A 114,363-nucleotide genomic window follows, 5' to 3' on the forward strand; every position below is an offset into this window, starting at 1 on the left:
CCAGCCTGTTTCAGTACGGATATAGGTGATATCTGATACGTAAGCCAGGTTGGGGGCTACAGGATTGAACTGCCTGGACAGAATGTTTTCTGTTACAGGCAAGTTATGCCTGCTATTGGTGGTGTGCACGAATTTACGTCGCCAGACTGGCTGCAGTCTGGCCTGCCGCATCAGACTGCGAACCTGATAACGACCAATACGGATGCCTTGCGCCTGCATTGCCATCACCAGGCGACGGCTGCCATAGGACTTGTGACTGGCACTAAAAGCCGCTTTCAAATGAACTTCCTTGCTACAAATCCGGGGCATCGCATGGCGTTGTACCGAGGCGTAATACGCTGATCTGCTGACTTCCAGTACCCGACAACTATGCGTGACCGGAATGGCCTTCTTTTGCAAGTGGGTGATGAGCCTGTAGCTCATTTCATTTCCCTGGCGAAGAAGGCCGACGCATTTTTTAAGATGGTCACATCCATACGCAGTTGCCGGTTCTCTTGCTCCAGCTCACGGATGCGCTGTTGTTCTGCTGTCAGTGGCTTACTTGCTAACGGCTCTCCATCAAGTTCCGTTTCGTATTGTTTCATCCACCGGCGTATCGCCGTTTCTCCTATGTGCATACTTTGACTAACTCTCGATATACTCAGTCCTTGCTCTTTCTCCATCTTCACCACTTCCAGTTTGAGCGGTGTGTCGAAGTGTTTCTTCATCATGTTGAGGCCTCTTTGTGATTGAGTTTCCTCTTATTTCACTGTCCTGGCAAATTAGACCACTACATAAACGGGAACCCCCTTTAGGGGGCGACTACACCTGGGTCGCCTTCTTTGGCTTACTTTTCTTGGCGAGACAAGAAAAGTGAGTAGCTGTCGGGCTACCCCCGACCTGCAATCGTAGATTACGTGTATAGGTATTAAGAAAGCAGAGCTCTCAAGCACGAGGAATTAGAAATTGACTCGCACAAAGTTTGCCACTAACGCCGCTGGATTCCAGCCAAAAGCACGCTGAAATAACGTAGCTATGGACGTGGCTGCATTGATGTATAGCAGTTTTACCTGCGGCTATCTGTTGTAATGTATATCAGCCAACAAAGCGTTTAGCATAGAAAATTGACCGAAAAAGCAACAAAAGCACGAACGTACTGATTGCCCATCAAACCCCATCCATCCCCAATCAAACCCACCCGCAATCCCCAAGCCCAAGCAATTCCACCAAATAAATGTCAATTTATTATCAAATTTCACATTAAACGCGCAAAACCCGCGCAAAACCGTATGGTCTGCAAGCGGGCTTTGGTAAAATAGCGGGCTGAGAACTTATGCAGTAAATATGCTGTAAATTTACTGGCGGAATTCATTGCCCGGCTCTCGCAGGCAATGCGCCACCCTTCAACCTTGCCAACTCCATATCACGATGCAATTCAACCGACTCAGTGACCTGATCGCAGCAAACCAGCTCCAGGGCAAACGTGTTTTCATCCGCGCCGATTTGAACGTTCCTCAGGACGATGACGGCAATATTACCGAAGATACCCGTATCCGCGCGTCTGTCCCGGCGATACAGCAGGCTTTGCAGGCAGGTGCGGCCGTGATGGTGACTTCGCATCTGGGTCGCCCGACTGAAGGTGAATTCAAGGCGGAAGATACACTGGCACCGGTTGCCAAACGCTTGTCTGAATTGCTGGGTGTGAATGTAGAACTCAAGCAAAACTGGGTTGATGGTGTCGATGTAGCATCTGGCCAGGTGGTCTTGCTGGAAAACTGCCGCGTCAACAAAGGCGAAAAGAAAAACGACGACGCACTGGCGCAAAAGATGGCTGCCCTGTGCGACGTGTATGTGAATGACGCCTTTGGCACTGCCCACCGTGCAGAAGCAACTACCCACGGCATCGCCAAGTTTGCCCCGGTTGTTTGCGCTGGTCCGCTGTTGTCTGCCGAGCTGGATGCGCTGGGCAAGGCGCTGGGTCAACCTGCGCGCCCACTGGTGGCTATCGTCGCTGGTTCCAAGGTATCGAGCAAACTGACTATTCTGAAATCGCTGGCAGTCAAGGTCGATAACCTCATCGTCGGTGGTGGCATTGCCAACACCTTCATGCTGGCATCCGGTCTCAAGATCGGCAAGTCCCTGGCAGAAGCGGATCTGGTGGAAGAAGCCAAGGCCATCATCGATTTGATGGCCAAGCGCGGTGCGTCTGTACCTATCCCGACTGACGTAGTGTGTGCCAAAGAGTTCTCGCCAACCGCAGTGGCAACCGTCAAGGCAGTGGCAGATGTGCAGGACGACGACATGATCCTCGACATCGGCCCGACGACAGCTGCACTGCTGGCAGAGCAGATCAAAAAATCTGGCACGATAGTCTGGAACGGCCCGGTCGGCGTATTTGAATTTGACCAATTCGGCAACGGCACCAAAGTGCTGGCACAGGCGATTGCCGATTCAGCAGGCTTCTCGATTGCTGGCGGTGGCGACACCCTGGCTGCGATTGCCAAGTACAACATTGCTGACAAGGTAGGTTATATCTCGACAGGCGGCGGCGCTTTCCTGGAATTTTTGGAAGGCAAAACCCTGCCAGCAGTAGAAATTTTGTTGCAACGTGCTGTGAAATAAATCAAGACTTGTCGTTTGCAGGGCTAAGAATCACAAAGCAAATTTGGATGGTAATTTTTGTTTGAACTTTGCGTAGAGACTTTGACGAATAAGAAAATCAAACATGTGAGCGCTGCATAAGCGTAGCGAGCGGCACTAGTTTGAGTTAAGAAGCGCAGTCGTACTTGAGTACGACGAGCATCGCAGGCTCAAAATCGTGTCGCGCAGTAGCTTAGGCAGCGCTTGCAAAATAATATTTAATTTCAGGAGACCAGATGTCACGTGCCACCAAGATTGTTGCCACCATAGGCCCAGCTTCAAATGACTTGGCTACGCTCAAGCGTATGATCCATGCCGGGGTAAATGTGGTGAGGTTGAATTTCTCGCATGGCAAGGCGCAGGATCATATAGACCGGGCCACCATGGTGCGCCAGGCAGCAGCAGAGTGTGGCCGTGAAATCGCCATCATGGCCGATTTGCAAGGTCCAAAAATCCGCATAGGCAAGTTTGAAAATTCCCGCATCAATCTTGAAAACGGCGACAAGTTCATCCTTGATGCAGACTGCACCATGGGTACGCAAGAGCGCGTCGGCCTTGATTACAAGGCCCTGCCGCGTGATGTCAAAAATGGCGACCTGCTTTTGCTCAATGACGGTCTCATCGTGCTCGTCGTTGAAAAAGTCGTTGGTAATGAAATCCATACCGTCACCAAGATAGGTGGCGAGCTGTCCAACAACAAGGGCATCAACCGCCAGGGCGGTGGCCTGACAGCGCCAGCACTGACCGGCAAGGACATGGAAGACATCAAGACTGCCATGTCTTTCCAGGCCGATTATGTGGCCGTGTCTTTCCCAAAAAATGCGACTGACATGGAAATGGCAAGGCAACTCTCCAACATCGCGGGTGAACCTTATAATCACAAACCCATGATGATCGCCAAGATAGAACGTGCAGAAGCGATACCGCTGCTGCAAGAGATACTTGATGCATCTGACGGCATCATGGTGGCCCGTGGTGACCTGGCCGTTGAAGTCGGCAATGCGGCCGTGCCAGCCCTGCAAAAACGCATGATCAAGATGGCGCGTGCTTCCAACAAGGTGGCCATTACTGCCACCCAGATGATGGAATCCATGATCGTCAATGCCGTGCCTACCCGTGCTGAAGTGTCCGACGTGGCCAATGCTGTTTTGGACGGCACTGATGCCGTCATGACCTCGGCAGAAACTGCATCAGGCAAATACCCGATAGAAACCGTGGAAGCGATGTCGCTGATTTGCCTGGAAGCTGAAAAATTCCAGGAAAACAAGCTCGATGCCGACTTCCTCAACATGACCTTTACCCGTATCGACCAGTCCATCGCCTATGGTGCGCTGTTCACAGCGCACCACCTGGGTGTGAAAGCCATCGTGGCCCTGACCGAGTCGGGTTCTACTGCCTTGTGGATGAGCCGCCACAGTGTTGACGTGCCGCTGTTTGCATTGACACCGAGTGTAGCTACCCAGCGCAAGGCAGCGCTGTACCGCAATGTCCAGACTTTCAACCTGCCTTACTCTGCTGACAGGGAAGTAGTGTTGAAATCTGCCGAAACCGTCTTGCTCAAAAACGAAGTTGTCGTCAAAGGCGACATGATCGTTGTCACCTGGGGTGAGCCGATGGGGCAGGTGGGCGGCACCAATGCAATGAAAATTGTCAGGGTAGGCGAGAACTGAGCGCCGCTTCAGTATGAAAGTGCGGCAAAGATTTTTTTATAAAGCAATCTGGAGTTAATTATGCCACTCGTATCCATGCGTCAATTGCTGGACCACGCCGCCGAAAACGGCTATGGTCTGCCAGCTTTCAACGTCAACAACCTGGAGCAAGTCACCGCCATCATGCAGGCCGCCGATGAAGTTGGCGCACCTGTCATCATGCAAGCCTCTGCCGGTGCCCGCAAATATGCTGGCGAAGCATTCTTGCGTCATCTGATCGAAGCTGCGGTAGAAGCCTACCCGCACATCCCCGTCGTCATGCACCAGGACCACGGCCAGTCGCCAGCAGTCTGCATGGCTGCGATCAAATCCGGCTTCACTTCGGTGATGATGGATGGTTCGCTGGAAGAAGACGGCAAAAGCGTCGCCAGCTATGAATACAATGTCGAAGTATCGCGTGAAGTGGTCAAGTTTGCCCACTCCATCGGCGTCACGGTAGAAGCAGAATTGGGCGTGCTCGGTTCTCTCGAAACCATGATGGGCGACAAGGAAGACGGCCACGGTGCCGACGGTAAAATGACGCGCGAACAATTGTTGACCGACGTGCAGCAAGCTGCTGACTTCGTCAAGCAAACCCAGTGCGATGCACTGGCAATCGCCATCGGTACTTCCCACGGTGCCTACAAATTCTCCCGTAAGCCTACCGGCGACATCCTGGCAATCGACCGCATCAAAGAGATCCACCAACGCATTCCTAACACGCATCTGGTGATGCACGGTTCTTCTTCCGTACCACAAGAACTGCTGGATGAAATCCGTCAGTTTGGTGGTGACATGAAAGAAACCTATGGTGTGCCGGTTGAAGAAATCGTCATCGGCATCCAGAACGGCGTGCGCAAGATCAACATCGACACTGACATCCGCTTGGCAATGACAGGCGCGATCCGTCGTTACATGTTTGAAAATCCATCCAAGTTTGATCCACGTGATTATTTGAAGCCAGCGCGTGAAGCCGCCAAGCTGGTGTGCAAGGCACGTTATCTGTCTTTCGGTTGCGAAGGCCAGGCAGGCAAGATCAAGCCTATGGCTTTGGAAAAAGTGGCAGAGCAGTACAAAAAAGGCGCTTTGGCGCAGATCGTCAATTAAGAAATAAGTAAATTTGTTTCCTCATTCCGGTGTGAGCCGGGGTGAGGAAGTTCAGGGTTTAGACAAAATTGTTTTTGACGGTAGTAATCTCGTAGGTTGGGCCGGGCCTCGCTAGGCTACGGTTTACCAGCCCAACACTCGGCGTTTAAATAACGTATACGTTTGTTGAGGCCCAGTGTTGGGCTGATGAAGCGTAGCCCAACCTACGAGAAACTGCATTTGTCCTACCAACAATTCTGTGTAAACCCTATCCAGATCGAAATAAAGAAATCCCTCATGACTACGCAAATCAATTCCACTCTTCATTCCCTGCCTTTGCTGGGCCGTGGCAAGGTACGTGACAATTACGCTGTCGGCGACGACAAGCTGCTCATCGTCACCAGTGACCGCCTGTCCGCATTCGATGTCATCATGAATGAACCCATCCCCGACAAAGGTCGCGTGCTGAACCAGATGGCGAATTTCTGGTTTGAAAAGCTGGGTCACATCGTGCCTAATCATCTGACTGGTGTAGCACCAGAATCCGTGGTATCAGCAGATGAAGTGGCGCAAGTCAAAGGCCGTGCAGTCGTTGCAAAACGCCTGAAACCCATCATGGTAGAAGCCGTGGTACGTGGTTACATCATCGGCTCAGGCTGGAAAGATTATCAAGAGACTGGTGCAATCTGCGGCATACAATTGCCAGCAGGCTTGCCACAGGCTGCCAAGCTGCCTGCACCTATCTTTACCCCGGCTGCCAAGGCAGAAATGGGCGAGCATGATGAAAACATCAGCTATGCAGAAACCGAGCAACGCATAGGTGCAGAACTGGCCGCCAAAATCCGCGACATCAGCATACAGCTTTATACCGAAGCTGCAGAATATGCCGCCACCCGTGGCATTATCATCGCCGACACCAAGTTTGAATTTGGCCTCGACGATAATGGCGTCCTGCATCTGATGGATGAAGTGCTGACGGCTGATTCTTCGCGCTTCTGGCCTGCTGATTCGTATGCCACCGGCATTTCACCACCGTCTTTTGACAAGCAGTTCGTGCGTGATTATCTCGAAACCATCACCAGCTGGAAAAAGACTGCACCAGCACCAGCGCTGCCAGATGAAGTCGTGCAAAAAACTGCCGCCAAATACCGTGAAGCGCTGGAACGCCTGACTGGCGAAAGTCTGAAGGACTGATGATGACTATTACAAATCAAGTCCTTGTCGGCGTCGTCATGGGTTCATCCTCAGACTGGGATGTCATGCAAAACGCCGTCGCCATCCTCAAGGAATTTGGCATAGGCTTTGAAGCCAAGGTCGTTTCGGCCCACCGCATGCCCGATGAAATGTTCACCTACGCAGAAACCGCCCGCGAGCGCGGCCTGCGCGCCATCATCGCCGGTGCTGGCGGTGCCGCCCACCTGCCAGGCATGATCGCAGCAAAAACCATCGTGCCAGTATTGGGTGTGCCCGTGCCATCCAAATACCTGCGCGGCGAAGACTCATTGCTGTCCATCGTGCAAATGCCCAAAGGCATACCGGTATCAACCTTCGCGATAGGTGAGGCAGGCGCAGCAAACGCAGCATTGGCCGCGATTGCGATATTGGCAACAACAGATGATGCATTGGCCGCGAGGTTGATCGAGTTCCGCGAAAAGCAAACGCAAGTTGCACGCGATATGGTGTTGCCGGTTTAGATTTTCGTTGATAGCGGAAGATTTCGCAGGTTGGGCTGACCTTGTAGGTTGGATTGATCTTGTAGGTTGGGCTACGCTTCAACAGCCCAACATTGGGCCTCAACAAACGTATGCGTTATTTAAACGCCGAGTGTTGGGCTGATAAGGCGTAGCCCAACCTACGATAAAGCCCAACCTACGATCGCAGCCTAATCAACGAGCACGAACAAATTCGCCTGAATATCCGTATCCCATTTGATTTGTACTATTGTGTACAAACGATTCCTAGTTTGAAATCACTACCATGACCACTCATCAACAGCCCGCACAGCCCCGCCAGCCATTGTTACCCAACACTCCCGCCAGTTGCCTTGGCATCATGGGCGGTGGCCAACTGGGTCGCATGTTTGCCCAGGCGGCGCAAGCCATGGGTTACCAGGTAGCCGTGCTGGAACCTGAAGCGGGCTGTCCAGCAGCGCAAGTGACAGGTCAGCATATCCAGGCAGGCTATGAAAACCACCCTGGCCTGATGGCATTGGCCAAGCTCAGCAAAGCTGTCACCACAGAATTTGAAAACGTCCCGGCAGAAAGTTTGAAGCTGCTGGCGCAAACCAGCTTTGTCGCCCCGGCTGCTGCCTGTGTCTCCATCGCCCAGGATCGCCTCGCAGAAAAACACTTCTTCACCCGCTGTGGCGCGACCACGCATGTCTATCCGGCACCGCATTGGGGTATCACCAGCCAGGATGATGTTGCCAAGGTCAGTGATGATCTCTTGCCCGGCATCTTGAAAACCGTACGCATGGGCTATGACGGCAAAGGCCAGGTACGCGTGCGTGACCGTGCTGAACTTGCTACTGCTTTCGCTGGCATGAACGGCCAGCATTGCGTGCTGGAAAAAATGCTGCCACTGGCTTATGAAGTATCGGTCCTCGTCGCCCGTGGCGTCGATGGCGAAGCGGTTGTATACCCGATTGCAGAAAACGTCCACCGCGACGGTATCCTGTTCACTACTATTGCCCCCAGCACCCATGTGTCGGCAGATGTCGCCAGCAAGGCGCAAGCCGCCGCTCTGCACATCATTGCAGAGATGGGCTATGTGGGCGTGCTGTGCATAGAATTTTTTGTGCTCAGGGATGGCAGCCTGGTCGTCAATGAAATGGCACCACGCCCGCACAATAGCGGCCACTACACGATTGATGCCTGCATCACCAGCCAGTTTGAGCAACAGGTCAGGGCACTCGCGCAATTGCCGCTGGGCGATGTGCGCCAGCATTCACCAGCCGCCATGCTCAATATCCTCGGTGATGTCTGGTATGAAGGCGACACCGACACCATGCGCGAACCCGCGTGGGATCAGGTGCTGGCCATCCCGGGGGCGCACCTGCACCTGTACGGCAAGGCAGAAGCCCGCCGCGCCCGCAAGATGGGCCACGTCACCTTCGTCGCAACTACGATGGCAGAAGCGCAGGGCAACCTGGGCAAAGCCTGCGACATACTTGGCATAGCAGCACCGGAGTGGGCATGAAGTCACAAGCCAGTACACCTGAGGCAATCGCAGCAGCAGCACAAGCACTGGAAAGCGGCCAACTGGTCGCTTTTCCGACCGAGACCGTGTATGGCCTCGGCGCTGATGCAGAAAACCCAGTTGCCGTCGCCAATATCTATGCCGCCAAGGGCAGGCCATCGAATCATCCTGTGATTGTCCACGTTGCCCCCGGTGCTGACATCAGCTACTGGGTCAAGGACATCCCAGCAGAAGCGCACCAGCTCATCGCCGCCTTCTGGCCAGGCCCGCTGACCCTGATTTTGAAGCGTGCCGACCATATACCGGATGCTGTCTCAGGCGGGCAAGACACCGTCGGCATACGCTGCCCATCGCACCCCGTGGCACAAGAACTCTTGCGCGCCTTCAAGGCAGGCAAGGGCGGTGTGGCTGCGCCATCGGCCAATAAATTCGGCCACGTCAGCCCCACCATGGCAGCGCACGTAGAAGAAGAATTCGAGCAAGAGATACAGCCCGGCGGCCTCATCGCCAGCATACTTGACGGTGGCCAGAGCGATGTCGGCATAGAATCCACCATAGTCGATCTCAGCCGCCTCGCCACCCACGGCCCCGTGCTGCTACGCCCTGGTCACATCACTGTCGCCCAGATGGCTGCCGTGCTGGGCACCACGCCAGCAGCACCAGACGCCGCAGCCCCACGCGCATCCGGCACTCTCGACGCCCACTACGCACCCCACACGCCAGTGATTTTGGTAGAAGCCGCAGAACTCGACGACACAGTGAATCGCCTGCACGCCAAAAACAAAAAACTCGCCCTCATGAGCTACCAAGCCCACCCCGCCATTCACGCAGAAGCCTGGCGCCACCTGCCCGCCGACCCGGTAGGCTATGCCCACGACCTGTATGCCGGTTTGCGTGAACTTGATCATGCCCATGCAGATTTGATTTTGGTAGAAGCCCTGCCGCAAGACAAAGACTGGCAAGGCGTGAACGACCGCCTGCGCCGGGCAGCATTTGACTCACGTGATATTTTGAAAGCTTTACTTGACAATGATTGATCAGAAAAAAGCCAGCCAACTGGCGCAAGAAGGTTTGGCCCTGTGGGAAAAATCCGAGCTGGAACTGGCCGCACAAAAAACAGAAGAAGCAATCGCCCTTGCTGACCAAGGTAATTGGGCTGTGCCCGATTACCATGGCCAACTGGCGGGTATCCATGCGCAGGCAGGCCAGAGCGACAAAGCCCGACTGCACTACGAGCAAGCGCTTTCTCTTCAATTGCAGGATGGTGAAACAGAAAGCAGCATCACCATCATCACGAGCAGATATTTCCTGGCAATGCATTTGCTGGGAATGAATCTTGCGAACGAAGCATTGAACGTGCTGCAGCCTTCTTTGCAAGCCGCTCCTGCCCACTGGTTGAACTGCATTGCCCATGCTCATGTCTTGCACGCATTGCACAAATTTACAGAAGCAAAAGATGCGGCGCAATTAGCGATCAAGAATGCGCCTTCGGCAGAAAAGGCTGAGCAGTTGAGAGACACTTTGAAAGTGGTGCTTTCAGGTACTTGATTGTGAAAGCACATCATGAATACCGCGTAGGTGGGATGACGTTTCACTACTCATACCTACGCTTGCTGTAACTTGTATTTCGCCAGACTGGCAATCACAAGTGCCAGCAGCACAACACCATCCACCATGACGACACGGCCTATGGCGGCGTTATATCCGCCGACGATCATCGCAATTGCCAGGAACGAGACTACGCTGACCAGCCCGGTACTCAGGGCGAGCCACTGCAATTCGGATCTTGCCGCAGCCAACAACATGAATACGCCAGACAAGCCGAACAACACGGCCCGGTGGCGCAGCAAGATATCTGCATTAGGGCCGTCTATACTGATCCCGTACAAGGCAGCAAGCTGCGCCTGTCCAAGGCAACCGGCAACAGGTGCCAAGTGCACCAAGCCGACCACAACCAGACCTGCCGAAACAACATAAGAAAGTGAAAAAGTCATGACCCTGCCCTCTGCAAATATAGCAACGATCATAGACGCATCACAAGATTTGGCAATTACCTGAGAGGTAAAATCAAATCGGAAAATTGTTAGTCTGTGTAGGTACGATTAGCGCAAGCGTAATCGTACGCATGTCAATTAATTTCAGGCGCTTCGATAAGAGGTTTGCTATGTCAGCGCCAAGTCAAAAAAGTAGTCCGCACTCCGTTTAAAGAAAAAACAAACCGGCTTCGGTACTGGCTTAGTGTTACCTGTTGCACACGCATTACATGCGTACGATTACGTTGCGCTAATCATACCTACTCCCTATGCCTATGCTTGCTGTGTCCGCTGAGAAACTCGCGCACAAACATACGGCAGCATCTGTTGTTATTCACTGCTTTTTGATTATCGCGGCCAAAGTCCGTAGTATATTGTTGCAATCAAATTACCTTCGCCAAGGTGGTCGCTCATGCCAAACGTTAATATCATCTATAACGATGTCGGAGGCAAACTGGCAGCTTTGCCGCTATTGGCGGCCACCATCAATGCTGCTCTCAAGTATCTCGATCAGTTTGTCGTCTTCAAGGGTACGATAGATATTCAGATCAATGCAGAGGCGACCCCTACAGGGCGTTTTGGCGGTACTAACAACGTCACTTTTCTTGGCAAGAAAAATGGCCTGGACGTGTACGAGGCCTCGCAAACTGCAGAATCACGCACTGGTATCGATCCCGCGCCTGACAAGCCTGACCTGATCATCAATATTGACCCAACTTCTTCCTACGCCAACGGCCTGTACTGGGATTCCAATATTGCCAACAGCATAGGTGGCAAAGTTGATACCAGCAAGGTTGACGCCTTCACTGTGGTCTTGCATGAACTTTTGCATGGCATGGGTTTCATTGGCTATCGAGATGCAACAGGCAAATTGCCAGGCAATTATGAGTCAGTCTGGGATTCATTCCTGACTGTGAATAGCAATAACACAGCCACCCTGGCTGGCCCTGCCATTGTTGCCCTCTTAGGCGAGCCAGTTGAGGTGCGGGTTGGTGGTAGCCAAAGCATGTATCACCTGGGTACTGGTCCCACCGTGGCAGACAGCAAGATGCAATGGCTGGAGGCAAGCAATTTCAATGGCTATTACTATAACTATGGTGAGCGTTACCTGTTGGGCAGGCTGGAGCTGGCCATGTTGCAGGACATGGGTTGGGTGCTCAAGCCAACCACGATGACCAATGTCGTCAACACCTGGGACAATAAAATTGCCGCGCTATATATGATAGGCTGGGATACCGATGAACAGATCATAGGTGATACCAAGGATGACCGTATCGAGGGCCGTGGTGGTAATGACACGCTGATTGGCGGCCTCGGTGATGACAATCTGTATGGCGGCACCGGCAATGATCTTCTGTATGGTGATGGCGGCAGTGATGTGGCGGTTTTTTCTGGCAATGCCAATGATTACACCGTCACTTACAATGCGGCCAATAACAGTTATACCGTCAAGGACAGTTTCATCAACCGCGACGGTAGCGATACTGTTTATTCGGTAGAAAACCTGAGATTCGCCGACGGCATCAAGGCCCCGGCCAGCCTGATCAATAACCCGGCTGCTGGTACTGGTAGCAGCAACTCCATCAATGGTACTGCTGGCAATGACACTCTCACAGGCACGGCAGGTAATGACACCATCAATGCCCTGGCTGGTGATGACAGCCTTCGTGGCGCTGCTGGCAGCGATATCCTGTACGGTGGTGATGGCACTGACATCGCATTTTTTACAGGCAGCATAAGTGACTATACCGTCAGCTATGATGCGGTCAACGCCAGCTACACCGTGACTGACAAAGTCAGTGGCCGTGACGGCATTGACACTTTGTATTCGATAGAATTGCTCTCATTTTCTGACATCACCAATATCCGCCCCGGCTTGCTGATAGCCACACCCAGCCTCATTATCGACGGTGGACCCTACAATGACTATTTGCTCGGTACCACAGGCAATAACACCATCAACGGGCTGGCCGACAATGACACCCTGGTCGGCGGTGCCGGTGACGACAGCCTCTATGGCGGGGACGGTAACGATATCGCCAATTACTCCGGCAATGCGGGTGACTATACCGTCACTTACAATGCGGCCAACACCAGCTATACCATCCAGGACAAAACCGGCAACCGTGATGGCACTGACACTTTATATTCGATAGAACTCCTGAGCTTTGCCGATGGTAGCCGGACACCGACCAGCATGCTGATCAGCAGCGTCATCGGCATCACCATCAACGGTAGCACTGCTAGTGAAATCCTGACCGGGACGGCTGGGGGCGACTATCTGTATGGCTTTGCGGGCAGGGACACGCTGACAGGTGGTGGCGGTAACGATCTGCTGGCCGGCGGCGATGGCCTGGACATGGCAAGCTATAGCGGCTCGCGTGCTGGCTACAGCATCAGTAAAAGCAAGGACGGCCAGTCATGGGCCATCACCGATCTGGTCGGCAGCGACGGCACTGACCAGCTCATTGATGTAGAGCGCCTGCAGTTCAAGGACCAGGCGCTGGCGCTTGATATCAATGGCACCGCAGGCCAGGTGTACCGCTTGTACCAGGCCGCCTTTGACCGCAAGCCTGATCTGGTCGGCCTTGGCTACTGGATCAATGACATGGACAAGGGGGCCAGTCTGACCCAGGTGGCGGCCGGTTTTTTCCAGTCGCCAGAATTCCAGAAGTTGTATGGCACCGCGCCCAGCAATGCCACCCTGGTTGGCAATTTCTACCAAAATGTCTTGCACCGTACGCCCGACCAGATTGGTTATGATTACTGGCTCAACCAGCTCAACACCGGCAAAATCAGCGCCGCCGGTGTACTTGCCAGTTTTTGCGACAGCCCTGAAAACCAGGCACTGGTTGCCAGTTCCATACAAAACGGCATTGACTACACGCTCTGGCTAGCTTAGCCAACATTAGAGATCTCTGGGAGAAAGTAAAGTCGTGTATATCGTGTAGGTACGATTAGCAGAGCGTAATCGTACGCATGCTGATTAAATCCAGATGATTTGCATTCCTTTGAGTGAAGAGTACAAAACGCCTTTGGAGTTGGGTTGAATATGATCATTGTTATGCCACAGTTTGCCATACGTACGATTACGTTACACTGATCGTACCTACTTCGTGTCTACGCTTGGTTAGACTGCACCAAACCATTGTTCTATGGCTCTTAATGCATCATCATTCGATGGAATGAAAGCATGACTCGCCGGGACAGAAACAGCATGCGCTTGTGGCGACGGAAGTGCTTCATCGGCTGCGACCATGCCATCGTGTGGCAATTTAAATCCAAAGAAGACACCGAAAGCACCTAGCCATGGCCACACGCCGTAGATGTGGGCGGTTGGGCTATCCGGCATGGGGACTTTGTTCATTCTGTCTTCGTCAGCGGCGAACTGGCCGCATTCGCCAGTAAGCAACTTGTAGATTTTCCAGTACCGCAATCTATTGGCAAGTTTCATCGCATGTAAGGGCGACGCAAGTAAAACGATGCGCCTGGGCCGTAGCGAGGGCGCAAGCTGCCCGTTAAGACTCCTGAGAAGTACACCGCCAAAAGAATAGCCTACCGCATGGTAATCACCAGCGTTGCCGACACTGGATAGAAAATCGTTCAGGTTCTTTTTGATTTCATCAAAGGACTGGGATGACACCTGATAGTCAAAACATGCAACGGCATATCCGCGCTTTTCAAAATAGCGGACAAACTTGCCGCGCATATAGCGCTTGCCGCCTACGCCATCGATAAAAACAATCTGGCGGGTACTGCTGTTCATGAAAACACTCCAATAAGATTTGAAACAGGGTTCTGCAAATAGTAGTCGTAATAGTAGTCGTAATAGTTGCCGCAACAGTTGTCACATTGTAGCGTGGCTCAGACTTCATCGCCCCGGGTTTGGCTTTCTCCATTCGCTCTATCCTGCTGGTTGTTGAGTCTTTCATGCAGTCAGACATTCCAGGCTTGAGTCTTGCACGGGATGTATGGGAAAATACCTTTAATATATTAACGCCTGATTGCCTCGACCAGCATTAACCCGGCTGAACAGACATTTACCTACCGCAGAATTTACCCACAGACGCCACCATGCACCCACACTTGCGCAAGACCCTGATCTCTAGCCTGATTGCTTTGTCCCTGTCTGCGGCCAGTTACGCTGCACCTTTGGGCAGCATGCGCAATTTGTCTGTCAGTGCGCAACGCCAGATAGAGTTCACGACGGATGATGGTAGCATCGTCAGGATCAGTCTGTTGAAGCCAGATCTGTTCCGCGTCTGGGCAGGTAGCAAGGGGCAATTGCTGGATGCCGGTGACAAGGCTGCGCCTATCGTGCTCAAAAAAGACTATGCGGATTTTCCGATCAGTGTGACTGCGCCAGACGGCTATCAACTGGTGCAGACATCCGCCATGGCCTTGCGCATCTACCGCTCGCCCGTGCGCCTGGCGCTCTACAAGGCAGACAACAAGACCCTGCTCTGGGAAGAAAAACAACCGCTGGAACTTGGTGACAAGGCCAGCTTCCAGACCCTCTCCAGCACGCCGGATGAGGCCTTTTTTGGCGGCGGCCAGCAAAATGGCAGCTACGCCTTCAAGGGCAAACAACTAGAGGTATCTTATTCCGGCGGTTGGGAAGAAGGCGACAGGCCCAGCCCCGCACCGTTTTACATGAGCAGCAAGGGCTATGGCGTCTTGCGCAATACCTGGAGCAATGGCAGCTATGATTTCCGCTCCAATGATTATCTCAGCACCAGCCATCAGGAAAAACGCTTTGATGCTTATTACTTCGTCGGCGACAGCATCAAGGACGTGCTGGCCAGCTACACCGAACTCACAGGCCGCGCCAGACTCTTGCCGCGCTGGGCCTATGAATATGGTGATGCTGATTGCTACAACGATGGCGACAACAGCAAAAAGCCCGGCACCGTGCCCGCAGGCTGGAGCGACGGCCCCACCGGCAAGACGCCAGACGTAGTGGCCGCAGTGGCCGCAAAATACCGCGAGCATGACATGCCCGGCGGCTGGATACTGCCTAACGACGGCTATGGCTGCGGTTACACCAATTTGCCCGAGGTCGTTGCAGGCTTGAAGAAACATGGCTTTCGCACCGGCCTGTGGACAGAAAACGGCGTCGATAAAATCGCATGGGAAGTCGGCACCGCAGGCACACGCGCGCAAAAGCTCGACGTCGCGTGGACAGGCAAGGGCTATCAGTTCTCACTCGACGCCAACATGGCCGCAGCCCAAGGCATACTCGATAATTCCAACGCACGCCCGTTTGTATGGACTGTCATGGGCTGGGCAGGCACACAGCGCTATGCGGTCACCTGGACAGGTGACCAGTCCGGCAGTTGGGACTATATACGCTGGCATATCCCCACACTGATAGGCTCAGGCCTGTCCGGCCAGGCATATGCCACTGGCGATGTCGATGGCATCTTTGGCGGCAGCCCCGAGACTTTTACGCGTGATTTGCAATGGAAGACTTTTACCCCCGTGCTCATGGGCATGTCAGGCTGGTCAAAATCAGAACGCAAACACCCCTGGTGGTTTGACGAACCCTACCGCAGCATCAACCGCGATTACCTCAAACTCAAGATGCGCCTCATGCCCTATATGTACACCTATGCGCATGAAGCAGAGCAGAGCGGCGCACCCATCGTGCGCGGCCTGATGTGGGATTATCCGCAAGATACCAATGCCAATAACGAGAACTACAAATACCAGTTCATGCTAGGCAAAGACTTTCTGGTGGCCCCTGTGTACCGTAGCCAGGCCGCCAGCAAAGGCTGGCGCAAAGGTATCTATTTGCCGCAAGGCCAGTGGATAGATTACTGGGATGGCCGCGTTGTCACAGCAAATGCAAAAGGCAAAGTCATAGACCAGCAAGTCACGCTGGACAAACTGCCCGTCATGGTGCGCGCCGGTGCGATTTTGCCTATGTACCCGGTCGCCCTGTATGACGGCCAGGTACCAAAAGATGTGCTGACGCTGGACATTTACCCGCACGGCAAATCCAGCTTCACCCTATATGAAGACGATGGCGAAAGCCGCCAGTACCAGGGCGGCAAATCCAGCCTGCAAACTTTCACTGTCGATGCACCAGAAAACCGCGCAGGCGACATCAGCATCAACGTCGGCGCAGTCAATGGCAGCTATGAAGGCATGGAACAACAACGCGCCCTGCAACTGCAAATCCACACCCGCGTTCAGCCAGATTCTGTGCACTTTGGTGAGCAAAATCTGCCGGCATACAGCAGCCGCGCAGACTACGACAAAGCCAGCAGCGGCTGGTTTTATGACGCCGCAGAAAAATACGGCACCGTCCATATCAAGACCGCCAGGCTGCCCGTCAGCCAGGCTTACGAGTTCCGCCTCGCCGTTGCCACGAACAAGCAACTCGCGACAACAGCAGACTACCCGCCAGCACCTGACCTCGGCAACAGCATCGCCCCGGACAGCCTCATCGTCCTGGGCCGCCCGGCAGAAGAACCCGGCCATCCTCTGGAAAACGCATTCGACGGCAAACCCGGCACCTGGTTCCGCACCGTGCGTGATCAGTCGCAAAAGACAGGCGCTCATGAATTCAGCCTCGCCCTGGGCGAACGCCGCATGATCAACGGTTTTGAAATCGCCCCACGCAATGACAAGAACTGGCAATACGGCCAGGTCAAAGACTTTGAAATCTACCTGGCCGACACCAACGGCGAATGGGGCAAACCTATCTACACCGGCCAGCTCAAAAAACAAGAGGGCAAACAAAAAGTAGAATTCGCCGCCAAAGCAGGCCGCCTGTTCCGCTTCCGCGTACTCAGCACCCACGACCAGAACGACGACGGCGACGCACAAGACCCCATGGTCCTGACCAGCACAGGCGAAACCAAACCAGCCAAAGCCTATAACGCCTTTAACCCGGTAGTCGTCAGCCCGATTACGATTTCAGAATTCAGCATCCTCGAAAAACCAGCACCAGACAAAGCCAAGTTGCAAACTTATTTGTCTGATGCTGTTGCAAATACTGGCACAGGCAGTAAGGCCAGCTACGCCAAAGACCTGGCCTATAGCAACGCAGGTGCCAAGGCATTGAAAGGTGTAGTCAGCAAACAATCTGGCATGCAGAACAGCACACAAAGCAGCATGCAAATGAACGGCCTGCGCTTCCACAAAGGCCTGGGTGTGCCCGGCAACAGCGAAATCGAATACCAACTCAAAGGCGACTGGCAAACCTTCCGCGCCGACGTAGGCATAGACGACAGCTGCCGCAACAACGGCGGTCTGCAATTCCAGGTATGGGGTGACGATAAATTATTGTTCGACAGCGGCCTCGTCACAGCACCAGCAGTCGTCAAGCCAGAGCTGGATATACGCGGCATCAGCAAACTTAATTTGAAGACTACGGGTGTCAAAGCGACGGGCAAGGCAGAGGTTTGTGCTAACTGGGCGAATGCTTCGGTGATTGGGTTTGTGGGGAGTGGGGTGGAGCGGTAGATTGAGATTAAGATGATCCTCTCGTCATATGGCAATTTATGGGGCGAGAGGTATTTTTTTCAGTCCGCGAAGTTTTTCAAAGCCAATTGCTCAATCGCATCTATGGTTTCAACGTTAAGCAATTACTTGATACCAATCTAAGCCTTTTCTGAATACAGTCTATTTAACCAAGCCTAGAAACTCATTCACTCTTTCCAGAAACAACCCTTCATTTTTGGATAAACGATAATTCTCGTCCACAAATATTAACGCACTCCTTATTAAGCCAACCCCGACATATTGTCCAGGTTCTTCTTCTTCAGGCTCTTGCGGAGGATATTTTCTCTCACTTGCAATTACAGCATCCCAACCCTTCTTTATCACCTCGTCAATGCTGCTTAACTTTTTATACCCAAATTGGTTTAATTCTCCTAGCAAATCGGCTGCTGCTTCAATAGAAGCAGTATTTCTATCAGGGAACCTCCAAGCCATGTAGCCAAGTAGACTGTCAAGATTTATATCATTCTCCAAGAATGATTGAGTATCGGCACTAATTGAATTTTTTACGTTATTTTGATATCGAATTCTTGCGTGATAGATTCTTTCGAATTGATCATCAGCAGTTTCAAATAACCCAGAAAGCGCATGAAGTTTTCGTTTCAACTCTTTAGGAATATCTTCTTCGTGTTTGTACGACAGATGATGATCCACAATCGCCCATGCGTCTTGGAGAATTGTGCGAATTTGAATTTCACAACGAACTCCCTTCAGATCGTCGTATCTTGCCCCAGCGTGCTGCTCTTTTAAGCTAACAATATAATGAAGAGCGCCATATCCAAATTTCTCCACTCCTTGATCACCGAGTTTATCGACTCTCTCATGTATATCGAATTCTTCCTTAACGAGCTGTTCCAATTTATCTTTATCAGACACATATAAAAAAACAACTCTCACACCAGATAGGTCGGTGATCTCTTGCAATGGATTATTGTATGTTTTTCGTTCTATTTTTTCGCAAAAACTCTCAAGTGTTTTCGCCCTAGAGGTCAGGTGGCCGATCTCAATACCTGAAGATTTTATTTTTTTTTCGAGAATATACTTAACTTCATCGCAAAGACGTTGATGAATAGGAAGCCTGCCGTAGTAACTACGAATTAATTCAGGATTGCTCTTCCAAACTCTATTTAAAGGGCTGTCCAAATTAATACTCCTTGTTTTCCAACTTTTAATATTTCAAAACTACTTTGGTGCCGAAGACTGTCTGCTGCAAATAATTTGACTAAAGGCAGACTACTTCTAACTTTTGAGGTTTTAATCGTAACTACGTTTTCTCTGAATCTTGCGTAAAAGGTGACATCGGGTTCAATATCCATACTACTGAGGTAATGACGATGTGATACGTGTTGTAGATGAAAGATTTCAGGACCACAATAATGTAGTAAAAAAAAGTCGCAAAAAATACGAATACTACTTTCGCTAAGATCGCTCTTTTAAATTCCCATGGGAAATAATCGGATTTCTGCACCATATCAATTAGGCTAGATAAGATCCCCCCAGCGTTGCCAAAAATCTTAATCATTAAACAGATTACGAGAAAACTCAGATAAACAACAAAGACCTCAACAAAGGCAAAAAAATTGTGCTTCAAGTAATTTAAGCCAGATGTTTTATTTTGAGTTTCATACATCCTGATAAATAGTTCAGGCTTTGTTAGTGTTGCGAAGATGGTAAATCCAGCGATGAGAAAACCAAGCACTTGCGAACCAAAGCCCAATCCAAGCTCGCTCATAGACCTAATAAGTTCGATATATCTTTTATAGTCTGTTGATGCATATATGGTGCTTATCGTCAGTATGACGATAAGACCGATAGTTGTGTATCTATTGAAGTTGGAGACTCTTAGGTTACTTACACTTCTTTTGTAAATCGCCCAAAGATTTTTTTCTTCAAATAGATCTTCGCCTTTAAAATTCATTTGACCCTCAAATCTTCAATGATTCTTTTAAGCTTAGTGCGCGCCCCACTTCCTGCTTTTTTAATTGACACAATTCCGCTATCGACTTGTTTTTGCAATGCAGCCAGCGCACTATTTGCCGCCCTTCCTACATCAGAAGGTATCGTAGTAATTGGAATAGCGACCTTAAATTGCTCGTTGTTTCCATTTAATTTGTCTCCTGCTAAATCTTTACCACGGATAGTGATTCTTGAATTGGCTTCTTCGGCAGGCGTTGATATAAAATCAATAACGTGCGCCGCTTGCAGACCAACTTCTCCAGGTTTTTCAGTTTTTATCGTCAATTGATCAGCACCTACATCGTCTTTCACAGTTCTCAACTTGGTAAATAGTTCATAGTTATCAAGCTCGTTATTCGTATTTATCAATCGTATTTCTACTGCATTAATTACTTTGAATTTTCTAACAAATTGTTTGATGTCGGTGCCTGTTGATAACTCGACAATTTCCAAGGATGGTAAGGGCCAATTTCTGAAGAGATCAACTTTTTTAAGCGGAGCTGAAGTATTTTTATTTAACTTATACATATCATCAATCCAAGTCCGATGTGCCTTCCTTAGAAAACTTGCAATTGTTGTTGTGAATGTACCAAGTAAGGGGGAGCCAGCGTTTTCTCGGATATAGAGTAGCTTGTGATTCGATAATAAAAGAACAAAAAAACTTGCTGGAGCACTTGGCATCGCTTGGTGATCTTTTATGATCTTTCCATCTTCAAAAATTTGCTCTCGTACGACAGATGTTTGCTTGATGAACCGACCCGCAATCGCTAATTCAGGGTTGTCATCTGTGCTTAAATTAATGATTTTTACGTTATGCAAAAAGTATTTTGAATCCCCGTGACCTCGCGCATATTCATCAGTAGTAAATGCTGGGATTACAACTTCATGGCATAGGTCAAGTAAAACTAATTCATCACCAAATTTACATATGAAATTAGCAATATTTAATTTTTGTTTGAACGTGGCCATGAAATCCCTCTTGATTAGATATAGTTATTATAAATAGTAATAAATAATACAATATCATTGAGGGCGTTATAAGTGTTTATTGAAAAGGTAATTTAACTATTTTTGTACTTTTAAAGCCTGTCTAAAAATTTCTGACGTAGCGACTAGGACTCGTTCGTAAGCCACAAAAAGGGGGGGCTCATGCACAGAGCTGCTCTTCCATCTTGGCGTCCTAGTTTCTAATAAATCAAAAGATATGATTGGTCAGCATACGCATTCTTTTCCCTAAAATTCGGATGGCGAATCGTCATCGATCTTGAGCTACTCATCCTACAATTACCCTAGTTCATAGACTGTTTTAAAAAAAAAGCCTGTTTGCCAAAGGCAAACAGGCGCGGACTTATCTTGCGCTTTAATTAAAGTTAAGTCAAAACCTCACTGCGGTGGCTTCACCGGTACAACCAGTTCACGCGAGATGCCGCCACTTTGTTCACTGCCGGATTGGGTTCCTGCTCCGCGCATGCGTTGCAGGCAGTATTCGCGGTCTTCTGGTGGATGGGAGTCGCAGCGGCGTTCACGGTTGCGCTGGAGTTGCTCTTCGCTTGCTGTGGTGAGGCTGTCTGATTTGGCTTGCTGTCTGGCTGCACCAGCTTCGCGCAGGCAGGTTTCTTTTGACTGATTGGACTGGCCGTTGAGGCAGAGACTCTTCTCATATTCGTAGCGTGCGCGGGCACTGGCGCTGGTGTCCTGGCGGTCTGCAGCCACGCACATATTGACGAACAGGAAGGAGGAAATGAGTCCTGCAATCAGGCCAACTGCCTTTTTGACGGCAGGCATGTGTGACTCTCTATGCATAAATTGGGTGGTGGTATCTTTTGTTTGATCATGTTTCATGGCATGGCCTCATTGAAATGGTAAAGATTTTGTCCATGCGAGCATAAGGCAGGTGCTGGTGCACTGCCATCAAGCCCACAATTTATCTTGTCGCTGATATGAGTGTAGTCGGCGGTGTACTTTATTTCTGCGTGCTAGCGCACATTGGAGAATAAAATCTTTGTCTGTAGTGGTATGGGAAAAGTTGACATCAAGTATCATACCGATGCTCATGTCGCGCATCCAGTGTCACTGAGCTGCGTCAACATTATGTGCATCCATCGTATTAGAAAGATCAATAGCCCATGAAGCTCGCCACACCTATCCAAACATTTATCCAATTTTGCACCCTGTTACTGACCGTGGTGCTGCACAGCAACTGCCAAGCGCAGCAAAGCACATTCTTTGGCAAAAAGCTGCCCGCTATCGCACCAGCACTGCGTGATTTTGTGCCGCCTGGCTGGGCGGTGGAAAACCAGGTCAGTGGTGACCTTAACGGTGACGGCATGGCAGATATTGCCGCAGTGGTAGTGGAGGGCAAGGGCGCTACTGATGACAGGCAGCGTGGTTTGATTGTGTTGCTTGCGAGCGCTGGCAAGGGATACAGCTTATTGGGCAGCAATGGCAAGCTCCTGCAGTGCCAGGGTTGCGGTGGTATCAAGGATGGTGTCAATGTCACTGTCAAAAATGGCGTGCTGGTGGTTAGCCAGTACAGCGGTTCGCGTGAATATTCCGTTTACACCTGGCGCTTTCGCCTGGATGCACCCAGCCAGCGCCTGCAAATGATAGGGATAGACGAAGAAGAGGCGGATGGCATGGTGGGCAAGGGTTCCACCGTCAGCACCAATTTGCTGACTGGCCAGCAAATCAGTGAAAGCTATCAATATGACGAGAAACGCGATCGTAAAGTCATACTTAATTCCAAGAAAGGCAAGGTCGCAAAAAGCGTGACTTTTTTGGAGGATGCGGTTGGGAGTCAATAGATACCAAAAACTAGGTTTGGTAGAGTGCAGTAATATTCATTCAATTAGATTCTGATGCTTTGAAGGGAGACTGTAATGGAATCACGGCGCTAGTTGTGTACTGCACTTTTTTAATGTGGCTACGGGGTACCATTGATTTTAATTTGTTTATACATGAATTTATCATGCTCTGTGAATTCAGTTCCTGTAAGGAGATGATCGAATTTCATATCAAATTCTTCTACTGTATCAGCAATCCATAGTGAAAGCTCACGAGCAGTGAGTAAAATATTTACCCAGCTTGCATCTGAAGCAGCATCGAATGTGAATATAAAACCGTTACCTTTAAATTTTTTCATCAGGCTTTCTATTTTCTTTACTGGTGGAATAAGGCCGTCTCCATATTCTCCTTTATAGTGAACAAGTTCATTTCTTAACGAAACGATGAGGTCATAGGATTGAAAAGGTTCGTGAGCGGCATTCCAAGTATGGCCATTTGAAACTGATGCAATGAGATTCCATTTGTCCTTAAATTTCATATCTTTTCGGATTGCGTGAAGTACATTCCAAAAATTAATTGGTACATTAGGATTGCCTCCCAAATTAACAATCCCAGTGCACAGTTCATTTAATTTTGCTTCTATGACGGACCCTCCCATTAAAATTGAAGACGTGTTTGCAAGTAAAACTTCGAAGTCAGAATTGGCTTTCTTCGCTATTTTTGAATAATGACGACAGCCTCGTATTAGGTCGTCCGAAAAAATATATAACGATGCTCCTGTTTCAAGATGCTTGCATAGCTTGGGCATGGTATTTTTCCTGGGAACTTTATTAAAAGCATACATTTTGTACACTGCTATAAAGAAGTCTACATTGATATGGTCAGAGGAGCGTAATCGCAAGCATGTTAATTTACTCCATCAAATCTGATAATTGGTGATATTTGCTAAGGCAGAATCAAGCCAAGGAAGTAACAACATTCTTATGACGGAAGATTGCAACATGATTTCAACCAAGTAGGGTGCGTTACAGCGCACCGGTTGTGTCGGTATAACGAGGATGGTAGTAAGTTAGAAATCGGTGCGTTGCAACGCACCCTACAAATTGCCGTATCGCGCTTTGTGCAAGTATTGCATGAGGTGTGATATTCAACAACTGTGATGAGCTATACATTTCAACGCTGAACATGCGTACGATTACGTTTCACTAATCGTACCTACGCGAGATTAAAAACAGCGACGTTTTGAGAATGAGATGTACCTATAAAACCATCATCACTCATCTTTGGAAATCATCCCCGTTTTTCCTATGAAAAACGGGGATGAACAAGTGCATTAATTAAAACTTGCAGAGCTGGTATTCGTATTCGTCAGCGTCTGGTTCTTGAAATTGATGGTGAAGCGCTCGCTGGGTTTGCCTGAACCCAGTCCTTTGAGGATGCTGAATACTTGCTTGAACTGGTTTTGGAAAAGGACATTGACCGCATTCTGGTCTGATGGTTTTCCGTCAAGCATGCTGATAGCAGCCGGGCTGGCCGGGAAGGCGTTCATCAGGACCTTGTATTGCTTGACCCGGTCTGTGCCCATGTCACGCAAGGCGAGTTCGCCTGCATAGACGGTGCGGTGGAAGTCGCCATAGAACTCGTATGCAGTGATCTTGGCGAAGTCGTCTAGCTTATAACTGGCGGCAGTGGCGAGTTGTGTTGCCTTGTTGGTTGCCACTGTCCAGTCGGCAGTCAACTGACTGGCAGAGACAGGTGTTCCGCTAGCGCTGCCTTTGGACATGCAGGTGGCGCTCAGGGGCAAGACGCCTGGGATGTCTTTCAATTGCGCGAACGTGACCTGGGTTTGTAATTGCGACAGGATCAGCATTTGTTTTGCATCAAGGCTGGTGGCGGCTTCTTTCATTTCGCAAGGCCAGTATTCATCCATGAAACGCAGGCGTGAGAGTTCACCAAAATAGAAGCGGGTAAATTCGCCATAGGATTTGGTGGCAAGTATGTCTTTGCTCCAGCGCTTGCTGACGTCAGCGGCGAGGCTGCTGTTTTGCAGGTAGTCGTACTCGGTCTGGTAATACTTGAAGAGTTCGTTATAACGGGCCACATTATTGAGTGAAACGGTTTCGATATCGACTGTATCCTGGTCTTTGTATTTGACGATCTTGTAGGCGGCACCAAATACGGCTAGTGATGGCGACTGCACATTGACGAAGTAATTGCCGGATGCGTCCTTGTAATCATTCGTGCCATTGAAATGCATGTGGCCGCCCATGTGCAATTGCATGCCGGTGGCTGCCAGTGCGGTGGTGGTGGCCAGGTCAGGCACACGTGCCACCTGGAAGGCGCCCGACTTGAAGACTGCCTTCATGGAATCAGTCTGGTTGGCGTAAAAATCCATGGTCGGATAATGCGAGAAGGCAATCAGGCGTTTGCCCTGGGCCTTGGCGCGGGCGTTGACTGTCTTGATCCATGCCAGCAAGTGTTTTTTATGCGTGAGCACTTTGTTCCAGCCTGCATTGCCTGCGCCATCAAAGCCTTTGAATGCCTTGGCATTGACAGGGTCAAATGCGCTGTTGGGGATGTGGACATTTGCATCAATCGAGAGTAGCCAGACGCCCTTGACAGGTTCCACCAGATAGCTGGAATCGATAACGCTGGTGCATTTGGTAAATGCCTTGCCCAGGGTTTTTTCGCCTTCTGCCTTGTAGCTGCCACCTTCGCCTTCGGCACAGATTTCAAACTGGCGGTTTTTTACATCGGCGCTGCTGAGCGCTGCGTCATAGGTGTAGGTGGCATTGGCATAACTGGAAAATGGGGTTTCCCAATACACGTCAGCCTTGTTGGGCATGTAGCCAAATTCACCCAGTTGAGCGATCAGCTTTTCGTAACCGAGCTCCATGAGCTGGTTGGTGCAGGCGACAGTGGCGTCCTGTGATTTGCAGCCGGAATAATTGATGGCATAGACTTTTTGTTCTTTACCTTCTGCCGCCAGGAAATCGTTTTTGCCAGCTTCGTCATCGTCATACGGTTCATTAGGATCATGATTGCCGGGGGCGATAAAGAAGCGCATGCCTTTGACCTGATACTCCTTCAAGATGGCGGCAATGCCGTCGATGTTGACGGGTTGTGCATCATCAGAATAATCACCGGACAAGGCTACCAGGCGTATGCCACGCGCATAAGCGTCATCCAGCGCACCACGGAAGGCGAAGTAGTTTTCATTGAACAGGCGGGTGGAAGTCAGTTGCGCATACATGGTGCGTATGGTGGCAAATTTGCCGTCACCAGTGGGTATGCCAGAAAACTTGGCGTTCTTCAGGTCACCATAAACGTTTTCAAAATGCACGTCAGACATGACGGCCACTGCTGGTGTTTCGGCTACTGGCTCTGGTGTTGGTGCTGCGGCATCCTTGCTGTTGCCGCAGGCGATCAGTGCCAGCGGCAAACATAATGAAAGCAATTGCTTTGCGGCTTTGCCTTCATTTAAAAAACGAAGATTCATGGTCATTCCTGTCACAGGTTTGGAGTCACGCCTGGTGCATGGGCATCAGGTGGATATGGATAGCGGCACTGGTGGCGAGGCGGAAACGAGTAGCGTTGGCCGCCTTCAGTGGCTGGAATTGTAAAGTTGCTTGATGACAAGCCTGTGACGATGATTCTGCAGATACTGGGGGACTGTTGTGTTGCCTGAAAAGCGCCCAGGTTATACGAACCCAGGCGCCAGCGCAGCGTCACACTTGCAAATCATTGCTCACAACGGAACCTGTGCTGCCTATCAGTTTGACGATGATGTCTCCTGCATTTACTGTCATGCCAGTAAGATGTTCATATATATACTTCCCTGCAGCGTTACCGCTAGCGACATAGACCATGAATGCCTTGTGGTCATTATCGCTGAGCGTGCCTGCGCCGTTTGCGATATTGGCTGCGAGGCTGTTCAAGTCGGATGAAGCGATGTTGATACTTCCCATGGACGATGCCTGGGCACCGGTATGAAGTACTTGCCTGCCATTGCTGACTTTGAAATTGCTGATGGTGGTCAATTTTGTCGCGATATTGCCAAGAGTGGAATCGACGACGGAGAAATGGTTATTGACATTGGCATAGACTGGCATATCGATTGTGACCAGCCCTGCGCTACCTGTCAGATTAAGGCTGCCCAGAGAATCCGGGTTGATGGTGACATTGCCAGAACCTGAAAGTTTCACATTATTGGTGCCAAGTGCTGCCGACAGGTTGAGTTCGGTCGCATGACTTGCGCTGGTATTGAGATTAAGGGCAGTAAAAGCGCCCCCCATATAGATGACCACGTCACCTGCGCCGCTTGTTTCAGTAATGCTTGTGTCGCCACTTCCCACGCTTATCATGATGGCGGTATCTGTACTCAGGGTCAGATTTTCTGCTTGCGATATTGAGACCCAGGTAAAATTTTTCAATTGAGCTGCGCTCAGGCTTGTTGTGCCTGCATCGGTAATCAGCAGCCTGTTGCCGAAGGGGCCAGTGGTTCTGTCAACATGGATGCTTTGCCTGGCATGATCCAGTTCAAACCTGGCTCCCACGAGATTGGCATTGGTGGTACTGATTTCTACATAGCCGCTGCTCTTTGACAGTTGTTTGACTACCTGATTCGATGCACCCAGATGCACGCTTGCACTAATTGCATTGTAGAGATTGACAGTCTGTGCCACGTTTCCCAGATAAATACTTTCCGTAGCTCTGTAGTCGTTAATGATGCTGAACTGATTCATGAAAGGGTCAGCAATATCACTATACTTATACTCGCTATCGAGCAAATTCAATGTGGACACACCTGTTACGACAGCGGGGTGCTTCACGGTGCTGTCATAGTTGCTGACACTTAATATATCCGTGCCGCCGCTGCCCTTGATCGAAGTTCCGCCAGTCTTCAGGGTCAGGTCTGTTGCCAGGAAATTGTCGTTGCCACTGGTGCCCGTGTTGGCGATGCCTGGCTTGACGACAAAAGATAATGTAGCCGGATCAGGCATGGCCGTGAAGACTGTATCTATGTTTTTTATGGCGACCGTCGCTGAATAGTTGTTGGTTACACCGGCCAGCCATGCTTTTGTGAGATCGAAGGCGTTCCCATTGCTTTGGCTATAAGCCGCCTGTAAAGACGATTTTTCTGCCATTTTGCTGGTGAAACTGTTGGCTGCAGCCAGTTTGGATGCGACCGAGGTAATATCTGAACCCGTGGCCCCAGCCAGAATAGCGATCGCGAGTTGCCCGATAGTGACGCTGCCTTTGTCGATCTGCCCTACCCAGTAGGCAAGGCCAGCCGGATCGGCGTCGTGGTTGAAGAGATTATTAAATAGTGCGTTGACGCTCTGTTTCGTTGAGAGTACTGAAAAAATGCTGGCGTATTCAGGCTGTTTGGAAAAAGACTCGGCAATTTGTACGGTTGTAAAATCCGCTTGCGCTCCAGTAGTCCAGTAAGCCAGACCGGCAACATCAGCAGGGCGGTTGAAATAGGCGATGTAGAGATTTTGTATGTCGTTGGGGCTTGGCATTAAGGACTCTTGCTGATTAATATAAGAGGGACTCGAACGAGGTTTTTATGTTATTGACGATGCTGTGCTTCTGCGCTTTTTTGCTTCTGTATTTATATGCAGGGGCGAGAACGCATTTGTAAAATTCTCCAGCATTCATTGACACGCAGGACGTGTGTGAATGACAGAAGTTCGCAACATATTTTCTCATGCTGGCCATGATGACTGCAATGGTCAATGTGGGCAATGTGTATGTAGCACAGTGCCGTGAGACATCTGACGTGCATTTGTTGGCGCTCTCCGTGAGACATATTTTCCAGCGCGGCTGGAGTGTACATCATCTTGTTTTCAATGGCCTGAAAGTCAGACTCTTATTTGCTGTTTCTGTGTGGGGATTAAAAGAGCAAATCAGTCGCAGTAATATTGCCTGTAGAGCCAGTCAGCTTGACGATGATGTCCTGGGAGTAGACGGTCAGGCCAGAGACATGTTCGTACATGTAGGAACCGGCAGCAGAGCCGCTTGCAATATTGACGATAAAGGCACTGCCGGCTTTGAAGGAGCCCGTGTAGCCGGCAAAGTAGCTGGCAAGATTGCTGGCTATATTGCTATAGTCAGAAGAGGCGATGTTGATCGTCGCCAATGACGATGCAGCAAGCCCGGTGTGTAACACATCTGCACCGCTGGCCTTGAAATTATTGATGGTAACGAGCATGGTTTCCATAGCGCTCAGGGTAGAGGTTTTTACGCTGATCTGATCGATCCCCCCACCGTTTGCTGCAAGATTGATGGTTTCCAGCCCGTTATAACCAGTAATGGTGAGATTGCCGCTTTTAGCGGCATTGACGGTAAGGCCTCCTGTGCCGTTCAGGTATAAATTGGCATTGACACCGGCGACGGCATTGACTGTTGTTGTATGGCCGGCATAAGTACGGAGTGCCAGCGAGCCAGATCCGCCAAGATTGACCGTGACGGCACCGGTGCCTGCAGTTTCATAGAAGGCGCAATCGTTGGTGCCAGTGGTATTGACGGTCGTTGTGCCATTGACCGTGCCGAACTCGCTTATTGTGCAGCTACTATATTGGCCAAGATTGTTTATCGTGAAATTGCCCGTTCCCGTCAGGCTATATTCGCTTTTGTAGTTGGTTTCTATCGTGGTGGGAACAGTGCTGTTGATGATCAGAAAAGTTCCGAAACCCTTTACTTTCAATGATCCGGCTGTGCCTGTGGCTTCGATTTTTCCGGCCACATTCGGGTAGACAATATAATTGGCAGTGCCAGCGAGTTTCAGGGTCTGGTTCCAGGCGTATTGCGAAACAGTGATTTGCTTGTCCGTTGGGCTGTTCAGGCTCGTCATCGCACCGGAGTTATCCACGTAAACATCGACAGTGGGGCTGAAGGTCAGGTTTTCTGATTCGTAAAGTTTGATGCTGTAGATATTGCGCATTTGCGCTTCACTGAGGCTTGCAGTGCCGGCATCACCAATAGTGAGATGATTATTTTTGCTGCCTGCATTACTGAGGTCAATTGAAACACCAACAAGATTGGCATTGTTTGCATATATATCGACCTCACTGGAACCTGGGGTGACCTGTTTGATTACCTGACTAGGGGCATTGAGTTCGATCCATCGCCAGCCCGAGGTCTGGTAGAGGTTGATTGTCTGGGCAACGGTCCCCGTTGATAGCTTGCCCTGAGGTGCCGTGCCGTAGTCGTTGATAGTCGTGAATTGATTCAGGAATGTTGCGCCGACATCATACATTGATCCACTCTCCAGCAAATTCAGGGTGGGTATACCGCTTACTCGTGCCACATGTACTGCTTCGCTGATCGGTGTAAAGATGCTGAGGACATCTGTGCCGCCGTTGCCAATAATGCTTGTGCCCTGTGTCAATAAGGCCGCTTCCGATGTCATGAATATGTCATCGCCTGCGGTACCCAGATTTGTTGTGCCGGCATTCACATTCAATGTCACTGCGGGCGGTTTTGTCATCGCCGCAAAGGTAGCATCCAGTTTTGCATTGGCAGAGGCATTGCTGCTGGCATCGACTACGCCAGCCAGCCACAGCTTGGCGATACTAAAAGTGTTATTGCTGTTTTCGCGGGTGTAGGCTGCCTGCACAGATGCATTCACCGCCATCTTGCTGGTGAAGGTGCTTGCTGCAGACAACTTGGCCGCCACGATGCTGGCATCACTACCGGTTGCGCCAGACAGTATGGCGATGGCAACTTGGCCTATTGTGAACGTGCCGTTACTGATTTGTCCGGCCCAGTATGCCAGACCTGTTGGCTCGGCATTGTGGTTGAACAAGTTTTTATACAGGGTATTGACGGTTTGCGTTGTCGTTAAATTTGCAAAAGCGTCTGCATATTCTGCTTGTTGTGAAAACAGCTGCGCAATCTGCACCGCAGAAAAATTGGCTTGAGCGCCAGATGTCCAATAGCTTAAACCAGTCACATCTGCAGGACGGTTGAAGTAAGCGATGTATAGGTTTTGGATGTCGTTTGCGCTTGCCATGGTAGCTTTGTCATTAAATCATGCATTTTTGAAGAGCGCGATGGTAGCATGCAAGTCAAGACTGAGAAAGCTGTCTGGCAAAGATGATGGCTCATCGATTTTCAGGTTTTCATTTCGATCTCACCCGCATATGTGTGGTCAGACGTGCTATTCCCGCCATCCCTAATGCAGCCAGGAGCATCACTCCTGCCACGATAAACGTCATCTGCATGCCTGTCGCAATCGCCCCCGGCGAAGCTGTCCTGATATCGCTGCTTGTTGATGCCCAGGCAAACACGGCACCCATCAAGCTTGCGCCAGTGATCAGGCCCAGGTTGCGTGAGAGGTTGAGCAGGCCGGAGGTGAGGCCGCGCTGGCTGGGGGCAATGTCTTGCATGACGGCGGTGTTGTTGGCGGCCTGGAAGAGTTGGTAGCCAGGTGTAAGGATGGCGATGGCGATGATGTAGCCGGAGATTCCTAGCATAGCGGGCAGCAGGGCCAGGGCGAATGCGCCTGTGAGCATGGCGACGAGCCCGGCGGTGACGGTGGCCTGTGCGCCCATGCGGTCAACGATGCGGCCTGCGATGACGCCGCTGCAGGCGGAGATGACGGGGCCTACGGACATGAGCAGGCCGACCATGGCGTCGTTGAGTGCCAGTGAGCGCGACAGGTAGAAGGGGCTGACCACCAGCGTGGCCATCATGACGGTGGCGACCAGGGTGTTCATGGCCAGGCTTGTGCTGAGGGTGATGTCGCGGAATAGGGCGGGGTGTATCAGGGGTGACGCGACTTTTGTTTCTACCAGTATGAACAACGCCGCGCCAAGGATGGCGGTCAGCAGCAATGCCAGGTTGAGTGCGCCAAAATGTCCGCGACCCAGCGTCATGGCGAGGGCGTAGGCGGCCAGGGTCAGGGCCAGCAGGAGTGTGCCGGTGTGATCAAAGCGCGCGCTGGCTTTGTTATTGGCTTTGTTGCTGGCTTGCTGGTCTTGCGGCAGATGACGTTGCGCGAGTATGAAACTGAGGATGCCCAGCGGGACATTGATCAGGAAGATGGCGCGCCAGTTGATGCCAGCGATGAGTATGCCGCCCAGTGATGGGCCCAGTGCAGTGCCAACGGCAGACATGGTGCCCAGCAAACCCATGGCGCTGCCGGTTTTTTCTTTGCTGACGACCTCACTCACAAAGGCCATGGTCAGCGCCATCATGATGGCGGCCCCCAAACCTTGCACGGCACGGGCGGCGATCAGCATATTCAGCGTGGGGGCTGCACCGCACAAGGCTGACGCTATCGTGAACAGGGCTATGCCTGCCAGCAACAGGCGTTTGCGGTCCATCATATCACCCAGGCGGCCTACGCTGACGATGAGGGTGGTGATGGCGAGCAGGTAGGCAACGATTACCCATTGTACTTGCTGGAATGAGGCATTGAATACATGTGTCAGGGTTGGTAATCCCACATTGGCGATGCTGGTGCCTAGTGAAGACAGGAGCATTGATAAGGACAGGCTGGCGAGTATCCAGCGCACCTGGCGTGATGCTTGGGTGCTGGTGGACGTTGCAAGCGCTTCTGGGATGGATGTGGCTTTCATTTTTTGACTGACTTAAGTAGCGATGCCTGATCATAGGCTTTTACAATATATGGCGGAAGACGCACGATTTGCACTTTATTCATGCGTATGGCGCCATGTCACTTCAAAGCGCGTTAAAATAAATGCATGTCTATTCCTGACCTGAACCTGCTGATTACTCTCGATGCTGTGCTTGCCGAAGGCAGCGTGGCGCGTGCCGCTGCCAGGTTGCGGCTGAGTCCATCTGCCATGAGCAGGGCGTTGGCGCGCTTGCGTGAGACCACCGGTGACCCTTTGCTGGTCAGGGCAGGGCGTGGCCTGGTGCCTACACCCAGGGCGCTGGAATTACGGGGGATGGTTAGCCAACTGGTGCAAGATGCACAGGCGGCATTGCGGCCGGTTGCTGAGCTCAATCTTGCGCAATTGACGCAGACTTTTATCCTGCGCACCAGCGATGGCTTCGTCGAGAACTTTGGGCCTGCGCTGATTGCGCGTATCAGTGCAGAAGCTCCGGGTGTGCGCCTGACTTTCATGCCCAAGCTGAACAAGGACAGCACACTCTTGCGTGATGGTACCGTCGATCTGGAAACTGGTGTGGTTGGTGACGCCGTCAGCCCAGAGGTACGCACCCGCGCCTTGTTCCGTGACCGTTTCATAGGCGTGATGCGCATGGGGCATCCATTGAGCGAGCTTGTCATGACGCCAGTCGCGTACGCATCCGGCAAGCATGTGCTGGTGGCACGCCGCACGCAGAGCAAGGGGCCAATGGCTGATGCGCTGAAACCCTATGGGCTGGAGCGCGATGTGCTGACTACCGTGGGTGGATTTTCTGCGGCGTTGGCACTGGCACGGGCATCTGATTTGATTGCTACTGTGCCTGAAAGGCACACGGGCAATTTGCGGGCGGGCATGCATAGTTTTGAGCTGCCGTTTCCTACGCTTGAAATTACGGTGTCCATGCTATGGCACCCGCGTATGGATGCTGATCCTGGGCACCGCTGGTTGCGGCAGTGTTTGTGGGAGGTTTGTGCGGGGTAGGTTGGGGTATGCGGATATTTTTGTCAGCCGTGCGCAAACGTGCATCACGGCTTAACGACACTGGATGCCAGATCGAGTCTGGCATGACGGTTGGGGGGCTGGTGCTTGGTGATCAAGATTGCCGGCCATTGAATAGCACTGCACGAGCTAATTTTCGTAGCGTGGGTAAAGCTATTTTTGCTGCCAATTCTAATTTTATATAAAAACCAAAGTAAAATATATTTTGTTGTAGAATATGTATTGTTGATGCTTTTCCCCTTGCCTCATACTTCAAGAAGTGGATGCCTATGAATAACTACTTTCCCGGCAGTTTTCGTTTGTTGAGCAGTCTTGTCCTTGGGGCAGCCTTGTTGCCAGCTATTGCCAATGCGCAAGTAGCGGCCAAGTCCGCAACCTATATCACTGAAGCCAGCCTCCATTGCGATGAGCTCGATGTCAGTGTCGAAACCTATTGCGAACCTAATGAACGTCTTGACGGCGCATGCTTCCTGCAAAAAGTGAAGCTGCGGCAGGCCGGTACAGACAAGTTTTCTGAAAAACTTTATCTCTACGAAGATTATCTGAAAGACCGTTCACTGATTACGCAACTGGCCTGCGTCAAGGGTAAAGGGGACAAGGGACGTAACAAGATCGTACTGAGTTCAACCAACCTCGGTAACTGCAAGTCTTGCGAGTGGGATGATTATTTTTCTGAGGCCGGTGTTTTCCTCGGTTCTACCCGTGAAAAATTTGGGGCGACGAATTTCAAGCCCAAGGCCTTGCCTGGCAATTTTCTTCAAAAGCATGGTTTTGTGCTGGATGACAATGGACGTTTCACTGAAATTGAAAAAGTATCAGTAAAGCGCATACAGCGCGAGGGGAAATAACATGGCAGGCGCAAAACATCATAAAACCAAGAACTATAGTCATAACGGCGATCCATTGACGGCAGACTCACAGGGTGATAGCCGCACCTGGGGTGATGCCAATGATCACGTGAAGTTTGAAGTGCAGAAAGAAATCGTGCTGCAGGCAGGCAAGGCCAATCTGTCGCAAAAGGACACTGCCAACCTGCTGGCGCTGGCCGAGGTGGAGTCTGGCTTCAACCCTGACGCCGCGACGACTTCGCGCAAGTCTTCGGCCTCTGGCGTGTTTGCCATTACTGACAGCACGGCCAAAGATGCCGCAGAAAGGCTGAGCGGCACCAAGCGTATAGGCGGCTATGAGGTGGCTGAAAAGTACGACAGGTTTAATACGGCATCCAATGTGTCCTACGGTATTGCGGTTTACCTGGATAAAAAGAAGGTCGCCGGTTCTGATGATGTGGGCGATATTTACAAGGCCTGGAATACCAACCCGGCTGAATACAATAAATTGCTGACACGTCTGGACAAGCATGCGACGCAGTATGACAAAGACCTGACCAACAAGGTCTGGGATGGCCCGGGCCCGGCTGCGCCAGTCAAACCCGCAACGCCTGCCAAGCCTGGTGAAACTGCAGAGCCGGCCAAATCCGCAAAGCCAGCTAAGGAAGAAGCAGAAGCACCAAAAAAATCTGGCGATGTATTGTTGTCCATCCCGCTGCTGAACAAGGCAGGGCAGGACGCCGACAAAAACTGGAACATGCTGATGGGTACCGATTCACCCTCCAACCGCATGATGATGCGTGTGCCAGAGCCGGTGAAGAAAGAGACTGTCAAGCCGCAATAGCTTGAAAACTATGCCGGGCCTGAGTGTAAGCGCCCGGCATATTGCATGACGTGTAACCGATCAGTAATTGAGAGTGACACGCATGCCAAAAACCCGTGGATCTATGTAAGAGGCTGCCATGACACCTGTCGTGGCCTGGAAGCCGCCAGTCTTGGCGCGTGTGTCCGTCAAATTACGGACATAAGCTTCCAGCGCGATGTCGTCACCTGGTAAGGCAATGCGCAAGGCGAGGTCTGCTTTGGCATAGGCTTTCTGGAAAGTGCCCACGTGCGGGTCTTCAAAATTCAGCATGTCAAAATAGATTTTGTCTTGCCATTTCACGCTCAGTCTTGGTGTGACTTTGTAGCCATTCGCCAGCATGAAGTCATGTGAAAAAGTAGACCCAAAACTCAGGCGCGGTGTGCGTGGCAGGGTCTTGCCTTCGAGGTTGACGGGGCGTATGCCTACCCAGCGTGCGACTGGTCCGCGGTAAGTGTCCGGGCATTTGCTGGTGGAATTGAATTCCAGGCGTGCAGCGCAAGCGTATTGATCATTCCAGTTGTCAAAGTCGTGGATGGTCGCATCGATGTAGCTGGCAAAACCATTCCAGCGTGCGCCTTTCCATGGGCGGTAATCCCATTCCAGCTCCAGCCCCTTGATGTTGACGCGGCCTATATTGATGGTGCGTTGGCCGGTAATGATATTGCAACTGATATTGGTCGCTGGGCAACCACCCACAGGCAGGGCGACATTGGCGTAGTAATTATTGCCGGTGTATTGCATGTCGGTGTAGCGCTGGTAAAACAGGGTCGATGAAAACTTGAGTTTGTTATCGAGCAGATTGCCTTTGTAGCCCAGTTCCAGATTGCTGACGTTTTCCGGGCCATAGGGCAGGAAGGAGTAATTCGGGCTGGGGCCGTCAGTACAAATGCGCCCGCCGCACAAGTCAGTCTTGTCGCGGAAGCCGCCAGATTTATAGCCGGTTGAGAATGCGCTGTAGACCATGTTATTAGGATCAATCTGCTTCAACAGGCCAAGGCGGTAAGTCATCTTGCTCCAGCTCTCTTTATGATCATTATTGGCGGCAGCACCCCAGGCAGACAGTGAACCGGGGCCATTCAAGATGCCCATTGCCGGGGTCAGGTCATAGCCATTATGCGGACGCCAGCCAGGCGTGACGCCTGCGATACCTGGGTTATATTGGCCGAGGTAAAAGAAGTTCTGGTTCGATGCTGCGGTCGAGTAATCGCCATAAGTCTTGCCACCGGTATCGCTCTTGACGTCTCTGGTGTAACGCATGCCCAGGGTTGCCGTCCATGTGGGTTTAAAGGTCCAGTCTGCCTGGCCGAACAGTGCCTTGGAATCTATTTCGCGTTTGTCTTGCTGATAAAAAACCGCGGCAGGCGCAGCGTAGGGGCCGTTGGTATTGCGCTGATAACCTGCACCTATACTATTGGTTTCATGCATCCAGAACAGACCGCCTACATACTTCACATTACCAAACTGCTGCTTGAGTTGCAGCTCATGTACGTCAGAGACAAATTTTGAGGCCTGGATATACGACATATTATCGATCACTGGGTAAATGCCAGGGTCGCCTGAAGTCTTGGTGACGGGGAGCTGGTAGGTGATGATGGGCGCTCCGGTGGCCACATCAACGGGGTGCAAACCACCATCGTCATCATGCAGATTCTGGCGTCGCTGAGTGGAGCGGACATAACCATAATCGAGCGTCGTATTGTCACTGACTTTCCAGTTGACGTTGGTGCGATAGGTATCGATCGTCATGTCGGTCATGCCTGGCACGTTGATGAGGATGGTGTCCTCCGGCAGCTTGCATGCATAACGGGTGCCAGCGGCCTGGGCGCAATCGCGCTGGCTGGTGAAGCCTGCATTTGAATTCTGGTAGCGTTCCAGGGTTTGCTGTATCTCCACATCCTTGTGCACCTGCCAGCGCGCCATCAGGCGGCCTGCCCACTGGTCACGGTTGTTATAGGCATGGGCTGGATCTACTTTGGTGTTGTAGCGCTGATCTACCAGGGGTGTACCATCAAAGCCGTTTTTCTTGTAGCCGGTGAAGTCTTGTAATTGCGTGAGGAAGCTGTCGCGTGTGAGTTTGGAAAAGGCGGCGCGCAGGGCAAAGCGGTCACTGATGCCCAGGTTTTGTACCATGCTGAGGTTGCGCAAATTGCCACTGCCCAGTTCCAGCGCAGTCTTGCCATAGTAAGCATTGAATTCTGGTTTGTTGGGGATGATATTGATACTGCCACCGGTAGAATTGCGGCCAAACAAAGTGCCTTGCGGGCCGCGCAATATCTCTACCTGTTCAACATCAAACATCAGCGCCTGCGCACCCTGTGGTCTGGGTGAAAACAGTCCCGCGACATGCAGGCCTACCGAGGTGTCGCCTATCTCGGTGAAGTTGTCCGAGCTGATACCGCGTATCGTTACCTGCACCGCGCTGGAGTTATTGTTGTCATTGAACTGCACATTCGGCATTTCATTCGATAACTGCTGCAGGTTGGTGATGCCTTTTGAATCCAGCGCATCTTGCGTGAAGGCTGATACTGCCAGCGGCGTCTTCAGCAGTGAAGTGGAGTAGCGCGTGGCCATGACCTTTACTTCCTGAGTTTCTTCCCTGCTGTCTTCTTTGGCTTCTTTCTTGGGTGGGGCTGGCTCGGCTTGTTGCGCCATGACTGGTGTGGCAGCCACGCCGACTATGCCCGTAAACAAGCAGGCGCGAGCTACAGCGACACTGAGCCGTGTTCGCCTTGTGGTGAGTTGTTGCATTGTTGTCTCCAGAAAATATATTTTTTATTGTGTCCTGTTGAAGGTGGACGACCTGATAGCTGGTGCTTGATGCGTAGAAACATGGCCGCTCACTGGCTTCTGTTTTTTAATATGGTACCGCTACCAAATAATGGTACCGCTATCATTAAGATTAGTCAAGGAGTCGGTGATGTGGCAAAACAACGGGGGGATAATAGCTGCGGACTCACAATTAAAAGACGTAACAAAGCCCGGATGAGAGCCAGTATTTGTAGTGCTGGTAGCGTTGGCAGCCCTGGAGGCGCTAATAGCATTTGCTGGCACAAATCAATTGTAATTAAATTTCTGATCAGTACCTGGCAGATTCAGACAAATTCGATGCTTGGTGATCCTTGCTATTGGCAGAGGAGTTTTAGAAAGATGTGAGTCCATGTTCCTGAATCTATGCTTTTCGCAGTTGATCCCATGTTGTTCCGAACGCCCACTTGACACTCTGTATGCCACGTTGCATGGCATTACCCAACATCAGGACTTGTTCGTCTTCCACATTGGTGCCACGCAACGTAGGGTTGAGGATTTGAAACGCGCGACCAGCCTGTGCGGGACGATAGGGAAATGCCAGTTTCAGTCGCAATGGTGATTTGCCGTAAGTATAAAGAATGACGATCACAGCATCGAAACGACCATCTTCAAGATCGGCGAAACCATCGTAAGCAAGCACTTGCCAGCTTGTGTCGTGCGGGTTTTTCTCCAGGCAGTCAACACCATACTGCAGCGCTTCTTCAGGGTTTTCACCCGGCAGGCCGGACATGAGTGCGCGCCAGGACATAGGCTCGGTTGATCGCAGCATCAAGGGCAGCACAGCACCACCGTCAGCCGCCATCATCATTTGCCACGAGGCAGTTCGCCCCAGGGCTTGCATACCTGTCCACCACACGACGGGGCCGTTACGCTCAAGCTGCTGTATGAGGCTGGTGACATAATCTGCAGCCTTGGACTGCTGACTGTCACTGAATATCTCTGCCTCTATCCAATCCAGCGGCATGAATGCGACACCCTGATCGGGCGCGAGGGCAATCAGTCGCGCGAACGCTTCGTTGGGCAATTGCACACCAACTGGTAGTGCCTGAATGGCGGATGCCCTGTCATGCCAATCAATATGCGCACCACTACGGCGACGTACGATTTCAATTACATGATAGGCAATCAGGGCGCAAAAATTGCGACCTTGTACAGACCCTTGCATCTCCTCGCGGGACGGCTTTACACGTTCCCGCATGGCTGCAAACAATTGGTCCAGTCGGTGTAAACCCTTGTCCGAATAGTCGAGCTGGGTTTGCTGCAAGGCTTTGGCAAATTTCCAGCCACCTTCTATTTCACCACCGCTGGCATAGGCATCCAAAAAGCTTTTGGCTGTTTCATTCATGTAGCAATCTTTCTGTGTGTTACTGAGGTGCTCAAGATAAAAGTATCTGCTGCCTTTAGTCTTGGGAGCGCCATTTTTTTGATAGATTGTAACGCATCGGTGAAACAGCAAAGATGTTGCCATGTACTTTGGTCGAGTCGTGTGAACTGATCACATCTTGTAAGAATTGATTTGACAGATGCCCACAGACTCATAATGTGGACTAGGACAATATCCATTAAAAAATTGAATAAAAACACCACAGACTTCCACTATCCGGCGTGTACTTGAGCAGGGAGGATTTGTCCTGACCTTAGCCGTGTTTTTCTTGGTGGGAAAAAATGCTGGTGTGCATGTGATGGGCTTGTCGATGCTGGTATTTGCCTGCCATTGCTTGTTCGTGCGGCGTATCCCTTATGGTGTGGAAGGGCAGGAACCTATCGGGTACCTGACAGGTATCCCTGCGATACTTTGTGGTCTCATTTCTTTCGGCATTGCGATTTTCATGATCCTTGAACCAGCCTTGGTGCTGGATGTTTTTCGCTAAAGACTTCCTCCAACACGCAAGTAATTTCCCCAATACCTGGCTTGACATGCAGGTAAATACCTGCCTATAATGAATTCATGCAGTTAATTACCTGCATTTTGTTTTACCTTTAAAAAATCTCAAATGCGATACATCAATGACAGAAATAGACAAAGTCTTCAAGGCACTGGCCGACCCCAGTCGTCGCAAATTGCTTGACAGTTTGCATGCCAAAAATGGGCAGACGCTGGGTGAGCTTTGCAATGAGCTGGACATGGCGCGGCAGTCGGTGACCCAGCATCTCGGTTTGCTGGAAGATGCCAATCTGATTTCTGTAGAACGGCAGGGCCGGGAGAAACTGCATTACTTCAATCCTGTACCTATCCATGAAATTTATGAGCGCTGGATACGCAAATTTGAACGACAACATCTTGAGGCCATGCACGACCTCAAAACCAAACTGGAAAGGAAGTGATCATGAACCAAGAGAAGTTTGTCTATGTGACCTATATCGCCACGACGACTGAGAAAGTCTGGCAAGCCCTGATGGATGGCGCGCTGACACGGCAATTCTGGAAAAGCGAAATTGTCTCTGACTGGACACCAGGTTCGAGCTGGCAGCATATTGCCGATGATGGCAAAGGCACGGTAGAACATGTGGGTACCGTTCTGGAATGCATACCCGGCAAGCGCCTGGCAATGACCTGGGTTGGTCCAGCCAATGCGGCAGACCCGGCCAAACATTCAAAGCTGGCCATCGATATTGATGAGGGTGATCCCAAATCTGGCGAACTGGTGCGTCTGACGGTGACGCATGAAGAACTTAGCCCTGAGGTACTTCGGGGCATCAGCTTTGGCTGGCCGCTGGTGTTGTCCAGTCTCAAATCATTGCTGGAAACTGGACGCGGTATCGACTATTAAAATAAGGAGTTGTCATGAGTACTGCCTATACAGGAGGTTGTGCCTGTGGTGCAATCCGTTATGAAATTACAGGCGAACCGGTAGTGTCCAACGACTGTCAATGCCGCGATTGCCAGCAAGAAAGCGGCACCGGGCATGGTTCACACCTGACATTTTTGCATTCAGGCGTGCAAGTTCAGGGTGCAGCCACACACTGGGACATGCGCGGCGATAGCGGCAATATCAAGACCCGTGCCTTTTGCCCAGCCTGCGGGTCACCGGTGTACATGACATTTGCAGCAATGCCAGAATTTTTCACCATACGTGCGGCCAGCCTTGATGACCCTGGCAGATACCAACCGCAAATGGTGACGTATGGTGCGCGCGCCCATGCATGGGATCACATCAATCCCGCGTTACCGAAGTTCGACAAGATGCCAGTGAGATGAGTAAATTTTCATTGCGATCTTGACCACGATTTACAGGCGTCGTATGCTGGCTGCTGACGATCAATTTTTCAGGGGCGACCGCTTTTCATGCCAGTTACTCCATTTCATTTCGGCCTTGGTGCTGCCCTCAAAGCTGCAGCACCTGCCCGCTTCAGTTTTTTGTCATTCGCGGCTGTGAATGTGTTCATTGATGTGGAGTCATTCTATAACCTGATGAATGCACGCTTTCCTGTGCATGCCTTCTTTCATACCTATCTTGGCGCGCCTTTGATGGCGGGTTTTACGATCTTGCTATTCCTGCTGGTACGCTGGTGTGCCGGGCGCTTTTATTTACCCAATTTTTATCGCTGGCAGCAGCTGACGCTGTTGCAGGTGAGCCTTGGCGCATTGCTGGGTGCTTTGTCGCATGTGGTGTTCGACAGCATCATGCATGTTGACATAAAGCCTTTGCATCCCTTCAGTAATGAGAACGTCTTGTATGAAATTATTTCTCTGATGTATCTGCATTTGCTATGTGTGTTTTTGGGTGTGCTCGGAGTGATAGGGGTATATGTGCGGCGGGCGGATGAGCTTTAAGAATTTTAGCTGCCATCTGCAAAGTGATTTTTCTGATCGGAAGGCGAATCTGTCTTCTGCTACTTATTTCAACGTAAAGGATATCGTATGGGTGCCTGGGCTGCTGATTCTTTTGGAAATGATACTGCTTGCGATTGGGCTTATGATCTTGAAGACAGTAAAGATCTCTCGCTGGTTGAAGACACACTCGACAAGGTGTTGAATGAGGGAAATGGTTATATTGACTCATCCGATGCCACCGAAGCGATTGCCGCTATCGAGGTGATCGCCAGGTTGCAGGGCAACTGGGGCATGCGCAACGCATATAGCGAAAGCGTCGATAAATGGGTCAAAAAAATGAAGCTGGTGCCGACGAAAGAGCTGGCAGAAAAAGCACACAAAGTGATAGAGAGAATCCTGGCGGATGATTCTGAACTCAAGGAACTTTGGCAGGATTCGGCCTTATTTGATGAATGGCAGGCGTCGGTGAAGGAGTTGGCGAGCCGGGTTAAGGTTTGATTTTATGGATAGCTGTAAAAATCAGAATTTTCTACAGTTATTTTTTTCTCTGATTGAATCAAAATATATTCGTGCTGCAGATGTAAGGAATCTTGGAGATGCATTGAATGGGCTTGAATTGACGCCTGAGCGATGGCTTACTGAACTATCTGTATGCGAAAGTGTCGATGATGCGCAGGATATTTTACTGGAGAAAATGAGCGAAAACCATGTCGTCTTTGACGAGCGCTATGTCTCACTTTTTCTTGGATTTTTGTATCTGGGTGTGCAAGAGGGAAAAATAACTCTATCAGAGTTTGAAGCAGAACTCGTCGATACCATTGATGCGTATAGCGCATGCATGAATGTGACTATTGAGGACTTTCATGGTGATTTTTTGTCGTTAAACAAGCTTCCTGATGAAAGCACTTTACTCGGCAGTTATCTCATTGATTCTGCTGAAAAATCTAAAAGTGCGTTTGGCGAGTTAGCAGCACTCCTTCAGGATGAATCATTTACGCTTCTCCATCGGCATACAGTTCTTTAAATTTATTTAATCACGATCCTGTGAAAAAAAAGACTTGTCGTCGACGCTATATTGCCCGATGGCCATTAGCGATACGCTTAAATGTCCTTACTCTGGGAAATGTACAGACCAGATACTGATGATCCATAACACATGGGAACGCCTGCATGGAATTCGCATTATATGGACCATTAAAACCTGCATACATTTTCCTTCTATATGTGACAGACGCTGAACAAATATGGCAACCAATGAGTTTTGCAAAAACGCAGCAATGGAAAGAATATTGTTGATGCACGTAATGTCTTCAAGTGTTTTTTTCGTTCAGACGAAATGTAAAGAGTGTAATTGAACGTGTGCAAAACACAATCGTATCCGACAGGATATTTCGATTGTCATCCGATTATTTTGGGGTACATGCATAGCACCATACTGCCCCTGCCTGCCTGAACTGTGCAGTCGCCAGGGTGTTGCATTTACTTACAGGCCCAGCCCGCTTGCAATTCTCTGCTACAAATCATTACAACACCCTCCCATTGTCACTTCTACCATTGAAATTATGGCAAGCATGTTCAATGCTTGTCCAGCCGAAGCTGGCTTGCGCAGCTTATGTCGAATTCATCGGGAAACGCAGCGCCCGATCGTGGTCGATGCATGCACAGGCCATGCAGATCAATCAACCCAAAGCAGACCAGACATGACAAAAAGGAGATCGCCAGCCAACGTTCGAAACGTTGGCTCATACCCATTGATTTATACCCGCTCACAAACAAAAAAAACTTCGACATCATCAATGAAAATTAAATCCGAATGGATATCAAAAAATGACAAGTAAATCCAGATCGACATTAAAAATGAAAAGCTATCAAGCCATAGTGGGAACACTGATCATCGCGCTCTTGCAGGGGTGTGGCGGCAGCAGCAATACATCCGCCGCGGTGGATGGTGCGAGCGGCCAATCCGGAATTGCCGCAGCGCCCCCGCTTAACAAAACCGGGAAGGACGATGACGGCGTCGGACCCCTGGCGCTGGGCTCCAACCTCATTCGCGCCCGCCATGCTGGCGGCGCGGGCATGAACCTGACAGAGTTCGCTTCGTATAGCACGGACGCACCGACCATCGATGTGGTCAAACGCATGCAGCCCTGGGTCACCTCTGTCCTGGATCCCGACTGGATCTGGGACACACACGAAGAGAGCCAACTGGACCTGGATGCAAATGGCTGGGTAAAGAGCCTGCCATTGCCGCCCAAAGTTAAGGGGGCCACGACTTACCCGAAGTACCGTGCTGTATCAACGGTGTTTAATGACAGCACATCAATCAAGTCCATGCCAGCCGGGGATTACCACGTTTTCTACGAGGGTGATGGAGACCTCTCTTTTTTTGGTGAGCTTACGCAGAAAACAGTCGAGCCAGGCCATATGATTCTGACGCGCAATCCCAGGAACGGGGATAACTTCGGGATGCGTATCTCCCGTATCAACCCGGACAATTACTTGCGCAACATCCGCGTGATCATGCCTGGCGGCATCTGTACCAGCAATCCCCTGCAGTGGGTAGCCGGCCCGGATACATGCCCCGCAGGCGGTTATACTTCACTGGTGGAATTGTCCAGGACGCAGATCTGGTCTCCCAACTTCCTGGCTGATCTTAACGGCGTGCGGGCTCTGCGCTTCATGGACTGGTTCAGGATCAATGACTCCACTTTGTCCAGCTGGTCACAGCGTCCGGCCAAGAGCGATGCGACCTGGTCTGGCAGCGGTGGCGTACCTGTGGGAGTCGCCATCAATCTGGCCAACACGCTTTCGGCTGATGCATGGATGAATATTCCCTACCGTGCCGACAATGACTATGTGCAACGTATGGCGCAGCTGGCGCGAACCAGCCTGAATCCTGCTGCCAAATTCATCGTCGAGTATGGCAATGAACCCTGGAACACGGCCTGGCCCTTCGTCTTGAACTATAAGTGGATGGCGGAGCAGGGGCTGACCAGATTCCACCGGGACGGAAAGCCAGACGCGTCTGAGTATGACAGGGCTATCAACTATTATTCCCTGCGCACCAACGAGGTCTGCCAGATCGTCAAACAGGAATTTGGCGACCAGGCCTCGCGTGTGCAATGTGTGCTCAATACCCAGTTTGGCTGGCCAGATCAAGCAAAGATAACACTCGCCTGCGCCCTGGCTGTCGAGACAGGCAAAATCGCCAAAGACTGTGCTGGCCCGATTGATGCAGTGGCTGTCGGCGCTTATGTGGGTGGCTATCTCGGGGAACCTGGAGAAAACGGGAAACCTGGGAACGTAGACAAGGTGGCCAGTTGGGGTACTGGAAGTGCAGGCGTCGATAAGGTCTTTGAGGAGTTGCTTGGCAAGAACGCGGCTGGGCAGGATGTTGATACTCCATTGCAGGTTTCCTACGCTCTCAAAGGCTCTGTTGCCCATGCTGGTGACCTGATCCGTCAGTACAAAACCAACATGGCCAACGGGCCCTACAAAAAGCCGCTGTTCGCCTATGAGGGCGGCCAGCATCTGCGTGTGGTGGCTGGCAGTCCTTATCCAGATGCTACCAGCCTGTTCATCAGCGCCAATCGTGACAAGCGCATGGGGGATGTCTACAACGCGCTGATGGCGGAATGGGTAAAGGTAGAAGGCATTGGCCCGGGCCAGGTTTTCGTGCACTTCAACAACGTGAGCTCATATAGCGGATTCGGTTCATGGGGACTGCGCGAAGCCGCTTTCGCCGACGGGGCAAGCAGCCCCAAGTGGATGGCTTACAAACCTTACCGCGAGACCATAGGTTGCTGGTGGGATAAATGCAAGCAATAAGGTGCAAGCATTAAGTTGCAGGCAGTAAAACTGAGGGCCACCCGCGAAGTGTAAAGCGGGTGGCCTGCAAGGCTGCAACACTTCATCAATTATTCCGTACGCCAGCGCACAGATGATTCTCCGGCATAGGACTATCTTGTTTGCAAGCATTCTCATTGACTTGCGTCAATGCAGGGTTTTGCAACCACGACGGAGATTATCATGACGCATATTATTGCCGGGCGACTGCAGCAGCAAGAACAGGTGCAGCAGGCTATCTATCAACTGATGGTGCTGGGCTTTGCTCCGGGACAAATCAGCTCTTTTTATCTTAATCCTCCGGGGCAGCATGATATGTATCCTGTCGGGGGGGACCGCGATGATTCACCGGGTGCTACCAAGGCTGGCAGTGGTGCTGTTAATGGTGCTGCTGCGGGTGGTGCGGTTGGTGCTGCCGTAGGCTTGATCGGTGCGCCTGTGACTGGCCCGGTGAGTACTGCATTGGGTGCGCTGGTTGGTGCACATGTGGGGGCGCTGATAGGCAGTTTGTCGCAGATGAAGGATAAGGGCGAGACGACAGGAGACGATGCTGAAAATGCTGCCGCCGTGCGGCGATCCGGCATGATGGTGGCTGTCAGTGTCAGCAAGCCTGAGAGTGAACCGCATGTCATTGCCGTGTTGAAAAATCTGGGAGCAGACCAGATTGAGCTGGGCGAAGGTACGATCAGCAAAGGTGACTGGACAGATTTTGATCCGCGCGTGCCGCCCAATTTAATTCCTGCCAGTTTGCCATCGGCAAGTCCAGTCGTTGGAGCAACCGCAGGTTCGCCTGCTTCAGCCTCCGTTGAACAGCAAGCGGCAGAGCAGGGAGTAACTGGCCGTGAACTCTAAACACGTCAACCTGGACAGCAAGACTGGCAAGCAGGCCAAAAGTGCCGCTGTCAAAAACAATGAAGCTTTGTTACCTCATGAACGTGATCAAACGACAGATGACAATAGCAAACCTCGCAAGATCATGAAACAGGCATTAGATGACTTGCAAGAGGGTAAAGTTGATACCGACATGCACGGTCAGCGTGGTGTAGAAACCGTGGTTCAACCAGCGGCTAAGAATTCACGCAAGCATTAGCACTGGTGGCCGGTACAAGTTCTGCTTGCAACTGGCAAGACTTGCCTGATAACCATGCTGTCAGGTTTTTACGGTCTATTTTGTATCTGTTCTGTATCTAGCGCATATCTTTCGTATTCACAAACACGTCAAAAGCAAGTTGCACGTTTTGCTGTTTTTGAGGTTTGTTATGAGCCTGGATATGCGTCTACTTATGCGCCTGTTCCGCACGTTTCTTCATGAGCCCCAGTATGGATTGATGAAAGTCATTCAATACCATTTTTCCCCACAGGTCGCCGTAGGTCTTGAGTTGTGACTTGTTGATGAAGCGGGTGCTCAGACGCAGTTCAGTACCGCCATCTTTTGCCTTCAGGTCATAGCCGCCATCGAGTACATCGAAATATTCGCCGCCCATTTCCACATGCCTGTCGAGTGCATCTTTGGGGATGCCGCCAGCTGGAATATGAAAGCGGTAATGCATGGCATAGGGTTTTTGCCAGGTGGTGATGACTTCTTCAAAGCTGACATTCTTTTCCCAGCGCGAGGTTCGGACTGCGCCCACACCCTTGCCATCCATATTGGCAGCCAGCGGCTTGGGCAGGCCGATCAGGTGCACGAATGAAAAGCCGAGTTCATCAGCTTTGATGTCCTGCACTGAGGCGAGTTGCTCGAATACTTCTTCAGGACTGGCTTGTATCTGTATGACAGAGCTGACCCTTTGCTCGCTTTGTGCCGGTGGCAGGTTGGCTTCAATCGGGCCCAGCAAGAGCGGCAACAGGACAAATGAAGACAAGGTAAACGGGGATGTATGAAAGCGATTGTGTATCCAGCCTGCGATCAGGCCGCCAATGATGGCGGCGACCAGGAAGACGGGGGCGACCAGCACCAGGCAGATCATGCCTTCCAGCATGCAAACAAACATGGCTATCAGGAACATCACCATCGACAGACAGGACACCATGATTTGTCTGCCAACGGTAATACGGGACTTGCCAGCCGCCAGCAACACCGCGATAGCCCCTATGCTGAAAGGGGCAACAATCAGGAAGGCGGTAGACACGATTTGCAGCCATGCGTGCAGGGACTTGTTTTCAAAGCTGACGCGTAACAGCAGGCCATACACCACACCCACAATCAGTGCGCTTATCATGCGCAGTTCAAAATGTGGATTATCCGCAGCCGTATTTTGCGGGTTGCTTGAGATGCTGTTTGGCTTATTGTTTTCAGACATGCTGCCTACCTGCGTAAATGGGCTTGCGACGTAGAAGATTTACTTGTATTTACTTGTATTTACTTGTACACCAGCTTCATCACCAGAATAAAAAGGGCCAGCATCAGGGTGATCAGATTGGCGATGATGATGGGCAGGGCGCTGAGCATGAGGCCATACACCAGCCACAGCATGATGCCGACGACCAGGATGATATACATGCCCAGGGACACGCCTTCGGCCCGTTTGCGGCGCCAGGTCAGCCAGGCTTGTGGTACGAACGCGGCAGTCGTCAGGCAAGCGGCGATGTAGCCGATCAGATCGACAGGCAAAAGTGTAGTCATGGGCAAGCTTATTCTTTGGTAGGGCGCAGGAACTGGCCAGAGTGAAACACCAGCGGTGCCTGTTTGGTGAATTCGCAATGCTCAACTTCGCCAACGAAGATGACATGGTCACCCTCAGGATAGCGGCTGCGGTTGTGGCATTCAAACCAGGCCGATGCGCCTGTCAGTATGGGGTGGCCAGTGCGCGAGAGTGTGTAGTCAACACCAGCAAAGCGGTCAGTCTTGCGGCTGGCAAATTGCTCGGCCAGCCAGGCTTGTTCGCTGGATAGTATATTCACCACATAGTGAGAATTGCCACTAAAGACGGGCAGGCTGTTGGCGGCGGTGCCCAGGCTCCAGAGTATCAATGGTGGGTCGAGCGAGACAGAATTGAAGGACGATGCCGTCAAGCCCAAAAACTGCCCATCCGCCAGGCGGGTAGTGATGACAGTGACGCCAGTGGCAAATTGCGACAGGGCATCCCGGAAATGGCGGGTATCAAATTCACGCTTTTCAGAGCGGGGTGAGCGGGTGTGCATGAGGTTCCATGGTTCTTTTTTTACCATTATCACAGATTTTCAGGCATTTTGGCTTGTTGTGGCTTGGCCGCCTGCTATCCTGCAATAGGAAGTGCAGCCCTGATTGTGTTAAACTTGCAGGCTTGCCGGTTTCCCCAGGTTTTAAGCTAAGTAATTGATTTGCTTGAACTAAATTTCCCACTAAGAGGTGCTGAGGTATGCCCATGCTGCTGATTTTACGCCGTGCCATGATGATGTCTGTGTTAGCCGTGCTGACGATGACGAGTTTGCAAGGTTTTGCACAAATACCGGATGAACGTAATTTTCCGGAAAATACCAGGCGCGGTGTCTTGAATATGTCGCAATATCCCAATGTCCTGATTGATGGCAAAGCCAAAAATACGGCGCCGGGTTTGCGTATCTATGATGACCAGAACCTGTTCATCTCGCCCACGCAAATTACGGGCAACTACATCATTATTAATTATCTTGAAGATAATTTTGGCGATGTCTCAAAAATCTGGGTATTGACCGAACTTGAACGTAAAAGGGTACTGCCGGTCGCCAAGGAATGGGTGCCGCAGATTTTCCAGAACAAAAATTTTTGAGATCTGCCCAGGGATAACAGCCGTGCCTGGCGCAGTGCTGTAATCCCTAAAGTAAGTAAGCTAAGTAGAGTAAGTAAGCTGAGTAGAAAACTATGCAAAAAAAAGTATTTATCAAAACCTTCGGTTGCCAGATGAACGAGTACGACTCGGACAAGATGGCAGACATCCTCAATGCCAATGACGGCATGGTAAAAACCGATACACCAGAAGATGCAGATGTGATCTTGCTCAACACCTGCAGCGTGCGCGAAAAAGCATCCGAAAAGGTATTTTCCGACCTTGGTCGCCTGCGTGAACTCAAACGCAAAAAACCTGATCTGCTGATCGGTGTCGGCGGTTGCGTGGCATCGCAAGAAGGTGATGCCATCGTCAAGCGTGCGCCTTATGTGGACATGGTATTTGGCCCGCAAACCCTGCATCGCCTTCCACAGATGATAGATGCGCGCCGTACTTCTGGCCGCTCGCAAGTCGATATCAGTTTTCCTGAAATCGAGAAGTTTGACCACATGCCACCAGCCCGTGTCGAAGGTGCGAGTGCTTATGTGTCCATCATGGAAGGTTGCAGCAAGTATTGCAGTTATTGCGTCGTACCTTATACCCGTGGTGAAGAAGTCTCGCGCCCGTTTGATGATGTGCTGGCAGAAGTAGCCGGTCTGGCCGAGCAGGGCGTCAAGGAAATCTCCCTGCTGGGGCAAAACGTGAATGCCTATCGTGGCGTTATGGAAGATGGCGAGATTGCCGACTTTGCTTTACTCATCGAATACATAGCTGAGTTCCCGCAGATAGAACGCATACGCTTTGTCACCAGCCACCCCAAAGAATTTACCCAGCGGCTGATAGACTGTTATGCCAAGGTGCCCAAGCTGGTCAATCATTTGTACCTGCCTGCCCAGCATGGTTCTGACCGTATTTTGTCAGCGATGAAGCGTGGTTATACGGCCATCGAATACAAGTCCGTCCTGCGTCGTTTGCGGCAGGTACGGCCTGATATTGCGGTGTCATCCGATTTTATCGTCGGCTTCCCAGGTGAGACGGATGAAGATTTTGATGCGTTGATGAAGCTCATCAATGACATCGGCTTTGATAACAGCTTCAGCTTTATCTTCAGCCCGCGCCCAGGCACGCCAGCGGCGAACCTGGCTGACGATACACCGGCAGAACTCAAATTGCGCCGCCTGCAGCATTTGCAGTCTGTGATTGATGCCAATACCAAAAAATACAGTAATGCCATGATAGGCACTGTGCAGCGCATTCTGATAGAGGGACCGTCGGTCAAGGACCCGAATGAATTACAGGGCCGCACCGAGAATAACCGCGTTGTCAATTTCGCGGGTTCCAAAGATCTGATCGGTACGCTGGTGAATACCCGCATTACCGAATCCTATAATTATTCCTTACGCGGCGAACTCGTCGAAGAGGCTGTGACAGCATAATGGCAAAAACACCCGTGCCGGTAGCGCACTTCATCCCTCAACCCCTGGACAATACCCGTCTGGCACATCTGTGCGGGCCACTGGATGAGAACTTGCGGCAGATATCATCGGCACTGGATGTGACGATCTTCCGTCGTGGTGAAAAATTTATCGTCAGCGGCCACAATGCCGAAAAAGCGATAGAGATACTTGAGCATTTCTATGGCCTGGCGAAAAAAATCATCACCATCGATGAAGTGCAACTGGCATTGGTAGAGCAGCGTGCCAGCAAGAGCCTGAAAAAAGGCAAGGCTGAGAAAGAAGATATTATTCCGGCAGATGCCGTGGCGGTAGATGCCCCCTTGCCAGAAGATGCCGACATAGAAAGCCCGGTACTGAAAACCCGCCGCAGCGATTTGCGCGGGCGTACGCCGCACCAGAACCATTACATCAAGACCATACTAGACCATGACATCAGCTTTGGCATAGGCCCGGCTGGTACAGGTAAAACCTATCTGGCGGTAGCGTGTGCCGTGGATGCACTGGAGCGTGATGCCGTCAAGCGCATCGTACTGACTCGCCCAGCGGTGGAAGCGGGCGAGCGCCTGGGCTTCTTGCCGGGTGATCTGGCGCAAAAGGTCGACCCATATCTGCGCCCGCTGTATGACGCGCTATATGACTTGCTGGGCTTTGACCGTACGCAAAAAATGTTTGAAAAACAGGTCATCGAGATTGCCCCGCTGGCCTATATGCGTGGCCGCACCTTGAACCATGCTTTCGTCATCCTCGATGAAGCGCAAAACACGACACCGGAACAGATGAAGATGTTCCTCACTCGCATAGGCTTTGGCAGCAAGGCCGTAATTACCGGCGACCCTACCCAGGTTGATTTGCAGCGTAATGTGAAGAGTGGCCTCATCGATGCCTGTCAGGTACTCGATGGTGTGCGCGGCATAGGCTTTACCCATTTTGGCAGCGTCGATGTGGTACGCCATCCGCTGGTCGCCCGTATTGTCGATGCCTATGAAAGTGCCAATGCCAGCGCCACCGCCAACAGCGCCGCCATCGGCTTGCTGAAACCCGCAACCCCTTTAAGCTCTGCCCATCATGGTCGCAAAAAGTAAAAACGAAGTTAAACACAAGCTGACACTGTCAGTGCAATACGCCGACAAGCGTCTGCAAGATGTACTGACCCGCCCGCTGATACGCAAGACCGTGCAGGCGGCGCTGTTCTTCCCGGCAGAAATCACTTTGCGCTTTGTCGATGCCGAAGAAGGCAAGGTGCTCAACCATGATTACCGCGGCAAGGACTACGCCACCAATGTGTTGACCTTTGCCTATACCGAGGATGAAGATGCAGAGGTGACCCAGGCCGATATTATCCTGTGTACCGATGTGCTGGAGAAGGAAGCTGCCGAGCAAAAGAAAACCGTGCTCGAGCATGCCCAGCATTTGATCGTCCACGGCGTCTTGCATGCCCAGGGCTATGATCATGAAGAGGATGATGAGGCTGAAGAGATGGAGGCGCTGGAGATAGAGATACTGGCGGGGATGGGGCTGGGGAATCCGTATCAGTGACGTTGTTTTTAAGCCCCTTCCCCTTCAAGGGGAGATTTGTGGGGTTTCGCAAAGCATGCTTTGCGAAACCCCGGCGCCATCCCCTTGAAGGGGGTGGGAATTTTGAACAGAAAGCCCCCCAATGACCCAAGATAAACCACATGGCCGACGCATCAGCATGGGTGGCCGTTCTGTCGTTGCCTATGGTTTGCGCACGCAGTTCTGGCAAGACATTTACTACTACGCGATGACGTCCAGCTGGCCGGTGTTTTTTGCTGGCGTTGGTGTGGTGTTCCTGGTCTTGAACATGTGCTTTGCCTCGCTGTTCATGTTGGGTGATAACCCCATAGGCAATTTGCATCCGAATGGTTTTCTCGGGGCGTTCTTCTTTAGCGTGGAAACGCTGGCGACGGTGGGTTATGGTGACATGCATCCGCAAACCGTGTACGGGCACAGCATTGCCACTTTGGAGATTTTTATCGGTATGGCCAGCGTGGCGCTGATCACCGGTGTCATGTTTGCACGCTTTTCGCGCCCACGTTCCAGTATTATTTTTGCCAATCATCCGGTCAGTCACATGATGGATGGCAAGCGGGTCTTGCTGATACGCCTGGCCAATGCGCGCATGAATATCATCAGCGAGGCAACCGCCAAGCTACGCCTGATGCGAGATGAAAGCACGGCCAATATGGGCAGTTTTCGCAAGATCACTGACATGAAGCTGGAGCGTGAACAGCATCCCATCTTCATCCTGGGCTGGACCGTCATTCACGTCATTGATGAAAACAGCCCGCTGTTTGGCATGGATGCAGAAGCCCTGCACGCGTGCAGGGCTTCGCTGATACTGAGTATAGAGGGGGTGGATGACACCACCAACCAGCCGCAAAGGGCGCGCCACTATTACCCTTGCAGCCAGATACACTGGAACCATCGCTATGTGGATGTATTTGAAAACGGTCTTGATGCAGATAATGTCCAGCACATCCATTATTCACGCTTCCACGATTCAGAAGAGATCGTCGATGTGCCGGAAAATTGATTTAGAAATGCAGCAATACTAAAGCCAGCAAAGCTGGCGCCGCTTGTATGTAGAGGATACGGCGGCTGACTGAATAGGCACCGTAGGCACCGGCCACGATGACGCAAGTCAGGAAGAAAATCTTCACATGAAAACCTTCGTGCCCGCCCATCAGCAAGCCCCAGATCAGACCTGCTGCCAGGAAGCCATTGTATAAACCCTGATTGGCTGCCAGCACCTTGGTGGTTTCTGCCTTCTCTGGCGTATTGCGGAAGGTGCGCAAACCCATGGGCTTATCCCATAAAAACATTTCCAGTATCAGGAAGTAGATATGCAGGGCGGCGACGACGCCGGTCAGTATGTTGGCGATGAGGTACACGGTTTCTCCTTGTAATAGATATTGATTTCCATGCCCTGATACTAGTTGATCCCCGGCGATTTAAACAGTGTTGAAACTGACAGTCTTGGCGGTTTATGTGCGTGCTGTCAGAATAAATTGCGCATAGTCTTGCCATGCGCGCTCCATGCCATACAGACAGTTCCTGATCTGGTTCAACAGGGCGGTGGCATGCAGTTGCCGTTGTTGTTTTTGCCTTTCCTGGAAACTTGCCCTGGCTGGTGGCGTGCCCAGGTCAGCTACGCATAATGCTTCTGACAGGCCGCAGGACAAGCCTTGCGAAGAAAGGATGTCACGCGCCAGCGCCGCATCGCCGATCAGCACGCTGCGCTCAGATGTAGCCCATTGCAGGGAAACCGGATGGGCCATGCTGCCATTAAACTCCCCCAGCTCAGGCAAGCCTTGCAGTACCCAGCCAGTCCCGGTGCTTTGCAAGAGTTGCTGTAATTCTTCGGTACTGCCTTTGACGGCCTTGCCGCGTCCGACAAAAACGACATTCTGTACCTGAGGTGTCGCCAGGCTGTAGACATAGCCCTGGGGCAGCGCTGCCAATTTAAAGTGCGGCTGAAAATCGGGCTGAAAATGAGCGTGGAAGCGTCCTGGCTGTCGTGTGTTGCTGGCTAACGTGAACAGCCGGGCCACCCAGGGTTGCTGCGATTTGTCTACGCTGCTGGCAGTTCTGGCGGCGCGGCCACTGGCATCAATCAGCAGGTCGGCATGCCAGTCGTCGCCATTGTCACTATCAGCACCAGCAGCATTGGTGCTACAGGCACCGGCATCATGCAGTTGCAGGCTTTGTTCGCCAAGTTGCAGGTGGATACGCGGTTCCTGCAAAACTTTTTCCCACAGGGCCTGTTCCAGCGCAGGACGGTGGATGTGAACTGTCTTGGGCGTGAGCAAAGACAGGCAGGTCTTGCTGTCCCATTGTATCTGCCTGAGATCATGTGTCTGCCCGGCTCCGATCAGGTGGGGGTGGATGCCGTATTCCAGCAGTAATGCCAGCAGGCTGACGGGGACAGCCTCAATGCGATAGCCGCTTCCTTCCGCATCAGCATTGGCAGGCGGGTCCGCCGCCAGTAGTAATACTGGTCCGCGCCCTTGCCTGGCTGCATGCAAGGCAGCCAGTAAACCAACCGGGCCATTGCCAAGCACGGCAACACGGTAATGCTTCATAAGCCAGGCGGTGGGGCAATGGGGGCAAAGCGGGCATCGCTGATGGTATCGAAAGACAGCAGGAAACCGGCGTTGATCACGGCCCTGGCAGCGCTGCCAAAACCGTTGGCAGCAACCATGTCGCCACGGGCTGAATTGATATCAATCGCGCCCTGGGGCATGCCCGCCTGATAACCGGCATACAGTTTTTGGAGCAGGTTGCGGTAAGCTGTTTGCAGTGCTTTGTAAACGCTATTGGTGGCAGGTGCCTGTACCAAATTCTGGTGCAGATACTGGCCGGGCTGGAAGCCCTGCAGCCATACCTGCATATTCTCAAAGGTTTCGAAGTGGTCCTGACCTTCGGCCATGATGTAGCGTATGCTCTGGCAGTCTGCATCGCTACCAAAGCCTGGCTGGCGCAGGGTAGCGTAGATGCGTGCATATAAGTCGTCGGCACCTCTGTTGGCTTGTTCCAGTGCCAGGAAATCCCTCAGGGATTGCGGGTCCAGTATCCTGGCACGTACAGGGCGCTGATTGCCTGCGGCATCCGGTATCGTGCTGGCCACTTGCAAAGCCGGGGTATAGGCGGGGCCGTTAAGGGATAGCAGCACATTATTGACCACCCGCAGGTGCCGCATTTCTCCATAGGCAATGCGCATGAGTTCTGCAAAGCTGACCGTGACATTATTGCGCAGATTGCCAGCGGCCAGGGTGGCCGGACTCAACAACGAATAGGCAGCTGACAGGTATTCCTGAATGGCGGCCAGTTCCAGACCGGCTGCATAGCGCAGGTATAGTTGCAATTCTTCCCTGGATGCCAGTGGGAGCGCGGTGAACTTGCCGGGTCTGTAGGGGCGTATGGTTTCACGGCCTTCCAGCACGAAGTTCAGGGTTTGCCATTGGTGGTTGATGGCGTAATGGCCCATTTCTACCGGATCATTGCTGTTGGCGGGTGACGGTGGCGTACTGCCTATGTTTCTGTCCAGTCTTTCCCAAGGTACTGCTGCCAGCCAGGGCACACCGGGCTCACTGGCATCTGGCGTTGGTGGCTGGGCAATGTCGGGATGATTGCTGGCCCAGTAAAAGCAGCCACAATCACGGAAGTCATGGGTCCAGGGGCTGCACAGGGATTGTGTGAGTTCGCCCGGTTCAAACATGGCAGCCAGGCTGCCACTGCCGCTCAGGTAAGCTGAGCGCCTGCCTTCCAGCGTAATGCTGCTGGTGCCGCGCTGTATCGTCAGGGCGATGACAGTATTTTCTGGCAGCAGGCGTATCGCTGTCCAGGCATCCGGCGGCGAAGTGCTGACATTGGTAGTGCCAGGCGGATTTAATTGGGTAATGCTCAGGTCCTGATTACCAAAGGGACCAAAATTGGCGTTGATCCTGGTGATCAGGCAGCGCCGGTTCTGGCTGATGTCCTGGGCCAGGTCGCGGTATTTTTTTGCCACTGCTGCACTCATGGGGGGATTTGCCACGCCTGGCGTGGCGGTACTGGCGGCAGTGACACCGGTGCTATCGACAGCGACTATGCGGACTTCATTATCGGCGATGTCGACTTCAAGGAAAGGAAAAAAACGTCTTTCCAGATTGCGCAAATCAGCTTCCAGGCCGGGATAACAATTGCCTACACCTGACTCAAGCCGGGTTGAGACAGGATTGCCGGCAACCGGTGTAATGGCGCTGCTGGCAGTTTGCGCGCGGCGCAGGGCGGCAGCGTTGCGGGGGATCAGTTTGATGATATCGGGAAGGCTCATTTTATGTTCCTTATGTTCCAGCTTATGCCGGGACGCTGGCACGTGGGGATGGCAGGCAACGGGCAAAATAATCCGGCCTGGCCTGGCTGAGTTCACAATAAGATTGCAGGCAGAAAGTCAGCCAGTGACGGATGAAATCGCAAGAGGCCTCAGTGCGGCTGGCTTTTTCCTGGTGACAGCCGCCTGAGCACAGGTAGCGCGCCCAGCAGCTCTGGCAATCGGTCTGGGCATGTACGTGGCGCTCTTGCAAAAACTGCAGACGCCTGGGGGCATCCAGTGCGTGCTGGTCACCCAGCTTGTAATCATGATTGCCGATGGCACGGTGGCAGGCATACCAGTCGCCATCACTGGCAACAGAAAAATAACCACCACCTGCGCCACAGGGATAAGGGCTGCTGGAACCGGCATGCAATTGCTTCAGGGCTGTGGCGAAATTACTCAGGCGTATCTGCTGCCCTTGCAAGGCGCGTTGCAGTTCACGGCTGGCCAGGCTGACCATCGCTTGTTCATATGTTGACCAGTCGCGCTCCTGCAGCGCCAGTGCCGAACCGCTGCGCAAGGGCGAGAAACCGATATCCTTAAACCCCAGCGCGGCGATGGCGTCAAACTGCTGGTCGAGGTCAAGCGAGAGGCTATTGGCAGTGGCACGGGCCGCCAGTTTGCACATGCCGGGTGTGTCCAGCAAAGGCTGGCAATGTTCAAGTATCGCTGCGAAGGAATCGCGCTTGCCATTGAGCATGGGGCGCTGGCGGTTCTGGACGACGCTGCCGCCATCAATACTGATAGTGACGGCAAAGCGATGCTGCCTCAGCAGCTCGTGGTCTTCGGGGCGCAACAAGGTGCCATTGGTGGTAACGGAGTAGCGCAAATCCAGATGCTGCTGGCGTGCCAGGGCAGCACTATAATGCACACACTGGTGTATCAGGGCGCGATTGACAAAGGGTTCGCCGCCTATAAACCCCAGCGTCAGCGGCGCTTGTGGATCGGCTTCTGCCAGCAGACGGTCTATGCTGCTGCGGGCTTGCTCCCAGTCCATGCCCTTGCTTTGTTTGCCCTCAAAATTACCCTGGCTGGCATAGCAATAGCTACAGCCCAGGTTGCAACTGGAGCTGACATTCAGCGACAGGCTCTGTACTGTCGGCAGGCTTAGCGCATCAAGGCTGGCTTCGTTATGCAGGGTGCGGGCCAGCATCTGGCTGAGGGCATGATCGATGCTGGTATCAGCATCAGCATCAGTATCAGCCTCAGTTTCCTGTTCGGGCAGGTCATAAATCTGACTGTGCGGTACTACCAGCAAGTGCTGACCCAGGCTGGATTTGAAGCGGTAGCTGTCTGGTGCATGTGCAGCAGAGGGGAGTGGCAGCAGACTCATGTCTGGCCACCAGCAGGATTTGCGCTGCTACCCATGCTGGCAAGGATTTCATCCCGCCTTTCATTGGCACGATTGGCGACAATGGCAGAACGGCCCAGTGGTGAAGCAACGGGTGTCTGGACGATGTCGTCAACCCAGCTCATCAGCAGATCATATTGCCATGTGCTGAGAGTCAATGGCAGGGCATTTGAGTTGCGCATCAGTGGCGGCATCTGCATGTTGGTGGCATTGGCGCTTTCAGGCGACCTCAGATGAAAACTCTGGCGTATCAGTTCTTTAAGCCGGGCAGGATGCAATTGCACAAAATCGTGCAGGGCCTGTAAATCAGACAGATAGCGGTGGCGCGAACGTGCATGCGCCGTCAGCGGCAATGGGTCGGCAGCATTGGCATTGGGTATCGTGAAATCCGGATTGCGCAAAAGATCACGTCCGCCAAATGCCCTGAGCGGCAGACGCATGCCGTCACCGGCTATGGCCTGGGGACGCCGTGCATTGGCCGGTAAACTCATGGCTCGCAGGCTGCGATAGTAATCGACGTTGAGCAGGCTCAGGGTTTCATAGGCACGCTCAAACAGGTCTTCTATCCAGCGTTCGCGTTCGGCAGTGGTCATGGCGGCGTTGCGTAGTGCCGTATCACCACTGCGGTCATTGATCTCATCCGCCATGGACAGGAAAGGTCTGCGGTCCGGGGCAAAATCGGGCGGGGCAACGAAGACATTGGCCATCGTGCTGAGCCTTCGCGCTGCCGCACCGGGGAAGCGCAAACTGACATTGAGCCTGGCTTCGCAGGTATCGTCCACGACACCCAGTGATATGCTGTCATCGCCAACATCCGCGCCATCATAGGTGTCCCAGGGGCTGACGATTTCTGCCTGCGTACCGGTGACACCGCGCCAGCCTGCATCAGGATTGAGGAAGTTGAAAGGTGCCAGTACCGGTGGTGCCGGATTGCCTGTCGGTGGCGGGTGGTCCTGGCTGCTATCTGGCGGGCCATAGATGCGGCCCCGCGCAGGGGTGAAGCGGAAGCGCAGTACTTCGACATTGACTTCGGCCAGCCAAGGCTGGCCATTGGCGGGTTGCGGTTTGCTGAGCAAGAACTGTATGCTGCCAAGAGGAATATTCCGTCCTGCCGGTATCATAGGGGGGGACGGCAGCGGGCGGGCTGACGCCCAATAGAGGGATGACTGCATGGTTGTCAGCAGCCACCACCACAGGTGGGGTGGTGCCGAAGCGCAAAAGCGGGTTGGCGGCACGCCGGGCTGCCTTGTGGTTTTGCGCGTTCACTTCCAGAGTCAGATTGGCGAGCGGGATGTTAAAGCGCGTCAACAAGGCCGGGGTCAGGGGCGCATCTGTCCAACTGCTTTCTGCCGAACCGGGCTCGCCCATTTTTGCCCAGATTTCAAAGAAGGGGGCAACTGGTCGTATCAGTTCTCCATTTCGCAAGCTGATTTCTGTCGGCATATAGGGCTCGACTGAACTGTCGGGCAAGATGCGCAGTGACCAGTCAGGGGCAATGACCGTCTCTGCATTGGCGCGTGGTTTGGGATTTTGTATCCACTGGAAGGCCTCTTGCGGCGTACTGCTGCCACCCAGACGGGCAATTGCGATAGGCGGATTGATAAAGAGGGCCTGGATGATTGCTGACATGGATGAATCTCCATTCGTAAAGTTGCCGCTGCTGCTGTTACTTCTACTGCTACTTCAATGTCAGTGCCAGTGTCGACAGGAGGATGGGCGTATTCCTGGCGCCAGATAGCGGATGTAGATATGCTTTCATCAGCATAAGTTGTCGAAAAATTAAAGGCAATTGTTTTTTTAATCTTTTATTTCACAAAAAATAATTGACGTTTTTGTACCACGCTTGCTGATATATTGCTTATACCGTGACAGGTAGCAGGACTGGCAAGCGGGCAGGGATATACTGTGTGATGTGCTGCGGGGTGTGCTGTGATTTACAGGGATTGATTTGTGACAGACGCATGACAAATGCCACTTTGCCCTGGTTTTGATGTTCTCTTGAGCATGTTTTGAGATAGTTTTTGTATCAGTTCATGTCAAAATTTGGGAAACCACCGCCATTTGTTGTATTCTGTAGGATTGAAACAACGGCGTTACGCCTATTATGCAAGAGCACTCTAGTAAGGTCAGACCATCTGACCTTAAACCCCATAGGTCATTGTTTGAACGATTGACCGCCCTGATTTCTCCTGAACCTGAAAACCGCGCCGAACTGCTGGAAGTGTTGCACGACGCGCAAGAACGCAACCTCATCGATGCCGATGCACTGGCAATGATAGAAGGCGTGTTCCAGGTATCTGACCTGTGCGCACGCGATATCATGGTGCCGCGCGCGCAAATGGATGTCATCGATATTTCCAATCCCATACAAGAATGGATGCCAGAAGTGCTGGAGACAGCGCATTCCCGCTTCCCCGCTGTCGATGGCGACCGTGACAAGGTGGTTGGTATCTTGCTGGCCAAGGATTTGCTGCGCTACTACGCCTCAGATGCATTTGATGTGCGTGACATGCTGCGCCCCGTCATCTACATCCCTGAATCCAAGCGCCTGAATATCTTGTTGCGTGATTTCCGTGCCAACCGCAATCATATTGCCATGGTGGTGGATGAGTACGGTGGCGTCTCCGGCCTTATCACCATTGAAGACGTGCTGGAACAAATCGTCGGCGATATCGAAGATGAATATGATTTCGAGGAAGAAGAAGACAATATCCTGGCGCTGGAAAGCAAGGGTAATGGCAAACGCTGGCGCATCAAGGGGCTGACTGATCTTGAACAGTTCAATAACACCCTGGGCACGACGCTGGGGTCTGAGCATGTTGAAACCATAGGTGCTTATGTTGCTGACTATATGGGTGAGTTGCCGCATATGGGCGATGAATTCTCTATAGGCAACCTGTACTTCGAAGTCTTGCGTGCAGATGCGCGTGAAGTGCAAATGCTGCTGGTAGAACAAAGACCTACTGTGCGGTCTGATGATTAAGGCTGCAATGTCTTTGCGGTCTTTGTTATCTTCCCTTTCTGTACGTTCATCCTTCCTGCTGATACTGGTTGCAGGGGGGCTGAATGTACTGTCGTTTGCTCCTTTCCATTTTTGGCCTGTACAAATCCTCAGTCTGGCCTTGTTGTTCAGCCAGGTTTTGCGTGAGGGCGATAGCGCCATCAGCCGCAAACGGGCAGGCTGGCTGGCCTGGGCTTATGGTCTGGGCTGGCTGACGGCCAGCACCAGCTGGCTGGTGTATGCCATGACCGTGTTCGGCGGCTTGCCTGGCGTATTGTCCTTGCTGGCCCTGATGTTTTTGACAGGCGCATTGTCTGTCTATGTAGCTGCCGCTGCCTGGGGCACGCGCTGGCTGCAACAGCGCTGGAAAATTTCTTCCACCGTCGCTGGCCTGCTGGTCTTGCCCGGTTTGTTTACCGTGGCTGAATGGCTGCGCATCTGTTTTTTGACCGGCTTCCCCTGGACTATCTCTGGTTATGCCCATACCCACAGCCCACTGGCCGGTTTTGCACCTGTCATCGGTGTGCTTGGTCTGTGCTGGTTGAATGGCTTGCTGGCTGCGGCACTGGCCTTGTTGCTGGTGTCGGATGCTAGCCGCAGGCAAAAACTTTCTCTGCCTGCTCTGGTCGTTGTCGTATTTGGCGCGGGCTTTGGCTTGCAGCAAATCAGCTGGACCATGCCACAGGGCGAGCCTATACAGGTACGCCTGTTGCAGGGCAATGTTGCGCAAGACATGAAGTTCAGCCAGGAACATCTGAATGATTCGCTGGCCCTGTATCACGACATGATCACGCAAACCCCGGCTGACCTCATCGTCACGCCAGAGACTGCGCTACCCATGCTGACTTCGCAATTGCCGCCAGATTATCTGCCACTCTTGAATACCTTTGCCCAGGACAGCGCCAGCACCGTCATCCTTGGTGTTGGTGTGCACGATGGTGCTGACAAGTATTCCAATAGCGTGCTCGGCATGTCGCGCCAGTATGCCCAGCCTTACCGCTACGACAAACATCATCTGGTACCTTTCGGTGAATTCATCCCGCCGGGCTTTCGCTGGTTTGTGAACATGATGTCCATCCCCATGGGAGAGTTTTCTACTTCCGGCCCGATACAGCCAGCCATGAAAGTCGCAGGCCAGTGGGTGATGCCGAATATCTGTTATGAAGATTTGTTTGGTGAGGAAATTGCTGCGCAACTATCCGCCCAACATGCTGCGGGCCAGCCGGTTGCCAGCATCTTGTTGAATGCATCCAACCTGGCGTGGTATGGCAACTCTTTTGCTATCCCCCAGCATTTGCAGATATCACAAATGCGCGTGCTGGAAACTGGCCGCCCCATGCTGCGTGCAACGAACACCGGGGCCACCGCAGTCATCGTGCCAGGGGGCGTGGTAGAACAGTTATTGCCAGAGAATACCCGCGCTGTGCTGGCTGCAAACGTGCAGGGCTATACCGGCATGACACCTTACATCTTCATCGGCAATCTTGGTGCGCTAGGCTTGTCTGCGCTGGGAGTGTTGCTGGCTTTTTTGCTGAGACACAGAACAGGGAAGTAGGCTGGGTTGGTACAATGAGTTGATCGTACTTCTCCCGTTCTACATAAATCATTGCAGGAAACAATATGACTGAAGACCTTTCCGTCCTGACCCGCAAGGGCAATCCACCTGACCACAGCCTGATTTATGGCAGTCATGCAGACCAGGTAGCCGATATACGTTTTGGCAGTGACGGTGCACGACGTCCACTGGTGATGTTGATACACGGCGGTTTTTGGAAACCAGAATATGACAGGCAGCATACCGAGGCGATGTCCAGCGCACTGGCTGCTGAAGGCTGGACTGTCGTCACACCAGAATATCGCCGCATTCCCGGCAAGCCTGACGCCAGCCTGGAAGACATCGCCAGTGCGATAGAAATGCTGCCACATCAGGTGGCGCGCCACAACGGCAAGATAGTATTGGTCGGGCATTCTGCCGGTGGCCATCTCGTGCTGTGGGCAGCAGTCAAATGCGCCACACCAATGCTGACCGGTGTACTTGCCCTGGCACCCGCCGCCGACCTGCGCATGGCCCACGAATTGCGCTTGGGTGATGGAGCAGTGCAGAAGTTTCTGGGTAAGAATCCGCTGGAACGCGCAGATGTCGATCCCATGCAATTATCCGCGCCTACAGTGCCAGTGACTGTGCTACAAGGCAGCCTTGATGAAGTTGTACCACCGGTCGTGCCTGGAGCTTACTGCAAGGCTTTCCCCAAAATGCAATTGGTACTGCTGCCCGAGGCTGGGCATTTTGCAGTGATTGATCCACAAAGTAATGCCTGGCCTGCAGTGTTGTTGGCCTTGCGTGGCTTGTCTGGGACGTGAAATTCCATGAAAGATGGCAGGTATAGAAGCTGAGATAGGTACGATTCGCGCAGCGTAATCGTATCCACGGGCTTGGGGGGGATGGTGTTTTTGTTGGGGCGGAGAGTGAAGATGCAGGCTGAGATTTTGGGATGTTGAGGTAGATCGCGAGCCAGACTCGATAATCTTTGTCCTTCCATTGCTCAAAAATACAAAAGCAATGGCAGGGTCAAAAACACAAAGAACCGGTGCGTTACAACGCACCCTACAAATTACCGTACTTCGTAGGGTGCGTTGTAACGCACCGAGTGGATAATGGATGTGTGATTGGCAGACCAGCAAGCCGTCTTCAAAGACATTTCGTCGTCAGGATACTGCTTACTTATTCCCCTGCACTATCTGCGCATCAATATCCGCCAGGCATTCAATACCACGCTGGGTAATCGACATCTTGCCAGTCTCGGCATTGACTTCCACATGCGCCTTCTTGCCGAGGAAGGTGGCAACCGGACCGGGTAGGGTAGTGTCAGGGTCATTGGCGATGGCGCGCAGGCCATCTATGCATTGCTTGATGAACAGGGTTTGCCTGCCTGCATCGGTCAGTTCCAGCGTGCCGTCTTTACGGTAAGTCATGAACTTGATGCCGCACAGGCGCTTGGCGTTGCGACTGATGCAGGCATTCGGTTTGGTATTGCGCGGCAGCTTGCTTAATTGCTCCAGTGCGTCGTATTCATCTATGCTGAGTTTTTGATTCATTGCTGCTTTCTACATTTGTATTGATGAAAACCAAACCTGATCACGCATGGCCATGCTTGGTTTTCTTGAGATTCTCTTCTGTCTTTCTCTGACTCTGTGGTGAGAGGTTTTTCTTAGTAATAACTAATTCTATTTATAAACCTTGCCGCTTTTCATAACGAAATTCACTTTCGTCAGGCTCGTCACATCCGCCAGTGGGTCTGCATCAACGGCGATGATGTCGGCAAACTTGCCGACCTTGATGCTGCCAACTTTTTCTTTCAGTCCCAGCAAATCTGCCGCATTGATGGTGGCTGCCTGTATGGCTTGCATGGGTGTCATGCCATACTTGACCATGTAATAAAATTGCTTTCCATTGTCACCATGCGGATAGACACCAGCGTCTGAGCCAAAGGCCATGCGTGCACCACTTTGCAAGGCAGCACGGAAATTATCGCGCTGCTTCTGGCCTATCTCTTTTTCCTTGGCCAGCGATTCTGGCAAGAAACCGGCTTTTTCACCTTCGCTGAGAATATAGTCGTCATTATAGATGTCCATGACCAGCCATGTGCCATGTTGTTTGGCCAATTTGATGCCTTCTGCATCTATCAGGCTGCTGTGTTCGACGGAATCGACACCTGCACGTATGGCATCGCTGATGCCGCTGGCACCGTGGGCATGGGCGGCAACCTTGCGGCCCAGCTTGTGTGCTTCCTGCACGATGGCTTGCATTTCTTCGAGAGTATATTGCTGTGCGCCCGCGGCGTCACCTTTGGACAATACGCCACCAGTGGCACAAATCTTGATGAGGTCGGCACCGTATTTGGCCATTTCACGCACTTTGCTGCGAGCCGCCCAGGGGCCGTCAGCCACGCCTTTGCCTACATCATTGTATTCAGGTGGGAGCAGATTGTTGTCGCAATGACCACCCTTGATGCCCAGGGCATAGCCGGACGCGAGCATGCGCGGGCCGGGGAAGTCACCATCATTGATGGCGTCACGCAGGGCGATGTCAGCAAAACCTTCAGAACCTACATCGCGCACGGTGGTGAAACCTGCATTCAAAGTATCGCGCGCAGCCCTGACACCGTAGAGTGCACCTCGCACCGTAGATGTGCCAAGAGAGATGTAGCCATGCTGGTGCGGATTGCTGGTCAGGTGGGTATGCGCATCAATCAGGCCAGGCAATACGGTGGACCTGGACAGGTCAATGACTTTGGCCGTTGCCGGGATGGGCGTGCCAGCTATGGCCGTTATCGCAATAATGTGTTCGCCTTCAATGACGATAAGCTGGTCGCGTAATACTTTTCCACTTTCGACATCAAGCAGGCGGCCAGCCTTGATGGCGATGGTTTCTTTGGCGGGGGCTTTATCTTCAGCCTGGGTCGGGCCAGTTGCCAACATCAGGCTGCATAGTATGCTGCTCAATAATACGGGGGCCAGTTTTTTATTCATTGTTGTTCCCTATGGTGTTTTTATAGATGGAATTTATCTTGCAGGCGAATATAACATGCGAGAGTTGAGGCATTAGGCGCAAGGCAGCTCGAGACCCTAGTCGACAATAAACAGCTTCGCCCCGGTCGCTGTTGATGAGCGGTGCGCTTCGGCACCATCAGCAACCTGGTAGCTCATGCCCGCCTTCAAAGTCAGCACGCGGCCATCATCAAGTTCGGTCAGCATTTCGCCTTCCATGCACAGCAGGATATGGCCCTTGCTGCACCAGTGGTCGGCCAGATAACCGGGCGTATATTCGACCATGCGCACACGGATATCACCAAACTTGCAGGTGCGCCAGTATGCTTTGCCGGTAATGCCGGGGTGTTCGGTTTTCTCAACATTGGACCAGTCGGTCGTGCCAAAGGGGATATCTGAAATTTTCATGTAGAGACTTTAAAAAAATAAAATGGAGAGATTAGTCTTTTGATGCATGGAGGCCAGGTTGCTTTGGTCGTTTCTTTGGTGCGATACCTTGAGCGGAATTATTCAGCCAAAGCAATTGCTTTCAATGCCCCGATATCCCCCGCAGTGATAACACTGATATGGCGGCTGATTTTTTCTGCAGGCCAATTCCACCATGCGATTTGTTCAAGGGTATCGACGACATCGTCCGTAAAGCGCCGTCGTATCGGTTTGGCCGGATTGCCACCAACGATGGTATAGGCTGGCACATCGCCGACGACCACAGAGCGTGATGAGATGATGGCACCATTGCCTATCTTCACACCCGGCATGATCAGAGCCTCATAGCCTATCCAGACATCGTTGCCGAGGACGGTGTCACCCTTGTAGGGCAGGGCTTCAAGGTCCATCGGTGTTTTCTCCCAGCCATTGCCAAAAATCTGGAAAGGGTAGGTCGAGATGCCCGCCATATTGTGGTTTGCCCCGTTCATGATGAACCTGACACCACGCGCCATTGCGCAGAACTTGCCTATGATGAGTTTGTCGCCGATGAAGGGGAAGTGATACAGCACATTGCGCTCGAAATCTTCAGCGCCTTCCGGGTCGTCATAATAGGTGTAGTCACCGATAAGGATATTCGGGTTGCTGACTGTATTCCTGATATAGCAAACCTGGGGGAAACCCTGCATCGGGTGCGCGTTTTTTGGGTCTGGTCCGTGCATAAAATTTAGTGTTGGATGTCATCAAGTAGCTGGTGCAGGGCTTTCGTCAAAGCCTTGATCGAACCCTGCATATCCCATTCGTCATTATCGACATTGACGAAATTCGAAATGGCGCGCAATTCCAGGAAAGGCTGGTCTTCCTGCAGGCAGGCGTAGAAGAAGGCCGCACCTTCCATGTTTTCGAGGTCGACGAATTCAGTATTCACGTAGTGCGCCATAGCGGCATTCAGTGACATGCTGCGGGCCCTCGGGAACTCTGTGCCTGCCGGAATGAACGGGCAGGTGAGTGTATGGCGGCGTTCAAATTCCATGTCTATGGGCAGGTGCGCGAGGTGAGTGAAGCCGTCGGGCGTAAAAAAGCCCAGGTCGCCTTCGACTTCACTTTCAACCAGCGCCACGTCGCCTACCTTGAAACTGGAATGCGGATAAGCACCGGCTATGCCCGCCATGATGAGCATATCTGGTTCATATTCATAGATCGCCCTGAGGGTTGCATGGGCGGTCGCGGTAAGCCCGACACCAGAGACGATGGTAATAATACCTTCGCGCTGGAACAGGCTGGCTTCAGTCTGGGTCGGGAAGAGAATGGCTATTTTCATGATGTAGTGCTTTCTGCTGCTAGGCCAGGGCTATGAGCGGATGATTTGTATTTTATCAATGATCGGGGCGTAACCAAATTGAATTGACTGGCTTTTTAGCTGCTGTTGTATGAATTGCGCTGAAATTTTTTGGCATATACTGCATAAATAGGGCATTTTGCGCCTGGTTTCGATCTGGCAATGAGCCTGAGTTTATTCTATCTACAGGATGGGACACTGAAACTTTGAGAAAAGTTGCCGTTAAGTAGTGAACTGTCACAGTCCACCAGGACATGCTTGCTGTTTCCGATATGAACATTTGCTGCAATAAATGCAGGTGCAACGATGGCCAAAACCAATAAAGAATTTGTTACAGGCTTGTTCCAGATACTCTGGGACAGGCAGCCCGATCAGCAGACGGTGGATTTATATGCCTCCCGCCTTGATTCTGGCTTGCTCACGCGGGCCGGGGTTGAATACAGCTTTTTGATCGCGCCGGAATATAGCCCGGTTGCCGAACAGATCGTGCGCCTGTACCTGGCTGCCTTCAACCGCATACCAGATACGGACGGTTTCACCTTCTGGATGGGTGTACACAGGAATGGGGGCAGCAATAGCCAGATCGCGCAGGTGTTTGCCCAGTCCGAAGAGTTTGTCAGCAAATATGGCGCAAACTTGTCAAATAGCCAGTTCCTTGACCTGATTTATCAAAATGTACTTGGCCGTAGTGCCGATGCGGCAGGCCGTGATTACTGGGTAGGACAAATGACCAACGGCATGGCCCGTGGCGAGATCGTCAACCAGTTTGCGCAGTCACAAGAGTTTAAGATTGCGGCCTCGACCAAGGTCTACGCCAGTGTGGTGTACACGACCTTGATAGGCCGCATGCCTACTGCGGCTGAAGCGGCTGCCGCCCCCACCAATGTCGAGCAACTGGTCTTGAAAGTGGCACAGGCGTCTGAAGTAACGCCTACCATAGGCAGTATCAGTTATTCAGCACCGGCCTTCGTCGAACAGCAACTCAATGATGGCAGCATGACCAGTAGCATTGTGTTGACACTGACCGGCGATACCTTCAAGGGCAATGTCGGCGCTGCGCTGGGCAAATTGACCAATGTGCCTACCGGTCTGACGGGTACTCTGGTCAAAACCACGGATACAACGGCTACCCTGACCCTGAGTGGCAAGGCCACGGCCAATGCCAGTATCAATAACATCGCCAACCTGACTGTCACGCTGGACAACACTTCCTTTACCGGTGGCAAGGTTGCCAATATCATCAATGCCATCAAGACTGATCTGCAGATCAATTACATCGATATCCCGCTCAATGAAACCAATCATTTACTGAGCGGCAAAGGTGCATTGACCACGCCCCTGGTTGTTGACTTGAATCTGGATGTGCTGACACTGGACAGCAAACCCCTGGCTTTGCTGAGCGGCGACATCAAGCAGGTGGATTATGTTGACCTGAGTTTGATCGCCGCCGCCGCGACTACGGGAACAAGCACTGGTACATCTGGCACCAAGGTGACCGTGACCACTACCATCAAGGGCGATGAAGCCAATAATTTGCTGGTAGGGTCGAATTACGCGAACTTTTTCACCGGTGGTGGCGGGCACGACACCATGCAGGGCGGTACTGCTGTGGACACCTACACATTCGGCATTACCCCGGTTGCCAATGGTGTTGATACCATCACCAATTTCACCATAGGCAAGGGTGGTGATGTATTGAACTTCTCCGCCTTCCTGAACAAGACCGGCACCACCAAAATCGCCGCCGTCAACGCTGCGGCGACCACGCCCAAAGCCTGGGCAAATGGTGATGTCCTGGCGGTACAGGGCAACGCCCTGGATACCACAAAAATTGCCGCCCTGTTCGGCACAGGCAAAGCCTTCACCGGCCCCACCGTCGCCAGCAAGATGGTCATCATCACCGCCGACATCATAGGTGACGCCAGCGTCTGGTATGTGATTAATCAACTCGATGTCAACAACATTACGCCGGATGAAATCGTGCTGGTGGGCGTGTTGAAGAACGTCAATAACCTGAGTCTGGTTGGGTTTGATGCGACGAATTTTTTGTGATGATTTCGCGTTGCAGTTGATAGACTGTGGGCTTAGAAATTTGAACTAAGGTCGCAGTGACGCTGGGGTTGCAGTTGTTTTTGACGTCCGCAGTTCCGATGTGTCGATGCCTTTGATGCGAGGCAGAAAATGGATGAAGAAATACCCGTGTTTGAGCGAAGCGAGTTTCGGGGATTTCCCATTTTTTGACTTGCAGCAAAGGGAACCCTCTTTAGGGGGCAGCGATGCCTCGGTCGCCTTTTTTCGCTTACCTTTTTTGGCGAAGCAAAAAAGGTGAGTAGCTGCCGGGCTACCCCCGGCTGGCAATCTTAAATGACGTGTGCAGGTATTAAGAATCAGGGTGTTAAAAACAGAAAAAATCTGAAATTAATTAATGCGATGGTATTTTACGAGCGTCGCCGGATTCCAGCCAAAAGCACGCAGGAATGACGTTAATAAAGGTGAACGTTAATCGTGAGTTCGTAAACCAGGTTAGGCAAAGTTGTATTTCAGCATAATACCTTGACACAGCCTCAATATCGAAAACCCTATTCCTTCACCACCTTAGTCCCCGCCACCATATCCCCCAACCGCAACTGCTTGCGCCCCAGTGCAAACACCCAGTCCACTACCGTCAACACAAGCACATTACGCAAAAAGGATTGCGTCAGATTGCAGGGATGTTCAGTCTCATGATGAACCACGCGGATATGCATGACGCGCTTGCCCAGGCTTTGGCCGTCAAAGCCGTCCTTGAACAACTGATACAACAGCCACAAAATCAAAACTACCCGGTTGGTTTGCTTGAACAGATTGGGCATGGTGACGGTGATCAATAAACCCAGCATTGCCAGCAGTAATGCAACACCGACTGTATCGATGACCTGGGCGATGAAACGTTTTGACAGACCAGCGAGTTTTTCATCATCAGCATTTTGCTGGTCAGCAATCTTCAGGTGTTGCTGGCGTTGCGCCCTGAAGGCGTTGATATCAACGCCGCGTACAGAGAGTATCGATTCAACGGCGGCATATTCATGCTCAGCCAGATCTGGCTTGATGCCCAGGGCGAGCAAATCCCCCGTCTCTTTTGACGCATAACTGTCTTGCAATGGTCTTTGTAAAGCATTTAATGCATTCATTTTTGCAATTCAAAGTCAAAGGTAGAGGATTGCTTGATTCAGCATAGCGTATTCATCAGGCAATTTTTGGCGAAATTGTTGCAACATATTACAGAGATAGAGGGGCAGACTTGCTCCTGCATCAGCAATATGCGTCTGTGGTATTACCGGACTTTGGGTTGAAAACTGCTGGCTTGTTCGTGCCGCATTTCAGCTTCTGATCGTTTTTATATCCGGTAATACATGACAAAACATGGCCAAAGTAGCCAGTGAGGAATTGAAGATACCAGCACAATGGCAGAAAATCAAAACTGCAGACTGGCTTGCAACTGTTTGTGTGATACCCATAATGCAACATGTAATGCCACTTGTTGCATTGCGGCAGCAATTGTCGTCATTAAAAAATGTCTCGTCACATAGTGCAAAACTGCATGACGAGGGTTTGCATCAGTGTCATCGCGGTCAGTGATATTGGTCTGCAGCAACGTCGTCAAATTGCAACTGAAATAGAAATTATTATCTCTGGGGACATTGTTTTAGCCTTACCTTGCAATATCTCAACATGATTCCTGAAAATATAAATCAGGGACGCCTTCAGTACTTCATCTGGTTTGCTAAATTATCAAGTGACAAAATCAGTGCTATCCTGCAAGAGCTGTTGCTACAGAATATTCCGTCCGACTTTTGTATTGGAGAACCGGTATGTTTTTTTCGTCGCTGCGCAGAAAGCTCATCAGCATTTGTGTATCCATCGTAGTCATCGCCATGCTGGCCATGGTGGTGGCAAATTTCTTTACTACGCGCTCGCGTACCATGGATGCACTCAACAGCCAATTATTGCAACTGTCTGAAAGCCATGCGACAGCCATTACCGAATGGGTCAAATCCAAGCAGGCTGCCGTTGCCTCGCTAAAGCTGGCAGCAGAATTACCAGAACCGCTGGGGGCACTCAAGGCAGGTGAACAGGCCGGTGTGTTTGACATGGCCTATATCGGGTTTGCAGACAAACGTGCAGTCTTTTCGCAAGACCGCAAACGGGCTGCTGACTATGACCCGACTGCACGGCCCTGGTATATCAAGGCCAGCGAAGTTGGCGGGCCGATTATCACCGCCCCCTATATCGGTGCCAGCACAGGCAAACTGGTAGTCACCTTTGCCGACCCTATAGGCGGCAAGGGTAGCGTCAAGGCCGTGGCTGCTGCTGATGTCATGCTGGACGTGGTGACCAGCAATGTCGCATCGATCAAACCTACCCCTGCCAGTTTTGCGTTCTTGCTGGATGGCAGTGGCAAGATCATCGCTCATCCCAATGAGAAACTGACACTGAAACCGCTGAGCGAGCTTGATGCCAGTCTGACGACACAGGTATTGAACGCGACAGAAGCCTCTAAGACCAGTAGTACCATCCATCTCAACGGGCGCGAGGGCATGTTGTTCGTCACAAAAATTGCCGGTACTGACTGGTTGCTGGCTACCGTGCTTGACAGGGCAGAGGCGACCCAGGCATTGACGGCTATGCTGACCGCGTCCGCAGTCACAGCCATCATCGTGGTTGCACTGGCTGCCCTGATACTGACAGCACTGGTAGCACAAGCTTTGAAAAAATTGGAACTGGTGCGTGACGCCATGGCCGATATCGCTACCGGTGAGGGTGACCTGACCCGCCGCCTGGCTGCCGACGGCACGGATGAACTGGCACAAATCAGCGGGGCCTTTAACCGCTTTGTCGACAAGATCGCTGCAGTGCTGATCGACATACGCGCCACCAGTGGCTCGGTCAGGCTGGCATCTGGCGAGATTGCGGCGGGCAATGCAGACTTGTCTGCCCGCACTGAAAGCCAGGCCAGCTCCCTCGAAGAAACCGCATCATCGATGGAAGAGCTGACTTCTACCGTCAGGCAAAATGCCGACAATGCGCGTCAAGCCAATCAACTGGCGGCCTCTGCTGCCAATGTAGCAGGCAAGGGTGGTGATGTGGTCTCGCAAGTGGTGACCACCATGGTGTCGATCAAGGACAGCTCGCGCAAGATTGTGGACATCATCAGCGTCATCGATGGCATCGCCTTCCAGACCAATATCCTGGCATTGAATGCTGCAGTAGAAGCGGCCCGCGCTGGTGAACAAGGGCGCGGTTTTGCCGTAGTGGCATCCGAGGTGCGTAACCTGGCGCAACGCTCAGCTACGGCTGCCAAAGAAATCAAGACCCTTATTGATGATTCTGTCGTCAAGGTCGATTCAGGTGCGCGCCTGGTCGATGAAGCAGGCCACACCATGGGCGAGATTGTCACCTCGGTCAAACAGGTGGCCGACATCATGAGCGAGATTACTGCCGCCAGCCAGGAACAAAGCTCAGGTATAGAAGAAGTCAACCGCGCCGTCACCCAGATGGATGAAATGACGCAGCAAAATGCCGCATTGGTGGAAGAAGCCGCTGCCGCAGCCGAGAGCCTGCAGGAACAGGCTGAACATCTTTCGCAAATTATCAGCATGTTCAAGCTTGATGATGCCCAGGCAGCCATCGGTAAACCACAGGCTAGCCCGCCAAGGGTAGCGCCCGTACCAAAAACTGTGCCCAGGCCAGTATCAAAGCCTGCTCCAAGGGTAACTGCGCCCAAGGCAGCCAGCAAGGCAGATGAGGAGTGGGATGAATTTTAGGCGTCTATACTGAGCAGCAAAATTGTGTGCTGGCATGGCCTCGCCGTTGAGATTGTCAGTGAATGCAGAATTGAACAGATAAGCAGGAAAAGTGTTCAGCCTGCCGTTTGGATGATAGCAGCAAGGGGCCAGCGCGAGTGCCGTGCACGAGCAGACAAGTAAAGTGGGAATGTATAATTGCCGGCAAGCAGGAAAACTGATCTTGCCAAACAACGAACACATGGTACGCGCCATATAGCCAATTCAAATATGTTCAAACGCCATCTTTGCCCGCAATGCCGCGCCGACTTGCAGTTGACTCCGCCCTCGTTGACCAGACATCGCTGGTATAAACTGGTCAGGCGGGTGAGCTATGACTGCCCATCTTGCCAAGCCGGGCTGGAACGCCGCTTCAGCGAGATTGATATGGGTTTTGCCACAGCATTTTCCGTGGGCACGGCCGGTGCCCTGTGGGGGCCGGGCAGGCCCTTCCTGCTGGTGGTTGTGCTGGCTTTGGGTCTGAGGTTGATTGCAGGGCGTCTTTGCTCTGTGTACGTACTCGCTAAAAAGCAGGACTAGCACAATCTGTTGTGCTACCTGCCTGTATCAAGTCAGGCCGGTGCGTGTAGTCAGTGAATTTATGCCCTGCTGCTATTTGCTACTATTGGCTGGTGGTGATCCGGCAGACGCGCATAGCTCCCTGCGTATCTTCAGGGCCATTGCACCTGCACCCCTGCCAGTGCCGCGGTTGTGTTCGCCAACATTTGTTGGCGCAGTTACATCTAGCCAGCTGTAAATGGAATTGATAATCTGGTATTGGTGGTCAGTTTCGATTTCAAACTTGATGAATTTTTCTTCCTGGCTCAGTAATGTGCCCATCAGTGTGTCAGGTATCCCCGGTACATCAAGGCCAAGTTCAATGATGATGCTATTGTCCCAGTCTATGCCGCGGGCAAGCCCGGCATCATGCAAAGCCTTGGGAAGTGAGTGTGCGCGCCAGTAAATGGCTTCTGTCCTCAGGCCATATTCGCTTAAACGATTTTGTTCCTGGACATTGCGCTGTCTTTTTTTTCTTAGCCTTAAAATATCAGTGGGTGTATCCATGTTGTTCATTTCTGATCCGGTTTGATTTTTCTTATAGATATTGCCTTTGTTTGCGTATGTGGGGTGTACAGGGTTCTATGGACTACCCCAGAAAATCAAGCATTCTTTGACATGCCACTTGCATCCCGCTTCTTCAATGGTGTCAGCCAATTTTTGCAATTCTTCGCCGCGCACATGCTCGCCTACCAGGTGTTCATTTTTTCCAGACAATATCTGCTTGAGCTGCATGACAGTTAAGGAAGGTGGAAATAATGGTTTTAGTACGGAGAGTGTTCTGGCAGTGATATGGTCCGGGCTATTGACAAAGACATCGACAAAAGGGTCACCGTGCTTGTATGAGAAAGACGGCAGTTCAACACATCCTGGCATGGAAAAATTGAATTCGTAGATATAGGGCAGGTACGCTGGTGCTATGGCAATGCCAGTATGTGTGATCGTGGCTTTCAATGTTATGTCTCCCTTGAGGGAAACGGATGTACCTACTAAGCACGGAAAAAGTTGCTCTTCCAGTGGGTGAAGTGCTGCACGGCTGACGAGAATTCCTCGCTGCCAATTGTCAGGCCGGGTCGCTGCTTCATCTTCATACAAGCATACAAAATGACTTGAAATAACAAGATGGCCGGATATTTCTATCGGGTGACGATATTGCTCATAGCTGAGTTGCAGGACTTCGCTGACACGCATGACGTTTAATTCTTTTCGAATTCTTCCAATTCTTCTATGCGCCTTTTTGCACGTGCCTGCATGCAACTGATGTGCATGACATTGCGTATGGTGCCACCTATATTCTTTTGATAGACGGCATCGCAATCCGCCTCACGGAACTTGATCCAGGCGCGCTGGGCATTGACGAAAGATTTTTTCATGTCAGCGAAATTGCCGTCAGACGCATAGTCTTTTTCCATGCCTTTGAGTACACGCTGATACACCTGGTTCAGTTTCGCTTCCACTTTTTGTTGCTCTATCGAAGCGCATTCATTGATTTCCATGGTGTTGGATGCTTTGTTGCAATCAATGGCATGGGCGAAGCTGCTGGCGCAGGCCAGGGTGATGAAGCTGAGGAGTAAGCGCATGATGAAACCTTTCGTCAAGGGGGAGGTTCAAGGTCGGATTATAGTCTGGATTTAGTCTGGACTTTATGAATGTAACACCGCCTCATACACTGCCAGGTCCTCATCCGAAAAACAGCAAAAAGTCACTTCTTCAATAGAAGAACCCGACTCTGAACCAAATGCCCTGACCGTGTTGATTGCGACCCGCGCTGCCAGTTCTATGGGATAGCCATAAATCCCCGTGCTGATGCTGGGGAAGGCAATGCTGCGCAATTGTCTGGCCGCAGCCAGGTCCAGACTGTGACGATAGCAGGATGCCAGCAAGGCTGGCTCGCCCTGGTGGCCGTCGCGCCAGACCGGGCCTACGGTGTGAATGATGTGGGCGGCAGGCAAGCGATAGCCTTTGGTGATTTTTGCCTGACCAGTCTTGCAGCCACCCAACAAGCGGCATTCATGGACCAGGTCTGGTCCTGCAGCTCTGTGTATGGCGCCATCTACGCCACCACCTCCCAGCAAGGATGAATTGGCGGCATTGACGATGGCATCGACTTGCAGCTTGGTGATGTCGGCACGAATGGTGAGTATCTGTGGCATGGATGTGATAGGTGAATCGAAAATAAGTATAAAAATAGCATGAATGTGCAGTGCTGGTATCAAGCTGTTTCCTCTATGTGAGGGGCTAAGCTATGTCATTTTAATGGTATTTTGCAATCGTTGACTTGCAAAAAAGCAATTGCCTAATATGCTTGAAAGAAGTAAAACAATGAAATCCTGCTTTTCCTGATATGACATCTTTGGGAAATAAGCAAGGACGGGGTAAATGCCATGTAACGTATCGGTGCAAACTCCGGCTCTGCAGTGCCTTACTATAAAAATATCCAGGAGACAGGCAATGAAAATTCAAAATCTGAATATAGGGATACGTCTCGCCATGGGCTTTGGCCTGGTCATGTTGCTGGCGACGATTTCATCCGGGATAGGTTTATGGCGCTTGCAAGAAGTCGCTGACAGCACCCGTTCCATGATGCAGGAGCCGCTCAAAAAAGAGCGCATGACCGAAGAATGGTACCGGATTACCGTGGCCGGACTGAAACGCACATTGGCAATAGTAAAGAGCAGTGATGAATCGCTGGCAGAATATTTTACTAACGACGCCAAGGTATCTACTGCACGGAACAATGAAATTCAAAAATACATGGAAGAGCATATCGCCTTCCCTGAAGAGAAAAAACTGCTCGACAACATCATCGCTGTGCGCAAGCAGTATATTGCCTTGCGTGATCAGATCACCAAGCTGAAAAAAGATGGTCAGGCGGATGAAGCCGCAAAGCTGTTTGAAAAATTCATGCCTGTGTCAGATGCGTATCAAAAGAGTGAACTTGATTTTCTTGAATTCCAAAAAAAGGATGTGGATGATCTCAGTCAGGAAGTCGACACCATCGCCAGGAACAGTTTCATGCTGATCAGTGCGTTGATCATCTTGTTTATTATCCTGGGTAGCGCCTGTGCCTGGGTTTTGACCATAGGCATTACCCGGCCCATGCGCAATGCCTTGTCACTGGCACGCAGTGTAGCTGATGGTGATCTGACGACGAATATCGATGTCAAATCAACTGACGAAACCGGCCAGTTGATGCAGGCATTGAAGGACATGAATAATGGTTTGGAGAAAATTGTCAGTGAAGTGCGTAACAGCACAGACACCATCGTTGGTGCATCCACTGATATTGCCAATGGCAACATGGATTTATCTGCCCGCACCGAAAGCCAGGCAGGCTCGTTGGAAGAAACCGCTTCTTCCATGGAGGAGCTGACCAGTACCATGAAGCAGAATTCACAAAATGCCCGCGATGCCAATCAATTGGCGCATGCAGCATCTGATTCTGCCGTCAAAGGTGGGACGGTGGTGTCTCAGGTAGTGGTTACCATGGGGGCTATCAGTGATTCATCAAAGAAAATCGTCGATATCATCGCCGTCATTGATGGCATTGCGTTTCAAACCAATATCCTGGCCTTGAATGCGGCGGTGGAAGCTGCGCGGGCAGGTGAGCAGGGCAGGGGCTTTGCCGTCGTGGCTTCAGAAGTGCGCAACCTGGCGCAAAGATCAGCCAGTGCAGCGAAGGAAATCAAGGCCCTGATTTCTGATTCGGTCGAAAAAGTGGACGAGGGTGCACGCCTGGTGGACCAGGCAGGCGTGACCATGTCTGAGATAGTCGATAGTGTGGCAAAAGTGACGACCATCATGAATGAAATCAATGATGCCAGCAAAGAACAGTCTGCAGGCATAGACCAGATCAACAATGCCATCATACAAATGGATGGTGTCACCCAGCAAAATGCAGCTTTGGTAGAAGAGGCCGCCGCAGCGGCAAAAAGCCTGCAGGACCAGGCCAGCAATTTGTCGAATGTGGTCAGTATTTTTAAAGTGCAGCAGCAGTTCACTCAGGCTAACCCTGGTAGTTACGCACCGACACCAGGCAAGATGAGAAAAACCGACAAGAGGCTAGCATATAGGCCATGAACAGGCCTCTGAAATTATGCAATTTCCGGGTGCTGCTACAAGGCGTATTAATGTCCTTGTCGATGACACTCATGCTGCCCGCCTGTGCTGGTACGGAGATACATACTGCTGCCCAGGAAGCTTCTGAACCCAAGTACATCGCTATCGTCAATCCGCAAGGCAAGGCCGCAGTGGGCGGCATGTGTGTGGACATCATGCGTGCCATGGAAAAAGCTGACCCTGAGCTGCAATTTGTTGGTGATCAGATATGGCAACCGCGTGCCCGTATTGATGCCGGTCTCAAGGCGGGCAATATTGATGTCATCTGCGGTGTGCAACGCATAGCCCGCAATACCTCACAATATCAGTTTGCTGCAACGCCGCTGTTTTCTGTCAACTACCTGCTGGCCGTGCGGGCTGATGACCACATTGCCATAGAAGATTGGGACGACATACGCAAGCTGGGCAATGAAGGCATCATACTGGCCCTGCGCGGCTTTGGCATTGTCGATATCCTGACGCAAATGGGTGGCCTGAAGCTTGATGATACCGCTACATCTTCCATCTCCAATTTGAAGAAACTGCTGGCAGGGCGCGGACGTTTCTACTGTCACCGCTCACCCGGCATAGGCCTGGCGATACAGCAGGCTGGCCTGGAAGACAAGATCAGGCTCTTAAGCAAACCGCAACTGACAGAAAAATTCTACATGGGCATGGCAAAAACCATGCATCCTGATCTGGTCAAAAAAATAGGTGCGACGCTGGCTTTGCTAGAGAAAAATGGAGAATTAAAAAGAATATTCGAGCGCTATCAGGAGTAGTGTTTACCAGCTCCTTGAGCTGGTAAGTACATAATCTATTTGCTGGTTGCGGTTCTCAATTTGAATGTCTTTACGATGTCCAGCAAGGCCCTGTCTTTCTGGTCACCAAGATAGGGCGTAATCACCACATGGTTTCTTGGCTGCCTGGCGATTTTTTCTGGCGAATCATCCACTATCGTAATCTGGTCCAGCGTATATCCCTGACCCTGAATTTTTCTTAGAACCTGTTTACGATCTGTAGCGAGCGAGCGTCAGCGGGGTGAAGAGCAGCGCAAAAAGCGGAATGTACTTATAGTACATGAGCATTTTGAGCAGCACATGAGCCCCGATCACGCTCGCGCAGTAAGATCGCAAACAGGTTCTTAAATCCTTGATGTAGACATAGTTATTGCTTTTGATGTCCACCCTTTGCACACAACGCTCGACAGACCAGGAAAACTTGACAGGGTAACGAGCACCAAAGACCTGCGCAACTACTGCATCTACGTATTCTCTTGATGACGACGACCATACTGCCAGATCATAATCTGCTGCCAGTTCTTCCAGCGTTTCTGCCAAAAAAGGACGCTGATACACAAAATAAGGTGGGAATGCAAATGCGGAGGTGTGGCCCAAATCTGTCATGCTTGCATGGACTAATGTTTCATCGAGATCGAAAACGATAAGCTGGCGTTGTTTGTTCAATTTCATATTTATCTTATGCCGCCTTTTGCAGATGCTGTTACCAACCCTTGACTATTACTACAGCATGATAGACCTGGCGATGGGGCCCGGCAAGCAGACAAGCTATCGTTGAGGACGACTGATAAAGAAAAACTGGTGCTATTCTGTTTCGCCGTCCTTGACGAAATGAGTTCAAATAAAAAATATGATAAATTGCGCTGCACTTGATGAAGTGCAGGCGCTGGCCACGCTTTAAGCTGATATGTCGATGCCAGCCTGGTGTTGCGTAATAAAGAAGGTGGATATTTTTGTTGAATAGCAAATCTCAAATTCGTTTTTGTAAAAGTCGGGACGGTACGACAATTGCTTTTTCTGTGACGGGAACAGGCCCACCATTGCTGTGGCTGACACTTCACTACACCGACAATGACTTGATTTCTCCCGGTCCTGCCAGCAAGCACTGGATGGATACGCTATCAACATTTTTTACCATCGTCAAATTCGACATGCGCGGATGCGGGCTTTCAGAACGCCAGCCCGGTAGCATGACTTTGGATGATTGGGTGGCAGATATCGAAGCCGTTGTGGATGCTGCAGGGCTGGAGCAATTTGCCATGATGACGGTTTGCACAGGTTCTTATGCTGCGATTGAATATGCTGCCCGCCATTCTGGGCGGCTGACGCATCTGGTGATCTATGGCGGCTCGGTGCGCGGGCGCTTGCGGCGTGAATTGAGTGTGGCACAGCGTGAAGATGCGCTGTCTGCCTTGCAGGTATATGAATCTGGACTGGATGGGCGCAGCGAATTTGCGGCCACTTTTCGCCAGGTTTTTACAGTCCAGTTTCTTCCTGATGCGACGCCAGAACAATTGGCGGTAATTGATGCCATCCTCAATGAACGCATGACTGGTGCGATTGCAGCACAAAGCGTGAGGGAATTTTATGGGCTGGATTTAAGTGAGCGAGCGCAATTGATACGTGTGCCAACTCTGGTTTTGCATGCGCTGCATGACGTACTGTATCCGCTATCGGAGGGGATGAAGCTGGCTGCACTCATACCAGCAGCGCGTTTTTACCCGTTACATCGAATAATAATATGGTGCTGGAAGACGAGCCTGCATGGCTTTTAGTGCGTGAAACGGTGTTGACATTTCTTGACGTTGATCAGGGGAAAAATTTACGCAATGAGACTGGCACTTTGACGGTGCGGCAATGTGAAGTACTGCGGCATGTCGCCAATGGAAAAGCCGATAAGGAGATCGCACGAGTATTGTCACTCAGCCCGCGCACCATAGAAATGCATGTGGCAGGTGCCTTGAAGGCAATGGGTTGCAAGACACGCGCCGAAGCAGTTCATCATGCTGTCCAAAAGGGGCTGTTACTGCCTGAATGAGACCGTACCAATTACGGTAAGGACTACCGTAATCCTGGGTACTACATACCGTAATACGCACACTATGCATGGAGTAGGGCCAGCCCTACACTGGCAACTCAATTTTTGCGACGCTGTGATTGTACGAGAGCGTAGCAAATTTTGTTGATGCCCATGCCTCTTATTCGGATTCATTCATGAAAAATTATCCAGAAAATTATCCGGAAAGTTACCCATTAAGCAGTAGTGAAAGAGAGCGCCACCGTCTGAAAATGCAGGCGCAAGCGCTGGTTCCTTTAAGTGAAAGAATGTTGGGCGGAGCTGGTATTGCACATGGCACGCAAATTCTCGAACTGGGTTGTGGCAGTGGGGAAATGACCTTGCTGCTGGCCGCTGCAGTTGGCTCCACTGGTAGTGTTGTAGCGATGGATAGCGACCCTGCGCAGATTGAGGCGACGAAAGAAAAGATTGCGGATGCAGGTTTTTGTAATGTCGACTTTGTCTTGTCTGACCTGAACGACTTTGTACCTGAACAGGTATTTGATGCCATTGTCGGGCGCTACTTCCTGCTCTACATCGCTGATCCTGAAGGTGCGCTGGCGCGCATGGTCCGGTGGGTAAAACCTGGTGGTGCACTGGCTTTCCTGGAAATGGATTTTTACCGGGGTGTGCGTAGCAGTATCTGGCCCCCAGTTGCTGCTGAGACAAATAGCGCCATTGAATTCATTGCCGATGTCATGCTGGATGCGGGCATCAATCCCCACATGGGAGTGAGGTTGCCAAGCATGCTGGCGCATTATGGAACAGTGCATGCCGAAACCGCCGCGCCGCTTCAGTTTGGTGCCAGCTCAATTGAACTTCCTTTGGAGGCAGTCAGATCTGTCATTCCTATGGCCAGGAAGCTGGGACGTAGTGACGCTTACCGGTATGACGTCGATGCCCTGATCGCTGCTGAACTGCAGGGGAGGGATTGCCGCACCGTGACCATGCCGCCGTTGTCTGTTGCTGCCTGGGTGCGTACCAGGTCTTGAACGAATTTTTAATATCTATATGGGGGAGAGAATTGAATAAAACATCAAAACCGGATATGCGCATTGAATACCTGGCAGACCATGCTGCATTGATCCCGGTGATTGCTACGTGGCTGCAATCAGAGTTTGGATATCTGGCACCGTCTGTCACGATGGAGCAAAGGGTTGCCCGCTTGCAGCAATCATTACAAAAAGGGGAATTGCCCATGACTTTGCTTGCCTTGTCTTCAGATGATCAGATTGCTGGTGTTGCCAGCATCCTCACGACTACCCTCACGCACAAGCATTTGACGCCCTGGTTGTCTACCGTATTTGTCCCGGCTGAATTGCGGGGACAGGGCATCGCCTCGGCACTATCTCTGCGTGCTGTGGAAGAGGCACGTGCCATGGGCTTTGATCATTTGCATTTGTTCACACCACACAATGAGTCGCTTTATGCACGTCTCGGCTGGCAGTTTATCGAGAAGGCCAGATTGGGCGATATGCCCGTTGCTGTCATGTCCAGGGCCACGGATATTGCCTGATGGTACAAATTGCAGATTTAAATGATTTGATTGCATTTTTAATAATATAAGTAAATATCTCTACAAAATTTGTAATAACTAATATTATTGTATAGAATGTGTTTCATGAGAACACAAACTATCACTACTGATCCTGCTGCTTGCTGGTTATTGCTGGTGCTGAGCCTGCCCACGAATAGCGCAACGGGGCGTATGCGTATCTGGCGCAATCTCAAGGCCCTGGGTTGTGGTTCCCTGCGTGACGGAGCTTATCTCTTGCCCTTTGGCGACCTGCAGCAGCAAGCACTGCAGGATTTGTCTGAAGAAACTTTGCGTGAAGGTGGCAGCGCCTGGTTATTGCATGTCTGGGCGCAAACTGAGGATGAAAACCTGGCCTTCCAGGCCCTGTTTGACCGTAGTGGCGAATATGCAGCCTGGCTGCAAACCCTGGCAGATACACGCCCCGGTTTGAGCAATTTAAAGCCGCAAGAAATTACCAAGCTCTTGCGCAAGATGCGTCGAGAATATGAGGCTTTCAAAAGCATAGATTACTTCCCCGGTGATGGCAGTAACACGCTTGAAGCGGCATGGATGGATTTCATGCATGCGGCAGAGAGTCTGTTATCAGTCGGTGAACCGCAGGCTGTGCAGGCGGCTATCAAGACATTGGCAATCGATGACTACCAGGGCCGTACCTGGGCTACCCGCCAGCACCTGTGGGTGGACAGGGTGGCCAGTGCCTGGTTGATACGTCGCTTCATCGACAAGCGGGCGCGCTTTGCCTGGCTGGAGTCCGTTACTGATTGTCCGCCAGATGCGCTGGGTTTTGATTTTGATGGCGCGGCATTTACCCACATCGGCGAGCGTGTCAGTTTCGAGGTCTTGCTGGCCAGTTTTGATCTGGAGGGCGACCGTGGCTTGCAACGTCTGGGTGCCATGGTGCATGTGCTGGATGTGGGTAACGGCTTTGTGCCCGAGGCCAGCGGCTTTGAAGCCATGCTGGCCGGCGCCAGACCAAACGCCCGTGATGACGATGATTTGCTGGACAAGATGAGCGTGGTGCTGGATGCCCTCTACCAGCATTTTTCTCAAGTGCAGCCAAGTACAACATAAAAGGTGCCAGCCATGAGCCAGAGCCAGCCTGATCCCAATCCTGCCATCATCGAGAACGCACCAGTTTATACGCTGTGGCAAATGGTACTTTACATGCTGCGCCTGGGTGCGCTGGGCTTTGGTGGCCCGGTGGCGCTGGTGGGTTATATGCAGCGCGACCTGGTTGAGCAGCGTGGCTGGATTTCGCCAGCAGATTACAAGGAAGGCCTGGCACTGGCGCAACTGGCCCCGGGCCCCCTGGCGGCTCAGCTTGGCATCTATATGGGCTATGTACATTACCGCATCTGGGGTGCAACGCTGGCAGGCATTGCCTTTGTGTTGCCCTCCTTCATGATGGTGGTGTTACTGGGCTGGGCTTATGTCAGTTATGGCGGCCTGGCCTGGATGCAGGCAGTGTTTTATGGCGTCGGTGCTGCAGTGGTTGGCATCATCGTCATGAGCACCAAAAAGCTCACGCAAAAAAGCATAGGCAAGGACAAGCTGTTGTGGGCCATTTATCTCTTGCTGGCAGCACTGACCTTTATTACCGAGACAGAAATCGCCTGGCTGTTTATCGCCGCTGGCGTACTGGTCTGGCTGTTGCGTGCGCCACCGGCATGGCTGGGGCGCGGCAAACTGCATAGCCTGACGCTGCTGCAGTTGCCTGTGATAGGCAGCATGTTGACGACGCAGGACGCATCGCTGTTGACGCAGATCGCCATCTTCTTTACCAAGGCCGGTGCCTTTGTATTTGGCTCTGGCCTGGCGATTGTGCCTTTCCTGTACGGTGGCGTGGTGACTGAGCATCACTGGCTGACGGACAAGCAGTTTGTCGATGCGGTCGCGGTTGCCATGATCACGCCAGGACCAGTGGTCATCACGGTGGGTTTTATCGGCTATCTGGTAGCCGGCCTGCCGGGCGCGACGGTGGCCGCACTGGCGACATTTTTGCCCTGCTATCTGTTCACCGTCATCCCTGCACCTTATTTTAAAAAATATGGCAAGTTGCCCGGCGTGATTGCTTTTGTTGATGGCATTACAGCCGCAGCCATAGGGGCGATTGCCGGTTCTGTGCTGGTGATTGCCAGACGCTCGATATTGGATGTGCCGACGGCAGCCATTGCCCTGGTCAGTATCTTCTTGTTGTGGAAGTTCAAGAAATTGCAGGAACCTGTCATCGTTGCGGCCGCAGCGGTTCTGGGCTTGGTCATTTACCCCTTGCTTCACTCTTAAAGGAGTCAAAAATGGAACAAACGGAACAAACAAGGCAAACCGTCAGCGTTGCCGAATTCATGCGCGAGCTAAGCAGTGCCAATCCACCAGCGGTCATCGATGTGCGCAAACGCCCAGCCTTTGAAGCTGACACCCTGCAAGTCGTTGGTGCAGTCTGGCTGGATCCTGAAAAAGTGACTAGCTGGGCACCGGCACTGACACAGCAACAGAATGTCGTCGTGTACTGCATCAAGGGACATGAGGTTGGCATCAACTGCGCCAGCGCATTGAACGAAGCGGGTATTGCTGCACGATATCTGGAAGGCGGGCTGGAAGCCTATAAACAGGCAGGCGGCATGCTTGCCAGGCGGACTGCATAGAAGTAGTTTTGAGGTTGAGGGAGAACAATCATGCAATGGATTACACGTGAACGACCCAAGATAGACCGCATTGCCTGTCCCTGGCTGATCATGCATTTCATCGACAGGGATGCAGAATTTTTATATGTGGCTAATACCGATGTCTTGCGCATTGCGACAGAAACCGGTGCCATACCTTATGACATACCTGGTGTGGAATTAAGCCATGTCGGCGACTTGTGCAGCTTTGATGCCTTCCTGAAGAAATACGCACTCGCTGATCCTGCCTTGCAAACCCTGGCGACTATTATCCGTGGAGCAGACACCGGCAAGCTGGATTTGACGGCGCAATCGGCGGGTCTGTATGCCTTGTCGCTGGGCTTGTCAAAAACTTTTGCAGATGATCACGTCTTGCTTAGCCACGGCATGGTGATGTATGACGCGCTGTATGCGTGGTGCCAGCATTGTCAGGCAGAAGCGCATCAATGGCCATCGGTGATGAACTGAAGCAGGAGTTAGCTGCGGCGTCCTTTGCGGGTGGTCACTTCACCTGGCTGGACGCCGGGCTTTTTTCGAACTGGGCATTGCCCACATACTTGAGATACTTGACGTTGCCCTTGGCGTCTGCCATCTGGTAATACTCACCTATATGCAGGGTGGGTAATTCGTCATTCAGGGCCAGCATTTTTTCTGTCGTCACATAATGCACGCTGCCATTCTTGGCATCCAGCCGGTAGACCTTGCCATCTGGCGTTGTCAGGAGTTGGTAACGTGTACCTGACCAGCCACCATCGCAGGCAGGTAGGGCAAACAAGGCAAACAAGATCATGATGACGGAGAGAATGCGGGTCTGCTTCATGCGTACTCCTGAATTATTTTGTCATGGGCGGTCTTTGATTTCTGCAGTTTGTTGTGCAGTTTGGCATGTGATTGAAATCGCAATAATGGAATATAAGACAATATTATTCAATTGGCAATTTATTTTTCTATATTCTTGCTTGCATCTCCGATTCAGCTAGCTTGCTTGTGGAAAATAAATACTGATTTACAGGCGCGCAGGAAAGCGGGCAGGCAGGTGTTTCATTGACAGCAGATGCAGTAGAAAGAATGGGTTTTGCGCAGGGTTTTTATAGAGCGTAGATTAAATTGCCAGATTAAAAATAACTCTGTAGCATTCGGCGGCCATAATGTTGATGCAAATGGCAACAACGCCAAAATTTTACATCACAGTTTTTTATCTCACAGCTTTTATCCCCTTTCTACAGAATCTACCTTCATGGCAAACATCAATATCAAACTGTCCCAAACCGTTGTTACCACCAATTATCAGCAACTCATCAAGTCACCTCCTACCAATGGCACGCTGGGTACTTTATTCGATGTGTTTCCCAAGCTGGGTGCAAGCTGGGCAAGGGACCATCAGTATTATTCCTCTTTTGACTTTACAGGCAGCAGGGTGGTTTTTGGTTTTCCTGACGGTGCAAGCACGACTTATAACGGTGTGATCCTGGCTAATCCCAATGCGCTTTCAGGTACCGGTACGGCGACGAATCTGCAGATATATGGCAATGGTCTTTTATCGATCAACCAAACTGGCAGATTTGATTTTGATTACACAAATACCCCTGTCAGCGGCGGCGGTTACTCTGTCAACATCAAGCCGACCACAACACTGCTTAATTCCATGTCGGTTTCTACCCTGACCCCTAGTTATAGTCCCAACTATGATACGGTAACGGGCAATGTGACGATCAACGTGCAGGGGGCTATCCGGGGTGATACCAGTGGCAATAGTACCGGCACCGTCAGCAAAATCACTGCAAGTGCAGACAAGTTCATCAGTTCTGCGACACTGGATGGCAGTTTTAATCTGTCTTCCAATTCCACCACGGTGGCTCAGGGCCTGACCAAGTCTGTCGTTACCGGGACCATGACTTCTTCTGTGACCGAATACCGTGACGGTAGCTTCAACCGCATCACTGGCGTTTCCATGAATGTAGCTGCCAACCAGCAGATAGATGAAAAACTGCTGGCCGATGAATCCCTGTTTGGAGGGGCAGATGTTATTAGCGTCGATTTACCTGCCACCATGTATTCCGATTACCTGATCGCTTCAGGTGCAGGTGCTGACCTGATCACCGTCAATGGCGGCGGTGGCCGTTTGCATGTCAATGCTGGCAGTGGCAATGACGCCATTAATGTTGGCACTGGCAACCATAATATCGATGGCGGCACGGGCATGGACACGGTCATCATGGCAGGAAATGCCAGCAATTTTGCGATTACCCCGGTTGGCGCGGCATTCCAGTTACGCGTCAAATCCAATGGTGATATTGATAGTCTGTTCAACGTCGAACGTCTGCAATTTTCTGACAAGAGCATCGCGCTGGACGTCAGTGGCACAGCAGGCCAGGCATATCGTCTGTACCAGGCAGCATTTGGCCGCAAGCCTGATCTGGAAGGACTGGGTTACTGGATTAAAGATATGGACAAGGGATCCAGCCTGACGACCGTGGCGGCAGGTTTCTTTCAGTCTGCTGAATTTCAAAAACTGTATGGTGCCAATCCATCGACCACCACGCTGATCACCAACTTCTACCAGAACGTCTTGCACCGTGCGCCAGACCAGGCCGGTTTCGATTACTGGAATAATCAGTTAAGCAAAGGCCAGATCACAGCGGCCGGTGCACTCGCCAGTTTCTGTGAAAGTGCCGAGAACCAGGCGCAGGTCATAGGCACGATACAAAACGGCATAGAATTCAAGCTGTGGCTGGGTTGAGTTTGCTAGCGTCTTAAAAGTTTGATTTTCCGGTCTGTATTGCGCTCATTGCTGGGTGAAATACAGACCAGGAAAACTCTAAGCTTGCTTCGCATCCGCATACCGCCTTTGCCATTCATCCGCCACATCGCCCATGGTCTTGTGATCACCATTGATGATCCATGCCACGAAGCCACGGTCGAGCTTGCATTCGGTACCGCATTCTGCGCTTAAAAAACGCCTGACGTTTTGGGTGTTTTTGTACTCTTTATCGACGACGGTAGCGCGTGATATTTCAAGGCTGTGCCAATCTGTTTTCATGCTTTATTCCTTTTGATGTAGCGTTCAATTCTTCATGAGTTCTACTGATTCCGTTCCTCATTTTCTCCCAACCGTCGTGGCACTACTTCCTTTCCTGCACTTTCAAGAAACTGCATGTGACCTGCAGCATCACGTGACCTGATCCATAGATGAAAGAAAATACCGGCAAGTAAAAAAATGATGCCGCACAGGTAGTAGAGCGCGAGCATATATCCAAAACCACCATCAAACTGCAATGCCGGAAAAAACAGTGGCAGCACGAAGCAACAGAGGCCGAGAACATACAACAACATGGCCGTTATGGAGATCGCTGTTTTTTTCAATGGACTAGACATATGAAGAATTTCGGGCATCGTTTATATGGTCGTTCATAAACTCACGACCAGATCCGGATCAAATTCCTCATTCTCCATCCTGCCATTATGCAAAGGGTAGCCGCAAGGATTGCAGATGACGCGGCATTTTCCTAGTTGGTAATCAAAGCTTTCGTGCATGTGACCGTGTATCCACAGATCAGCTTTATGTGCCAGTGCGTCGAGTTCAGAAGCAAAGGCGGCGGATAGCAAGTCATCTGCATAACGTGATGATACTGACTGTATCGATGGAGCCATATGACTGACGACGACAGTGCGACCCTGGAAGGGGGTATCCAGCCGTTTGTTGAGCCAGGATTTTTGCCTGGCATGAATGAGGGCCGTATCATCAGCGGCGAGTTTGCGGTAGCCTTGTTCAGCCAGGGTAATGCGTTGGTAGTCGGGCATCAGGTCTGCTGCTTCTGTCATGGCGAAGTAGCGTTGTTCTGCGCCGAACAGACAGAAATCCGTCCATAAGGTTGCACCCAGAAAGCGTATGTCACCCATCTGGTATTCACGGGCATTGAGGAAATGCACATTCTCCGTAGCCTCGCAGGCACTGGCAACATCGGCCTGCATTTCTTCCAGATTTTTGCCATAGGCTTCATGATTGCCATGCACATATAGCACCGGGATGCCAGCAAACTGTTGCGCGGCCCAGGCGACAGCCTTGCTGCCGGTATGGATATCGCCAGCCAGCACAACCACATCAGGCTGGCTGATGGCTGGATCACTCTGTGGTGCAGTATCACCCCAGGCTTCAAGGTGCAAGTCGGACAGGATTTGTATGCGCATGGGAGCAAGGCGTATAGTATTGATTTTGCATTATACAATTCAACCAGGCAGTTTATTATCCTGCCTCAACTAACCGTCAGAGCATGTCCGAACTCGTTGTCCTCACCACTTACTTCAACCCTTGCCGCTACGCCTCGCGCAGGGAGAATTATGATGTCTTCATGCAGGGCATGCGGGCGGCAGGGGTGACCTGTATTACGGTGGAATGTGCCTTTGATGATGCACCGTTTGAATTGCCAGCGGCTGTGGATGTCTTGCAACTGCGCTCAAGCACCTTGCTGTGGCAAAAAGAGAGACTGCTGAACCTGGCGGCTTCATGGCTGCCTGCCAGTTGCCGCTATGTGGCTTGGCTGGATTGTGACATTGTGTTTGAGAACAAGCACTGGGCAAAAGAGCTGGTGACGGTGTTGCAGCAATATCCGGTAGCGCAAGTGTGGGAAAGCTGTTTGCGCCTGCAGCAGGATGGCAGTGCCGGGGCAACGCCTGACCGGGTCAGCTCTTTTGCTGCTGTCATGCAGACACAGCCAGCGACCCTGCATGCCGGGCGGTATGATACGCACGGGCACACCGGTTATGGCTGGGCCATGCGGCGCAGCCTGTTTGACAGTGTTGGCCTGTATGAGGCGGCAATATCGGGCAGTGCTGACCATTTCATGGCACATGCGATTTATGGCGACTATAACTTTTGCATACAAAATGCCCTGAAACATGACCATGCCCAGATTGCCCATCTGCAAGCCTGGGGCCAGCGGTTTCATGAGCAGGTGCAGGGTGGGCTGGGAGTCGTGCGAGGTGAGATACGTCACCTGTGGCATGGTGAAGCCCAGCACAGGCGCTATTTTTTGCGCATGCATGAAATCACTGATCTCGGTTTTAACCCATGGACAGATTTGAGCGTGCGTGCAGGTCAGCCACTGGAGTGGCATGCGGATATGCGCAAACCCGGTTTGCGCCAGTATTTTGTCGATTATTTTCAATCCCGTCGTGAAGACGGCGAAGTCCATCAAGAGGTAGCTCATGCCTGACGTGAATATCAACAATGCCACGACCATAGACCCGTCACTGCCAGACATGCAACTGGCCTTGCAAGGCTTGCAGAATTCTCTGCACGCCATGCAGACCGAAATCGCCCGGCAAACCATTGCACTGGAACAGTTGCAAGCAGGCAGACGGCAATTGCTGGAAAGCCAGGTCGCGCGCTTGTTGCCAGATTTTTCCGGCGCTACCCTGGATGCTCTGGTGCTGGCTTGCCCCGGTTTTGTGGATGACATGGTACGTGCCACATTCAGGGAAAATCGCAAGATACTTGGCCTGTTTGCCCGCCCCGGTGCAACGACTTCGCTGACGACCTTGAAAATACGCCTGGCTTTTTTCCTGGATACGCAAAAGGGTGCAGATCTGCGCAATGTGGATGAGCAAATTGCCAACGCCAATGAAGAGAAGCAGCAACTGGAAAAACTGCGCTATGAAACCCAGGCAGCCATCAAGACGCTGGAGAAATACCAGGCCAGCGGGCAGGCTGTTCCGGCTGAGGTGCAAGCCTATATCCGCCAACTGGCAGAACGGGCACGCCAGATTGCGGCAAGACAGGTGGGTGGGCCTGCTGACAATAGCAGCACTGAATACGATAACAGCAGCTACGACAGCCATATCAGCAATACGGCTTTTCCCTGGCTATATTTCAGTCAGGATATCAGTCACAATTTTGACTACGAGCCTGCCGCCAGACCGCATGGTCAGGAAGAAGCCCAGCACCAGTCTGATGCGTCCGCTGCGCCTGTCAACTGTGTAGCAGACGCATCAAGCATACCCGGCTCTACAGACCAGTTGGCTTGCCGTACTGACGATACTCTGGGGGCTTATTCCTGAATTGTAGAATTTGGTAAAAAGTGCCTGGAATGCGTCTTGCACGGGCCTGGAATACCACGCTTTATCGAAATTATGATTTGTCATCAATGACTCGAATGCTAATATTGTCTTTGGGATTCATTCACTATTTCGAAAGATATGTCGCCCTCCCGACTATTTCGTTTTCGTAATATCACCCTGAAAACCCGCCTGACTGTGGCGGTGGCGATATTCTTTGTCCTGTCCCTGGGTTTGCTGTATGTGCTGGCTTCATCTATATTTGAAAGCGCACTTGAAAAACTCATCGTGGCCAGGCAATCCAGCCTGATAGCCAATGTAGCCAATGAAATTGACCATAAAGTCGAACTCAGAAAAAATGCCTTGATCCGCCTGGCCAGCGACCTGGGTTCTGACGATATCGCCCATGAAAAAATCCAGAACTTTCTGGAGCGTTATCATAGCCTGGATGGCTTATTTGATAACCTGGCCGTGTTTGATTTACGGGGCGACTTGCTGGCCAATCTGGATAATCCAGATACACGAGGGCAGATAAACGTTAGTGGCCGCGACTATTTTAAAAAAGCGCTTGAACAAAAAAGAATCACTATTTCTGCCCCTTTAAAAAGTGGCATATCCGGGCGTCCCCTGGTAGTGATTTGTGTGCCAGTTTTTGACCCTGGTGGTCACATGTTATTGGTGCTGATGGGTACCATAGAATTGATACAGGACAGCTTTCTGGCTGATCTGGCGACGGCCAAAATTGGTGATCAGGGTTATTTCTACGTCCTGACTACCGAAGGGACATTTGTCACGCATCCTGATCACAGACGCATATTGAAAAGCAGCCGTGACTTGCCAGACAAAAGTCAGATACCTGCAAGTGCCTTTGCCGGATTGGAAGGTAATCTGACCACTAATGACAATACTGAAGACGAAGCCATATTATGCTACCGCCGCCTGAAATCGGTTGATTGGCTGATTGCCGGTGTGTATCCCACCAATGAAGCATTCAGCGTCGTCGCAAAAGTCAGAAGGGAAGCAGCCATGCTCGGTCTGGCCTTGCTGCTGATCTTGCTGTTACTGGTTTGGTGGTTCATGTACTGGCAACTCGCACCGCTGCAAAAATTGCGTGACAAGGTCAATAATGCAGACGCCAATATGCTGGTGGCGCAAGCAAATAAAAGATATCCCAAGGACGAGATTGGCGACCTGGCTAAGGCATTTGATGATGCCATGATCAAGCGCAGGGATGCTGAGGCAGCCCTGAGCGCCAGTGAAAAGAAACTGCGTCTTATCGCTGACAATATGTCGGCCTTTATTGCCTATGTCGATTACCAGGAAAAATATACCTTCGTCAATAAGCGTATAGAACATTTGTTTGGCCTGACAGCGCAGCAGACCATAGGAAAAACCATCAAGGAAATTTCTACACCTGAGTTTTATCGCCACACCAAGCCTTATGTGACCCAGGTACTGAATGGTGAATGGACATGTTTTGAGCGGCGCGCAGAGCGCTATGGTTACTGGGAATGGGACAGGGTGACTTATGTACCGGACTTTAACAAATCCGGGCAGGTCGATGGTTTTTTTGTGCTGGTGGAAGACGTTACCGAATTCAAGCGCGTGCAAGATGATTTGATGCGCAGTGAAAAACGTGTGCGTACCATTACCGACAATGTACCCGCGATGATAGCCTATGTCGATGCCAATGAGCGCTATCAATTCTGTAACCGTAATTATGGTTTGATCCCCGGTCTTGATCCTGCCCATCTGTTAGGGAAAACTGTTGCCGAGGTATTTGGCGAACAATCCTACCTGGAATTGAAGGGCAACATGGAGCGGGCCCTGCACGGTGAAAAAGTATCCTTTGAGCGCTATGCACCCGAGCGTGATATCAAGCGATTTTTGCAGTATGAGTATGTACCCGATATCAATGCCGAAGGTGCGACCCTGGGTTATTATTCCATGGTCATCGATATCACGGCACGCAAGGAAGCAGAGTTGAAACTGGCAGCCAGCGAAGGTTTGCTACGCACCATTGCCGACAACATCCCGGCCTTTGTCAGTCTTATTGACAGCGAGAATCGCTATCAATTTGTGAACCGGCCTTATGAAACCTGGTTCGATCTGCCCTTGTCAGAGATACGCTGCCAGCCGGTTTTATCGCTCTTGTCCGGTGCCATGCAGCAGGAACATCACGTTCATTACAAACTGGCGATGGCTGGTGAAAAAACAGAATTTGAAACCGAGATCACCGTGGCTGGCAAGACTGGCCATTACCATGCCACCTATGTCCCGCAATATGATGACAGTGGCAAAGTGGTAGGGGTCAACACCCTGGTCAACGATATCAGTGACGCCAAGGCAGTGGAAAGACAATTGCTGGCCCTGGCAAGGTTTGACACCCTGACCGGTCTGCCCAACCGCAACCAGATCAATGAAAGAATGGAACAGGCCAGCGCCCGTTCACAACGCACGGGCCGCTTGATGGCGATGATGTTCCTGGATGTTGACAAGTTCAAGAGTATCAACGACAGCCTCGGTCACCATGCCGGTGACCTGGTCTTGCAGGAATTTGCCAGCCGTCTCAAACATTGCATACGTCAGACCGACCTTGCAGGCCGCCTGGCGGGTGATGAATTCGTCATCGTGCTGGAAGGCCTGAACATGCACAGCGAAGCTGACATGGTCGCGAGCAAGATCGTGCAAGCCATGACCACGCCTTTTGATATAGAAGGCAAACCCCTGATGGTGACCACCAGCATAGGTGTGGCGATTTCGTCAGAACATAACTCCAACGCTGGCGAGATGTTGAAGAAAGCGGATGAAGCCCTGTACCTTGCCAAGAAGGCAGGGCGGAATAATTTCAAGGTCTTGCAACTGGAGTGAATGCTGTATCGGGTTTTGTACCGGCGAGGGGACAGGTTTCGCTTGAATATTCATGCGTTCGTCTTGCTGATGAAACCCGTCCCCATCACTTTTTTTACTCTTTGTTCTTCAACAACTCAAGTATGCTGGAAAAATCCTTGCCACCCGAACCGGCTTTGCTATGGATGCCATACAGGTTGCGTACCGCTTCACCCAGCGGGATGCTGGAATTGGTACCTAGTGCTGCCTCGGTTGCCAGGCCAAGATCCTTGAGCATCAGGTCTACTCCAAAGCCACCGGTGTAGCCGCGTGATGCGGGGGCGTTTTCCATGACGCCGGGGTATGGGTTATATAGTTCCAGCGCCCAGTTGCGGCCTGAGCTTTTGCTCATGATGTCGGACAGGACTTTGGGATCAAGCCCGTTCGCTACGCCCAGCGCCAGTGCTTCAGCCGTGCCTGCCATCAGTATGCCGAGCAGCATGTTATTGCAGATTTTGGCGGTTTGCCCGGCACCGTGTTCACCAGCGTGAAAGATATTCTTGCCCATGGCGTTCAGCACGGGGCGGGCGCGTTCGAGATCGTCTGTACTGCCGCCAACGATGAAGGTCAGTGTGCCTGCCGCTGCGCCTGCTGTGCCACCTGAGACTGGAGCATCGACCATTGCCAGCCCGCGTGAGGCTGCGGCCTGTGCGACTTTCTTGGCAGATTGCGGGGCGATGGTGCTGCAGTCTATGACCAGTGCGCCATTGACGATGTGGGCGAGTATGCCGTCATCGCCGAGGTAGAGGCTTTCTACATGGCGGCTGGCTGGCAGCATGCTGATGACAATGTCTGCGCCTTCTATGGCTTGCTTTGCGTTGCCTGCGGCCAGTGCGCCGGCATCTGCCAGCGTTTTCAGGGCGACAGGGGAGAGGTCGAAGACGGTGAGTGGGTAGCCTGCCTTGAGCAGGTTAAGTGCCATGGGTGCGCCCATGTTGCCGAGGCCGATGAAGGCGATTTTGGATGGGTTTGACATGGTTTATCTCCTAGTTTTAGTCTGTTCTTTATATTGCGTGGCGCGTAGGTTGGGCCGGGTTTGTAGGTTGGGCTACGGTTTATCAGCCCAACACTGGGCGGTTGAAAAGCGACGTACGTTATTGCAAGGCTGAGTGTTGGGCTGATGAAGCGTAGCCTAGCGAGGCCCGGCCCAACCTACGGACCTCGGCTTGATACTTACGCAGCTCTTTTTTGAGTATTTTCAATCACACCCAAATCCCTTAAAGGATGCTGCTCTGCGTCCCAAAGGCGCGCAAAATATCGCTCACCATCTTGCGGCTGCAATGCATTCAAGCTATCAGGCAACCACTGCGGTTTCTGATCCTTGTCCACAATCAATGCCCGTATCCCTTCCGCAAAATCATGACCCTGCGCGCAGGCGAGTGCTGCCACCAGTTCCATGCGGAAGATCTCTGCCAGCGACAAATGCTTGCCTCTTTCTTGCAAGGCGTGCGCCAGCCAGGCAGAGGTCGGGCTGCCTTTTTGCAGACTGGTGACGGCTTTTTGCAGCCACACATCGTCGTTTACTACGCTCATATCAAGCTGGCAGATATTGCTGATGATGGTGCTCAGGTCAGCAGCACTGCACAGTTGATTGATGAGGTCAAAATGCTGGCGCAAAGACCCGGCGTTGCTGGCCACGTTGGCATTGCGTTGCTGCTCATGCAGGATATGGCTCAGGCGCAGGTGGTTGCTCAGGTTATTGTTGTCTGCCTGCCTGCTCCATTCGCAGGCTTGCAGGCGGGCCAGTAGTTCTGCCTTGCTTTCGTGTGGCAATTGCAGGTCTGCCAGCTTCACAAATACGGCATCGCTGGCATTGATGTTCGCACCCGTCAGTGCCAGGAACAAACCCAGTTTGCCCGGCATGCGGTTCAGGAACCAGGTGCCGCCTACATCGGGGAACAGGCCAATCGCAATCTCAGGCATGGCGAGACGGGATTTTTCTGTGACGACGCGGTGGCTGGCACCAGCCATCAAGCCTATGCCACCACCCATGACGATGCCGTGGCCCCAGCATAATATGGGTTTGCGGTAAGTATGAATTTGATAGTCGAGGCGGTATTCCTGTTCAAAAAAATCCAGGGCATAGGAATTGCCCAGCAAGTCGTCTTTTTTGTCGGATGCATGATGTTCGCGCATGCTGGCATACAGGTTTTGCAAGTCGCCGCCTGCGCAAAAAGCTTTTTCTCCAGCGGCTTGCAAGACCACCATGGCGATGCTGCCGTCTTCGTCCCAGGCTTGCAATTGCTTGCCCAGTAATTGCACCATCTCTTTGGACAGGGCATTCAGGGTTTTTTCTGCATTCAGGGTGGCTACGCCCAACTGCATGCCATTGGCGGCAGGCAGGGTGTGGAACAGGACAGGGGCGTCGCTCATGCATTCCTCCATACTGGCGGACGTTTTTCCAAAAAGGCAGTGACGCCTTCTTTTTGATCGGCGGTATCAAACAGAGCCAGGAAGGCTTCGCGTTCTTGTGGCAACACAGTGTTCATCGGTTGCTGGCGTGCGCCCTGTATCAGTTGTTTGCATGCCTTGACGCTGCTGGGGCTTTGCTTGCCTACCTGTTTGGCCAGCGCCATTGCGTGTTCGAGTGCGCCGCCAGTGGCGACGACTTCTTCTACCAGGCCTATGCGCAGGGCAGTGGCAGCATCGATACGTTCGCCGCACAGTATCAGACGCTTGGCCCAGCCTTCACCGACCAGCCAGGCAAGATTTTGCGTGCCGCCAGCGCAGGGCAGCAAGCCGACTGCAGCTTCTGGCAAGGCCATCTGCGCCTGGGTTTCGGCAATGCGCAAATCGCAGGCCAATGCGCATTCCAGGCCTCCACCCATGGCATAGCCATTGATGGCAGCGATGGAAACACCGCGGAAGCGGCTCAGGGTTTCAAATGCTTCACCAAAGCGGCGTGCCATGTCCAGTGCCACGGCCTTGTCGCCATCGGCAAACAGCTTCAGGTCTGCCCCGGCAGAAAAGAATTTCTGGCCTGAGCCTGTGATGACGAGGCTATAGATATCTGCATCGGCATTGAGGTCATTGACGAGTTGCGTCAATGCCTGCAAACCCGCAGCAGTCCAGGTATTGGCGGGCGGATTGGCCAGGGTCACCAGGGCAGTGTGGCCGATGATTTCGCATTGCAGATTGGTGTAATTACTATACTTGCTCATAAAAATTCCTCGCTTGCAGGTTGGTTTAGCATGTGACGGGCAACGATGACGCGCATGATTTCATTCGTGCCTTCGAGTATCTGGTGCACCCTGACATCACGCAGGAAACGCTCCAGCGGGTATTCGCGTATATAGCCGTAACCGCCGTGGATTTGCAGGGCTTCATTGCAGACGGCAAAGCCGGTGTCGGTCGCCAGGCGCTTGGCCATGGCGCAATACACTGAGGCATTGTCAGCCTTGCTGTCGAGCTTGCTGGCGGCAAGACGTACCATCTGGCGGGCAGCCACCAGCTCGGTTTGCATGTCGGCCAGCTTGAATTGCAACACCTGGAAATCAGACAGTTTTTTCTGGAACTGCATGCGCTCATTCATATAGGCTTGCGCGCTGTTGAGTGCCGATTGCGCCGCACCGATAGAGCAGGTGGCGATATTGATGCGGCCACCATCCAGACCACGCATGGCAATGCGAAAGCCTTCGCCTTCTTCACCCAGCAAGTGGCTGCGCGGTATGCTTACCTGGTCAAAATTCACGGTACGGGTGGGCTGGCTGTTCCAGCCCATCTTGTCTTCTTTCTTGCCATAGCTGATGCCGGGCAAATCTGCCGGAACCGCAAAGGCCGAGATACCGCCAGCACCATCGCCACCTGTGCGCGCCATGACGACCAGCATATTGGTAGCACCTGCGCCCGAGATAAAGGCCTTGCTGCCATCGAGGATATAGCTGTCGCCATCGAGACGGGCGCTGGTGCGCAGTGAGGCCGCGTCAGAGCCTGAGCCAGCTTCGGTCAGGCAATATGAAGCCAGTTTCTTGCCTGCGGCCAGCCTGGGCACCCATTCCTGCTGCACTTCTGGCGTGCCCCAGTTGGCGATCATCCAGCTCGCCATATTGTGTATCGTGATATAAGCCGTGGTCGAAGGGCAGGCGCGTGCCAGCTCTTCAAAAATGATGGCTGCATCCAGCCGCGTCAGCCCCAGCCCGCCCAGTTCTTCTGGCACATACAGCCCGCAAAATCCCAGCTCCCCGGCATGGGCGATGACGTCCAGCGGGAAGTGGGAAGTGGCATCCCAATGCGCAGCTTGCGCCGTCATTTCATGGGCGGCGAAGCTGCGGGCAGATTGCTGGTAGGCGCGCTGGTCTTCGTTCAATTCGAAGTCCATGATGGCCTCCGCTTACTTGAGCGAGATGGTGGTATTCACCTTGCCAGCACTGACACTGTCATCAAACCAGCGTGCCGTGATGGTCTTGGTCTGGGTGTAGAACTGTATGACCTGCTTGCCATAAGGCCCCAGATCACCGAGCTTGGATGCACGTGAGCCAGTAAATGAGAACAGCGGCACAGGCACAGGGATAGGCACATTGATACCGATCTGGCCTACGTCGATATCTTCTTCAAAGGTACGAGCCGCAGCGCCAGACTGGGTGAACAGTGCGGTGCCATTGCCGTTAGGATTGGCATTGATGATGGCGATAGCATCAGCCAAAGTATCGGCCTGCATGATGCACAGCACGGGGCCAAAGATTTCTTCTTCATACACACGCATGCCGGGCTTGACGCCAGTGAAGACTGTAGGGCCGACGAAGTTGCCATGCTCATAGCCTGGCACTTGCGGTGCGCGGCCATCCAGCAGCAGCGTCGCACCTTCAGCAATACCCTGGGCGATCAGGCTTTCTACACGCTCTTTGGCGGTGCATGAAATGACCGGGCCTATGTCGGTATTGGCTTCAGCACCGGCATTGATCTTGAGGCTGCGTGCGCGGTCCAGCAAGTCTGGCACCCACTGGTTGGCTTCACCAACCAGTATCACCACGGACAATGCCATGCAACGCTGGCCAGCCGCACCAAAGGCAGCACCGGCGAGGTTGTTCAAGGTTTGTTCTTTATTTGCATCTGGCAGGACGATGGCGTGGTTCTTGGCACCCATCATGCACTGCGCACGCTTGCCCGCCAGCGTCGCGCGGTTATAGACATGCGTGCCTACGCGGGTGGAGCCTACGAAGGACACGGCCTTGATATCAGGGTGATCGCAAATCGCATTGACGATGTCTTCACCACCATGCACCACATTCAGCACGCCAGGCGGCACGCCAGCCTGCATGGCAAGTTCAGCCAGGCGCATGGTGACCATGGGGTCTTGCTCGGACGGTTTCAGGATGAAGGTATTGCCGCAGGCAATCGCCATAGGGAACATCCACAGCGGGATCATGGCCGGGAAGTTGAAAGGCGTGATGCCAGCGCAGACGCCCAGCGGCTGGTTCAGGGTATAGGTATCGACACCGCTGGCAACGTTGTTGGCGATTTCGCCCATTTGCAGGTTGCCGATATTGGCGGCATGCTCGACTACTTCCAGGCCGCGGAAGATATCGCCTTCAGCATCTGCCAGTGTCTTGCCCTGTTCGGCTGTCAGCAATGCAGCCAGCTCGGCCATGTTTTCACGTATCAGTTGCTGGTATTTCAAAAAGATACGGGCGCGTGTGCCTATCGCTGTCTTGCGCCAGGTCTTGAAAGCAGCCTTGGCAGCATCGACCGCGGCCTGCATCTCTTCTGGCGTGGCGAAGGGAACATGGGCCAGCACCTGTTGCGTGGCCGGGTTGATCACATTGCGCCATTGCGTGGATTTGGAGTCTATCAATTCGCCGTTGATGAGCAGCTTGACGTTGGGAGCCTGGGTAAGAATAGCCATGATATTTTCCTGAACCTTCCTGATTGCGCACGGACAGACGGCGGGTTTGACCCGCAACAACAGCCGCACTGATGCCTGAAAACAGGATGACTACTGCAAGCAGAAACCTGCCGCAGCAACGATCCTGACCATGAGCATGCGCCGTGTGGACGCACACTCGCCACGCACCTTCCGTACGTGACCAGACCTTGGGAAAAACAGTAAGAGCAATGTTGAAGACAAGCACCCGCCCGCCATCAGGCGTGCCATGCAATATCCCAAACACCGCCTTCCGCAATGTTTTTCTCAGCGATCAACAGGCCGGTATCCGGGCTTGCAAGTCTTGTTACATCGCCTTCCCAGTCATGCATGACCAGTGGCGTGGATGATGTAACCGCACTTGCCTACCGTTGCGGAGGCAGCAGGGGCTTGAAACATATTTACTATCTTAAGCGCGAGCGTAAATACGTTTTTAGGTCTTGATAGCTACCGTCACTTGGCAGTGACAGCGATCAGGACGACCACTTTCCCGTTTAACACAGCCCAAGAGATTGGGATGTGCACCTGTTATTTTTAGAATAGCACAAGAATTGACGTTAACGTAAACGTTAATTGGTGAAAAAAATTCAAGAAGGAGGAGGGGCTTAAAGTCGATTGTTGTTTAGTAGCAAGAACTCAGTGGTAGGCTGCATCATTGTATGGCAACTCTTGCGAAAAAACGTCAGTCATGCGGTGGCGCCTGATGCACAGAGTGGGAAACATTCGTTGCGAAGGTGAACCATGTAGGTGTGTGGCACCCCCTACGTGTAATGGCTCGTGTTTTGGGGCTCGCCTTGAACACATTGGATTCAGGTGAACCCAAGTTCATTAATTTTATTTCCGCGATCAGGCTTGAGTGTTCCAAGTGCAATACCTTCAAGCGACAAAAAGCCCCCCATTAATTCAAGTCGAGTCTCATTGGCAGGCATGAGCATTGACCACTTGGCCAGTTTTCGACGCTCTTTATCCTGGTCTTGTTGACTGGCAATCAGCCAACGGGGAATCAGTAGATTCATGTCTGATTTGCGTGCTTGACGGAGCCACAGCCCTTGGTGTATCCAGAGTTTGGCATCACTGTCTTGAAGAGACTGCGCCACCCATGACGCGGGGCAAGTTCGTTTGTTGCGGTCAGCAGCCAATTGTCTTACTCGCGGCAAAAGGATATCTAAGGCAAATCGATTTGCTTTGCTTCCAACAGCAGGATTCTCGTAGTATTGGGCACGATAACCACTTGCTGAGCTATGAAACTGATCTAGCGCTGCTGCGTCAACATGAAGCGTAACTACTGCGCGGTAGTAACCTGGCTTTTCCGTCGATTGCTCGCGTTTAACACCTAGGCCAGAAAGTCCAAGTAGAATATTGTGTACTAATTGATCGTATGGCGGACTGTCAAGCAACCAACTTCGGCGTTGCAAATCCAAAGTGTCGTTCAGTTTCCATTCCGCATCTCCAATGCGCACAAACGGTAAAGTCATCACCGATTTTTCCATATAAATTGAAATCGGACACTCAGCATTATCCAGAATGGACTCATTACAATCGTTGGATGAATTGCACTGCATTACTCACTCATCGTAGAGTGATTGCGTTGTTGAAAGGAGTGGTTTTAGCTTCGAGCATTATGTTACATGAGTTATCCGTCGTAGGTGTTACGGGTACAGTCTGTTCGCCGCCAAAGCTGCTCCCACTGGAGCGTTTTATGGTATGGCTAGGTCAGGCTTGTTTCAATGGCTTCAATGACCCACGTCTATGCAGTGCCATTTGCATCGCTGCGGGGGATCTGACTTCAGTACTTCGCCGACCTTGTGTGATCTGCGCTTTTCAGCAATACAGCATTGCTACGGTGTTGAAACCTCGCAAACATTTCTGCAAACAATCATGCTGCAACTGGCTGGTGCTGGCCCGGTCGTTTCTGGTATGTGCTGTACTTATTTGGGTTTGTAAATTCCTGCACCCACCGTATATTGACCTTCAGCCAGGCGGATATAGGATGTTTTGTTTTCCAGGGCTTTGGTCGTGGGATTGACCCAGACATAGTCAACCCATCCTGGTTTCTTTGACTGCGCAACGTCCCTCATTTCTTGCACAAAGGCTTTCCCGTTCGCATCCTTCATTTCTGCCATGTCTTTACCATTCATCTTGGGGGTCACGGCATGACAAATCATGGTCATCTTCATGTCCTGGACAAATATATAAAGATCGCCTTGAATGAAGCCTCCCTTGGGATCAGCAAAATCCTTGCAGGCTTCGGTAATGCCTTTTTTCTGGATGGTCGCTACGGCTTTGTCGACGAGTGCAATGGCATCAGCTTTCGTGGCAGTCTGTGCCAAGGCGGCTGTATTGAAGGTAAGTAGAACTGAAATCAAGATGGCATGAGCATGTCGGGACATAGCATTTCCTTCTGACGCAGATATGATGAGATCAGCTTAGTTCATTTTAGAGAAGTATGCTACTGCTGAGCAGGTTGATTCGTGCAATTCGGCTAAAAGTTTTACATTTCGGAAATGATCAGAGGGAAGTTTATTTTTAGCATTGATGCCTCGGATAAAAGACTTTGCCAGCATCCGTGGCGCGCGCTGTAACGTCGCTGAGCTGGGCGAACTGGAGGAGGGCTGTTACCGTGAGCTTGAAACCTGGCTAATCATGTTTGAGTGTGCACGCCTGAACCTGGAGCACAAGACGGCCATCATGTTCAGCTGATGTGCAAAAAAATCCAGCATCTATTCCCCGCTCACCCGCTTCACCTTCACCGCCGTGACCTTATATTCCGGCGCATGCACCAGGTTGTCGCAATAAGGCGAAGTCAGCGCATTGACGTTCAGGTCTGCGCGGTGGAAGCTGCAAAACAACTGGCCGTCCTGCATCTTGTCTGTGATGTGCACTGGCAAGGTGGCTGTGCCATAGCGGCTGCAGACCTGGGCTTGCTGGCCTTCTGAAAGATTCAAATACTTTGCATCGGCGGGGGAGATGTCCAGGGTGTCGGTGGGTTTGAGTTGCGCGTTGGGGGTACGGTAAGTCATGGTGCCTGCATTGAAGTGATATAGCTCGCGCCCGGTTGTCAGTAGCAGGGGGTAGTCATCATCGCAGACTTCTGCCGTGGGCTGATAGGCGATGCAGGCCAGGCTTGCTTTGGGGCCGACACCAAAGCCTTGCTGGTGCAGGATGGCGGTGCCGGGATGATTGTCATCGGGGCTAGCGGGGCAGGGCCATTGCAGGCTTTCGTTTTGCAGGCGCTGGTAGCTGAGACCGGCGCTGGCGGGCCAGACGCTGCGCACTTCGTCCCAGATGGTTTGCGGGTCATCGAATGTGAAGCCCTGTTCATGGCCCATGTGCCTGGCCAGTTCTGTGATGATCTGCCAGTCTGGTTTTGCCTCACCGGGGCTGTTGATGACTTGCCTGACTCTTTGTACACGGCGGTCGGCATTCATGAAACTGCCGTCTTTTTCAAACACACTGGCAGCAGGAAAGAAGACGTGGCCCGCCGCCTTGGCGGTTTCGTTAAGGAAGAGGTCTTGCACGATGACGAGTTCCAGTTGCGCCAGTGCTGCCAGGGTTTGAATGGTATTGGGCATGGACATGGCGATGTCATAGCCCATGACCCACATGGCCTTGAACTTGCCCATGCTGGCGGCAGCCAGCATGGCAGGTAAATCCAGCCCTGCACTTGTTGGCAGGGTGGTGCTCCAGGCTTGCTCGAAGTTGGCGCGTACTTTGGCATCGGCCAGGTTTTGCGCGCCTGTCAGCGAGGCAGGTTCGCATCCCATCTGGGCTGAACCCTGGACATTGTTTTGCCCGCGCAAGGGGTTGATGCCGCTGCCGCGCTTGCCCAGGTTGCCAGTCAGCAGGGCGAGGTTGATCAGGCTCATGATGCCTTGCGTGCCTTGCAGGTGTTCTGTCATGCCCAGGCCATGAAAACACATGGCGGGTTTGGCATGCGCATACATGCGGGCAGCGCGGCGTATGTCGTCTGCCTTGACACCGCATTGGCTGGCGACCTGTTCCGGAGAGTAGGCAGTGATGAAACTGCGGAAGTCTGGCAGGCCATCAACGCGCCTGGCGATGTAATCATCATCCTGCAAACCCTCTTCCAGCAGGGTGGCGGCCATGGCATTGAACAGCAGCACGTTGGTACCAGGGCGCAGAGCAAGATGTATATCGGCACAGGCTGCCAGCTCGGTACGGCGCGGATCGATGACGATGAGGCCAGCCCCGGCGCGCACCGCTTGCTTAATGCGTGCGCCGACGATGGGGTGGTTTTCTGTCGGGTTGCAACCGCATAGCATGAACAGGCTGCTGTGTTCTATGTCATCAAATGAATTGGTCGCCGCACCCGTGCCCAGCATGGTCTTCAGGGCTTTGGCAGACGGCTGATGGCAAACCCGGGCGCAGCAATCGACATTGTTGGTGCCCAGCACCACGCGGGCGAATTTTTGTGCGAGGTAGTTTTCTTCATTGGTGGCGCGGGCTGAGCCCAATACGCCCAGACTGTCTGCGTCGTACTTGTTGCGCAGTTCTTGCAGGCGGCTGGCGGTGAAGTCCAGCGCTTCTTCCCATGAAACCGTATACCAGTCACTGCCCCTGCGCAGCATGGGTAGCGTGACGCGTTCTGGTGAATGGGTAAAGTCGTAGGCATAGCGCCCCTTGACGCACAGGTGGCCATGATTGACAGGGCTGTTTGCCGGTTTGATGGCGACAACAAAGTTGTCGTGGCTGGCGACTTCCATCTGGCAACCGACGCCGCAATACACACAGGTGGTTTTGGTCCAATGATCGACTGGCCCTGTACTGCGTTTGTCAAAAATTGCACCGGTGGGGCAGGTGTCGGCGCAGGCACCGCAAGAGACGCAGCCGCTGCTGAGCAGGCTTTTGCCATCTGCCGGGGCGATATGGGTTTGCTCGCCTTTGCCCCAGACTTTCCAGACAAATTGTCCCTGTACTTCATCACAGATACGCACGCAGCGCTGGCAATTGATACATCTCTCCATCGCTATGCCCAGATAGGGATGGCTGTCATCCTTGAAAATCGGGGCATGATGCTCGCTGCCGGCGCTTACGCTGTTTTGCTTCAGCAATTGATGAAAGGGGTGTTCAGCCTGTTCGCTCACTGCCGTGGCAGGATAGCTATCCGCCAGTAGCGACAGGTTGGTATGCAACAGCGATTGCAGGTGTGCTGTCGCTGTATGCACGACCATGCCATCAGTGACTGCGGTGGCACAACTGGGGACGGGGCGGGCTTGCCCTTCGACTTCGACCAGGCATAGCCTGCATGCACCTATGGGTTTGAGTCTGTCGTCATGGCAGGGGTGAGGTGGCTGGCAACCATGATTGCGCAAGGCTTGCAAGAGGCTGCTGCCTTCTGCCACTGTGCATGCCTGGCCATTTATGCTGATGTGAAGCATGTCTGCAACTCCGCATGGTAGTGGCGTTGAATTGACTGGGCAAATTCTGCCAGACCGCGCCCGTGGCCGCACAGGCTGGCGTCGGCAAGGGCTGTTACCAGGGCTTGCCAGCGACTTGCATTCCAGTGTCCACCTTGCAGTATGTCGTCAAAGTGGCTGGTGATTTCTGCTGCGCCGTGATGGCAGGGCGTGCATTTACCGCAGGATTCAAATGCGCCAAAGCGAAATACTTGCGCCACCAGTTCAGCAACGCTGCAACTGTCATCAAAGGCGATGACGCCGCCATGGCCGACCGCGCCGCCAATTTGCTGCAGGCTTTGATAGGCGAGCGGGGTATCAAGCAATTGCGACGGTATCAAGCCCGCCAGTGGGCCGCCTATCATCAGGCCCTTGAGCTGGCCTTGCTGCAGGCCCAGGCCGAGCTTGTCGACGATATCACGCAGGCTGATGCCAAATTCGACTTCATACAGGCCAGGCCGCTTGAAGACGGAGTTGAGTGACAAGAGCTTGGTGCCCGGGCTTTCTGGCGTACCCAAAGCTGCATATGCGGCAGCACCATGGGCGATGATCCAGGGTATGGCGCACAGGGTTTCGACATTATTAACCAGCGTGGGTTTGTTGTATAAACCCAGTTCGGTGATTTGCGGTGGGCGCAATCTGGCTTCTGGTCGCCTGTCTTCGATGGCATTGAGCATGGCGGTTTCTTCACCGCACAGGTAACTGCCTTTGCCGATGACAAGACTGATGTCAAACGCATGTGCACTGCCGAGTACATGCTGGCCCAGCCAGCCCTCCGCCCGCGCCTGTGCTATTGCCGACTGCAAGATGCTTGCTGCTTGCTCGTATTCACGACGCAGGTAGATGTAACCGAGGCTGGCGCCAACGGTGACGCCAGCAATGAGCATGGCTTCTATCAGGCGGTAGGGGTCTCTTTCCATCAGCAGGCGGTCGCTGAAGCTGCCGGGATCACCTTCATCAGCATTGGCGACGAGGTATTTGCAGTCAGCTTCTTGCTCTGCCAGCGATTGCCATTTCAGGCCAGTAGAAAAGGCGGCACCACCACGGCCACGCAAGCCTGAAGTAGTAATCTGCTGTATGACTGCGGCGCTATCCATGTGCAAGACCTGGCGCAATGCCTGTCCGCCACCTGTACTGCAATACTCGTCCAGATCAAGCACCGCTGCTCTGGCGACATTACCTAGCAAGACTGATGCGCGGGCATGGCTGGCAATATGGGGAAGTGCATCTTCACCTTGCCGTGCCGGGCCACGATAGCACTGGCCCAGGCAATACACAGTGGGACTGCTATGGCATGCAAGTTCCCATCCCGCCGGGTCTTGCCGCTTCGCGGCAAAGCAGGCCAGCCCCTGACAACGACTGCCTGTCAGGGACGTATGGGATAAGTGATAAAAACTATCGCTGGCAAGCCGTGCAAGGATGTGGTCCATATAAGCCAATATGAAACGCTGTACGGGCATAGCGCCTATGCCAGCTTTCAATATGGCATGGTTGCCAGCATTGTCAATTGAGGTGCATCAAGAAATACCAGTTTTAACATGGCTGGCAGCCTTATCAACAACAACCCTGATGCTCCTCATCATCCACTGCCACAGTCGCTCGCAGCAACTTGGCCGCCTGCACCATGTTTTCCAGCGCAGCTATCGTCTCTGGCCAGTCGCGGGTTTTCAGGCCGCAGTCAGGGTTGACCCAGAGGCGGGCGTCGGGGAGTACGCTGCGGGCTTTTTGTAGCAGCCTTTGCATTTCGCTGACTTTGGGTACGCGTGGCGAGTGGATGTCGTAGACGCCAGGGCCGATGTCGTTGGGGTAGGCGAATTCGCCGAAGCCGTCGAGCAATTCCATGTCCGAGCGCGAGGTTTCTATGGTGATGACGTCGGCATCCATGGCGGCGATCCAGGGCAGGATGTCGTTGAATTCTGAATAGCACATGTGGGTATGGATTTGCGTATCATCCCTGACGACGGCAGAACTCAATTTAAAAGCGCGTACTGCCCAGTCGAGGTAAGTGGACCAATCTTGCTGTTTCAATGGCAGGCCTTCGCGGAAGGCGGGTTCATCGATTTGTATCATGCCTATGCCGGCTTTTTCGAGGTCGGCAACTTCATCACGCAGGGCCAGGGCGATTTGCAGGGCGGTGGTGGAGCGTGGCTGGTCGTCGCGCACGAAAGACCATTGCAGCATGGTGACGGGGCCGGTGAGCATGCCTTTCATGGGTTTGCTGGTGAGGCTCTGGGCGTATTCGCTCCAGCTGACAGTCATGGCTTCTGGCCTGTACACGTCGCCATAGATGAAGGGCGGTTTGACGCAACGTGAACCATAACTTTGCACCCAGCCATTCAGGGTGAAGCCATAGCCCCAGAGTTGTTCGCCAAAATATTCGACCATGTCATTGCGTTCTGGTTCGCCATGGACCAATACGTCGATGTCGAGCTTTTCTTGCTGCTCGACGACGAGACGGATTTCTGCGCGCATGGCTTCAAGGTATTCGAGGTGCGACAAGTCTCCACGCTTATAGGTGGCGCGGGCCTGGCGTATTGTTTTGGTTTGTGGGAAGGAACCTATGCTGGTCGTGGGGAACAGTGGCAGGGCGAAGCGTTGTTGCTGCTGGCCTATGCGCTGCTTGAATGTATTGTGGCGGGTGACATCCTGCTCGGTGATGGCGGCCAGGCGTTTTTGTACGATGGGGTTGTGGATGCGTACCGATTTGCGGCGGCTGGCGATGGCCTGGTCGGCGGCTGTGAATTGATGCGCGACTTTATTTGCATTGCCATTCAGTGCTTGTTTCAGGGCGACGACTTCATCAAGTTTTTGTGTGGCGAAAGCCAGCCAGCTCAGGGTCTCTGCATCGAGCGCGGTTTCTGTGGCGAGGTCGACAGGTACGTGCAGCAAGGAGCAGCTCGGGGCTAGCCACAAGTTGTCGCCGAGTTGTGTATGGGCAGCTTGCAAGTCGGTGAGCAAGCTGCTCAGGTCGGCACGCCAGATATTGCGGCCATCAATGACGCCGGCAGACAAGACGCGGCCTTGCGGCCAGTTGGCCAGCAGGGTGGTCAATTGTTGCGGTGCGCGTACCAGATCCAGGTGCAGGCCAGCGATGGGCAGGGCATGCAACAGGGTAGCGCGGTCTTGTACTGATTCAAAATAAGTCGATAACAAAACCTTGGGCGTATTTTGCGCCAGGGCATTGTAGGACAGTATAAAGGCATCCAGCCAGGCGTTGTCGAGATCTAGGGCCAGGATAGGTTCGTCTATCTGTACCCATTCCACCCCTTGTTCTTGCAGGCGTGCCAGCAGACGCTGATAGGCGGGGATGATCCTGGGCAGCAAATCCAGTTTATGTGTCAGGCCACTCTTGATTTTGCCGAGGTAGAGCAAGGTCAGGGGGCCGATCAAGGTGGCTTTGCTTGCATGGCCCAAGGACTGGGCTTGTGCCAGTTCTTCAAACAGCCAGTCTGTGCCGCCATCAAAGCTGCTGTCTGCCGTCCATTCTGGTACGAGGTAATGGTAGTTGGTGTCAAACCATTTGGTCATTTCCATCGCAAAATGCTGGGGGGTGCCACGGGCGGCGACGTAGTAGTCTGCCAGCGTCAGTTGTTTGGCATCAAAGCCAAAACGGCGGGGCAGGGCACCCAGCAGGGCCAGCGTGTTCAAGACTTGGTCATACCAGGCAAAGTCGCCAACGCTGACGAAATCCAGGCCTGCCTGCTTTTGCAAACCCCAATGGCGGGTGCGCAGGTCGCTGCCGGTTTCACGCAGGGTGGCTTCGGTGATGTCGCCGCGCCAGAAGGATTCTTGTGCAAATTTCAATTCTCTTTGTGCGCCAATGCGGGGGAAGCCAAGGGTGTGGGCGATAGTCATTTGTTATTCTCCAATCATAGGTAGGACTTACGCAAAACCGCCCCAACTGCGTTGCAGCTCCTAGCCGTACTAAAGTACTGTCTCCGTCGCTGACGCCTTGCTGGGACAATTTCGCGTAAGTCCTACAGGTTTTAGTATGATCGGTTAGAATTGATTATGATTCAAACGACATATTTTAAGAATTAACTTGAATTTCATTCATAATGCAATCGATCCTAGAGCTACGCCACCTGAAAACCCTGCATGCCCTGCGTGAATCCGGCAATTTATTGCGGGCAGCGGTCTTGCTGAATGTCACCCAGTCTGCCCTGTCACACCAGATCAAGTTGCTGGAAGAACATCATGGCACGCCACTGTTCGAGCGCAAGACCACGCCTATACGCTTCACGCCAGCGGGCGAGCGCCTGCTGCAACTGGCCGACAGCGTCTTGCCACAAGTAGCCAATTGTGAGCGCGATCTGGCACGTCTGGCGCAGGGTGTAGCGGGGCAGTTGCGTATTGCTGTGGAATGCCATACCTGTTTTGACTGGCTCATGCCTGCCATGGACTTGTTCCGCCGGCGCTGGCCTGAGGTGGAGTTGGATATTGTTTCCGGCTTCCAGGCTGACCCTGTGGGGCTGCTGTACAGCCATAAAGCTGACGTGGCTATCGTGTCGGAAATGGATGCGGATGAAAGCGTGGCTTATCATCCCTTGTTCCGTTTTGAGATTGTCGCTTTGATTGCCAAGGACCATGCGCTGGCCAAACGTGATTATCTGGTGGCGCAAGACTTTGCGACGGATACCCTGATCACCTATCCTGTGCCCGACGAAATGCTGGACGTGGTGCGTCAGGTCCTGAAACCGGCAGGCGTGGATACTGCCAGGCGCACGACTGAACTGACAGTCGCGATGTTGCAACTGGTCGCCAGCAAGCGCGGCATTGCCACCTTGCCAGTGTGGGCAGCACAAAATTATGTGAACCGCGATTATGTACTGCCCAAGCGCATTACTAAAGATGGTTTGACTGGCAGATTGTATGCCGCCTGCCTCCCGGATTTGTCTGCCAAGGCTTATCTCAGCGATTTTGTGACGACGATACGGGAGAGTAGTTATTTGAATTTGCAGAGTATAGAACTGATTTGAATGCGCTGCGATTGAGTGACAGTTCTGATGTCCGTATGGTTGGATGTTTTTAGCACTACGTCTTGTTCTGTAGTTTTTGCATTCCAGACTAATGTAACTGCATCCTGTCCCATTCTTCTTGTTTATCCATACGCTATCCCCTACATTCGCGAGATTGATTTCTCTGAGGGCATGACATGAAGCAATGGGTAAAACGGATTTTTTTTGCAGGTGCAGTGATGCCGATTCTGGCGCAGGCGCAGATTGATCTGACTGTGCTGGATCGTGATATGACCGGGCCTAGTGCGCAAGTGCTGGTGTTGGGGACGGTGCATTTGAGAAGCGTGCCAGCCAGTTTTAATCCTGCATCGCTGGACGGTGTGCTCGATAAGCTGGCGAAATTCAAACCAGAGATTATTACGATAGAAACTGAGTCTGGTGAAGAGTGCGATATGGTTGCCCGTCATGTTGCCAGGTACGGTGCCGACTATTGCGCATCAGTCGAAGTGGCCAGGCTGGCTACCGGACTGGATGCACCAGCGGCGATGGCCGAAGCAGACAAGATGCTCAAGGCGTGGCCGCAACAATCAATGGTAACGGCGGCGCAGCGTCGTCGTCTGGCTGCCTTGTTCATGGCATCGTATGACACGGCGTCTGCCTATGTGCAATGGTTGCAATTGCCAGAAGCTGAGCGACACGCAGGCGATGGTTTGAATGAGGTGTTGGTGGATAAACTCATGCAGACCGGAAAGCGCAAGGACGAAAACTATCAGATCGCTGCCCGCCTGGCCGCACGTCTGGGTTTGCAGCGTGTTCATGCGGTGGATAATCATACTGGTGACCGTATTGATGTGCCAGACATCAAAGCCTTTGTACGTTCCATAGAGTCGGCATGGGCAGCAGGCAATGCGGCTATGAATGTACGAAGAAAACGCCAGGAGGAACTGTCGCAAGCATCAGATCTTTTGCCCTTATACCGATATATCAGTGAACCTGAAGGTTTGCGCATTTATGCCGAAGCCAATGTGATCCCTGCGATGCGCGCCAAGTCAGCAGAAGGCTATCCGCAGATATGGGTAGCCGGGTGGGAGATTCGCAACCTGCGCATGGTCGCCAATATTCGTGAAACTTTCCGCGAGCGTCCTGGTGCCCGCGTTTTGTCTGTCGTAGGTGTCTCCCACAAACCCTGGTTTGACAGTTGGCTGGGACAAATGCAGGGGGTGGATATCGTGAATGCGTTAGATGTACTGAAGTGAGGTGCTCATTATTGTTGGTGTTGGCTATTCGCAGGAGTGGCTTTAGCCGCGAATGCATTGTTGCATGGGCCATGTGTGGTACTGGCTTTGCTGCAATTGCTGTTCGCGACTGAAGCCGCTCCTACAGAAGGGGGGGCGTATTTTATTGACTGGCCATTTCTGTATTTGCGGCTTCATCTTCTGAGAATTTTTCCAGCCCGCGTGCCAGCGATGAGACGCTGGGGTTTTCTACGAAGACGCAGCGTTTGCCTGTGCGTTTGCAGAAATCCTTGACGCGCCAGTAGGCGGTGTGGCTGATGCAGCCTGTCTGGCAGATGACGAGGTCGGCGGCGGCCAGGCTGGCGTCGAGCAGGCTCTGGTTGTCTTCGAGGCCGCCGTCATGGTGGGCGAAGCGGCCGCCTATACGTTCTATGAGGTCGCGGTAGGTGGGTACATTGCCGCTGCGACCACCTACACACAGCACGGTTTTTTGCTTCAGGTGCAGGGTGATGGGGTAGACTTTTTCTTCTGGCGGCTGCCTGCTTTGCTCGGTTGCCTGTTCATGCATGTCGGCGGCGGTTTTGGTCGCTTCTGCCAGTTTTTGCTTTAGCTCGCGCACCTGGTTTTCTGTTTCAGCCTGGCGCTCAGCCATTTGTTCGATTTTCTTGAGCAGGCGCTGGCGGGTTTCCAACTCAGGCACTTCTGCCTTGAGGGCGGCGATGTCGCAACTGAGGAAATGGATGCTACTGTCCTTGCCTATGTTTTCTGCACGCAGTTGTATCAACTGGGTGTTTTGCTTTTCGATTTCGCGGGTTTTTTCTGCCAGGGCGCGGTTATGCCTTTCCTGCACGCGACCGAGTTCACGGGTCAGTAATTTGTTTTGTTCTAGCAGTGCATTGAAGCGGTTTATGTCTATACGCACGCTGGCACCAGCCTGGTGCTGCAGCATGTGCATATCGCGGCATAAGCCATCTTGCAGGTCAGCGTCGCAACGCGGGTGTGTCAGTGCGGCCCAGAATGCGCCGGCAACATCACCCTTGTCGATGGCGGCCAGCCACAGGCGGGTGACGGCTTCTACTGTTTTGGCTGCACGAAACTCTTGTATGGTGCGGGCATAGCGCTGTTCCAGCTCTTGCTGTATGGCTTCTGAGAGGCGGTTGCGGCGACCACATTCAGAGATTGCGCCGACATGGATTTCATAGTCTTCGGCAATGGCCTGGCCATTCATGGCCTTGTTGACGATGCGTCGCAAGGTCGTCAGTGGTATGCAGACACCGATGACGGGGCAATGGCATTCATGCGTCAAATCCCAGATACGGCGACGGCGTGAACCCGCTGGCGTGGCTTCTGGTGTTAATGCAATACTATGTTTGTCATGTTCACACATACGGTAATCCTCTTGATACTTCTGACCAGGTGATGTTGCATAAACTTGCTTGATGATTTGCTTAATGCATTTTTTTACCCGGTGCTATTTCAAAGCCGGTGACGTGAGGCGCTTCCGGGGTTTTGGGCAGGCGGGCTTCATAGCTTTCTATGTTCAACTGCGCTTCTGCCAGCATATAGGCGAGGACACGGAAGCCCTCGACATCAAAGCGCAGGGATACATGGTTCAAAGACAGGTGAACTACCCCGCATTCCGGGCAGATCATGACTTCGCCTACTTTGCTTGAGGCCAGACCCAGGTGCTGGCAAGCGTTGGCTGATGGCTGATGTTTCATGTGTTCCTCTGAGTATGGATTAAGATGTCGCCTTGGGTGCAGGAATGCTGGCGCACGGGTCAGCACGGGTGTGGGCCTTGACGACATGGATGCTGTCATACATGCCGTTTTTTTCTGCTGCAGTTTCAGCCGATATTTCTACATAGCCGTGGACTTGCAGGCTGGTTCGCTGGCTTGCTGGTAGCCATACCGGTACACCGAGATCACGCCTGACGTGGCCATTGCCGGCCAGCAGGACGACACCTCGGTCAGCGTTTTCAGTGGCGATTTTGGCCATCACGACATCACGCGCGACTTGTGCCCTGACCATGCTGGGGACGATATTGTCCGGCATCTTGCCGCAATGGCCGCTTTCCATTGCAGCACGCTGGCCATCGACTACCACGGCGGGCAAAGGCTGGTCAAGTTTGTAGCTGGTGATGGTGTTCTTGTCGAGCACGGCAGCATAGCCTTCACGCATGACACGGGCGGCATCGGCGCGGGACAGATTGGCAGCCAACAGCGGCAGCTTGTAATCGATGGCAAGCTGGATGACGGGGCGGTAGTGCGGCCATTCCCAGCGCTTGTTGCCGAGCTTGCTGATGATGCAGTCTGCATCTGTACAGCTTGCCTGAGCCTGGGTAAGTTCGGCCTGGTTTTCGCGGTCGAACTGTTCCATGGCGATGGCGGGGTGCCAGCCTGTGACGACCATTTTTTTCAGGTCGGCATAGCGTTGCGCATGTCCATCAGGATTGTCGTGGACTTCGCCCAATAGCAATATCTTGCTGCCACTGATTGGCTTTTCAGCCTGGGTCGCGCATGCTGATAAAAGGCTGGCCGTGGCCAAGCCTGTGAGTAGAATTAAATTACGCATTGCTACATGTATCCATTTCTTCACCAAAGAACCACAAGACGCCACTGGGGTCAGTCAGGGTAAAGTCGCGCATGCCATAAGGCTGCTCAACGACTGAGGTCAGACGTACCTGGTATTTTTCTGCAATGCCGGATGAGACGATGAACTGGTGCCAGACTGCGGCATCGTCCACCAGGATATGCATCATGAAATTATTGGTGTGATCAGCGACATAGAACTCTTGCAGCATGAAGCTGCATTGTTCATATTTGAGATGGGCATAGCCGTCATTGCTGAAGACAAGTTCAAATCCCAGATCCTGGTAAAAAGTCAGGGAAGTTTCAAAATTTTTGGCAGGCACAAAGGCCTTGATTTCTTGCATCTTCAGTTTTTGCATGATCTCTCTCATTCAAATATGTTGTGAATTGCTATGCGCTTTTCCTGGCGCGTGACGAAGCGCGCAAGGGGGTGACCAGTAAATCACCTTCTTCATTATGCATGCAAGTCAGGGCGATATCGTATAAG

108 protein-coding genes and 1 riboswitch (1 of these 109 only partly in view) are annotated in these 114,363 nt (G+C 52.1%); of the genes, 53 read left to right on the top strand and 55 right to left on the bottom strand.

The annotated features are described in order from the left end of the window. Positions 1 to 423 (bottom strand): IS3 family transposase (locus AC3WQT_RS23840; RefSeq protein WP_492707727.1); only part of this gene is annotated, 423 nt, incomplete at its 3' end. After that, positions 420 to 710: a transposase gene (locus AC3WQT_RS23845; RefSeq protein WP_492707729.1), complete on the bottom strand. Its 291-nt coding sequence runs from the start codon at positions 708 to 710 to the stop codon at positions 420 to 422. The genes AC3WQT_RS23845 and AC3WQT_RS23840, both read right to left, overlap by 4 nt. A 697-nt stretch (positions 711 to 1,407) precedes the next feature. On the opposite strand from AC3WQT_RS23845, the gene AC3WQT_RS23850 reads away from it, so the two are divergent. The 8 genes from AC3WQT_RS23850 to AC3WQT_RS23885 all read left to right on the top strand — a co-directional run bounded on the left by AC3WQT_RS23850 (position 1,408) and on the right by AC3WQT_RS23885 (position 10,139). Next, positions 1,408 to 2,601, top strand: a complete 1,194-nt coding sequence (locus AC3WQT_RS23850) for a phosphoglycerate kinase (protein WP_492707731.1) — start codon at positions 1,408 to 1,410, stop codon at positions 2,599 to 2,601. 254 nt (positions 2,602 to 2,855) lie between these two features. Then, positions 2,856 to 4,289 (top strand): pyruvate kinase, encoded by a 1,434-nt coding sequence (gene pyk / locus AC3WQT_RS23855; protein WP_492707733.1) that lies wholly within the window; start codon positions 2,856 to 2,858, stop codon positions 4,287 to 4,289. A 60-nt stretch (positions 4,290 to 4,349) separates the two neighbouring features. Further along, positions 4,350 to 5,414 carry a class II fructose-bisphosphate aldolase gene (fba, locus tag AC3WQT_RS23860; RefSeq protein ID WP_110256738.1) on the top strand — a complete coding sequence of 355 codons (1,065 nt, stop codon included), beginning with the start codon at positions 4,350 to 4,352 and terminating at the stop codon, positions 5,412 to 5,414. A gap of 276 nt (positions 5,415 to 5,690) precedes the next feature. Further along, on the top strand, positions 5,691 to 6,587 hold the full coding sequence (locus AC3WQT_RS23865; RefSeq protein WP_110256739.1) for a phosphoribosylaminoimidazolesuccinocarboxamide synthase: 897 nt from the start codon (positions 5,691 to 5,693) through the stop codon (positions 6,585 to 6,587). A 2-nt stretch (positions 6,588 to 6,589) separates the two neighbouring features. Next, positions 6,590 to 7,087: a 5-(carboxyamino)imidazole ribonucleotide mutase gene (gene purE / locus AC3WQT_RS23870; RefSeq protein ID WP_492708001.1), complete on the top strand. Its 498-nt coding sequence runs from the start codon at positions 6,590 to 6,592 to the stop codon at positions 7,085 to 7,087. A 283-nt stretch (positions 7,088 to 7,370) separates the two neighbouring features. Next, positions 7,371 to 8,591 carry a 5-(carboxyamino)imidazole ribonucleotide synthase gene (locus tag AC3WQT_RS23875; RefSeq protein ID WP_492707736.1) on the top strand — a complete coding sequence of 407 codons (1,221 nt, stop codon included), beginning with the start codon at positions 7,371 to 7,373 and terminating at the stop codon, positions 8,589 to 8,591. Continuing rightward, complete coding sequence (locus AC3WQT_RS23880; protein ID WP_492707738.1) at positions 8,588 to 9,628, top strand: L-threonylcarbamoyladenylate synthase; 1,041 nt, start codon at positions 8,588 to 8,590, stop codon at positions 9,626 to 9,628. The genes AC3WQT_RS23875 and AC3WQT_RS23880 overlap by 4 nt, the downstream gene beginning before the upstream one ends. Then, entirely contained in the window at positions 9,615 to 10,139 is a 525-nt protein-coding gene (locus AC3WQT_RS23885) for a hypothetical protein (RefSeq protein WP_492707740.1), read from the top strand. The genes AC3WQT_RS23880 and AC3WQT_RS23885 overlap by 14 nt, the downstream gene beginning before the upstream one ends. A 56-nt stretch (positions 10,140 to 10,195) precedes the next feature. Here AC3WQT_RS23885 and AC3WQT_RS23890 read toward each other — a convergent pair whose 3' ends face one another. After that, entirely contained in the window at positions 10,196 to 10,585 is a 390-nt protein-coding gene (locus AC3WQT_RS23890; protein ID WP_492707742.1) for a phosphopantetheine adenylyltransferase, read from the bottom strand. A 451-nt stretch (positions 10,586 to 11,036) separates the two neighbouring features. Here AC3WQT_RS23890 and AC3WQT_RS23895 point away from each other — a divergent pair, with 451 nt between their 5' ends. Beyond that, positions 11,037 to 13,526 (top strand): DUF4214 domain-containing protein, encoded by a 2,490-nt coding sequence (locus tag AC3WQT_RS23895; RefSeq protein WP_492707744.1) that lies wholly within the window; start codon positions 11,037 to 11,039, stop codon positions 13,524 to 13,526. 228 nt (positions 13,527 to 13,754) lie between these two features. On the opposite strand, the gene AC3WQT_RS23900 is transcribed toward AC3WQT_RS23895, so the two are convergent. Then, the gene (locus AC3WQT_RS23900) at positions 13,755 to 14,390 is read right to left on the bottom strand and encodes a hypothetical protein (RefSeq protein WP_492707746.1); all 636 of its coding nucleotides are present in this window, start codon (positions 14,388 to 14,390) and stop codon (positions 13,755 to 13,757) included. Positions 14,391 to 14,698: 308 nt separating this feature from the next. Here AC3WQT_RS23900 and AC3WQT_RS23905 point away from each other — a divergent pair, with 308 nt between their 5' ends. Continuing rightward, positions 14,699 to 18,097 (top strand): TIM-barrel domain-containing protein, encoded by a 3,399-nt coding sequence (locus AC3WQT_RS23905; RefSeq protein WP_492707748.1) that lies wholly within the window; start codon positions 14,699 to 14,701, stop codon positions 18,095 to 18,097. Positions 18,098 to 18,256: 159 nt separating this feature from the next. Here AC3WQT_RS23905 and AC3WQT_RS23910 read toward each other — a convergent pair whose 3' ends face one another. The 4 genes from AC3WQT_RS23910 to AC3WQT_RS23925 form a co-directional block, all read right to left on the bottom strand. Continuing rightward, positions 18,257 to 19,276 (bottom strand): GTP pyrophosphokinase, encoded by a 1,020-nt coding sequence (locus tag AC3WQT_RS23910; RefSeq protein ID WP_492707750.1) that lies wholly within the window; start codon positions 19,274 to 19,276, stop codon positions 18,257 to 18,259. 121 nt (positions 19,277 to 19,397) lie between these two features. Further along, positions 19,398 to 20,051, bottom strand: a complete 654-nt coding sequence (locus tag AC3WQT_RS23915; RefSeq protein WP_492707752.1) for a hypothetical protein — start codon at positions 20,049 to 20,051, stop codon at positions 19,398 to 19,400. Further along, entirely contained in the window at positions 20,048 to 21,058 is a 1,011-nt protein-coding gene (locus AC3WQT_RS23920) for a hypothetical protein (RefSeq protein WP_492707754.1), read from the bottom strand. The genes AC3WQT_RS23915 and AC3WQT_RS23920 overlap by 4 nt, the downstream gene beginning before the upstream one ends. 414 nt (positions 21,059 to 21,472) lie before the next feature. Further along, positions 21,473 to 21,874 (bottom strand): hypothetical protein, encoded by a 402-nt coding sequence (locus AC3WQT_RS23925; protein WP_492707756.1) that lies wholly within the window; start codon positions 21,872 to 21,874, stop codon positions 21,473 to 21,475. Between the two features lie 341 nt (positions 21,875 to 22,215). Here AC3WQT_RS23925 and AC3WQT_RS23930 point away from each other — a divergent pair, with 341 nt between their 5' ends. Further along, the gene (locus AC3WQT_RS23930; protein WP_492707758.1) at positions 22,216 to 22,893 is read left to right on the top strand and encodes a hypothetical protein; all 678 of its coding nucleotides are present in this window, start codon (positions 22,216 to 22,218) and stop codon (positions 22,891 to 22,893) included. 119 nt (positions 22,894 to 23,012) lie between these two features. Here the strand turns inward: AC3WQT_RS23930 and AC3WQT_RS23935 are convergent, their stop codons facing one another. Both AC3WQT_RS23935 and AC3WQT_RS23940 read right to left on the bottom strand, forming a co-directional pair. Continuing rightward, positions 23,013 to 23,681, bottom strand: coding sequence for a hypothetical protein (locus AC3WQT_RS23935; RefSeq protein WP_492707760.1), 669 nt, complete (start codon positions 23,679 to 23,681; stop codon positions 23,013 to 23,015). Between the two features lie 525 nt (positions 23,682 to 24,206). Then, positions 24,207 to 26,372, bottom strand: a complete 2,166-nt coding sequence (locus AC3WQT_RS23940; RefSeq protein ID WP_492707762.1) for a metallophosphoesterase — start codon at positions 26,370 to 26,372, stop codon at positions 24,207 to 24,209. Between AC3WQT_RS23940 and AC3WQT_RS23945 the strand changes: the two genes are divergently transcribed. Then, on the top strand, positions 26,371 to 26,496 hold the full coding sequence (locus AC3WQT_RS23945) for a hypothetical protein (RefSeq protein ID WP_492707764.1): 126 nt from the start codon (positions 26,371 to 26,373) through the stop codon (positions 26,494 to 26,496). The two genes, AC3WQT_RS23940 and AC3WQT_RS23945, sit on opposite strands and share 2 nt — an antisense overlap. A 105-nt stretch (positions 26,497 to 26,601) precedes the next feature. On the opposite strand, the gene AC3WQT_RS23950 is transcribed toward AC3WQT_RS23945, so the two are convergent. The 3 genes from AC3WQT_RS23950 to AC3WQT_RS23960 form a co-directional block, all read right to left on the bottom strand. Continuing rightward, positions 26,602 to 28,398, bottom strand: a complete 1,797-nt coding sequence (locus AC3WQT_RS23950) for a DUF4214 domain-containing protein (protein WP_492707766.1) — start codon at positions 28,396 to 28,398, stop codon at positions 26,602 to 26,604. Positions 28,399 to 28,772: 374 nt separating this feature from the next. Continuing rightward, the gene (locus tag AC3WQT_RS23955) at positions 28,773 to 30,893 is read right to left on the bottom strand and encodes a DUF4214 domain-containing protein (RefSeq protein ID WP_492707768.1); all 2,121 of its coding nucleotides are present in this window, start codon (positions 30,891 to 30,893) and stop codon (positions 28,773 to 28,775) included. A 109-nt stretch (positions 30,894 to 31,002) separates the two neighbouring features. Then, positions 31,003 to 32,463, bottom strand: coding sequence for an MFS transporter (locus AC3WQT_RS23960; RefSeq protein ID WP_492707770.1), 1,461 nt, complete (start codon positions 32,461 to 32,463; stop codon positions 31,003 to 31,005). A gap of 126 nt (positions 32,464 to 32,589) precedes the next feature. Here AC3WQT_RS23960 and AC3WQT_RS23965 point away from each other — a divergent pair, with 126 nt between their 5' ends. From AC3WQT_RS23965 to AC3WQT_RS23975, 3 genes are all read left to right on the top strand, one after another. Next, positions 32,590 to 33,480 (top strand): LysR family transcriptional regulator, encoded by an 891-nt coding sequence (locus AC3WQT_RS23965; protein ID WP_492707772.1) that lies wholly within the window; start codon positions 32,590 to 32,592, stop codon positions 33,478 to 33,480. Positions 33,481 to 33,767: 287 nt separating this feature from the next. Next, the gene (locus tag AC3WQT_RS23970; protein WP_492707773.1) at positions 33,768 to 34,346 is read left to right on the top strand and encodes a hypothetical protein; all 579 of its coding nucleotides are present in this window, start codon (positions 33,768 to 33,770) and stop codon (positions 34,344 to 34,346) included. 1 nt (position 34,347) lies between these two features. Further along, positions 34,348 to 35,169 carry a transglycosylase SLT domain-containing protein gene (locus AC3WQT_RS23975; protein ID WP_492707775.1) on the top strand — a complete coding sequence of 274 codons (822 nt, stop codon included), beginning with the start codon at positions 34,348 to 34,350 and terminating at the stop codon, positions 35,167 to 35,169. A gap of 60 nt (positions 35,170 to 35,229) precedes the next feature. Here the strand turns inward: AC3WQT_RS23975 and AC3WQT_RS23980 are convergent, their stop codons facing one another. Then, on the bottom strand, positions 35,230 to 37,938 hold the full coding sequence (locus AC3WQT_RS23980; protein WP_492707776.1) for a TonB-dependent receptor: 2,709 nt from the start codon (positions 37,936 to 37,938) through the stop codon (positions 35,230 to 35,232). Between the two features lie 421 nt (positions 37,939 to 38,359). Next, on the bottom strand, positions 38,360 to 39,343 hold the full coding sequence (locus AC3WQT_RS23985) for a hypothetical protein (protein ID WP_492707777.1): 984 nt from the start codon (positions 39,341 to 39,343) through the stop codon (positions 38,360 to 38,362). Positions 39,344 to 39,650: 307 nt separating this feature from the next. Between AC3WQT_RS23985 and AC3WQT_RS23990 the strand changes: the two genes are divergently transcribed. The 10 genes from AC3WQT_RS23990 (at position 39,651) to AC3WQT_RS24035 (ending at position 46,709) form a co-directional block, all read left to right on the top strand. After that, complete coding sequence (locus AC3WQT_RS23990) at positions 39,651 to 39,869, top strand: hypothetical protein (protein ID WP_492707779.1); 219 nt, start codon at positions 39,651 to 39,653, stop codon at positions 39,867 to 39,869. Between the two features lie 136 nt (positions 39,870 to 40,005). Next, entirely contained in the window at positions 40,006 to 40,323 is a 318-nt protein-coding gene (locus tag AC3WQT_RS23995) for an ArsR/SmtB family transcription factor (protein ID WP_492707780.1), read from the top strand. A gap of 2 nt (positions 40,324 to 40,325) precedes the next feature. Then, positions 40,326 to 40,769, top strand: a complete 444-nt coding sequence (locus AC3WQT_RS24000; protein ID WP_492707781.1) for an SRPBCC domain-containing protein — start codon at positions 40,326 to 40,328, stop codon at positions 40,767 to 40,769. Between the two features lie 14 nt (positions 40,770 to 40,783). Continuing rightward, positions 40,784 to 41,197, top strand: a complete 414-nt coding sequence (locus AC3WQT_RS24005) for a GFA family protein (RefSeq protein WP_492707783.1) — start codon at positions 40,784 to 40,786, stop codon at positions 41,195 to 41,197. 87 nt (positions 41,198 to 41,284) lie between these two features. After that, the gene (locus AC3WQT_RS24010; protein WP_492707784.1) at positions 41,285 to 41,773 is read left to right on the top strand and encodes a hypothetical protein; all 489 of its coding nucleotides are present in this window, start codon (positions 41,285 to 41,287) and stop codon (positions 41,771 to 41,773) included. Between the two features lie 87 nt (positions 41,774 to 41,860). Continuing rightward, the gene (locus AC3WQT_RS24015; RefSeq protein ID WP_492707785.1) at positions 41,861 to 42,271 is read left to right on the top strand and encodes a DUF4259 domain-containing protein; all 411 of its coding nucleotides are present in this window, start codon (positions 41,861 to 41,863) and stop codon (positions 42,269 to 42,271) included. A 4-nt stretch (positions 42,272 to 42,275) separates the two neighbouring features. Continuing rightward, positions 42,276 to 42,797 carry a hypothetical protein gene (locus tag AC3WQT_RS24020; RefSeq protein ID WP_492707786.1) on the top strand — a complete coding sequence of 174 codons (522 nt, stop codon included), beginning with the start codon at positions 42,276 to 42,278 and terminating at the stop codon, positions 42,795 to 42,797. 833 nt (positions 42,798 to 43,630) lie between these two features. Next, the gene (locus AC3WQT_RS24025) at positions 43,631 to 45,601 is read left to right on the top strand and encodes a hypothetical protein (protein ID WP_492707788.1); all 1,971 of its coding nucleotides are present in this window, start codon (positions 43,631 to 43,633) and stop codon (positions 45,599 to 45,601) included. A gap of 201 nt (positions 45,602 to 45,802) precedes the next feature. After that, positions 45,803 to 46,471 carry a hypothetical protein gene (locus AC3WQT_RS24030; RefSeq protein WP_492707789.1) on the top strand — a complete coding sequence of 223 codons (669 nt, stop codon included), beginning with the start codon at positions 45,803 to 45,805 and terminating at the stop codon, positions 46,469 to 46,471. Continuing rightward, positions 46,461 to 46,709 (top strand): hypothetical protein, encoded by a 249-nt coding sequence (locus AC3WQT_RS24035; protein WP_492707790.1) that lies wholly within the window; start codon positions 46,461 to 46,463, stop codon positions 46,707 to 46,709. Before AC3WQT_RS24030 ends, AC3WQT_RS24035 begins: the two co-directional genes overlap by 11 nt. A 187-nt stretch (positions 46,710 to 46,896) precedes the next feature. Here AC3WQT_RS24035 and AC3WQT_RS24040 read toward each other — a convergent pair whose 3' ends face one another. From AC3WQT_RS24040 to AC3WQT_RS24050, 3 genes are read right to left on the bottom strand one after another with little or no spacing between them, the layout of a single operon-like run. Further along, on the bottom strand, positions 46,897 to 47,919 hold the full coding sequence (locus tag AC3WQT_RS24040) for an SRPBCC family protein (protein WP_492707791.1): 1,023 nt from the start codon (positions 47,917 to 47,919) through the stop codon (positions 46,897 to 46,899). Between the two features lie 59 nt (positions 47,920 to 47,978). Then, positions 47,979 to 48,242, bottom strand: coding sequence for a SemiSWEET transporter (locus AC3WQT_RS24045; protein ID WP_492707793.1), 264 nt, complete (start codon positions 48,240 to 48,242; stop codon positions 47,979 to 47,981). An 8-nt stretch (positions 48,243 to 48,250) separates the two neighbouring features. Then, complete coding sequence (locus tag AC3WQT_RS24050) at positions 48,251 to 48,760, bottom strand: flavin reductase family protein (RefSeq protein ID WP_492707794.1); 510 nt, start codon at positions 48,758 to 48,760, stop codon at positions 48,251 to 48,253. A 203-nt stretch (positions 48,761 to 48,963) separates the two neighbouring features. Here AC3WQT_RS24050 and AC3WQT_RS24055 point away from each other — a divergent pair, with 203 nt between their 5' ends. The 5 genes from AC3WQT_RS24055 (at position 48,964) to AC3WQT_RS24075 (ending at position 53,355) form a co-directional block, all read left to right on the top strand. Further along, on the top strand, positions 48,964 to 49,347 hold the full coding sequence (locus tag AC3WQT_RS24055) for a hypothetical protein (RefSeq protein WP_492707795.1): 384 nt from the start codon (positions 48,964 to 48,966) through the stop codon (positions 49,345 to 49,347). Positions 49,348 to 49,439: 92 nt separating this feature from the next. Continuing rightward, a complete protein-coding gene (gene miaB, locus AC3WQT_RS24060) occupies positions 49,440 to 50,780 on the top strand; it encodes a tRNA (N6-isopentenyl adenosine(37)-C2)-methylthiotransferase MiaB (RefSeq protein WP_492707797.1) in 1,341 nt (446 codons plus the stop codon). Continuing rightward, positions 50,777 to 51,883 (top strand): PhoH family protein, encoded by a 1,107-nt coding sequence (locus tag AC3WQT_RS24065; protein WP_492708003.1) that lies wholly within the window; start codon positions 50,777 to 50,779, stop codon positions 51,881 to 51,883. Before miaB ends, AC3WQT_RS24065 begins: the two co-directional genes overlap by 4 nt. Continuing rightward, positions 51,867 to 52,337 carry an rRNA maturation RNase YbeY gene (gene ybeY, locus AC3WQT_RS24070; protein WP_492707798.1) on the top strand — a complete coding sequence of 157 codons (471 nt, stop codon included), beginning with the start codon at positions 51,867 to 51,869 and terminating at the stop codon, positions 52,335 to 52,337. Before AC3WQT_RS24065 ends, ybeY begins: the two co-directional genes overlap by 17 nt. A gap of 121 nt (positions 52,338 to 52,458) precedes the next feature. Next, positions 52,459 to 53,355 (top strand): ion channel, encoded by an 897-nt coding sequence (locus AC3WQT_RS24075; protein ID WP_492707799.1) that lies wholly within the window; start codon positions 52,459 to 52,461, stop codon positions 53,353 to 53,355. A 1-nt stretch (position 53,356) separates the two neighbouring features. Here AC3WQT_RS24075 and AC3WQT_RS24080 read toward each other — a convergent pair whose 3' ends face one another. The 6 genes from AC3WQT_RS24080 to AC3WQT_RS24105 form a co-directional block, all read right to left on the bottom strand. Beyond that, a complete protein-coding gene (locus tag AC3WQT_RS24080; protein ID WP_492707801.1) occupies positions 53,357 to 53,713 on the bottom strand; it encodes a DUF1304 domain-containing protein in 357 nt (118 codons plus the stop codon). A 93-nt stretch (positions 53,714 to 53,806) separates the two neighbouring features. Further along, complete coding sequence (locus AC3WQT_RS24085) at positions 53,807 to 54,904, bottom strand: FAD-dependent oxidoreductase (protein ID WP_492707803.1); 1,098 nt, start codon at positions 54,902 to 54,904, stop codon at positions 53,807 to 53,809. Next, positions 54,901 to 56,637, bottom strand: coding sequence for a ferritin-like domain-containing protein (locus AC3WQT_RS24090; RefSeq protein WP_492707804.1), 1,737 nt, complete (start codon positions 56,635 to 56,637; stop codon positions 54,901 to 54,903). Before AC3WQT_RS24090 ends, AC3WQT_RS24085 begins: the two co-directional genes overlap by 4 nt. Before the next feature lie 22 nt (positions 56,638 to 56,659). Beyond that, positions 56,660 to 58,009, bottom strand: a complete 1,350-nt coding sequence (locus AC3WQT_RS24095; RefSeq protein WP_492707806.1) for a radical SAM protein — start codon at positions 58,007 to 58,009, stop codon at positions 56,660 to 56,662. Continuing rightward, a complete protein-coding gene (locus AC3WQT_RS24100; protein WP_492707807.1) occupies positions 58,006 to 59,103 on the bottom strand; it encodes a hypothetical protein in 1,098 nt (365 codons plus the stop codon). The genes AC3WQT_RS24095 and AC3WQT_RS24100 overlap by 4 nt, the downstream gene beginning before the upstream one ends. Further along, on the bottom strand, positions 58,988 to 59,656 hold the full coding sequence (locus AC3WQT_RS24105) for a hypothetical protein (protein WP_492707808.1): 669 nt from the start codon (positions 59,654 to 59,656) through the stop codon (positions 58,988 to 58,990). The genes AC3WQT_RS24100 and AC3WQT_RS24105 overlap by 116 nt, the downstream gene beginning before the upstream one ends. Positions 59,657 to 60,131: 475 nt before the next feature. Here AC3WQT_RS24105 and AC3WQT_RS24110 point away from each other — a divergent pair, with 475 nt between their 5' ends. From AC3WQT_RS24110 to AC3WQT_RS24120, 3 genes are all read left to right on the top strand, one after another. Next, complete coding sequence (locus tag AC3WQT_RS24110) at positions 60,132 to 61,010, top strand: CorC family transporter (protein WP_492707810.1); 879 nt, start codon at positions 60,132 to 60,134, stop codon at positions 61,008 to 61,010. Positions 61,011 to 61,017: 7 nt separating this feature from the next. Next, a complete protein-coding gene (lnt, locus tag AC3WQT_RS24115) occupies positions 61,018 to 62,583 on the top strand; it encodes an apolipoprotein N-acyltransferase (protein WP_492707812.1) in 1,566 nt (521 codons plus the stop codon). 65 nt (positions 62,584 to 62,648) lie between these two features. Further along, positions 62,649 to 63,389: an alpha/beta hydrolase gene (locus AC3WQT_RS24120; RefSeq protein WP_492707814.1), complete on the top strand. Its 741-nt coding sequence runs from the start codon at positions 62,649 to 62,651 to the stop codon at positions 63,387 to 63,389. Positions 63,390 to 63,746: 357 nt separating this feature from the next. Here the strand turns inward: AC3WQT_RS24120 and AC3WQT_RS24125 are convergent, their stop codons facing one another. The 5 genes from AC3WQT_RS24125 to AC3WQT_RS24145 form a co-directional block, all read right to left on the bottom strand. Next, positions 63,747 to 64,124 carry a hypothetical protein gene (locus tag AC3WQT_RS24125; RefSeq protein WP_492707816.1) on the bottom strand — a complete coding sequence of 126 codons (378 nt, stop codon included), beginning with the start codon at positions 64,122 to 64,124 and terminating at the stop codon, positions 63,747 to 63,749. Positions 64,125 to 64,253: 129 nt separating this feature from the next. Further along, entirely contained in the window at positions 64,254 to 65,558 is a 1,305-nt protein-coding gene (locus AC3WQT_RS24130) for a Xaa-Pro dipeptidase (protein WP_492707818.1), read from the bottom strand. Positions 65,559 to 65,654: 96 nt separating this feature from the next. Beyond that, positions 65,655 to 65,984, bottom strand: coding sequence for a DHCW motif cupin fold protein (locus AC3WQT_RS24135; RefSeq protein ID WP_492707820.1), 330 nt, complete (start codon positions 65,982 to 65,984; stop codon positions 65,655 to 65,657). A gap of 98 nt (positions 65,985 to 66,082) precedes the next feature. After that, positions 66,083 to 66,724 (bottom strand): Vat family streptogramin A O-acetyltransferase, encoded by a 642-nt coding sequence (locus AC3WQT_RS24140; RefSeq protein ID WP_492707822.1) that lies wholly within the window; start codon positions 66,722 to 66,724, stop codon positions 66,083 to 66,085. A gap of 5 nt (positions 66,725 to 66,729) precedes the next feature. After that, positions 66,730 to 67,323 carry a phosphorylase family protein gene (locus tag AC3WQT_RS24145; protein WP_492707824.1) on the bottom strand — a complete coding sequence of 198 codons (594 nt, stop codon included), beginning with the start codon at positions 67,321 to 67,323 and terminating at the stop codon, positions 66,730 to 66,732. Between the two features lie 324 nt (positions 67,324 to 67,647). On the opposite strand from AC3WQT_RS24145, the gene AC3WQT_RS24150 reads away from it, so the two are divergent. Further along, positions 67,648 to 69,393 (top strand): DUF4214 domain-containing protein, encoded by a 1,746-nt coding sequence (locus tag AC3WQT_RS24150; protein WP_492707826.1) that lies wholly within the window; start codon positions 67,648 to 67,650, stop codon positions 69,391 to 69,393. Between the two features lie 527 nt (positions 69,394 to 69,920). Here AC3WQT_RS24150 and AC3WQT_RS24155 read toward each other — a convergent pair. Further along, positions 69,921 to 70,511 carry an RDD family protein gene (locus tag AC3WQT_RS24155; RefSeq protein WP_492707828.1) on the bottom strand — a complete coding sequence of 197 codons (591 nt, stop codon included), beginning with the start codon at positions 70,509 to 70,511 and terminating at the stop codon, positions 69,921 to 69,923. Positions 70,512 to 71,192: 681 nt separating this feature from the next. Between AC3WQT_RS24155 and AC3WQT_RS24160 the strand changes: the two genes are divergently transcribed. Both AC3WQT_RS24160 and AC3WQT_RS24165 read left to right on the top strand, forming a co-directional pair. Continuing rightward, positions 71,193 to 73,145 (top strand): methyl-accepting chemotaxis protein, encoded by a 1,953-nt coding sequence (locus tag AC3WQT_RS24160; protein WP_492707830.1) that lies wholly within the window; start codon positions 71,193 to 71,195, stop codon positions 73,143 to 73,145. Positions 73,146 to 73,394: 249 nt separating this feature from the next. Continuing rightward, on the top strand, positions 73,395 to 73,703 hold the full coding sequence (locus AC3WQT_RS24165; protein WP_492707832.1) for a hypothetical protein: 309 nt from the start codon (positions 73,395 to 73,397) through the stop codon (positions 73,701 to 73,703). Positions 73,704 to 73,775: 72 nt separating this feature from the next. Here AC3WQT_RS24165 and AC3WQT_RS24170 read toward each other — a convergent pair whose 3' ends face one another. The 4 genes from AC3WQT_RS24170 to AC3WQT_RS24185 form a co-directional block, all read right to left on the bottom strand. Further along, entirely contained in the window at positions 73,776 to 74,228 is a 453-nt protein-coding gene (locus AC3WQT_RS24170) for a hypothetical protein (RefSeq protein WP_492707834.1), read from the bottom strand. Between the two features lie 75 nt (positions 74,229 to 74,303). Beyond that, positions 74,304 to 74,912: a hypothetical protein gene (locus AC3WQT_RS24175; protein ID WP_492707836.1), complete on the bottom strand. Its 609-nt coding sequence runs from the start codon at positions 74,910 to 74,912 to the stop codon at positions 74,304 to 74,306. 5 nt (positions 74,913 to 74,917) lie between these two features. Then, positions 74,918 to 75,301: a lysozyme inhibitor LprI family protein gene (locus tag AC3WQT_RS24180; RefSeq protein WP_492707838.1), complete on the bottom strand. Its 384-nt coding sequence runs from the start codon at positions 75,299 to 75,301 to the stop codon at positions 74,918 to 74,920. A 63-nt stretch (positions 75,302 to 75,364) separates the two neighbouring features. Further along, complete coding sequence (locus tag AC3WQT_RS24185; protein ID WP_492707840.1) at positions 75,365 to 75,874, bottom strand: O-acetyl-ADP-ribose deacetylase; 510 nt, start codon at positions 75,872 to 75,874, stop codon at positions 75,365 to 75,367. Positions 75,875 to 76,172: 298 nt separating this feature from the next. Between AC3WQT_RS24185 and AC3WQT_RS24190 the strand changes: the two genes are divergently transcribed. Both AC3WQT_RS24190 and AC3WQT_RS24195 read left to right on the top strand, forming a co-directional pair. Further along, a complete protein-coding gene (locus AC3WQT_RS24190; RefSeq protein WP_492707842.1) occupies positions 76,173 to 77,801 on the top strand; it encodes a methyl-accepting chemotaxis protein in 1,629 nt (542 codons plus the stop codon). Further along, on the top strand, positions 77,798 to 78,601 hold the full coding sequence (locus tag AC3WQT_RS24195; protein ID WP_492707844.1) for a substrate-binding periplasmic protein: 804 nt from the start codon (positions 77,798 to 77,800) through the stop codon (positions 78,599 to 78,601). Before AC3WQT_RS24190 ends, AC3WQT_RS24195 begins: the two co-directional genes overlap by 4 nt. A gap of 35 nt (positions 78,602 to 78,636) precedes the next feature. Here AC3WQT_RS24195 and AC3WQT_RS24200 read toward each other — a convergent pair whose 3' ends face one another. Both AC3WQT_RS24200 and AC3WQT_RS24205 read right to left on the bottom strand, forming a co-directional pair. Then, complete coding sequence (locus AC3WQT_RS24200) at positions 78,637 to 78,774, bottom strand: NIF family HAD-type phosphatase (RefSeq protein WP_492707846.1); 138 nt, start codon at positions 78,772 to 78,774, stop codon at positions 78,637 to 78,639. A gap of 55 nt (positions 78,775 to 78,829) precedes the next feature. Continuing rightward, the gene (locus AC3WQT_RS24205) at positions 78,830 to 79,291 is read right to left on the bottom strand and encodes an HAD family hydrolase (RefSeq protein ID WP_492707848.1); all 462 of its coding nucleotides are present in this window, start codon (positions 79,289 to 79,291) and stop codon (positions 78,830 to 78,832) included. Between the two features lie 347 nt (positions 79,292 to 79,638). Between AC3WQT_RS24205 and AC3WQT_RS24210 the strand changes: the two genes are divergently transcribed. The 8 genes from AC3WQT_RS24210 to AC3WQT_RS24245 all read left to right on the top strand — a co-directional run bounded on the left by AC3WQT_RS24210 (position 79,639) and on the right by AC3WQT_RS24245 (position 85,340). Next, on the top strand, positions 79,639 to 80,394 hold the full coding sequence (locus AC3WQT_RS24210; protein ID WP_492707850.1) for an alpha/beta fold hydrolase: 756 nt from the start codon (positions 79,639 to 79,641) through the stop codon (positions 80,392 to 80,394). 14 nt (positions 80,395 to 80,408) lie between these two features. Then, entirely contained in the window at positions 80,409 to 80,657 is a 249-nt protein-coding gene (locus AC3WQT_RS24215; RefSeq protein WP_492707852.1) for a response regulator transcription factor, read from the top strand. 176 nt (positions 80,658 to 80,833) lie between these two features. Next, positions 80,834 to 81,667 carry a class I SAM-dependent methyltransferase gene (locus AC3WQT_RS24220; protein WP_492707854.1) on the top strand — a complete coding sequence of 278 codons (834 nt, stop codon included), beginning with the start codon at positions 80,834 to 80,836 and terminating at the stop codon, positions 81,665 to 81,667. Between the two features lie 32 nt (positions 81,668 to 81,699). Continuing rightward, complete coding sequence (locus tag AC3WQT_RS24225; protein WP_492707856.1) at positions 81,700 to 82,191, top strand: GNAT family N-acetyltransferase; 492 nt, start codon at positions 81,700 to 81,702, stop codon at positions 82,189 to 82,191. 105 nt (positions 82,192 to 82,296) lie between these two features. Continuing rightward, positions 82,297 to 83,283, top strand: a complete 987-nt coding sequence (locus tag AC3WQT_RS24230; protein ID WP_492707858.1) for a chromate resistance protein ChrB domain-containing protein — start codon at positions 82,297 to 82,299, stop codon at positions 83,281 to 83,283. Positions 83,284 to 83,295: 12 nt separating this feature from the next. Continuing rightward, positions 83,296 to 84,495: a chromate transporter gene (locus AC3WQT_RS24235; protein ID WP_492707860.1), complete on the top strand. Its 1,200-nt coding sequence runs from the start codon at positions 83,296 to 83,298 to the stop codon at positions 84,493 to 84,495. A gap of 11 nt (positions 84,496 to 84,506) precedes the next feature. Continuing rightward, positions 84,507 to 84,854 carry a rhodanese-like domain-containing protein gene (locus AC3WQT_RS24240; RefSeq protein ID WP_492707861.1) on the top strand — a complete coding sequence of 116 codons (348 nt, stop codon included), beginning with the start codon at positions 84,507 to 84,509 and terminating at the stop codon, positions 84,852 to 84,854. A 30-nt stretch (positions 84,855 to 84,884) separates the two neighbouring features. Further along, positions 84,885 to 85,340, top strand: coding sequence for a chromate resistance protein ChrB domain-containing protein (locus tag AC3WQT_RS24245; RefSeq protein WP_492707863.1), 456 nt, complete (start codon positions 84,885 to 84,887; stop codon positions 85,338 to 85,340). Positions 85,341 to 85,374: 34 nt separating this feature from the next. Here the strand turns inward: AC3WQT_RS24245 and AC3WQT_RS24250 are convergent, their stop codons facing one another. After that, positions 85,375 to 85,692: a hypothetical protein gene (locus AC3WQT_RS24250; RefSeq protein ID WP_492707865.1), complete on the bottom strand. Its 318-nt coding sequence runs from the start codon at positions 85,690 to 85,692 to the stop codon at positions 85,375 to 85,377. Positions 85,693 to 86,109: 417 nt separating this feature from the next. On the opposite strand from AC3WQT_RS24250, the gene AC3WQT_RS24255 reads away from it, so the two are divergent. Further along, complete coding sequence (locus AC3WQT_RS24255) at positions 86,110 to 87,612, top strand: DUF4214 domain-containing protein (protein WP_492707867.1); 1,503 nt, start codon at positions 86,110 to 86,112, stop codon at positions 87,610 to 87,612. Positions 87,613 to 87,690: 78 nt separating this feature from the next. Here the strand turns inward: AC3WQT_RS24255 and AC3WQT_RS24260 are convergent, their stop codons facing one another. From AC3WQT_RS24260 to AC3WQT_RS24270, 3 genes are read right to left on the bottom strand one after another with little or no spacing between them, the layout of a single operon-like run. After that, the gene (locus AC3WQT_RS24260; RefSeq protein WP_492707869.1) at positions 87,691 to 87,912 is read right to left on the bottom strand and encodes a DUF6434 domain-containing protein; all 222 of its coding nucleotides are present in this window, start codon (positions 87,910 to 87,912) and stop codon (positions 87,691 to 87,693) included. A gap of 41 nt (positions 87,913 to 87,953) precedes the next feature. Then, complete coding sequence (locus tag AC3WQT_RS24265; protein ID WP_492707871.1) at positions 87,954 to 88,247, bottom strand: hypothetical protein; 294 nt, start codon at positions 88,245 to 88,247, stop codon at positions 87,954 to 87,956. 33 nt (positions 88,248 to 88,280) lie between these two features. Continuing rightward, the gene (locus AC3WQT_RS24270; protein WP_492707873.1) at positions 88,281 to 89,060 is read right to left on the bottom strand and encodes a metallophosphoesterase; all 780 of its coding nucleotides are present in this window, start codon (positions 89,058 to 89,060) and stop codon (positions 88,281 to 88,283) included. An 83-nt stretch (positions 89,061 to 89,143) separates the two neighbouring features. Here AC3WQT_RS24270 and AC3WQT_RS24275 point away from each other — a divergent pair, with 83 nt between their 5' ends. The 3 genes from AC3WQT_RS24275 to AC3WQT_RS24285 all read left to right on the top strand — a co-directional run bounded on the left by AC3WQT_RS24275 (position 89,144) and on the right by AC3WQT_RS24285 (position 93,797). Continuing rightward, a complete protein-coding gene (locus AC3WQT_RS24275; protein ID WP_492707875.1) occupies positions 89,144 to 90,085 on the top strand; it encodes a glycosyltransferase family protein in 942 nt (313 codons plus the stop codon). Further along, positions 90,078 to 90,929 (top strand): hypothetical protein, encoded by an 852-nt coding sequence (locus AC3WQT_RS24280; protein ID WP_492707877.1) that lies wholly within the window; start codon positions 90,078 to 90,080, stop codon positions 90,927 to 90,929. Before AC3WQT_RS24275 ends, AC3WQT_RS24280 begins: the two co-directional genes overlap by 8 nt. Positions 90,930 to 91,067: 138 nt before the next feature. Beyond that, positions 91,068 to 93,797, top strand: coding sequence for a sensor domain-containing diguanylate cyclase (locus AC3WQT_RS24285; RefSeq protein ID WP_492707879.1), 2,730 nt, complete (start codon positions 91,068 to 91,070; stop codon positions 93,795 to 93,797). A gap of 94 nt (positions 93,798 to 93,891) precedes the next feature. Here the strand turns inward: AC3WQT_RS24285 and mmsB are convergent, their stop codons facing one another. The 7 genes from mmsB to AC3WQT_RS24320 form a co-directional block, all read right to left on the bottom strand. Beyond that, positions 93,892 to 94,791 carry a 3-hydroxyisobutyrate dehydrogenase gene (gene mmsB, locus AC3WQT_RS24290; protein ID WP_492707881.1) on the bottom strand — a complete coding sequence of 300 codons (900 nt, stop codon included), beginning with the start codon at positions 94,789 to 94,791 and terminating at the stop codon, positions 93,892 to 93,894. A gap of 197 nt (positions 94,792 to 94,988) precedes the next feature. Continuing rightward, positions 94,989 to 96,188, bottom strand: coding sequence for an enoyl-CoA hydratase/isomerase family protein (locus tag AC3WQT_RS24295; RefSeq protein ID WP_492707882.1), 1,200 nt, complete (start codon positions 96,186 to 96,188; stop codon positions 94,989 to 94,991). After that, positions 96,185 to 96,976: an enoyl-CoA hydratase gene (locus tag AC3WQT_RS24300; RefSeq protein WP_492707884.1), complete on the bottom strand. Its 792-nt coding sequence runs from the start codon at positions 96,974 to 96,976 to the stop codon at positions 96,185 to 96,187. Before AC3WQT_RS24300 ends, AC3WQT_RS24295 begins: the two co-directional genes overlap by 4 nt. Then, complete coding sequence (locus tag AC3WQT_RS24305) at positions 96,973 to 98,133, bottom strand: acyl-CoA dehydrogenase family protein (protein ID WP_492707886.1); 1,161 nt, start codon at positions 98,131 to 98,133, stop codon at positions 96,973 to 96,975. The genes AC3WQT_RS24300 and AC3WQT_RS24305 overlap by 4 nt, the downstream gene beginning before the upstream one ends. A 12-nt stretch (positions 98,134 to 98,145) precedes the next feature. Then, positions 98,146 to 99,657 carry a CoA-acylating methylmalonate-semialdehyde dehydrogenase gene (locus tag AC3WQT_RS24310; RefSeq protein ID WP_492707887.1) on the bottom strand — a complete coding sequence of 504 codons (1,512 nt, stop codon included), beginning with the start codon at positions 99,655 to 99,657 and terminating at the stop codon, positions 98,146 to 98,148. Positions 99,658 to 99,938: 281 nt separating this feature from the next. After that, positions 99,939 to 100,219, bottom strand: a riboswitch (cobalamin riboswitch). 265 nt (positions 100,220 to 100,484) lie between these two features. After that, the gene (locus tag AC3WQT_RS24315; protein ID WP_492707889.1) at positions 100,485 to 101,237 is read right to left on the bottom strand and encodes a hypothetical protein; all 753 of its coding nucleotides are present in this window, start codon (positions 101,235 to 101,237) and stop codon (positions 100,485 to 100,487) included. A 366-nt stretch (positions 101,238 to 101,603) separates the two neighbouring features. Continuing rightward, positions 101,604 to 102,065 (bottom strand): cache domain-containing protein, encoded by a 462-nt coding sequence (locus AC3WQT_RS24320; RefSeq protein WP_492707891.1) that lies wholly within the window; start codon positions 102,063 to 102,065, stop codon positions 101,604 to 101,606. 142 nt (positions 102,066 to 102,207) lie between these two features. On the opposite strand from AC3WQT_RS24320, the gene AC3WQT_RS24325 reads away from it, so the two are divergent. After that, positions 102,208 to 102,375, top strand: coding sequence for a hypothetical protein (locus tag AC3WQT_RS24325; protein ID WP_492707893.1), 168 nt, complete (start codon positions 102,208 to 102,210; stop codon positions 102,373 to 102,375). 20 nt (positions 102,376 to 102,395) lie between these two features. On the opposite strand, the gene fdhF is transcribed toward AC3WQT_RS24325, so the two are convergent. The 3 genes from fdhF to metE all read right to left on the bottom strand — a co-directional run bounded on the left by fdhF (position 102,396) and on the right by metE (position 108,947). Continuing rightward, positions 102,396 to 105,074 carry a formate dehydrogenase subunit alpha gene (gene fdhF, locus AC3WQT_RS24330; RefSeq protein WP_492707895.1) on the bottom strand — a complete coding sequence of 893 codons (2,679 nt, stop codon included), beginning with the start codon at positions 105,072 to 105,074 and terminating at the stop codon, positions 102,396 to 102,398. Beyond that, positions 105,056 to 106,552 (bottom strand): complex I 51 kDa subunit family protein, encoded by a 1,497-nt coding sequence (locus tag AC3WQT_RS24335; RefSeq protein WP_492707897.1) that lies wholly within the window; start codon positions 106,550 to 106,552, stop codon positions 105,056 to 105,058. The genes fdhF and AC3WQT_RS24335 overlap by 19 nt, the downstream gene beginning before the upstream one ends. Positions 106,553 to 106,646: 94 nt before the next feature. Beyond that, positions 106,647 to 108,947, bottom strand: a complete 2,301-nt coding sequence (metE, locus tag AC3WQT_RS24340) for a 5-methyltetrahydropteroyltriglutamate--homocysteine S-methyltransferase (protein ID WP_492707899.1) — start codon at positions 108,945 to 108,947, stop codon at positions 106,647 to 106,649. A 200-nt stretch (positions 108,948 to 109,147) separates the two neighbouring features. Between metE and AC3WQT_RS24345 the strand changes: the two genes are divergently transcribed. Together AC3WQT_RS24345 and AC3WQT_RS24350 are read left to right on the top strand one after the other, a co-directional pair. Continuing rightward, positions 109,148 to 110,071, top strand: coding sequence for a LysR family transcriptional regulator (locus AC3WQT_RS24345; protein ID WP_492708004.1), 924 nt, complete (start codon positions 109,148 to 109,150; stop codon positions 110,069 to 110,071). Positions 110,072 to 110,247: 176 nt separating this feature from the next. Then, positions 110,248 to 111,306: a DUF5694 domain-containing protein gene (locus AC3WQT_RS24350; RefSeq protein ID WP_492707901.1), complete on the top strand. Its 1,059-nt coding sequence runs from the start codon at positions 110,248 to 110,250 to the stop codon at positions 111,304 to 111,306. Positions 111,307 to 111,448: 142 nt separating this feature from the next. On the opposite strand, the gene AC3WQT_RS24355 is transcribed toward AC3WQT_RS24350, so the two are convergent. The 5 genes from AC3WQT_RS24355 to AC3WQT_RS24375 all read right to left on the bottom strand — a co-directional run. After that, on the bottom strand, positions 111,449 to 112,672 hold the full coding sequence (locus tag AC3WQT_RS24355; protein ID WP_492707903.1) for a DUF2325 domain-containing protein: 1,224 nt from the start codon (positions 112,670 to 112,672) through the stop codon (positions 111,449 to 111,451). Between the two features lie 61 nt (positions 112,673 to 112,733). After that, positions 112,734 to 113,006 carry a hypothetical protein gene (locus AC3WQT_RS24360; RefSeq protein WP_492707904.1) on the bottom strand — a complete coding sequence of 91 codons (273 nt, stop codon included), beginning with the start codon at positions 113,004 to 113,006 and terminating at the stop codon, positions 112,734 to 112,736. 19 nt (positions 113,007 to 113,025) lie between these two features. After that, entirely contained in the window at positions 113,026 to 113,859 is an 834-nt protein-coding gene (locus tag AC3WQT_RS24365; RefSeq protein ID WP_492707906.1) for a ChaN family lipoprotein, read from the bottom strand. Continuing rightward, on the bottom strand, positions 113,852 to 114,235 hold the full coding sequence (locus AC3WQT_RS24370; RefSeq protein ID WP_492707908.1) for a VOC family protein: 384 nt from the start codon (positions 114,233 to 114,235) through the stop codon (positions 113,852 to 113,854). Before AC3WQT_RS24370 ends, AC3WQT_RS24365 begins: the two co-directional genes overlap by 8 nt. A 31-nt stretch (positions 114,236 to 114,266) precedes the next feature. Then, positions 114,267 to 114,363, bottom strand: partial view of an ATP-binding cassette domain-containing protein gene (locus tag AC3WQT_RS24375; protein ID WP_492707910.1) — the final stretch only. 719 nt of this gene lie beyond the right edge of the window; the window shows 97 of its 816 coding nt (coding positions 720-816); the start codon falls outside the window, past its right edge; the stop codon is at positions 114,267 to 114,269.

This window comes from Undibacterium sp. FW305-107, from assembly GCF_058788535.1.

What these genes read in the sequence shown, in the direction of transcription:
- AC3WQT_RS23845 (WP_492707729.1), bottom strand. Translation starts at nt 710, where the DNA reads ATGATGAAGAAACACTTCGACACACCGCTCAAACTGGAAGTGGTGAAG.
- AC3WQT_RS23850 (WP_492707731.1), top strand. Translation starts at nt 1,408, where the DNA reads ATGCAATTCAACCGACTCAGTGACCTGATCGCAGCAAACCAGCTCCAG.
- pyk (WP_492707733.1), top strand. Translation starts at nt 2,856, where the DNA reads ATGTCACGTGCCACCAAGATTGTTGCCACCATAGGCCCAGCTTCAAAT.
- fba (WP_110256738.1), top strand. Translation starts at nt 4,350, where the DNA reads ATGCCACTCGTATCCATGCGTCAATTGCTGGACCACGCCGCCGAAAAC.
- AC3WQT_RS23865 (WP_110256739.1), top strand. Translation starts at nt 5,691, where the DNA reads ATGACTACGCAAATCAATTCCACTCTTCATTCCCTGCCTTTGCTGGGC.
- purE (WP_492708001.1), top strand. Translation starts at nt 6,590, where the DNA reads ATGACTATTACAAATCAAGTCCTTGTCGGCGTCGTCATGGGTTCATCC.
- AC3WQT_RS23875 (WP_492707736.1), top strand. Translation starts at nt 7,371, where the DNA reads ATGACCACTCATCAACAGCCCGCACAGCCCCGCCAGCCATTGTTACCC.
- AC3WQT_RS23880 (WP_492707738.1), top strand. Translation starts at nt 8,588, where the DNA reads ATGAAGTCACAAGCCAGTACACCTGAGGCAATCGCAGCAGCAGCACAA.
- AC3WQT_RS23890 (WP_492707742.1), bottom strand. Translation starts at nt 10,585, where the DNA reads ATGACTTTTTCACTTTCTTATGTTGTTTCGGCAGGTCTGGTTGTGGTC.
- AC3WQT_RS23895 (WP_492707744.1), top strand. Translation starts at nt 11,037, where the DNA reads ATGCCAAACGTTAATATCATCTATAACGATGTCGGAGGCAAACTGGCA.
- AC3WQT_RS23900 (WP_492707746.1), bottom strand. Translation starts at nt 14,390, where the DNA reads ATGAACAGCAGTACCCGCCAGATTGTTTTTATCGATGGCGTAGGCGGC.
- AC3WQT_RS23905 (WP_492707748.1), top strand. Translation starts at nt 14,699, where the DNA reads ATGCACCCACACTTGCGCAAGACCCTGATCTCTAGCCTGATTGCTTTG.
- AC3WQT_RS23915 (WP_492707752.1), bottom strand. Translation starts at nt 20,051, where the DNA reads ATGAATTTTAAAGGCGAAGATCTATTTGAAGAAAAAAATCTTTGGGCG.
- AC3WQT_RS23920 (WP_492707754.1), bottom strand. Translation starts at nt 21,058, where the DNA reads ATGGCCACGTTCAAACAAAAATTAAATATTGCTAATTTCATATGTAAA.
- AC3WQT_RS23925 (WP_492707756.1), bottom strand. Translation starts at nt 21,874, where the DNA reads ATGCCTGCCGTCAAAAAGGCAGTTGGCCTGATTGCAGGACTCATTTCC.
- AC3WQT_RS23930 (WP_492707758.1), top strand. Translation starts at nt 22,216, where the DNA reads ATGAAGCTCGCCACACCTATCCAAACATTTATCCAATTTTGCACCCTG.
- AC3WQT_RS23935 (WP_492707760.1), bottom strand. Translation starts at nt 23,681, where the DNA reads ATGCCCAAGCTATGCAAGCATCTTGAAACAGGAGCATCGTTATATATT.
- AC3WQT_RS23945 (WP_492707764.1), top strand. Translation starts at nt 26,371, where the DNA reads ATGGTCATTCCTGTCACAGGTTTGGAGTCACGCCTGGTGCATGGGCAT.
- AC3WQT_RS23940 (WP_492707762.1), bottom strand. Translation starts at nt 26,372, where the DNA reads ATGAATCTTCGTTTTTTAAATGAAGGCAAAGCCGCAAAGCAATTGCTT.
- AC3WQT_RS23950 (WP_492707766.1), bottom strand. Translation starts at nt 28,398, where the DNA reads ATGCCAAGCCCCAACGACATACAAAATCTCTACATCGCCTATTTCAAC.
- AC3WQT_RS23955 (WP_492707768.1), bottom strand. Translation starts at nt 30,893, where the DNA reads ATGGCAAGCGCAAACGACATCCAAAACCTATACATCGCTTACTTCAAC.
- AC3WQT_RS23960 (WP_492707770.1), bottom strand. Translation starts at nt 32,463, where the DNA reads ATGAAAGCCACATCCATCCCAGAAGCGCTTGCAACGTCCACCAGCACC.
- AC3WQT_RS23965 (WP_492707772.1), top strand. Translation starts at nt 32,590, where the DNA reads ATGTCTATTCCTGACCTGAACCTGCTGATTACTCTCGATGCTGTGCTT.
- AC3WQT_RS23970 (WP_492707773.1), top strand. Translation starts at nt 33,768, where the DNA reads ATGAATAACTACTTTCCCGGCAGTTTTCGTTTGTTGAGCAGTCTTGTC.
- AC3WQT_RS23975 (WP_492707775.1), top strand. Translation starts at nt 34,348, where the DNA reads ATGGCAGGCGCAAAACATCATAAAACCAAGAACTATAGTCATAACGGC.
- AC3WQT_RS23980 (WP_492707776.1), bottom strand. Translation starts at nt 37,938, where the DNA reads ATGCAACAACTCACCACAAGGCGAACACGGCTCAGTGTCGCTGTAGCT.
- AC3WQT_RS23985 (WP_492707777.1), bottom strand. Translation starts at nt 39,343, where the DNA reads ATGAATGAAACAGCCAAAAGCTTTTTGGATGCCTATGCCAGCGGTGGT.
- AC3WQT_RS23995 (WP_492707780.1), top strand. Translation starts at nt 40,006, where the DNA reads ATGACAGAAATAGACAAAGTCTTCAAGGCACTGGCCGACCCCAGTCGT.
- AC3WQT_RS24000 (WP_492707781.1), top strand. Translation starts at nt 40,326, where the DNA reads ATGAACCAAGAGAAGTTTGTCTATGTGACCTATATCGCCACGACGACT.
- AC3WQT_RS24005 (WP_492707783.1), top strand. Translation starts at nt 40,784, where the DNA reads ATGAGTACTGCCTATACAGGAGGTTGTGCCTGTGGTGCAATCCGTTAT.
- AC3WQT_RS24010 (WP_492707784.1), top strand. Translation starts at nt 41,285, where the DNA reads ATGCCAGTTACTCCATTTCATTTCGGCCTTGGTGCTGCCCTCAAAGCT.
- AC3WQT_RS24015 (WP_492707785.1), top strand. Translation starts at nt 41,861, where the DNA reads ATGGGTGCCTGGGCTGCTGATTCTTTTGGAAATGATACTGCTTGCGAT.
- AC3WQT_RS24020 (WP_492707786.1), top strand. Translation starts at nt 42,276, where the DNA reads ATGGATAGCTGTAAAAATCAGAATTTTCTACAGTTATTTTTTTCTCTG.
- AC3WQT_RS24025 (WP_492707788.1), top strand. Translation starts at nt 43,631, where the DNA reads ATGAAAAGCTATCAAGCCATAGTGGGAACACTGATCATCGCGCTCTTG.
- AC3WQT_RS24030 (WP_492707789.1), top strand. Translation starts at nt 45,803, where the DNA reads ATGACGCATATTATTGCCGGGCGACTGCAGCAGCAAGAACAGGTGCAG.
- AC3WQT_RS24040 (WP_492707791.1), bottom strand. Translation starts at nt 47,919, where the DNA reads ATGTCTGAAAACAATAAGCCAAACAGCATCTCAAGCAACCCGCAAAAT.
- AC3WQT_RS24045 (WP_492707793.1), bottom strand. Translation starts at nt 48,242, where the DNA reads ATGACTACACTTTTGCCTGTCGATCTGATCGGCTACATCGCCGCTTGC.
- AC3WQT_RS24050 (WP_492707794.1), bottom strand. Translation starts at nt 48,760, where the DNA reads ATGCACACCCGCTCACCCCGCTCTGAAAAGCGTGAATTTGATACCCGC.
- AC3WQT_RS24055 (WP_492707795.1), top strand. Translation starts at nt 48,964, where the DNA reads ATGCTGCTGATTTTACGCCGTGCCATGATGATGTCTGTGTTAGCCGTG.
- miaB (WP_492707797.1), top strand. Translation starts at nt 49,440, where the DNA reads ATGCAAAAAAAAGTATTTATCAAAACCTTCGGTTGCCAGATGAACGAG.
- ybeY (WP_492707798.1), top strand. Translation starts at nt 51,867, where the DNA reads ATGGTCGCAAAAAGTAAAAACGAAGTTAAACACAAGCTGACACTGTCA.
- AC3WQT_RS24075 (WP_492707799.1), top strand. Translation starts at nt 52,459, where the DNA reads ATGACCCAAGATAAACCACATGGCCGACGCATCAGCATGGGTGGCCGT.
- AC3WQT_RS24085 (WP_492707803.1), bottom strand. Translation starts at nt 54,904, where the DNA reads ATGAAGCATTACCGTGTTGCCGTGCTTGGCAATGGCCCGGTTGGTTTA.
- AC3WQT_RS24090 (WP_492707804.1), bottom strand. Translation starts at nt 56,637, where the DNA reads ATGAGCCTTCCCGATATCATCAAACTGATCCCCCGCAACGCTGCCGCC.
- AC3WQT_RS24095 (WP_492707806.1), bottom strand. Translation starts at nt 58,009, where the DNA reads ATGAGTCTGCTGCCACTCCCCTCTGCTGCACATGCACCAGACAGCTAC.
- AC3WQT_RS24105 (WP_492707808.1), bottom strand. Translation starts at nt 59,656, where the DNA reads ATGTCAGCAATCATCCAGGCCCTCTTTATCAATCCGCCTATCGCAATT.
- AC3WQT_RS24110 (WP_492707810.1), top strand. Translation starts at nt 60,132, where the DNA reads ATGCAAGAGCACTCTAGTAAGGTCAGACCATCTGACCTTAAACCCCAT.
- lnt (WP_492707812.1), top strand. Translation starts at nt 61,018, where the DNA reads ATGTCTTTGCGGTCTTTGTTATCTTCCCTTTCTGTACGTTCATCCTTC.
- AC3WQT_RS24120 (WP_492707814.1), top strand. Translation starts at nt 62,649, where the DNA reads ATGACTGAAGACCTTTCCGTCCTGACCCGCAAGGGCAATCCACCTGAC.
- AC3WQT_RS24125 (WP_492707816.1), bottom strand. Translation starts at nt 64,124, where the DNA reads ATGAATCAAAAACTCAGCATAGATGAATACGACGCACTGGAGCAATTA.
- AC3WQT_RS24130 (WP_492707818.1), bottom strand. Translation starts at nt 65,558, where the DNA reads ATGAATAAAAAACTGGCCCCCGTATTATTGAGCAGCATACTATGCAGC.
- AC3WQT_RS24135 (WP_492707820.1), bottom strand. Translation starts at nt 65,984, where the DNA reads ATGAAAATTTCAGATATCCCCTTTGGCACGACCGACTGGTCCAATGTT.
- AC3WQT_RS24140 (WP_492707822.1), bottom strand. Translation starts at nt 66,724, where the DNA reads ATGCACGGACCAGACCCAAAAAACGCGCACCCGATGCAGGGTTTCCCC.
- AC3WQT_RS24145 (WP_492707824.1), bottom strand. Translation starts at nt 67,323, where the DNA reads ATGAAAATAGCCATTCTCTTCCCGACCCAGACTGAAGCCAGCCTGTTC.
- AC3WQT_RS24150 (WP_492707826.1), top strand. Translation starts at nt 67,648, where the DNA reads ATGGCCAAAACCAATAAAGAATTTGTTACAGGCTTGTTCCAGATACTC.
- AC3WQT_RS24155 (WP_492707828.1), bottom strand. Translation starts at nt 70,511, where the DNA reads ATGAATGCATTAAATGCTTTACAAAGACCATTGCAAGACAGTTATGCG.
- AC3WQT_RS24160 (WP_492707830.1), top strand. Translation starts at nt 71,193, where the DNA reads ATGTTTTTTTCGTCGCTGCGCAGAAAGCTCATCAGCATTTGTGTATCC.
- AC3WQT_RS24165 (WP_492707832.1), top strand. Translation starts at nt 73,395, where the DNA reads ATGTTCAAACGCCATCTTTGCCCGCAATGCCGCGCCGACTTGCAGTTG.
- AC3WQT_RS24170 (WP_492707834.1), bottom strand. Translation starts at nt 74,228, where the DNA reads ATGGATACACCCACTGATATTTTAAGGCTAAGAAAAAAAAGACAGCGC.
- AC3WQT_RS24175 (WP_492707836.1), bottom strand. Translation starts at nt 74,912, where the DNA reads ATGCGTGTCAGCGAAGTCCTGCAACTCAGCTATGAGCAATATCGTCAC.
- AC3WQT_RS24180 (WP_492707838.1), bottom strand. Translation starts at nt 75,301, where the DNA reads ATGCGCTTACTCCTCAGCTTCATCACCCTGGCCTGCGCCAGCAGCTTC.
- AC3WQT_RS24185 (WP_492707840.1), bottom strand. Translation starts at nt 75,874, where the DNA reads ATGCCACAGATACTCACCATTCGTGCCGACATCACCAAGCTGCAAGTC.
- AC3WQT_RS24190 (WP_492707842.1), top strand. Translation starts at nt 76,173, where the DNA reads ATGAAAATTCAAAATCTGAATATAGGGATACGTCTCGCCATGGGCTTT.
- AC3WQT_RS24195 (WP_492707844.1), top strand. Translation starts at nt 77,798, where the DNA reads ATGAACAGGCCTCTGAAATTATGCAATTTCCGGGTGCTGCTACAAGGC.
- AC3WQT_RS24205 (WP_492707848.1), bottom strand. Translation starts at nt 79,291, where the DNA reads ATGAAATTGAACAAACAACGCCAGCTTATCGTTTTCGATCTCGATGAA.
- AC3WQT_RS24220 (WP_492707854.1), top strand. Translation starts at nt 80,834, where the DNA reads ATGAAAAATTATCCAGAAAATTATCCGGAAAGTTACCCATTAAGCAGT.
- AC3WQT_RS24230 (WP_492707858.1), top strand. Translation starts at nt 82,297, where the DNA reads ATGAGAACACAAACTATCACTACTGATCCTGCTGCTTGCTGGTTATTG.
- AC3WQT_RS24235 (WP_492707860.1), top strand. Translation starts at nt 83,296, where the DNA reads ATGAGCCAGAGCCAGCCTGATCCCAATCCTGCCATCATCGAGAACGCA.
- AC3WQT_RS24240 (WP_492707861.1), top strand. Translation starts at nt 84,507, where the DNA reads ATGGAACAAACGGAACAAACAAGGCAAACCGTCAGCGTTGCCGAATTC.
- AC3WQT_RS24245 (WP_492707863.1), top strand. Translation starts at nt 84,885, where the DNA reads ATGCAATGGATTACACGTGAACGACCCAAGATAGACCGCATTGCCTGT.
- AC3WQT_RS24250 (WP_492707865.1), bottom strand. Translation starts at nt 85,692, where the DNA reads ATGAAGCAGACCCGCATTCTCTCCGTCATCATGATCTTGTTTGCCTTG.
- AC3WQT_RS24255 (WP_492707867.1), top strand. Translation starts at nt 86,110, where the DNA reads ATGGCAAACATCAATATCAAACTGTCCCAAACCGTTGTTACCACCAAT.
- AC3WQT_RS24260 (WP_492707869.1), bottom strand. Translation starts at nt 87,912, where the DNA reads ATGAAAACAGATTGGCACAGCCTTGAAATATCACGCGCTACCGTCGTC.
- AC3WQT_RS24265 (WP_492707871.1), bottom strand. Translation starts at nt 88,247, where the DNA reads ATGTCTAGTCCATTGAAAAAAACAGCGATCTCCATAACGGCCATGTTG.
- AC3WQT_RS24270 (WP_492707873.1), bottom strand. Translation starts at nt 89,060, where the DNA reads ATGCGCATACAAATCCTGTCCGACTTGCACCTTGAAGCCTGGGGTGAT.
- AC3WQT_RS24275 (WP_492707875.1), top strand. Translation starts at nt 89,144, where the DNA reads ATGTCCGAACTCGTTGTCCTCACCACTTACTTCAACCCTTGCCGCTAC.
- AC3WQT_RS24280 (WP_492707877.1), top strand. Translation starts at nt 90,078, where the DNA reads ATGCCTGACGTGAATATCAACAATGCCACGACCATAGACCCGTCACTG.
- AC3WQT_RS24285 (WP_492707879.1), top strand. Translation starts at nt 91,068, where the DNA reads ATGTCGCCCTCCCGACTATTTCGTTTTCGTAATATCACCCTGAAAACC.
- mmsB (WP_492707881.1), bottom strand. Translation starts at nt 94,791, where the DNA reads ATGTCAAACCCATCCAAAATCGCCTTCATCGGCCTCGGCAACATGGGC.
- AC3WQT_RS24295 (WP_492707882.1), bottom strand. Translation starts at nt 96,188, where the DNA reads ATGAGCGACGCCCCTGTCCTGTTCCACACCCTGCCTGCCGCCAATGGC.
- AC3WQT_RS24300 (WP_492707884.1), bottom strand. Translation starts at nt 96,976, where the DNA reads ATGAGCAAGTATAGTAATTACACCAATCTGCAATGCGAAATCATCGGC.
- AC3WQT_RS24305 (WP_492707886.1), bottom strand. Translation starts at nt 98,133, where the DNA reads ATGGACTTCGAATTGAACGAAGACCAGCGCGCCTACCAGCAATCTGCC.
- AC3WQT_RS24310 (WP_492707887.1), bottom strand. Translation starts at nt 99,657, where the DNA reads ATGGCTATTCTTACCCAGGCTCCCAACGTCAAGCTGCTCATCAACGGC.
- AC3WQT_RS24315 (WP_492707889.1), bottom strand. Translation starts at nt 101,237, where the DNA reads ATGCAGTGCAATTCATCCAACGATTGTAATGAGTCCATTCTGGATAAT.
- AC3WQT_RS24320 (WP_492707891.1), bottom strand. Translation starts at nt 102,065, where the DNA reads ATGTCCCGACATGCTCATGCCATCTTGATTTCAGTTCTACTTACCTTC.
- fdhF (WP_492707895.1), bottom strand. Translation starts at nt 105,074, where the DNA reads ATGCTTCACATCAGCATAAATGGCCAGGCATGCACAGTGGCAGAAGGC.
- AC3WQT_RS24335 (WP_492707897.1), bottom strand. Translation starts at nt 106,552, where the DNA reads ATGCCCGTACAGCGTTTCATATTGGCTTATATGGACCACATCCTTGCA.
- metE (WP_492707899.1), bottom strand. Translation starts at nt 108,947, where the DNA reads ATGACTATCGCCCACACCCTTGGCTTCCCCCGCATTGGCGCACAAAGA.
- AC3WQT_RS24350 (WP_492707901.1), top strand. Translation starts at nt 110,248, where the DNA reads ATGAAGCAATGGGTAAAACGGATTTTTTTTGCAGGTGCAGTGATGCCG.
- AC3WQT_RS24355 (WP_492707903.1), bottom strand. Translation starts at nt 112,672, where the DNA reads ATGTGTGAACATGACAAACATAGTATTGCATTAACACCAGAAGCCACG.
- AC3WQT_RS24360 (WP_492707904.1), bottom strand. Translation starts at nt 113,006, where the DNA reads ATGAAACATCAGCCATCAGCCAACGCTTGCCAGCACCTGGGTCTGGCC.
- AC3WQT_RS24365 (WP_492707906.1), bottom strand. Translation starts at nt 113,859, where the DNA reads ATGCGTAATTTAATTCTACTCACAGGCTTGGCCACGGCCAGCCTTTTA.
- AC3WQT_RS24370 (WP_492707908.1), bottom strand. Translation starts at nt 114,235, where the DNA reads ATGCAAAAACTGAAGATGCAAGAAATCAAGGCCTTTGTGCCTGCCAAA.